The sequence below is a fragment of the Chryseobacterium paridis genome (genome assembly GCF_016595215.1).
GTDB classification, from domain to species: Bacteria; Bacteroidota; Bacteroidia; order Flavobacteriales; family Weeksellaceae; genus Chryseobacterium; species Chryseobacterium paridis.
This window is the reverse complement of the sequence record NZ_JAENHK010000001.1, coordinates 978,258-1,086,146: the sequence shown is the minus strand read 5'-3', so window position 1 is coordinate 1,086,146 and position 107,889 is coordinate 978,258. Positions and strand designations below refer to the sequence as shown.

The following is a 107,889-nucleotide window of genomic DNA, read 5'->3' as shown; positions in this document are numbered from 1 at the left end:
TTTATCAGCGAAAATGAGGAAAAGGGTAAGGAAAAATGGAAAATTGAAATGGGAAAGTGGAAAATTAAAACGGGAAAAGGAATGAGATGTGGATGAAAAATGGATATATTAAATTTGATTTAGGAAAATTGGTTGCAGATAGTTCCTTTTTCTGATACGAGAATAAAAAAAGTCCACAAATTAATTCGTGGACTTTTTATTTTAGATTATATAAGGTGAGTCTATTTATAATTTTGCTTAGTATATATTAAGCTCAGAAATTCAGCAAAAGATTTTTCCAATCCTATAATATCTCCTGATTTCAAATTCAGACCACCTACTCCAGTATTGTCAGATTTTACTTTTAATGCTGAAACCTGAAAGTACTGATTGGCTTCATTGGCTTTAGGCTGTACCTTAATAGTAGAACCCAGCAGTTTTTTAGTAGATATAGTATACACATCACCTGGTACTACATCAATCGAAAAAAAAGATCTGGGAGAAAGCAGATAATCTTTTTTGTTGACGCTGATTTTTTGTTCTTTGTCTGAAGAAGCAAATAAATATAAGTGTCCGGTTTGTAATGTGAACTTCTCTTTAGGTAAGTAATATAAATTCAATTTATAATTTGAAGCATTAAATGCCTGAGGAGAACCATCAACATTTTTAAAAGGTTGTAAAGAAATTGCATTTGCACCTATTTCTTTAGCTTTCTTAAATATTAATGAAAAAGTGGTTGCATCATCTTTTGAAAAACCTTGCACTTCAACTTCTCCTAAATATTGAGCGTCTTCTGATTCTTCATTTATCCTAAATAAAAATTTATCTGTATTATCATTCGTTTTTTCAACTTTAGTTAAATACACGTTTTGCGCACTTAAAAGTTGAACCAGTAAGACGAAGATAATAGTTGCAAGATTCTTCATACTATACTTATTTATTGTAAAAGAGTATTTACACATTCTTCCAGGCTGTTTTCCCAATGCTTTGGTTCTATTTTATAAACTTCTTCAATTTTATCCAGGCACATGGTACTTCTTTTTGGTCTTTTCGCAGGAGTTGGATATTGCTCTGTAGTTAGAGAGTTTAATTTAATGGAAGACTTTGAAAATTCAGCAATTTTTGTGGCAAACTCATACCATGTGGTTTCGGGATAATTAGAAAAATGAAAAATACCATATTTCGGTTGTCCTGATGTAATAATATCCATGATAGCCTCTGCAAGATCATTTGCATTTGTTGGCTGCCCATATTGATCACCTACAATTCCCAGTTCGTCTTTTTGAGAAAACAGATTCAACATTGTCTTAACAAAATTCTTATTAAACTCCGAATATAGCCAGGAAGTTCTTAGAATAATTGTTTTGGGATTGATCTCCATTGCCAGTTCTTCTCCTCTCAATTTGGATTCTCCATAAACTCCTATTGGATTGGTAAAATCATCTTCAGAGTAGCATAAATTTGTTTCTCCATCGAATACATAATCTGTAGAAACATGGATTAAGACGGCCTTATGATCATGACATGCCTGAGCCAGATAGGATACACCATCAGCATTTACGGCAAATGCCTTTTCCTTTTCTTTTTCAGCAAGGTCTACTGCTGTATAGGCTGATGCATTAATACAGAAATCAGGTTTGTTATCAAAAAAGAAAGTATCTACCTGTCCTTCATCTGTGATATCTAAGGTTTGAGAATCTGTAAAAATAAATTCAAAATCAGTTTCAAAATTGGGAGCAATTTTTCTAATACAATTCCCCAGTTGACCGTTACTTCCTATAACAAGTATTTTTTTCATTATAAATCTTTTGTGTTTTGCGCTCTTAAAAATTTAACTCTCGATTGAAAGTCTTTTTGTTCTAAATCAATATAAAATTTATGGAAAATTTCTTTAACATCTTCGGGATGTATATCAGATTTTCTTGTCTGAACATTGAAATAAATTACAGTCACCCATAATACGGCGTGAATGGTCTTTTCATCAAGGCTCTTCATAAGAATTTCAACTTTTGCAGTTCTATCCTGCACATCAATTGTTTTACTGCTGATAACAACCTGGGTATTATATCTTACTTCTTTCAGATATGCTATTTCATTTTGTATGGCAATCCACGTGCATCCAGTTCTTTTGGTATATTCTTCATAGGTGAAGCCATAAAACATTTCAACATGATCTTCTCTTGCATTAAACATATAATCCAAATATTTGACATTATTTAGATGTCCAATCGGATCGCAATCATTAAATCTAATTTTTACCGTAGTTGATACTTCTTTTTCCATTTGGCAAAAATAAAAAAACCACCTCTAAAAGAGGTGGTTAGTTTTATAAATGTTTGTTAATTTGTTAAATTATTGAACACCTAATTCTTTTTTTACAGCTGGAGTAGCATCTGGACCTCCTTTGAAAACAAACGCAGAAGAGTTTGCATCCATAATAAAGTCATATCCATTAGCTTTAGCTACTTTAGATACAGCTTCGTTTAGTTTTTTCTCGATAGGCTCATAAGCAAGATCTTGTTTAGCAACAAAGTCTTTTTGAGCTTTATCATTCATTTGCTGAATTTCTTCTTGCATTTTCGCTAATTCACCTTCTCTAGCTTTGTTTTCATCGGCAGTTTTCTTAGGAGCCTCCTCAGAATATTGCTTTAATTTAGCTTGTCCAGCATCTGCTTTCTTTTTAATTTCTGCTTGCTTAGTATCTAAGAAAGTCTTTAAGTCAGCATCAGCCTTTTTCTTTTCAGGCATTGCATTAAGAACACCTATAACATCTAAAGTAGCAATTTTTTGAGCTTTTGCCATACCTACAGATACAACCATCATTACTGCTGCAAATAATACACTTAATTTTTTCATAATTGGTAAATAAATAATTTAATTTGTTTTTAGATTTTTAATTTCAGTAAAAGTTAATCTTAATAATTACTTTTTACTTCTAGCACTAGTTTTTTCTTTTTTCTCTGTTCCTTTTAAAAGGATATCTAATACTTTATCGGTATAATCATATCTTTTTTGAAGGAAAATAACACTAATGTTATTGCTTTTATCAAGAACTATGCCCAATCCATTTTTCTCAGACATGGTTTTAATAGCATTCCATATTTGATCCTGGAAAGGCTGAACGAGATTAGATCTCAGTTTTGTAATCTCTCCATTAGTTCCAAAGCGTAAGCTTGTGGTAGTTTTAATATTCTTATCAAGGTCTGTTACTTCCTTTTCTCTTAATTTTAATTGCTCTCCAACTAATAAAACTCTTTCATTTTCAAATGCTGATCTTTTCTTTTCATATTCAGAATTCAAATTCTGAAGTTCTGATTGCCAGGTATCGATCTGCGAATTCAATCGTGCTTCAGCTTCTTTATATTGTGGAAGCTTATTCAAGATATATTCTGTATCAACAACTCCTATTTTCTGGGCATTACTAAACCCAAAAGACAAAAGTAATACAAAAGTGAAAATGATTTTAAAGTTTTTCATATTGTGAATTATAATGATTGGTTCATCAGGAAGTGTGTTTTCCAACCTGAAGGCTGAGTTCCAAGAACTGTTTTATCAAATCCATAAGCGAAGTCAAATCCAATTAAACCAAAGGCTCCCATATAAACTCTTACCCCAATACCAACTGATCTTTTTAACTGGAAAGGGTTATAGGTACCCCATGAATTCCAAACATTACCTCCTTCAGCAAAAGTTAAAGCATAGATTTTAGCTGTTTGGTTCAGAGAGATCGGATATCTTAATTCCAGTGTAAATCTGTTATAGATTGTTCCACCTCCGGTTGGCGTAATATCATCAGCTGTTCCTCCATAAGTGGAAGCATTTTCATAACCTCTTAAAGGAATTAATTCTCTACCATCATATCTACCTCCAAAAAGTCCTGTACCTCCCATATAGAATCTTTCAAAAGGAGGTGCTCCCAATTGCTTGTTATAACCATCCATGAATCCCATTTCTGCAGAGGATCTTAATACAAGCTTTCCTGCAATTTCGTTATAAACATCAGCTTTGAATTTAATTTTATAAAATTCCATCCACTTATATTTATCCGTAGGAGACATTGTAGAATAATCTTTATTACTAAACAATGAGTATGGAGGAGTTAACTTTGCAGAAATCTCAATATTAGAACCCATTGTAGGGAATATCGGGTCGATACCTGCAGAGTTTCTGCTAAGTCCTAAGTTCAAACTTAAGTTATTGGCTGTTCCATAATTTTCTGTACTTCCACCAAAATCAAATGGATAGTTTCTAAAATCATATTTCTGATACTGGATACCAGTATATAATGAGAAATAATCATCCGGCCATTTTAATAATCTATTCAAACCAACGGATGCAGAGAAGATATTTAATCTAGATGCATCTGTACTCGTTGTTGTAACAGAAGTACTATATCTAACAATTGAGTTGTTTATACTAACAGAAAGTGCTGTAGGTTTTGTTCCAAATAACCAAGGTTCAGTAAATGAAACCCCATAATTCTGGAAATATTGTCCAGCCTGAGCTTGAATAGACAATGTCTGTCCGTCTCCTTGAGGTACTGGTCTAAAGTCTTTAAACTTCAGGAAATTCCTTAATGAGAAGTTATTAAATGTCAATCCTAAAGTTCCAATGAAACTATTTCCTCCGTATCCCGCTTGTAGCTGAACTTGCGAAGAACCTTTTTCAACTAATTTCCAGTTAATATCTACAGTATTGTCCTGTTGATTAGGTTGGATATCCTGTCCTATTTGTTGTGGATCAAAGAAAGACATACCCGCAAGATCAAAATATGTTCTTTTGATTTCAGTCTTCTTGAATAATTCTCCCGGTTTTGTTCTTAAGGCTCTTAAAATAACGTGGTCATGGGTTGTTGTATTTCCTTGCCAAGTAACTCTGTTCCAAGTTGCCTGCTCCCCTTCGTTTACTCTAATTTCCAGATTAATAGAATCACCTGATACAGATTTTTCAACTGGTGTTACATTAGAGAAAAGGTAACCGTTATTCATATAAACAGACTTGATATCTGAATCATCTTCTTTACCTCCATCTTCTCCAACTTTTTTGTTGAAACCAACTGCATCATAAATATCACCTTTCTTATATCCTAAAAGTCTTTGTAAATATTCTGTTGCATACACTGTATTACCAGTGAAAGTAATGTCTCCGATGTAATATTTTTTACCTTCTTTTAATTTTACGTTAATCTCGTAATTATTCCTTTTATTTCTCCAGACAGAATCAGAAACGATAGCAGCATCACGGTATCCTAAAGAGTTATAATAACTTATCAAACTTTGTTTGTCTTCCTGATATTTGCCTTCAATAAATTTTGAAGACTTTAAAATACCTCCAATACCAAACCTTTTCTGTTTAGTTTCTTTAAAGGCTTTATTTCTAAGTTTAGAATCGCTCACATTTTCATTTCCTTCGAATTCAATATGATCAATTTTTATTCTTTTACCTTTTTCTACATTGATCGTCCAGTCAACTAAAGCGGGATCATTAGCATTTACTTTATCCTGAATGGAAATCTTAGCATCTGCAAAGCCTTTTTTAATGTAGTCTTTTGGAACATTTGTTTTAAGACTTGAAACTAAATTCTGTGTAATCTTAGTTCCTGGCTTAAGATTATTATCCTTTGCCATTTTCTCACTTTTAGACTTACCAATTCCTTTACCGGAAAACTTAACTTCTCCCAGTTCTTTTAAGTCCTGTAAGTAAAATTTCAAAACTACTGTTTCTCCTTCAATACTTTGAACATAAACCTCTACTTCGGAAAATGATTGGGTATCCCAAAGCTTCTTAATAGCATTGCTCACTTTTTGCCCGGGGATATCTACACTTTCGCCTTTAGATAATCCTGTAAATCTTAAGATTTGCGCAGGTGTGTATTTTTTCACCCCATCTACAACAATGTCTTTAAGAACGTAGGTTCCTGTTTGATTTTCTGCATGCACAGGGTTATTCACTTTTGTGCTATCCTGTGGAGTCACCTGTCCATAAAAATGTGCAGAAGCAACAAACATGATGATGGGTAATAGTCTAAACTTCATTTTATCGTAGTCTTTCTTTTCTTAAAATTTTACTGGATTTTTATTTGTTCACCTGTTAGGCCGTATCTTCTTTCTTTGTTTTGATAGTCTACTATACATTGAAAGAAAATATCCTTAGTGAAGTCTGGCCACAGAACATTTAAAAACTGTAGTTCTGCATAGGCGATTTGCCAGAGGAGAAAATTGCTAATTCTGGTTTCGCCACTTGTTCTTATAAGCAAGTCTACAGGTGGAAAATCCTTTGTATAAAGATAATTTTCGAATAGTTTTTCATCAATATTCTCTACATCTACCTTTCCTTCCTTTACGTCAGAACTTATATTTTTTACGGCATTCAGTATCTCATTTTGAGAGCCATAACTTATGGCTAATACTAAATTCCCTTTTGTGTTTTCTTTTGTTAATTCTACCACTCGTAATAATTGTTCTCTCACAAGAGGTGGTAGTTTTTCTAAATTTCCAATAACATGCATTCTAAGACCTTTACTAAAAATCTCTTCTGCTTCCAGCAGTAATGTTTCAGTAAGTAAATTCATCAAAGTATTGACTTCGTTACTAGGCCTATTCCAGTTTTCGGAAGAAAATGTATATAATGTTAAGTATGGGATATCAATCTCATTACAGGCATTAATAGCATTTCTTACTGCATTTATGGCATTTTTGTGACCAAAAGTTCTTTCTTCGCCACGAGATTTAGCCCATCTTCCGTTACCATCCATAATGATAGCAACATGCTTTGGTAAATTCTCTAAATTTATTTTATCTTTAATCAACGACATACTAATTACTCACAATAACATGGAGGTCTTCCAAAAGAGAATGTAAGACCTAAACTAAAGGTATTCATCCAGTCTTTAGATTTTGCATCCCCAACATTTCTTTCATTAACAAATGCAGCTTCTCTCTCTTTAGAAACAGCATAATAATCTCCTGTTTGTAGCAGAGACCCACCAGTTGCAGGACTCAATATATCTCCATTATAGGTAGATACTACATCTTTACTTAATATTTTGCTATGATCCAATTGATCTGTTAATGTATATCTAAATGTAGCTTCTGCAAATATTGCCCAGCTATGATTAAACTTATATTTCAATCCAACTCCGAAAGGGATATGCATTGTTACTTTTTTACCAAGCGAATATTCCGCTCTTGTAGTAAAGTCCATTTCATTAATCGGAGCCTGTGCTACTCCATCTGCATCTCTTCTAAAGTCATTTACTAATGTAGCTTTAGGAGCATCAAACATCAAACCTCCAATCCCTCCAAATATATATGGACTTAGCATACTTATCTGCTCATTATTTACCGGAAAGAAATTATATTCAAACATTAAACTCGCTTCATACACATTATTCTTACCAAATGAATTCCTATTTCTTCTATAATCTTCTTTCGCTGCTTTATCACTAAACTGGATTTGGTTATATCCTAAGTCTAATCTAACAGTTTGGTATGGGTTAAAATTAAATCTATAAAGTATACCACCATAAAACGGAACCCCCCAATCTGATGCTCTGCTTAAATCCAACGGCTTTTGTAAAATATAACTTGTATTTCCTATATCACCCACTAGGTTACTCATACCTAGACGAACTCCCAATTCGTTTCTTTGTGCTTTCACACTCACCAATGTTCCAAGGGCGGCAAGGAAGCTAAATAATAATTTTTTATTCATAAAAGAATATGGATTTATGGTTATTTTAAAATTTAATTTTTGCAAATATAAAACATTTTTATATTAATGATATTCTTAATGTTTAGTTAAAAACAAACAAAAAAACATAATTTGTTATAAAGTAAACGACAAAGTGTCGAAAATATTCTTTTTTTAATAGAATCAATAAACTTCATATATAATAAACCCTCATTAAATGAGGGTTTAATGTTTTATTTTTTATTGAAAATTGTCTGTATTTTATTTCTTATTCTAATAAGCAATGGTTCTTTATAATTTTTATCTTCATCAAAGTATCCATAACCATATCCGTAACCATAACCGTATCCATAACCCTGCTTTATAATATAGTCATTATAAACAAGACCTAAGTTTTCAATTTCATTATTATGATATTTTTCGGTAATCATTTTCAGCATATACTTTTCTGTATATTCATGACGAACCACGTAAATATTAGTATCAGAATATTTCATCAATTCATAAGAGTCAGCAACAAGACCAACAGGAGGTGAATCGATGATAATAAAGTCGTAGATCTCTTTAAGCTCTTCTATAAATTTTATATTCTTCTTACTCATCAATAGTTCTGATGGGTTTGGGGGAATTGGACCTGAAGTGGCTACATCTAAATTAGGAATTGTCGTTTTATTAATAATCTGATCTATGGAAACCTCTCCTGTAAGATAATTTGAAATCCCATATTTATTATCAATTTTAAAATCACCAAATATTTTTGGTTTTCTAAGGTCCATTCCAAGTAATATAGTTTTCTTGTCACTTAATCCTAAAACCGAAGCTAAGTTAATGGATACATAAGTTTTACCCTCACCTCCAATGGATGATGTAATAAGTACAACCTTGCTTTTATCATTTTCACCTGATAGGAATCTCATATTTGCCCTTATCCCTCTAAATGCTTCGGATACTGAAGATTTCGGTTGATCTAATACCGTAAGCATATTTTCGTTATTATTATTTCCTACCACTCCAAGTAATGGAATTTTCGTAGCGCTTAATAACTCTTTAATATTTCTTACTTTGTTATCCAATAATTCTCCAATAAGGATAAATAAGAATGGTAAAAGCAACAATCCACCTATGATCACAATCTTAGTTCCTTTTACGTTAGGTCCGATTGGAGATTGTCCCACGTTTTTAGCAGGGTCAATTACCGAGATATCAGATTGGTTGGTTGCCATTCTCATTTTAGTCTCATTCTGCCTTCCAAGTAAACTATTATATGTAGCTTCAATCATATTGTAGCCTCTTTCTGCATCTAAATATTTCCTTTCTTTTTCCGGATAAGCATCCAGATCAGCATTTGCCTCGGCTACCTGTTGATTAATCTTATTAATTTCTGTATTAAATCCGTTGTAATAATTACCCAATGAATTAGAAGAACTTAATTTAGCATCACTAATCAGCCTATTGATTTCTTTCATAGGCTCAGAATTTGGCGTATAGATAGTTGCCATTTCTCTTCTCTTAAGATACAATGCTTTAAGCTCAGTAACAGAAGCGGAAAACATTCCATCTTCAAATCCTGCAGCATTAGTGCTTATCATCTTATCAAAGTTCTGGGTCTCCAGGTTATTTTTAATGATATTAAGTGAATTAACTTTGCTTACTAAATCCGCTTTTTTCGCTTCCAGATCTTTAATTTTTGTTAAAGATTTTTCATCTCTATCTTTAATATCATATAGCTTTTCTGAAGTTTTTAAATAATTGAGAACAGTAGCACTGGAATCCAGTTTTTTTCTAACTCCTGCCAGGTTATCCTGAAGATAAGTTTCTGTATTTTTATCTACAGTCATTTTATCAAGCATTCTCTTCTTTTGCAATTCGCTTACAGATTTATTCAAGAAGTTCACGGTTCCATTTAGATTAGGTCCCGTTTTAGTAATAATCATAATTGAGTTGATTTCCTTATCAAACTCAATCCCGATAGTAGAAACAATCTCATTAACTGACTGATTAACAGAATTAAGACTAACTATAATATTGTCGAGTTTTATACTTGGAGTTCCAGGGTTTTGAAGTAATCTGAACTTCAAATTAGGTGTAGTAAACCATTCGCCTACCTTTATGCTTTTATTCGCTGGTCTTTTATAACTTTTAATACTCTGAAATCCCTCTACTTCATAGTTATACAAATAAGTAGACTCACCCTCTTCAGGTAATATCACTTCATATGTACCATTTGCTTTAGGAACAAAAGTAATTGGATAATTAATCTGCTGTAAATGCTTCTTATCAATTTGCACAAAAACAGGTGAATCATCTTTATCTAGATAAGTTGATTTTATGGAACCTTTTGTAGAATAATTAACAAAAAGATCTAATTCTTTCACAAGAAATTCATTATGAGATCTTGATAAAAGCATTTTCTTCAAATAAATTCCATCCTGATTTCCTCCTTGTCCCCAGATAAAGTTAATCGACTGGTTAGGGGTAAAATAACTTGAAGTATTGTTAGAAACACTTAATGATAAGTTAGAAGCATAAATATTCTGTGCATAATATTTCCCATACATCCAGGAAATACAATAGCCAATAAATAGCATAAGCACAAACCAATACCAGTTTTTTAATATTTTCCTTAAAAAATGTTCAATATCAAATAATTCGAAAGATCCTATTTTATCTTTTTGAGAATTACTCTTTTCTATGTTAGTTTCTTTTCCTGGAATCATGATATTAAAGTCTTGTTAGGATTAAATAAACTGACAATGCTGTAGTAATCAATGAAATTCCAGTAGTAATAGTTTGTACCGGATCTTTTCCTAATCCATTCAAACTTTTCCCTCTTGTATTAAGATAGATTTCATCTCCATTTTGGACGTAGTAATATGGTGAATTCATCACATCCTCACGAGTCAAATCTATTTTTGCAATTTTTATCCCTTCCGGCAACTTCCTATGGATAACAACTGTCTTCCTATCAACACTTTTGTTTAGCCCTCCATTGATTGCTAAAGCTTCCATAATTGTAAGGGTATTTTTATGAGCTACTTTTTCACCTGTAATAGCTACAGCTTCAGTATCTCCAAGAATATAATAAGTAATCCCATCTGTGTTCAGTCTGACCTGAGACTTTCCATCCTGAAAATTTTCATTTACTTTATCCTGAATTTCCTTAGTAACATCGTCTATAGTTCTACCTTCTGCTTTAATGTATCCAATACCAAAAACATTAATATCCCCATTAGAATCTACTTTAAGTCCGTTAAAATAGAAATTGGTATTACCTCCACCACCACTGCCACCAGTTCCAATACCAACACGTCCTAAAGTACCTATAGTCGTAGGGTTAACACCTGGTGCTACTGTACTTCCGGAAGTATTTAGTGTAGAATAAAACTGAGCAGCATCACCTTTGGGAGTAGTTACTATATTAAGATTTAATATATCATTTTTAGTGATTCTGTAAACAGGAATATTATAGGGAACAAGACCTTCTTCATTAATCACAAGATTTTCATTGGGCTGCATATACCTTACATCTTTTTTTGTTATACATGATGTAATGAAAAAAGGTAGGATTAATAAAAGGGATAAATATTTAAAATTTCTTATCATAATCAAATGTTGTTTACAAAAATAAAAATTTAATCGTTACTTTCTATTATTTCTGACACTATAAATAAAATCTGGCAAATAAGCTCCTGTAAAGCCTAATATTACGATAACCAATAATAAGAGATTTACATTAATATGTCTTAAACAATAGGCTACTGCTACTATAAACAGATAATAGACAATTATATAAAATCCAGATCTTCTATGTGTGAAATCAAGTTTTAAAAGTTTATGGTGGATATGGTTTTTATCTGCATCGAATGGAGATTTTTTATTCCAAAGTCTAACCATAATTACGTTTAAAGTATCCACAATGGGCAAAATCAATATAGCTACTGCTATTGCAGGTGCAGACTGTAGGTGATACCTCGGTATCCCAGGAAGTTTCTTATCTATAAATATATCAATAAAACAGATACTCGTAAATGCTAGTAAAAATCCTAATAACATTGATCCTGTGTCTCCCATAAATATTTTATTAGTCCTGTAATTTGAAAGATTATAATACAGGAATGCTAAAACAGCTCCAATTATAATAACAGATAATACGACCAACGGATAATTATACTCACCCAATCTATAATAGCTTATACCAAATAATGCACTGCATATTACAGAATAACCTCCTGCAAGACCATCGATCCCGTCAATAAGGTTAAAAGCATTAATAAGAACAATAAAGGTTATGACACTAAATATAACACTTACTACATATTCAAGCTCGTAGATTCCAAAAATCCCAAAGAGATTTCTTATTCTAATATCCGATCCTATTACGATAAGTGTAGAGACCACTATTTGTGCTACTAGCTTTTTATACGCCCTCATAACCACTATATCATCCATAACTCCTATGTAGAGAAGAATAAGTAGTGATGCAAATAAAAACTTATAAAGATCAAAGAGCTCATACGCAAAAATAGAAGTACAGATCCCAATAGAATAGAAAATAGCAATCCCTCCTAAGTTTGGAATTTTCCTAAGATGGGAACTTCTTACCCCCGGTTCATCCATCAGATTTTTTCTTCTGGATATTTTAATAATAGTGGGGATGGCAAAAAATGTGATTAAAAAGGAGAATAAGAAACCGAATCCTATTTTTACATAAAAAATAGAAATATCCATCTCGCTTAAGAACAATTCAAAATTCTTCATTTTTTTCTTATTAAGTACATCTTGTTCGGCAAGAACTATTTCATATCCGTCATAACAATATCCTACGGAGCTTTTAATACATCGAAACGGTAGTACTTACATTTGTGTTTACATCAATTTTCTTATCAATCTTTTTTGCCCTGCAAAAAACAATAGATAAAATATCTTTTTTTTCAGTGGCAAATATAAAATATAATTCTTACCAAAACGACTATAGTACAATATATCTTTAATTTTAATATTTCTTTTCTTAATGAAAATCTTTAGCTGATCAGCCATTTCATAAAAAGTTTCCTTTTTTTTCACAAACGCCAGATAGGCTAAGAATGAATAAACACCTTCCAAAATTTGAAAATTTTTCAGCTCTCTTCTTTTGGATGAATATTGAGAGTTTTCAAAGACAGTCTCCACATCCATTACGGCTTTCAAAATATCCAATCCTTTTTCTGTATGTGTTTTACTAATGGAATCAGCTCTTTCAAAATATTGATAATGAAAACTTTGAGTTTGCGCTACTATTTTACACTCTAATAAAAGCTGTGGAATCAACTGAATATCCTCGAAATGAACTCCTTTTTTAAATCTTTTATCTGTAAAAAGCTCTTTTCTAAATAGTTTATTGCATGCAAAATAGCTTAGATCCGAAAAAACAGAAAAATTCTTCTCCAAATCAATCTTTTCGGGCATATTGGGAAGCTGGGTGAGTTTTTGAGTAACATTTCCCTGTTCATCTACTTTCTGGATGTTGCAAATTACCATCTCTGCTTGATGTTTCTCAGCCAGATTTAGCATTTCCTCAAACATTGTTTCTGTAACATAATCATCGCTATCAACAAAGCCCAGATAATCTCCGGTGGCTTTATCAATACCAAAATTTCTGGCATCACTCAAACCCCCATTTTCCTTTTGGTAGGCTTTGAGTTTATTGGGAAAGCGTTGGATGTACTGTTGAATAATTTGCCCAGAATGATCAACACTACCATCATTGACAATGATAATTTCTATCTCCTGAAGGGTTTGATCGACCAAAGAGTCCAGACATTTTGCCAGATATTTTTCTACATTATAAACCGGAACTATGATGGAAACTTTTGGAGGAACAATGTTTGTCATATATTAAATTTTCGTCAGCCTTGCATTTAACCATCCTTTCTTTGCTTCATCGAAATCTTTTCTGGAACATGGAATACAATTCTCAATGTTATCGTCATCTCCAAAATACCATAAGTTGCTAAATGTATCGCGCTTAAAGGCATGCTGATGATCATCGATTAGTACATAAAAAACTTCATAATGTCTTTCTTTCGGGTGCGACTTTTGAATATTAATCCCCTCAATAAGATACCATATCATCTGCGCTAATAACTGATGATTCATTTGGCTTTCTGAGTAAATATTATAATTAAATATACCAACAGATTTCAAATTCTCGCTCAAGCCGATCTCCTTCATATAGGCACATATCTCTCTTCGGTTTAATCCATTTACCTGAGGATTCATTGAAAAGGGCTCCCCAAAGCTTTCAATTGCATCACAGTTTACGGTAACCAAATCTGCTTTTCTAAAGAAAGGTTCCGTTTTTTCTGTAGAATTCATCATTTCAGCAAGCCGAATAATATCGAGCTCAACTTCTTTGATCAGTTTTACAGAATCTACTTCATTCAAGTGTTTCTGATATCCTAAATGATGATAATTTTTAATTGAAAGGTTTTTAGCCCCGAGTATTTTACTCAAAAAGGTATGCTCGTTAATATGCTCTCCTTGTTTGAGAGAAATAACATTGCTTATCTGGGTATAATTAATATTTTTCTGATGAAAATTTAATCCGGAGAATAGAGAAAAAGCAAAATCATTAGATCCTCCAACAATTACAGGAATAGCTCTTTTATAGTGACAAGCGGATAAAACTTCCTGTAAAATATAATGAGAATCCTGAACCGACTTTCCAGAAACCAGGTCTCCCAGATCTACTATTGGAATTTCAAAATCCAATTTTGAAAGTTTATAAAATTCTTTTCTTACTGAAGTAAAGTCCTGTACTTCTGCATCTCCGTTCGCTCCTCTGTAATCTGATACGAAAAGTAAAACAATACTGTCTTCTTTTATTTCTTTCGTAATTTGATTCCCAATCTGCCAATTTTCAGTTTTGAAATTCCTTGGGGAAATGATAAAATCTTCAAAATTCATTCTCTAATTAAGTCTTAAGAACCAAAAATATTAAAATTAAATCATTTAACGGTCATAAAAAAAGCCATTAACATTTGTTTGTTAATGGCTTTATATGATAAGTTTAAAACTATTTCTTTTTTGTAGCAGCTGGTTTTTTCTTTGCTGCAGGTTTCTTTTTCTCAGCAAAGGCATTTTTATCCTGAGCCGTAATCCATTTTTTCACCTCATCTAAAGAAATCTCCTTTAGCTCTTCAGCATCGTATTTTGTATCATCTTTTTTCTTTGGAATTTTAAACATTGCTTTTCCAAATTTAACAAATGGTCCCCATCTTCCGTTTTCAATGGAAATCTTTTCTTTTTCCCATTGTTGGATATATCTATTAGCCTCCTTCTCTAATTTAGCATCAATAAGTTCATTGATATCACTTTGAGAAAGATTATCAAAATCATATTTTTTAGGAACATTTACAAAGATACTCTGGTATTTGATAAAAGGACCAAATCTTCCGGTTCCTTTTGTTACAGGCTCTCCTTTATAAGTTGCAATAGGAGCATCAGCTTTTTTCTTTTCCCCGATAATCTCTTCTGCACGATTTTGATCTACAGAAAGAGGGTCTTCGCCTTTCGGAATGCTGATGTACGCTTCGCCCCATTTTACATAAGGTCCAAATCTACCAACCCCTACAGAAACGGCCTGCCCTTCGTAATCATTCAAATCAAAAGGTAATTTGAAAAGTTCCAAAGCTTCTTCAAGACTAATGGTCGCAATATTCTGTCCAGCCATTAGTGATGCGAAAGTTGGTTTCTCTTCATCTTCTGTTTCCCCAATCTGAATCATTGCTCCGAATCTACCAATTCTGGCATGAACGTTTTTACCTGTTTTCGGGTCAATTCCTAATAATCTATCACCATTGGCACGATCTGCATTTTCTTCAACATCAGCAATTCTTGGATGAAATTTAGAATAAAAATCCGTCATCATTTCCTTCCATTTCTGATCTCCATTGGCAATCTCATCGAAACTCTCTTCTACTCTTGCGGTAAATCCATAATCCAGGATTTCTTTAAAATTATCTGTAAGGAAGTCGTTTACCACTTCACCAATATCTGTAGGAACAAATTTATTTTTATCACCTCCAAACTTTTCATCAAGTACTACTTTTTTAATCTTGTCTTTTATTAAAGACATTTTTACGACTTCACGAGTTTGTGGTTCTATCTCACGTTTATCTACGTATTCACGATTCTGAATAGTCTGGATTGTAGGCGCATATGTAGATGGACGTCCAATTCCCAATTCCTCAAGCTTTCTTACCAATCCTGCTTCTGTATATCTTGCGCTAGGTCTGGTAAATTTCTCAGTCGCAATAATCGATTTGTAATTTAAGATCTCCCCAACTTTTACTTTAGGAAGTAATTTCTCGCTATTTTCTTCATCATCGTCTTCTGTCTTTACAATCCCATAAGCCTTTAGGAAACCATCAAAAATAATAACTTCCCCCTGTGCTTCAAAATGTTGTGGCAAACCAGGGTTTCCAATTTCAATAACTGTTTTCTCTATTTTAGCATTAGCCATCTGAGAAGCCAGCGTTCTTCTGTATATTAACTGATATAGTCTGTTTAATTGAGCATCCCCTATACTTTTCACCGCAAAGTCCGTTGGACGAATCGCTTCGTGAGCTTCCTGTGCAGATGCTGATTTTGTAGTATAATTTCTTGGAGCAGAATATTCTGCTCCATATTCAGAAATAATCTGTTTTTTTGAACCTTCGATTGCCTCTTGAGAAAGGTTTACCGAGTCTGTTCTCATATAAGTAATATAACCTTCCTCATACAATCTTTGTGCAAGACGCATTGTATTGGTTACATTATATCCTAATCTTGAAGATGCTTCTTGTTGTAGTGTAGAGGTGGTAAAAGGAGCAGAAGCAGAACGGGTTCCAGGTTTTGTCTCAACATTCAGAACTTTAAATTCTGTAGTTTTTGCTTTTTCAAGAAACTTTTCAGCTTCTTCTTCTTTTTCAAAATCCTTTTTAAGTTTTGCAGAAATTTCCTGCTCTCCACTATTCAAGAAAATTCCATCCAGTTTGAAACTGGCCTTTGGACTAAACGCCCGTATTTCCTTTTCTCTTTCAACAACTAGTCTTACAGCAACTGATTGAACTCTTCCCGCAGATAATCCTGGTTTTACTTTTTTCCAAAGAACCGGAGACATTTCAAAACCTACGATCCTATCTAAAACCCTTCTTGCCTGTTGTGCATTTACCAGGTTTTGATCAATATCCCTTGGATTATCAATAGCTTTTAGAATGGCATTTTTTGTAATTTCATGGAAAACAATTCGTTTTCTGTTTTCAGGTTTCAGTTTCAATTCATCTGCCAAATGCCATGCAATAGCCTCTCCTTCACGGTCCTCATCGGAAGCAAGCCACACCATTTCAGCTTTCTTAACAGCAGATTTTAATTCTGTTACCAATTTCTTCTTGTCCGCAGAAACTTCGTAATCGGGGCTGAATGTCTCGAGGTCAATACCCATTCCTTTTTTAGGCAAATCCCGGATATGTCCGAAACTGGATTTTACCTCAAAATCCTTTCCTAAATATTTCTGAATAGTTTTTGCTTTGGCCGGGGACTCTACGATTACTAAATTTTTCGACATTCTAAAATTTTTGCAAAAGTAAAGCTTTTTTATTACATAGGTTTTGCTATAGCTGTTTAATTTAAATTTATTAAAGGTGATTTTATAGCCCTTATACTTTTCAAATAAGTGATTTAGCCTTAAATTATTTCACTTTAACATGCTTTAATAGAATTTTTCACCTATAATAATAAGATCGGTAAATAACAGAAAAAAGGCTGTCTCAATTTAGAAACAGCCTTTATAAATTTATTTAAAAAATTATTCTTTAATAATTTTAATGATACTCTTTGAATTATTAATTCTGATCAAATATCCTCCTGAAGATAGTGCGGAAAGATCTATCTGTCCATTTTCAAATTTTCCTGATTTCACCAATTTCCCAGACATATCATATATCTGGTAATAATAACCTTCGTTATTGTTAGGAGCTTTGATATGAAGCTCGTTTTTTACAGGATTAGGAAACACCGATATTTTCTCTTTGCTTATTATATCAGCTATTTCATTTTTGTTTAAAGCTGTTGCAGCTTTTGTAGCTGGTAAAGAGGTGATCTGAAGCTTTGGAATAACACCTTCCTCATTTCCGTTTTCATCGTATTTTATTTTTACACAACGACAGCTCATCCCAAAGTAAGGATCATTGTTATCATGAAAAGCAATCATACGATTCGCACTGGAAGCAGCATCAAATAACATATTAACAGGTCTTCCAATATAATTAGATGTTAAAGCACCTGTCCAAAATCCAGGATATTGGAAATTAAGAGCATTATAAGTTCCCTGAGCTGACTGATTTCCCGTAACACTCCTGAATCCTCTTGATCCTGAATTCGGATAATTTCCAATAGGATAAGCTGGATTATTGAAAATATACCCTATCGTTGTCGTGGTACTTGGGTTTCTTACTCGTACTCCCAAATAATCATTAGCTATGCTATAGACAGTGGCTACATTCTTATCTTTTTTATACCAGGGCGTCATTCCAAAATCCTTACCTGATACAATTGCGACGCCTGATACGTCTGGAATTCTCCAACCAGCCGGACATGGATCAAAGGGCGATTTCTCACCCCCTCTACCCCATCTGTCTGGTGCTAAATTAGGTTCAGTTGACAGCCAGTCAGTCCCATTTGTATAATTAGGTACACTGCTATTGTAAGAAGCAAAAGTGCTCGGAACCATATATACTAAAGGATTCCGTACAGAATAGGACAGTATTTTTGAAATTTTATCTGACAATTTATCTACATCCTGTAGATTCGCATTGGCAGCATAATTATTATAAGGTACGATATAGCTTCCTGATGTATTGTTATAGGTGGCTGCTGTAAGTGTTGTATAATTAACGGAACCATTTGCCTGAACACTTCCTAAAAATACATTATAAGATGCTCTGTTATCAGCATTTTGGAAAGTTGGAATAGGGTCTTTTCGTCCCCATTGATAATGCAATCCTGTAGATGCTCTTATTTTTGCTAATTCTGCAGATGTAGGAGTAAGGTTATTAGCAACCAGAGGAAAGGAATCCGTAGCGCCCAGGTTTCTATCCATAAACTCAGTTTGCAAAGCAATATCTGCTTTTTCCACATAATTGATGTAGTTCGTTACATTCCCATTAGGAAGCTCTGTAGTATATTTAAAAGCACTAATTGGAGTATCTGTAACCCAAATATGCCAACTCCAATATACAGGATTAGTTATACTACCATTATGCAAAGTAACCACTGCATTTCCACTTTGATTAGGATTGACAACTACTAAAATCTTAGAATTGGTAATATCTCCCAATGACCCTGGAGCTGGATTGGAAATTGAAACATTACTAATCAAACTGGTGTTGGTAGTCCAAAGTACATTCGCTTTTAGATTATTATAATTAGCAGGGTTTAAAATATCCTGATTATTTAAAAGCTGATTCTGAACAGAAAATGCTTTACTCACAGGTATTTCAATGGTAGAAGCTGTGGCAGCTTTAATTATCTGATAACTATTGGGATTATTAATCCCTTCCGTATATTCCTCAGGAGCATTTAAAAATTCCGTTGGGAAGTCGTAGCTGTCAACAAGATATAGAGGGTCTTTTACACATCGGCAACCATTAGCACCAGAAGTATTCATTACAGCTAAGGGTACATATTGGAATCTTCCTTTCACATTTGGAAAATTTGCATCAGGTACATCAGGCTGCGCTTTATCGGGAATCATAAATAATCCTCTTGCTGTTGTTGCCGGTGTAGAATCAAACTGTCTCGCCATAGTCGCGGTCCAAATACTTGTATGATGTTGGTCAGCATACTGGCCAGCCTGTGTATCAATTTCTATTTCACCAGTTCCTGGAAATAATCCCATATTATAACCTCCCACATTTGATAAGTCAAAACCTATATTAGAATATAGTTTTATACCTTTCATAAAGGATGGTAAATTAGCATCAGTAGGTTTTATAATGTGATAACCATTGGATTCAAAAACATCCTTACCTGTATTCGTTCTTACCCCAAAAGGAGAAAAATCAACTCTAATATCATCTACATAGCCTGTAGAAGCTAAATTCGCAACTAATGCTGACGGAATCCTCCAGCCATTTGGGCAAGGATCATAAGCCGACTTATCTCTATAGGGCTGTGCTGAAGCATCAGTATTGTAAGTTGAATTTATTTTTCCAAGAGAATTATCGGACCATAAATTAAGTTCTGTAAGTTGACTATCTTTAAAATTAGGTGACTTTCCGAACCAATTTACCATTAAATTAGTATTGTTATTATAGTAAGCAGGTCCCGAATTATCATCTTTATTTACATAAATAAGACTTAAAGGATTTCTTACTGAAAGCTGAACATTATTCTTGACCTCAGCATTTGATAAGAGGACAAACTTTCTAAGATCATCAATTTTAATAGCATTTGTGAAATTTTTAGCTCCTCTATGCCTTACTCTTCCTATAGATCCTGAAACTTCATAAAAATCATTCCCTCTATATACCAGGGGCGGTATTGGATCTTTTCTTCCCCATTGATACAGCAGACCTCCGTTTCTATTCCATTCAGTTCCGGTTATGGTTCCGCTAATCGAGCCTAAATCCCTATCCATCCACTTCCAGTCAGAATCAGGGATAGATTCTACAACACTATCATTTCTCTCTCTGGTAAGATTTTCAAAACTCCTGTATGTTGATCCCTTTGTAGGATCATCTGTTACCCAAATATGCCATGACCAAAAAATTTCACCGTTTACTCTAAATGCGATCACAGCATTTCCTTCTTTTGATCTATTGACAGGAACCCTAATTTTAGCATTCTGTCCTGCGTCCATTATTTCCAGAGCATAATTGTCTTCGCTTATAATGAGTCCGGGAACATCTTCCCACAATACATCAGCTGTAAGTTTTCCATTTGGAACACCTTCATTTCCGACATATTTATCGTTTACCCACATGGCATATGCCTTTTTAACCGGAACAAGAAGTCCTCCATAATTCTGACTGGGATCAAAAATATAACTATTAGGTGCTTTCGTCCAGTCCAATGCAATTGAGCTACTTAATCGTTTATGCTCGTTATCTCCTGATGAGATAAGTTGAGTATTATCAGAGTTTATTTCCTGATCCCACCGCTGAGGCATCTTAATTAAAGAGTCTCTTTCTTTTGCATACTGACCAATGGGCCTTAGGTCATTCTTTCCGGATCCGGGGCTATTACTGGAATAGACATTGATCGATACTAGGCAAGAAATTGCCATTAGGTTTTTTAATATTCTGTTTTTCATGTCCTTAGGTTTGGTGTATAAACACCCGTACAAAATTTAAGCCTTCATCAACAAACAATGATTTATATTATAAATATCTATTTAATAAGTTAATTATCATACAAATAACACGACATTAAATCATTATTTATAAAAAATCCATTTTGAAAATCAAGCAGCACAAAACTACACTTTTATCACGTGTAATTTTAAATACTCCACATTAATTTTTTGTAAGCAACATATTTGCACCATGCCCCACAACGCAATGAGGCCTGGAATTTAAAGGAATAATGGCAAAAAAAGACGAAACATTTAGTTTCGTCTTTTTATAAATATGGTTAAATTATTTAAGGTAAAATATGATTTTTATAAAGATCAATCGTGAACCTTCCTCCAATAATATTTCTGAAACTTGAGAATACGACAAAATTGAAAATCGTTAATGCAATGATAAAAGAATAAATCAACCTTTTTGTATTATAAGAAACTACGTACATCGCATTTGGAATCAATACAAAGGCAAAACCAATAAAGGCTCCCGCCAATCTTGATGAGAATATCGGATTATTTCTAAAAATAAAATAAAGACAAATCCCCACAACTGCATAGTTTCGATGATACTCGTAATAAGGAAATTTCTCTTTCATAGGCGTATCAAAAGCAAATAAAAAGAAAGTAAGAATTGCCATCAACGCTTCAGGAATTCCAAAACCTCCATTCAATCTTTGTGCTGTCTCATCTACATATCCATTAAATCCTTCCACAAGCATACTATCTGAGCTGATATTACTTAAGAAATCACCAAAAACCCGATAGACTTCAAATGGGGATAAAAATATAGAACCTATTATCAGTACCAACATCATCGTTTTATTTAACGGTACGCGAACCAGCCAATACATAGGCAGAAATAAATAACAAACATTATGAATACCTGAACCTATGAAAACAAAAAGAAGATAATGCCAGAGTTTCCTTTCTTTAATATATCTGATGGCAAAATAAATAATAAAAGTCCCTAGATTCTGTCTGATCTGCCCACTCTCTCCAATAAAAAAATTGGGAATAAACATAAAAAGCGTAAAAGTAAAGGGGTAAAAGGTATTATCCTCAGTATATTTTATTTTAAAAAATATAGCAAAAATAGCGATCACTAAGGTAAGCACGTAAAACGGAGCGTTAAAAACATTAAGCAAAATCTTATTGATCAATGCATACAACCATTCTATATCTACATTTTCTGAACCTTCAATATGCAAAGCTTTCATGAAAATACTCCAATAATCTTTAGTATCAGAGTATATATAAATACCTTTATAACTACCGTAATCGGGCCCTACACTGTCACGAAGTCCTGCAATTATGATAAGATAAATACCTAAAAACCAAAACCATTTCTTTTCGACCTTATTTCCAAAAACCTCCTGAATACTAAAAATAAGCATGTAGATAAGGGCAACGATGTAATATGGATGTAATAAACTCATGCCAGCTTCAGGGAATTTTTAAAGTGATAAAAAGCAACAACAATTCCCGTAAGAATGAGCGGTAAAAAGAGCCTAACTTCCCAATAAAGCCCTACCATTGTAATCATAATAAGATAAGGCAAAGAGAAAAACAGATATTTTTTAAAAATAATTCTATTCTCAACTGATACACAAAGCAGATATACAAAATATAAAACAATGCTACCAAATAAGAGCCCTGCCAGATTGAATGGGCTTTCAAAGTTTCTGTTAATATAAAACCCTTCAACGAAAGTTGTCTTCTGAACAACCATCAACCTCAATCCCAAATAAGCAACCAAAAACGCTATTACGAGAGGAATAGTTTTCCAGATAAATTTATAGTTTCTTCTTTTCAGTTCATCGATGTTCAAGAAAAGAGCTGCAAAAAAGGCAATATTCAGACAAGCTGTTTCTCTTACAAATGTTGAAACAAAAATAAGGGCAACTAAAATATAGAAATAAGACGATGTATTTGTTTGAAGATATTTCAATGTTAAAAATATACCGGTAAGATAACAAAAAAGCGCCATCATATCGCAATTGGTGGGAGCATACTGTGTAATCACAATAAAGAATATGGCTACCAAATGAATGAGTCTTCTTACATTCTTATTTAAAAGAATTTCAACCGGGTTAATTCGTAAGAGTTTATCAAAAACTATAGAAGAGAGCACAAAGAAAAAACTATTCATTAAAAAAAGACCATGATAAAATGCAGTCCCATTTTTATGAAGAAATTTTTGAAAAAAAGATAAGTAGTTATCTATGATATAAGCCATAACATCTGTAAGGTACACACTTAGGTAGTTTGGGATTACCCTGTAAGCGTACACAGATGAGAACAGATAATCGGGTGGTCTTTCTGCAGTCTTCAGCCTTGTATAGGAAGACTCGAATCCGTAATAGGACATCGAGAATAGCAAAAGCGGAAGTATTATTGTAAATAAAAATCCGTTTATTTTTTCATCAAATATTTTCAACATATCAAAACAGCTTTTTATTCGGAACAACTTTGTTTTAAAATATATTATCAGTAGGGAACATTTGCAAAAGTATAAGTTTTTTTTATTTTACCTAAACATTTTATTAATTTTCGCCCAAAACTTAAGCAGTAAAAGTTTTGAACTAATTCTTAAAAAATTAAATTTGCAAACTTGATTTTTAACACGATGCATCGTTTTTTCATATTTCTATATTATTTAATTTCTAAAAACAGACTTCTTTCTGTATTATTTACAATAGGAGTTGCAGTTGTGTGCCTATTTTTTGCATCAAAAATAAATTTCGAGGAAGACATTAATCAAATTATTCCTAAAAGTGAAAAATCTGATCTTACGGCAAAAGTTCTTAAACAACTCAACTTTTCGGATAAGATCATTGTTATTATAGAGAATAAATCTTCTGAAGATAGTTTCCAATTATCTGAAACTGCCAATACTTTTTTAGACAAAATATCTCCGTTAGAAAAATATATCGGAGCCATCCAGGGAAAAGTAAATGATAGTGAAATTTCTGAAACATTTGATTTTGTGAATCAGAACCTTCCTCTGTTTTTAGATGAGAATGACTATAAAGAGATCAATAGAAAACTTCAGAAAGACAGCATCGCAAAACAGGTAGAAAACAATTATGTCTCATTGGTTTCTCCGACGAGTCTTGTAACAAAAGAATTCATAAAAAAAGACCCGCTTGGCATTACTTTTTTAGGCATTAAAAAACTCAATGCGCTTAACATCAGCAAAGACTTTAAACTCGAAGATAATTATATCGTTACTAAGGATGGTAAAAATCTCTTGCTATTCATCGATCCAAAAAATAAAAGTAACGATACTAAAAACAATGAATTTTTCATTGACCAGCTCAATAAAATAAAAGGGGATGTCAATAAGCAGTTTAAAGGGAAAACCGAAATAAGCTATTTTGGATCTCCCGTAATTGCAGTTGCTAATGCTGAACAGATAAAAAAAGATATTCAGAATACAGTAGTGATATCAATGACTGTACTTCTGATCTTGCTTATTTATTATTTCAGAAATTTCTTTACACCCATTATTGTTTTCCTTCCCACCGTATTTTCAGTTTTACTCGCTTTGCTCATATTATATTTTATTAAGGATAAAATCTCAGCAATCTCCCTGAGTGTAGGAGCTATATTAATTGGGATCACCATAGATTATGCCTTACATATTCTTACTCATTACAAACACAACAATAATATTGAAGAGCTTTATAAGGAGATCACACAACCTATCATCTTAAGTAGTGCTACGACTGCTGTTTCATTTCTCTGCCTCATTTTTGTGAGATCAGAAGCGTTGAAAGATCTGGGATTATTTGCTTCTATCACTGTAATGCTGTCTTCTATTTCAGCATTGATTATCGTTCCACAACTTTATCATCCCAAAGAGAACACTGGAAAAGCAAGCGTCAACTTTATTGATAAAATTGGTTTTTATCCCTATGAAAAAAATAAGCCTTTAATCATTGCATGTTCTTTAGTCATTATTGCGTGCTTATTTGGATTTAGACATGTAGGCTTCAATGAAGACATTGGGGATCTAAACTACATTCCTAAGGATCTAAAAATAAGTGAAGCCAAGCTACAGAAGCTCTCTGATATCACCTCAAAATCAATATATACTATTTCATATGGTGATTCTGAAGAAGAAGCATTAACCAGAAATACACAATTGAACCAATTTTTGGAAAAAGAAAAAAAAGAGGGGAAAATTTTAAGCTATAATTCTATCGGGAATATTGTACTCTCCAAACAGGATCAGCAAAAGAAAATTGAAAACTGGAAGAAGTTTTGGGATCATAACAAGAAAACCCAGACTGTAGCTGAGCTTATCAGTAATGGGAATAAGTTTGGATTCAACAGTACAGCTTTTGCTCAGTTCAGCGATCTTTTAAATAAGGAATACTCAACACGCAGTTTACAGGATTTCGAGAAAGTAAAAGCACTACAGGTTTCCGAATTTCTGAGCAATGAAAAAGGATTTTACACGGTTTCCAACATCGTTAAAGTAGATGAAAACAAAAGAGATGTTTTTATAAAAGATATTGAAAAGAAACATGATGCTTTAGCCATTGATCGCCAGCAAATGAATGAGACCTTTTTAGGTTTATTAAAAAGGGACTTTAATACCCTGATCAATTATTCATTATTGGCCATCATTCTTACCATTATTGTTTTTTTCAGAAACTTTGAGCTGACTGTTCTTACGATGTTTCCCATTGTATTAACCGGAATTGTGACCGCCGGAATCTTATATTTTCTGGGATTGGAACTTAATATTTTCAGTACTGTAGTTTGTACTTTAATTTTTGGAGTCGGAGATGATTTCAGCATATTCCTTACGAAGGCTATGCAAAAGGAACACACAACGGGGAAAAATGAACTTCCTACTTACAGGATTTCAATTATTTTAGCGGTGTTCACAACCATTTTATCAATTGGTTCATTGATTTTTGCAAAGCACCCGGCTTTACATTCATTAGCATTGGTTGCGCTAATAGGAATGTTTTCGGTCATTATCATCACCTCAACATTATACCCTTTCTGGTTTAGGCTTTTAATTATCAACAGAGCCAAAAAAGGACTTTCTCCCATTACGTTTAGATTATTTATCCATTCGATTTTATTATTTCTCTATTACGGGTTAGGAGGAATTTTCTTTTCTTTTTTCGGACATTTCTTTGTAAGGAAAGCTAAGGGAAAGACTCTGAGTACTATTAAAAAGTTCATTGCTCTATTCTTAAAGTCGGTTTTATATTGTAACCCGTTCGTAAAGAAAAAAGTCATCAGAAATCCTCATGAAGATTTCAGCAAACCTGCTGTAATTATTGCGAACCATACTTCATTTCTTGATACATTGGTCCTTGCAATGGTTACCCATAAAATTGTATACTTAGTAAACGACTGGGTATACGAGTCTCCTGTGTTTGGAAAATTGGTTAGGGCTTTAGGATTCTTTCCGGTTTCACAGGGCATCGAAAACGGGATGGAGCAATTGAGAGAAAAAATAAATGAAGGATACTCCTTAATGGTGTTCCCTGAGGCAGAACGCTCTTACACGAATGATATCAAAAGATTTCACAAAGGAGCCTTTTATATTGCCGAAGAATTTGGATTGGATGTGGTTCCGGTTTATATCCATGGAAACTCTGAAGTATTACCAAAAGGAGATTTCATTATTTATGATGGGAGCATTACCGTAAAAATCGGAGATAGGATCGATAAGGATGATTTAAAATTTGGGAAAACCTATTCGGAAAGAACCAAGAAGATCAACGCATATTTTAGAGAAGAGTTTTCAAAACTGAGAAACGAAATAGAAGATGAAAATTATTTTAAAAAGAAGCTTTTCCTAAGTTTTCTATACAAGGAAACTGAAGTCGTACAACAAGTCAAAGAAGATTTTAAAATCAATAAATCAGCATATTTTGAGCTGAATAGGCACATTCCCAAAGACTCTACTATTCTTCATATCTCAAATGACTATGGTCAAACTGATATCCTGCTAACCCTTCAGGAAGCCAGCCGGAGAATATTCAGCTTGATCCCTGACATTGAAAAAAGAGAAGTTGCAGAACATAATTACCTTGTAAAAAGAAGAAAAATAAACTATATATCCGATATTTCGGAGATTAATAAAAAGGTTGGTATACTTTTAGTTTCCAATGAAAATTATGATTTAGGTGCTATCCAGCAACTTCCTGAAATCATCATTTTTTTCAATATTAAAAACATATTGTTTCAAAACAGTGAATACCATTCACATTTTAGTTCGGAATCAATTAAAATATATAAGAGATAACTGATAAATTATAAAAGTATATTTTTGTAATCAATAAAAATTTCCATGCAGAAGAACATACTTGTCTTGTACTATACACAAACGGGCCAATTAGAAGATATTGTAAAGAATATCGCCCAGCCTTTTGAGGATAAAAAGGACGAATATAACGTTACTTATTACAGCATTAAGCTTAAGGAGGACTTTCCTTTTCCTTGGCCTGGTGACGTATTCTTCAATACATTCCCTGAGTCTTATCTACAAATCCCGAGTGAAATACTTCCTCCACCAGAAGAGGTACTGAATAAAAAATTCGATCTTATCATTTTCGGATATCAGGTTTGGTATTTGACGCCTTCTATTCCCATTATCTCTTTCTTAAAAAGTGGTTATGCGGAAGACATTTTGAGAGATACTCCGGTAGTTACTGTTTCGGGAACCCGAAATATGTGGATGCTTTCTCAGGAAAAGCTTAAAGTTTATTTAAAGAATTTAAATGCAAAGCTCGTTGGAAACATTGCATTGGTAGACAGACATGATAACTACACCAGTGTATTGACTATTTTGCGTTGGTTAACTACTGGAAAGAAAGAAAAATCAGGTATATTACCTGCAGCCGGAATTTCAGATGAAGAAATTGCCGGAGCCGGAAAATATGGTATGATTATTAAAAAGCACTTTGATAATAACCATTATGACAATTTACAACCAGAACTTGTGAAAAACGGGGCAGTAGAAATCCGACCTTTTTTAGTCAGAGTGGAAAAAGTAGGAAATAAAATCTTCACCGTTTGGTCCAATCTGATTATCAAGAAAAAAGAGAAGCGACCATTGCTGATAAAATTCTTTAAGGTATATTTGATGGCAGCAATATGGATTATTTCCCCTATTGTTTTGGTTTTTCACATATTATTAGCCCCTGTTTTGAGATCTAAAAGACTGAAACAAAAAAAATATTTACAAGGAATAAATTTAAAATAAGAGATGAACGACGTATTTATAACCAAAGCTTCAACATACTTACCTAATGAGCCGGTTTCTAATGATGAGATGGAAAGTTATCTTGGCTTGGTCAATGACACTCCTTCTAAAGCAAGAGCTCTAATCTTAAGAAACAATCAGATTAAAACGAGATACTACGCCTTAGATAAAAACAGCCAACCTACCCATACCAATGCTCAGATTACAGCGAAGGCAGTAGAAGGCCTATTCGATGAGAATTTCACAAAAGAGGATATTCAGTTATTATCATGCGGAACGACTTCGGCGGATCAGATTCAGCCTTCACATGCTTCTATGGTTCATGGAGAACTGAAAGTTGGAAAATCTATAGAAATCAATACTTCGACAGGACTTTGTAATTCAGGAATGAATGCATTCAACTATGGATTCCTTTCTGTAAAAGCAGGAGTACGTGACAATGCCGTTTGTGTAGGATCTGAAAGATTTTCTGCATGGATGACAGCAGATAAGTTCAATCATGAAGCGGAAAATTTAAAATTATTGGAAGAAAGACCCATTATTGCTTTCAAAAGAGAGTTTTTAAGATGGATGCTTTCTGATGGTGCCGGTGCTTTATTATTGGAAAACAAACCAAGAGAAAACAGTATTTCTTTAAAAGTGGAATTCATTGATTTCTACTCTTACGCTCATGAGATCGAGGCGTGTATGTACTCCGGTTGTGAAAAACAGGAAGATGGAAGCTTAAAATCCTGGGCAGATTATTCTTCTGATGAATGGTTGAAACAATCTCTTTTTGCATTAAAGCAAGACACCAAACTTTTAGATCAATATATATTAGTAAAAGGGGCTGAAAGTTTAAGAGCTTCTTTCGATAAGCACCAGCTGGATCCTGAAAAAATTGATCATGTTTTGGCACATATTTCCTCAGGCTATTTTAAAGATGGACTTAAAGAAGAATTTGCTAAAAAAGGAATGGATTTCCCTTGGGAAAAATGGTATTACAACCTTTCTGAAGTTGGAAATATTGGTGCAGGTTCTATTTTTATTGCGTTGGAAGAACTGATGAATTCAGGAAAATTGAAAAAAGGAGAAAAAGTACTTCTTTGTGTACCAGAAAGCGGAAGATTTGCCTATTCTTGTGCATTATTAACAGTTTGCTAATGGAAAACAATCTGCCAACATCTGATAAAAATTTTGTGGAAAGTCTTATTCCGCAAAGATTCCCTTTTGTGATGGTAAATGAATTGTCTGAATACTCTGAAAATCATCTGATTTCAGGCTTTAATATAAAGGAAGACAATATTTTCATTCAGGATGGAATTTTTCAAGCCTCTGGATTAATCGAACATCAGGCTCAAAGTGTGGCTTTGCATACGGGGTATAAATATTACCTCTTAGGCAAAGAAGCTCCAACTGGCTATATCGGAGCTATTAAATCCTTTGACGCGGAAGCTTTACCAAAAACCGGAGATTCCCTGAAAACAGAAGTCTCCATCCTTAATGAAGTGATGGGAGTGACTTTAGTTAATTGTATTACCAGATTGAATGGCACGATCATAGCAAATTCTCAAATGAAAACTGTTGTAAAATAATTCTAATGAAAATTAAGGAAGGCCATAATATCATCAATATCCATAATTTTTTACCTCATCGTGAACCTATGTTGATGGTAGATTATATTTTGGAATTGACGGAACAAAATGTTATTACTTCCTTTCATATAAAACCAGAGAATATTTTTGTTTCTCATAATGAACTTGTAGAGGCGGGGTTGATTGAAAATTCAGCTCAAACCTGCTCATCCATTGTGGGACAAAGTTTTTTTGAAGGCCCGGATATCGAAACAAAGGTGATTGGTTTCATTACCAATATTAAAAAAATCGATGTATTCTCATTACCGAAAGTAGGTGATACAATTATTTCAAAAGCATCTCTTATTTCGAAATATGATAATATCTGTAATATTTTCTGTGAGACCTTTAATAATGACGAATTATTAATAAGAGCCGAAATCAATTTGTTTATTCAAAAACTACCATAACAAAATAGACGATGAAAAAACAGGATCTCCCACAGGATGAAAGTAATCTGAAATCAGCAAACATGACCGAAGTGGTTTATGTTACTGATGAGAATGATAATTATACCACAGCAAACAGTATTGGCTGGGAAGCTAAAAAATTAGCTCTGGAGGAATCTATGGATCTCATCAACGAAAGAATAGCAGAAGCCAGACAAAATGTTGCTGATCAAACTGCAAGTCCTATTATTTATTTCATGGAACTGAATAAAATGGATTTGGGTGTACTTTCTGCCTATGTTGGATTATGGCAATGGCGTGTAAAAAGACACACCAAACCAAAAATATTTAAAACGCTAAGTGACACTGTGCTGAAAAAATATGCTGATGCATTTGGGATCACAGTGACGGAATTAAAAAATTTCAATGGGAAGTAATAAAATGCAGCATATAAACTATGCTCATTGTATCTGATCAGGGAATAGAAAAAAATATAAGGATGAAATTGAATTTTGAACACCACCAGACCGCTCATTGCGAAAATGGTGTTGCCTCTAATTTATTACTATACAAAGGTATAAAGCTAAGTGAACCTATGATTTTTGGAATAGGTTCAGGATTATTTTTTGTATATCTGCCTTTTCTAAAAGTAAACTTTGCTCCAGGCTTTAGCTATCGCCCGATGCCAGGAGCCATTTTCAGTAAGGCAGCAAAAAGACTGGGTATTAAAATTAAGAGAGAGAAATTCTCAAATCCCAAAGATGCTCAATTGGCATTAGAAAAAAATTTAGAGAATAATATCCCTACCGGACTTCAGGTTGGAGTTTTTAACCTTACTTATTTTCCTGAAGAATATAAATTCCATTTCAATGCGCACAACCTTGTCGTATATGGAAAGGAAGATGGACGATTTTTGATCAGTGATCCTGTAATGGATTATGTCACATCACTTTCAGAGGCAGAATTGGAAAAAGTAAGATATGCAAAAGGAGCCTTGCCTCCTAAAGGTCATATGTATTACCCCACTTATATTCCTGAAAACATTAATGTAGAAGAAGCCATCAAAAAAGGAATTAAAGATACCTGCAAAAATATGCTCGCTCCCGTTCCTCTTATTGGAGTAAAAGCCATGAGATGGGTAGCGAAAAGTATCCCAAAATGGGCTGAAAAAAAAGGAACAAAGGTTACCAACCATTATCTGGGACAATTAATAAGAATGCAGGAAGAAATAGGAACCGGAGGAGGAGGCTTCAGGTTTATTTATGGTGCATTTCTTCAGGAAGCAGCAGAAATCCTGAAGAATGATCAACTAAGGGAACTGTCAAAAGAAATTACTGCAATCGGAGATTTATGGCGGGATTTCGCTGTGGATATTGCCCGCGTTTATAAAAACAGAAATTCTAAAAGTAATATCTATCAAGAGCTTTCAAAATCCATGCTTCATATCGCAGATTTAGAAGAGGCTTTCTATAAAAAACTTAGAAAAGCAATCTAAACATGGAAGCGAATATTATTGAAATCAAAAACCTGTATAAAAAATACAAACATTCAGAAGAGTTTTCTGTAAATGATATCTCGTTGAATATTGAAAAGAATGAAATCTATGGAATTTTGGGACCTAATGGTGCCGGAAAAACCACTTTGATTTCTATGCTTTCCGGATTGATAAAACCTACTTCGGGCCAATTCAAAATCAATGGACTATCCCCTCAAAAAGACCGATCTAAAATCAAACAGATTATCGGCATCGTTCCTCAGGAATATGCTCTTTATCCTACGCTTACAGCTAAAGAAAATCTGTTATTCTTTGGAAGTTTGTATGGTTTAAAGCATAAGACACTTCATAAAAGCATCGATGAGTCGCTCGAAAGAATGGGGCTCTCAAAATTTGCAGATAAAAAAGTAGACCAGTTTTCAGGAGGAATGAAACGTCGTTGCAACCTGATCGCTGGAACACTTCATAATCCTAAAGTCCTGTTTCTTGATGAGCCAACAGTAGGGGTAGACGTTCAATCTAAAAAAGTAATCATCGATTTTCTTCAGGAGCTTAATAAAAATGGGACTTGTATTATTTACACCTCCCACCACCTTTCTGAAGCAGAAGAATTTTGTACAAAAATTGCCATTATAGACAGAGGAAGAATCCATGCCGTAGGAACTCCCGAAGAACTCGTTGCACAGATATCCAATGCTGAAAATCTGGAAGACGTTTTCATTTCATTAACCGGAAAAGAATTAAGAGATGTTGTTGTATAAATTGTGGAGAAGCTTTATTAAGGAGATCCTTTTATTAAAGAGAGATATTGGTGGAATCGTTATTATTTTCGTAATGCCATTACTGCTTATTATCACGATTACTTTAATCCAGGATTCTACATTTAAGAATCTCGAAGGTTCAAAGATTCCCGTCATTTTCATTGATAAAGATAAATCTGAAGTTTCAAAAAATATTAAAAAGGAACTGGAAAACAGTAAAACTTTCCAATTACTGACCAATTTCAACGAAAAATCGGCTCAAGATGCTGTTTTCTCCGGCGATTACCAGATGGCGATTGTCATTCCTGAAAATCTGACAAAAGACCTAAACTCAAATATCGATTCCAAAGTACAGACTATTGTCAAATCATTTGGAATAGAAACAGACTCTGCTGTTGCTAAAAAACCAGTTTCAAAAACTAAGGAAATTCATTTATACTTTGACCCTGCTACCAATGTAGGATTCAAAAACTCAGTCATGAATTCCGTTAATAAAATGGTATTTGAAATTGAAAATAAAAAGATTTATAAAGCCTTTCAGGATCAACTGGGAACGACTGATAATCTTGAAGAAAATAAAAACCTGATCAGTTTTAAAGAAATCACTCCTAAAAAAGGCGCCGTAGAAATTATGCCTAATTCGGTTCAGCATAATGTTCCGGCATGGGCACTTTTTGCTATATTTTTCATTGTAGTTCCTCTTTCCATCAATCTGGTTAAAGAAAAAAGCCAGGGAACAAGTGTAAGGGTAAGGGTAAGTCCTACTCCTTATTATATTCATATTTTAGGAAAAACATGTACTTATCTTATTATCTGTATCATCCAGTTTTTATTGATGGTGGCAGTGGGAATCTATCTTTTCCCTTATATGGATTTACCACAGTTTGATGTTACCGGAAAAATGTTCCATCTCATTATCGTTACTATTTTTGCCGGATTGGCAGCCATTGGATTTGGAGTATTATTAGGAACCTTAGCAGACACTCAGGAACAGTCCGCTCCTTTTGGTGCGACTTCTGTTGTCGTATTGGCAGCTATTGGAGGAATATGGGTTCCGGTATTTTTAATGCCTGAATTTATGCAGCATATCGCAAAATTCTCACCGATGAACTGGGGTTTAAATGCTTACTATGATATTATTCTTAGAAACAGCGGGATTGCAGGAATAGCCAAAGAACTGGTTTTATTATTTTTATTTTATCTTGCAATGGTAACCATTTCTATTTTTTACGAAAGGAAACTTCATAGTGTTTAATTAAAATGTGGAACAATATTCTTAGGAATTTCCTGAAACAATAAAAATATCGGAGGAAAACAAAATGCAGTCTAAAGAAAAAATAATTCAATGTTCTGAAGAAGTCAGAGTACGATTTAATGAAACAGATCCTTTAGGAATTGTCTGGCATGGGCATTATATTGTCTATTTTGAAGATGGAAGAGAAGCTTTTGGAAGAGAACATGGGTTATCTTATCTGGATATCCAGAAGGCAGGTTATCTCACTCCTATTGTAAAAAGTACCTGTGAACATTTTCTACCTTTAAAATATGGAGAGGTTTTTAGAATTGAAACGACATTCGTCAATTCAGTAGCCGCAAAACTGATCTTCAAATATGAGCTATTCAATCAGGAAAATAAACTGGTATGCAGCGGAAAAACCACTCAGGTATTTTTAGATAACAATGGGAACCTATGTTTATACAACCCGGACTTCTTTCAGCAATGGAAGGATAAAATGGAACTTTCATGATGAAGGAGATTTATATTACCGACTATAACTGTATCACTCCTCTTGGGATGAGTGTCGCTGATAACTGGAATGCTTTAGTGCAAAACCAATCAGGAGTAGCATTACATAAAATTATAGAGAATCAGGAGGCATTTTATGCTTCAGTGATTGAAACGGAAAAGCTGGATACAGAGTTTACGAACAACTTTTCTGACCAGGATTTCACAAGATTAGAAAAAATGTTTTTGCTAAGTTTAAAGCCATTGGTTGAGCAACATAACATTACAGATCAAACGGCATTTATCTTATCTACTACAAAAGGAAACATCAGTTTGCTAAACAATCAATCGACTTTACCGAAAGGTGTTTTCCTTTCTGCATTAGCTCAAAAAATTGCTGCCTTTTTTGGTTTTACAACTAAACCGATTGTAGTTTCCAATGCTTGTGTTTCAGGAGTGATGGCTCTTGCTGTCGCTAAAAACCTAATCCAGGCTGGAAAATATAAAGATGCCTTTGTGATTGCCGGAGATGAGATCACCGAGTTTGTGATCTCCGGATTTAATTCCTTCCAGGCCATAGGAACAGAGCCTTGCCAACCCTATGATAAAAACCGTAACGGAATTAATATTGGGGAAGCAACAGCTGCAGCTTATGTGACGGGTGAACCTGCCGAAAACGAAAAATTTAGGTTTAAAATTTTAGGAGACTCCGCAATCAATGATGCTAATCATATTTCAGGGCCTTCAAGAACGGGAGATGGGTTGTATGCCAGTATCAGGAATGCAATGACGGAAGCTAAAGTGAATGCATCTGAAATCGATTTTATCTCTGCACACGGAACAGCAACTATATACAACGATGAAATGGAAGCTGTTGCTTTCAACAGAATGCAATTACAGAACGTTCCTCTTAATAGTATGAAGGGTTACTATGGACATTGCCTTGGAGCATCTGGATTATTGGAAAGCATCATTTCTATGGAAAGTGCACTACATAAAACCCTGATTCCTTCAAAAAACTTTAAAGAGTCAGGAGTTTCTCAGCCTTTACATATTATTAAAGAAAATCAATCCGCAGAAATAAAATACATTCTGAAAACTGCGTCGGGTTTTGGAGGATGTAATGCAGCTATTGTTTTAGAAAAATGTTAAACAAGGAAAAGATGAAGAAAACAAATATCTGCATAATAGAGAATTCAACAATTACTGTCCACGAAGGTATCATTTTCGAAAGTCAGAATACTACATTTCAGGAATTTGCAAAAGAAGCTTACAAAAGCCTTGACCTCAATTATCCGAAATTTCATAAGATGGATTCATTAAGCAAATTGGCTTTCTTATCCGCCGAAATGCTTTTGAAGAATCAGGACAACAATAGAACGGCATTGGTTTTTGCCAATAAATCATCCAGTTTAGATACCGATTTTAAATACCAGGAAAGTATCAATTCAGAAGATGCCTATTTTCCAAGTCCTGCAGTTTTTGTCTATACTTTACCAAACATTTGTGTGGGTGAAATAAGCATCAGGCATCAAATGCAAACCGAGAATGCTTTTTTCGTTTTGGATGAATTTGATGAAAATTTTTTAAATGACTATGCGCAGCAAATTTTACAGTCAGGAAAAGCTGAAAAGGTATTATGCGGCTGGGTAGAACTATATCAGGAAAGTTATAAAGCTTTTGTATATTTGCTAACCTTATAAAAATGTAACAATATATCAATGTAGCAGTCTAACAATGAAAACATAATTTTTATTTTGAAATTGATAAACTGATACATTATAATAATTAATATTTATGGAAAACTTAAAATCAGAATTAAAACACAAAATCATAGAAGTTCTTAACCTTGAAGACATTTCTGTAGACGAAATCAAAGATACAGATCCATTATTTGGAGGTGGCTTAGGATTAGATTCTATTGATGCTTTAGAGCTGATTGTTCTTCTCGACAAAGACTATGGAATAAAATTAGCCGATCCTAAAAAAGGAAAGGAAATTTTTCAATCTATTGACACGATGGCAAAGTTCATCGAAGAAAACAGAACAAAATAATTAATGGGTCATAAAATTGCCATAACAGGAATGGGCATTATTTCTTCAATTGGTAACAATGTGGAGGAAAATTTTATTTCATTACAGTCCGGGAAACACGGGATCTCTGATATCCAATTATTTGAAACCCGTCACGCCGGAACAATAAAAACAGGTGAAATAAAACAGTCTAATGAAGAACTTGTACAACAACTTCAATTGAGCGAAGACAATAATGTTACAAGAACCTCTTTATTAGGAATGATTGCCGCAAAAGAAGCTGTAGAAAGTGCTGGGATTTCAGATATCAATACCTATAAAACAGGCTTGATTTCTTCCACAAGTGTTGGAGGAATGGATATTACTGAAAAATATTTCTACAACTACGAAGATTTTCCTGAAAAGCAAAAATATATTGACGCTCACGATGCTGGAAACTCCTCATTAGCCATTGCCGATTTTTTAGGATTAAAGGGAATGGTTTCCACAATCAGTACAGCGTGCTCATCTGCAGCCAATGCCATCATGATGGGTGCTAAACTTATTAAAAACGGAGTTTTAGATCGTGTAATTGTAGGTGGAACAGATTCACTTTCCAAGTTTACACTGAATGGATTTAATACCCTAATGATTCTTACTGATTCTTACAATACTCCATTCGATCAAAACAGAAAAGGATTGAACCTGGGTGAGGCAGCCGCTTTTTTGGTGCTGGAATCTCAAGAGGTTGTAAAAAAAGAGAATAAAAAAGTACTAGCTTATCTTTCAGGGTATGGAAATGCCAATGATGCACATCATCAAACAGCATCTTCAGAAAACGGACAGGGAGCTTTCTTAGCGATGCAGCAAGCATTAAAAGTTTCCGGACTTCAAAAAGAGGAAATTGATTACATTAATGTTCACGGCACCGCAACCCCTAACAATGACCTATCTGAAGGAATTGCTATGGTGCGAATCTTTGGAGAAGGAAATGTTCCTGAATTCAGCTCCACAAAAGCTTTTACGGGACATACACTGGCAGCAGCAGCAGGAATTGAAGCGGTGTATTCAATTTTAGCGATTCAACATAATGTTATGTTTCCGAATTTAAATTTTAAAACTCAGATGGAAGAGTTTGATCTTGTTCCGGTTACTGAACTTAAAGAGAAAAATATCAATCATGTACTTTCTAATTCATTTGGATTTGGAGGAAATTGTTCAACTTTAATTTTCTCAAAATCATGAGTATAGTTTACATTAATGGTGCTTCCTGTATATCTGTTCAAGATACTTTACAGGAAAACTTTTTTGAAAATCTGAAACCGGAGAATTCCATTCCGATTGTAAAAGCGATCGAACCTAATTACAAAGAATTCATTCCTCCTGCAATGAGCAGAAGAATGTCTAAGACTGTAAAGATGAGCTCTGTAGCTTCCCAATATGCATTAAAAGAAGCGGGTATTGAAAACCCTGATGCCATCATTGTTGGTACAGGAATGGGTTGTTCCCAGGACTCCGAAAAATTCTTAAAAAATGTGATTGATAATCAGGAGGAGTTTTTAACACCGACTTATTTTATTCAATCTACCCATAATACAGTGGCAGGGCAAATCGCTCTAGCCTTACAATGTCATGCTTACAATTTCACTTATGTGAATACCTCATCATCTCTGGAGTTTTCTCTACTAGACGCCAAACTTCAGATTCAGGATGAAGAAGCAGAAAATATTCTCGTAGGTTCCACAGATGAACAGACTGACAGAACAATGGAACTTTATCAACTTCATAACATCATTAAGAAGTCTGAGGATTTTCCCGTTGATTTTCTAGATTCAAAAACAAAAGGCGTGATGTGGGGTGAAGGTTCAAGTTTTTTCGTTGTTGGCAAAAAACCAACAGAAAATTCTTATGCCCAACTTAAAGATATACACATCACTAACAAGTTAGAATCGGACGAAGTACAAAATTTCACCGAAGATTTTCTGGCTAAAAATAATCTTAACAATGATGATGTTGATGCTCTAATTTTAGGTTTCAGTGGTGATTCAGAATCTGATGTCTATTATACAAAAGCAATGGATCTATTTCCAAATTCTTCTTTATTACATTACAAACATTTGAGTGGCGAGTATAACACAGCAAGTGGTTTCTCAACTTTTATAGCTTGTCAGATCCTCAAAAATCAAGAGATTCCAAAGGTGATAATGATCAATTCAATAGCAAAAGACAGTATTCGATATATTCTTTTGTATAATCATTTGCTGGGAAGTGATCACAGTTTGGTTTTGTTAGAAAGAATCTAATTAGGGCGAAATCGCAAAATTGCTGATTTGTAAAATTGTTACATTAGTAAATTGTAAATTTATTGCCTGTTTGTCATTTCGACGTAGGAGAAATCTCTGTTTGCAGTGTCTGGATTCTTCATTTCGTTTATGAACTACGTTCACAGACCCCTTCAGCCTGTAGATTGAGAAAACTTTAAACCAAAAATTCAAAACCATAAAGATGAAACACTACTCATTTATTTTATTTTATCTTTTCTGTAATGTATTTATTTATGCATTCCATGGGACTTTTTGGGTATATTTGTTTTGTTTTTTGCTGTTCTCAGCAATTGTAGTCTGGGCATCTTTTGATATCGAATTAGGGTACTTTGTCAATAGCATTACCCATAAAAGAACAAAATTGAAAGAAGTGGCTCTCACTTTTGATGATGGTCCTACTGAATTCACTCCAAAGTTTTTAGACCTGCTCCAACAACATCAGATCAAGGCTACATTTTTCTGTATTGGAAAACAGATTGAAAAATACCCTGAAACATTTCAAAGAATTATTTCAGAGGGTCATACTATAGGAAACCACACCTATACCCATTCCAATTCAACAGGATTTTTATCTACAAAAAAAATGGCAGAAGAAATCAAACAATGTGATGAGAGTATTGCAGCGATTGGAAATACAACAACCCATTTATACAGACCTCCTTTTGGTGTCACCAATCCATCAATTGCAAAAGCTATTAAAAGGATAGGAAAAAAAAGTATCGGCTGGAATATCCGATCATTAGATACGGTGATTGAAGATGAAAAGAAGATCTATAAAAGGATTACAGGAAAAATTAAACCTGGTGGCATTATCCTTCTTCATGACACTTCAGAAAAGACCTATCGTGTTTTGGTAGATTTATTGCTATTTTTGGGGAATAAAAAATATTCTACTTTTACTATTGATTCAATTATAAAATCAGATAAAAAATGATTAAAAATATTGCTTTCGGAGCATTTTTATTAGTTTCAGGTTTCTTTTTTGCACAAAATACAGCAATGACAGGAACTGAGGCAAAAGCATTTGTAACCAAAGTATCTTCGGAAACTCAGCAGATCAAAACATTGCAGAGTGATTTTACCCAAACAAAAAAAATGGATTTTCTGGACAAGAACATTGTTACTTACGGTAAGATGTCTTTAAAATCTCCAAATATGCTTAGCTGGAAATATACAAAACCTTATCAGTACAGTATTGTTTTTAAAGAAAATAAAATCTTTATTAATGATCAGGGGAAAAAGTCTTCAGTGGATGCCAAAAGTAAAACTTTCGAAAAGATCAATAAATTAATTGTTGGAAGCTCGAATGGGAAAATGTTCAATGATCCTGAGTTTACAGTGACCTACTTTAAAAATGCCACTTACAATATCGCTAAGTTTACTCCAAAATCTGCTCAATTATTAAAATACATCAAGCAGATCGAGTTGTACTTTCCTAAAAGCGAATCGACTGTTGCACAGGTTAATATGTTAGAAGCATCCGGAGACACCACAAATATTGTTTTCAAAAACACTAAAATCAATGCGCCGATTTCTGCTTCAGAGTTTTCTTTATAGTGCTCTTCTCTTATCCCTTCTATCCTGCAAGACATACCATCTTACAGATGTAAAAACGGGTTCTGGCTCTGAGAAAATGGTCGCGAATCAATATTTTTCTTCTAAAGAGGATTATGTGTATAAGTGCCAGATCGATATTTACAAGAACCATATCAGTGGAATCCTGATCATAAAGAAGATCAATGAAACGACACATCGTGTCGCGCTAACATCCGATTTCGGAAATAAGCTCATAGATTTCGAAATTTCTGATAAAGATTTCAAAATCAATTACATCATTCCAGATCTTGATAAGAAGATTGTGAAAAACTTTTTGAAAAATGACTTTCAACAACTTTTAAAGCATGAGTATCCTGTAAATGAAAGATTTGAAAATAATCAATCAAAGATCTACGTTTCTCAGGACGACAATAAAAAGTATTATCTGTTTTTCAATAAGGAAAATGGATTACTGGAGCAACTTATCTACACTAAAAATAACAGGGAAAAAATCAATTTTAGTTTTGAAGCAAAAAAACATATCTTCGCCGATAGTATAGATCTACAACACAAAGATTTTAAGATTAATATAAAGCTATTTCAAATAACAGAAACCGAGTAACAGATGCAAACCATTCTTACAGACTTTTATAATTTACAATCCCATGATAAAGGAGAAAACGGAAGTTTCGTTGCCCATATTAAGTTAAATAAGGATCACGAAATTTTCAGAGGCCATTTTCCTGGAAATCCTGTTACACCAGGCGTATGCATGATGCAGATTGTAAAAGAACTAACTGAAGAATTCACGGGTTCAAAATTATTTTTAAAAACCGCTTCCAATGTAAAGTTTATGGCGATTATCAATCCATTTGAAACGCCTGACCTTACCGTACAATTGGATATCAGTGAAAGTGAAGAAGAGGTAAAAGTAAAGAATACTACTTTATTTGGCGAGACAATTGCTTTAAAAATGTCAGTACACTATAAAAGACAAACCTCATGAAATTGATCTTATCACTGATAACAGCTTTTCTCTTTTTCTTCCAGTCCTCTGATTTGGAAGCATTAAGAAATAGCTATGCAAAAGCTAATCAATCTAATGCCAACACACAAACGTTCATCAACGTTGCGGAAAAACAATCTGCTTCTGATCCTATTACTTCAGGTTACAAGGCTGCTGCACAGATTATGGAAGCGAAGGTAACTACAGAAAAAGGAAAAAGAAAATCATTTGTAAAAACAGGAGCAACAAGCCTTGAAAATGTTATAAAAAGTAACCCTAATAATATTGAATTAAGGCTGATCCGATTGAGCGTTCAGGAAAACATTCCTAAAATTGTAGGGTATCACTCCAGTTTAAAAGATGATAAAGCATTTATTTTGAGTAACTACAGCAAACAGAATTCAGCTTTAAAAAGTTACATTCAGAAGTTTGCAGCACAGTCGAAAACCTTTACCGCTACAGAAAAAGCTTCGTTAAAATAAAACAATGACCCTTCCTGAAGTACAAAATGCAATTTCTGAAAAGAAAATATGTGTTTTAATTCCTACATACAATAATGAAAAAACTCTTAACAGGGTTATTGATGGTGTCCTGGAATACACCCAAAACATTGTTGTTGTAAATGATGGTTCTACGGATTCTACTACTCAGATACTCAATAGCTATCCTCAGATATCGATTATCACTTTGCCTGAAAACAAAGGAAAAGGAAATGGGCTAAAAATCGGGTTTCGAAAAGCAAAAGAACTTGGATATCATTATGCTATAACCATTGATTCTGATGGTCAGCACTACCCCAATGATATTCCTGTTTTTGTTGACGCCCTGCTTCAGGAAAAGGAAGATGTTCTATTAATCGGTAACCGAAATATGTCTCAGGATGGAATCCCGAAGAAAAGTAGTTTCGGAAACCGTTTTTCCAATTTCTGGTTTTGGTTTGAAACGGGTATTAAATTAGAAGATACCCAATCTGGTTATCGCTTATACCCTCTTCTTAGAATTCCTAAAAAATATTTTACCCCCAAGTTCGAATTTGAAATCGAAATCATTGTAAGATCTGCATGGAAACATATTCCTGTAAAAAATGTTCCTATAAAAGTACTGTATGATCCTGCTGAAAGGGTTTCTCATTTCAGACCATTTAAAGATTTTACAAGAATCAGCATTTTAAATACGATTCTTGTTACGATCACTTTATTATATATTATTCCTCGGAATTTCATCAATAATTTCAGAAAGAAAAGTTTTAAAAGATTCATAAAAGAAGATGTTCTTGAAAGTGCCGGAACTAATCGTATCAAAGCATTTTCTGTTGCTTTGGGTGTTTTTATAGGGCTCTCTCCTTTTTGGGGTTTCCAAACTCTGCTTGTCATTTCACTTTCTGTTCTTTTCAAATTGAATAAGGTCCTGGCTTTTGTTGCCTCTAATATAAGCTTGCCCCCATTCATCCCATTCATTATTGCCGCATCATTGTTTATAGGTGCACCTTTTGTGCATGGAGAAAGCAATATTATAAATCAGGAATTGAATTTTGAACTGGTTAAAAATAACCTTCTTCAATACATTATAGGCAGTTTGATCCTGGCAACATCAACATCTGCTATTTCTGGAATTGGAGTCTATCTTTTTCTGAATAAAGTGAGTCCTGAGTAAGGAAGATTTCACCTCTCTCGTTATTTCGGCAAACAAAAGTATCTAAGAATTACTTAAATACAACTCCATAAAATAAAAGAATGGTAAGAATAATGGTGATAAAAATAGAAAGAACAGCCAACACCATTTGTACGGTAGCATAAGTACTGGCTTTATCCTCCTCCTTAACTTCAAATGACAGATTGATCTTATCAGGACTTTTGATGATCCACCAGATGAACATCAATAGAATTAAATTAAGAACAATCGGAAAAAATAAAAATATTTTACTCCCAAATCCATCTGTATTTTTTCCATATCCATGAATGGGAATAATCTGGGGAATTGAATCATAAATATTCAGTAAATAGCCTGTATATAACAGAATAATAACGAATGGAATACTGAATACTATTTTTATTTTCTTTGAAATCATGTTTTCTTCAATAATTTTTTACATTATTTGATCCGGCAATATAAACAAAAACTGCAAGACCTTTCGATCCTGCAGCAGCTTATTATGTGTGGAATTTTATTTTTTGGTTATTTTCTGAGAATATGTTTTACTATTCTTATCCATTACCACAAGGATATAGACACCTGAGTTTAATTGTTTAATTGAGACAGAGCTTCTTTCAACTTTGGCTTGTAAAGCTATCCTGCCCGTTAACTCATATATTTTCGCTTCTACAGGGATAAAATCATTGCCAGATTTAAAGAATATCATATCATCACTTGGATTTGGATACACTGTCAATAGCTCTTTGGAATCCTGAACTTCTTTAACATCTAAATGTGTTCCTTCCACAACGTTCACTGTTGTATTCGGAGTTACATTATATATTACGTCTACCAGACCTGAAGGCCATTTTACAACAACTTTTGTAATAGCAGTAGCCTGACCAATTCCAAAATGAACGTTTAATGTATTCATATTCTGGAATCCTACACCACTTTGTACATCACGAATCTGTTTTCCCCAGGCTCCGTAGATCTCAACCCTAGCTCCGATTCCATTTCTATTACTTTCGGTTCCTTTTAGGGTCACTTTTAACCACTTATTGGTGTTTCCATCATTCAACAGTATCATAGTCCCATTTTGGATATCTAAAAAGCCATCATTATTCAAATCTCCAATAGGTCTGTTGTCATGATCCAAAGTATAGGGGTTAAGATTAGGGGAGAATTTAAATGTTCCATCTCCAAACATAATGGTATTCCCAGCACCCAGTATATCGAGAAACCCGTCATTGTCAAAATCATAAGCTACATATTCTCTGCTTAAACTGTTTATAGTCTCATATCCTGATCCGATTGATACATCTGTAAACGTGCCATCCCCATTATTTTTCATGACTTTGCTCAATCCGTTTGCCGTCGAATTTATTCCTATCACCGCATCCATCCAGCCATCATTATTAAAATCTCCCCATGCAGAAGACCAGGTTTGAGTCGGATTCGCCATATTTGCGGCAACCGCTACATTGGTGAATGTTCCGTTTCCGTTATTCCTCAACAACTCATCGATGTTTCCTCCAGGGCCTGAACCTCCGCCACTGCATTTTGCAATATAAAGATCCATATCTCCATCATTATCATAATCGATCCAAATAGAACCATAATTACCTCCTGAAGGAAAGTCTCCCAATCCTCCCTGATAATGGTTCATATTGGTTCCGTCATTGATATAAAATCTGTTGGGAGCATTATCGTCGCAGACAAAAGCATCCAGCTTCCCATCTTTATTGATATCGATAAAATTGGTCCGCTGTGTTAGAAATGACTGAGGTTTTCTGTCAGAAGTGTAACCTGTTCCATCAGCATTTGCTTTTACAAAAGCGATCCCGCTTCCTGAACCGTAGATCAGATCATTAAAACCGTTATTGTCATAATCCCCTGCTGCAATACTCCAGGTAGGCTGTACAATAGTACTGGGAATGGTATAAGAAACATTATTAAATGTTCCCCCCGGTTGCTGATAAGATATAATCATTTGGGTACTATTGATAACAGATACAATGTCATCCAGGTAATCGCCATTCATATCTACCACACAATTATTGTAAATTCCAGCCGCACTCACCGGTTGAGAAGTAAATGACAGTCTGCTTATAATAGGAGGAGCTTCAGATAGCGTAAAATTAAAACCTAAGCTAGACCATTTGTTATCAAATACAATATAATACACAGTTCCAGCCGTTGCAGCAAATGTTACCTGTGAAGAATTACTTGAAAAGTCATCATTTGCTGCTACACAGGTCAGAGAGCCACAGCTTCCTTTAAATACGATCAATCGGGTATCTACGTTTTGTCCTGCAATAACACTGGAAACAGTAATGCTCTTGTTTTGCGTCGCTGTATATTTATACCATAATCCCTTTGTTCCAAGAGTTCCCAAGCCACAAACTGCAGTAGGGGCTATTCCTGTAACTGCGGGTGCTGTATATGTTCCTGCTGTAATATCTATTGCAGAAGCACATGTCAATTGAGCCATTCCCCATGTTATATTCAATAATAGAACAAAAAGGGATAAAATTTTTCTCATATTTTTCAGTTTGGTTATTATATTTTATGGGCAGTTTTGATTCAGGGAATTGATCCACTGTCTCAAAAGTTCTACCCCTTCGTCATGCACTATTGTTCGTCCTAACAAAGGCATTCTTTTACTTTCATCTACAGAACTAAGCCTAAAGTTCATGACCGATTTATTATGATTTCCCGGTGCTATGATCCTTTGTATTGACGCATCTATTGGTTCATCTGCCACTACACAAACACCCATGTTCGTTAAGTTCGTTGTCTGGCTAAAATTCAATCGGATTGCACGATAATCGCAACGTGCATTCTGCTGATGGCAATGTCCACAGTTGATATCCAAATAAGATCGTATGCGAATCTCCAGAGGTTTACTGGTATCTTTATAGTTAACCGTAGAAACAATATTGGCTGGATAGCTCACCAGATATCCTTCATCTAATAATTTTTGTAATTGGTTTTTAACACCTCCTCCATAGTTATAAGTCGTATTCAGGTTTTGAGGTTTCACTCCGATAGGGATTGGCTTATTATCCAGTTTGTGACAAGCATAGCATTCTGATTCTGATGGTATTCTGTAATCTATCGTCATCACATCATTATTCTCTTTTTTAAAGGTCAGATTTTTAGAACTGCCACTGGTAAAGTCACTGCCAGTCACCAGATTCGCCTCTGTTTGGTCATCATTCCATAGATACTCCGCAAATATCCACCCGCTTGATTTTCGTATCATTAACCGGGTTTCAAGTATTTTGGTTGTATTATTTGGCTGTACAGTAGTGTAGTAAAAGCTCTTTATTAAAACTGTTCCTACAGGAAAATTCAATGTTTTATTATCAGCATCGAAAGTGGCTTTCACCCCTTCCGGCATCCAGATAAATCTCTTTTTTAAAGCATAGTCAGTAAAAAGAGAGCTGGCAGGTTCGTAGGGGATGACTTTTTTCGTGGGAGATAAATTTTTCAATTCTCCGGTAAAAAAAGCATAAGTAGATAATTTAGCATATGGAACGGCATTAATATCAAAATTAACACGAGGGGTTTCTACAGCTACTCCTTCTATTCTATCATCATTCTTACAGGAAAATATGACAAACACACATAAAAGGGATAAAAAATAAATATTCTTCATTCATTTAACAGTTTTAACAAAACGAATATAAATAATAAATCGACATATAGCCAAATATTTTACATTCAAAAGTTAAAATCAATTAAAACAATAAAACAAAACAATCAAAACATAGATAATTAATCAATAAAATAAATAATTAAACCTTAAAAAACACAAAAGTATCAAATTAACAAAAATAAAAACAAAACAATAAACCTTCGTCAATGCTTACTACTCTTAATAATGATTTTAAATTTCCAGGGAAGAAGAACCGCGTAAGATTTAGTTTAGATGCTTGTTCGTCTTTTTCAGATATTTTTCGATGGTCTTTTGATCAGGTATAGTAGTAATTTCTTTTGTTAAGGCTTTTTCGAATTCAGTTTTTGCCTTAGAATAATCTTTTTTATTGAAATAGTATTTCCCTGCCTCATAATAAACAATCCATAAATCCGGATTTAAAGATTGATAGTGTTGGATAAATTCCTCCGTAAGGCTTTTCTTTTTATCATCTATTGCCTCTTTTATTTGGGCATTCAATTTTTTGTATTCTTCGTAATCTTTGTATTCCTGTGAATCAATGAACGGATCTTTAGCAATATTCAATTGAGAATTAGCGAACTCACCAGACTTTAACCTATCTTCAGAGAAAATATTGTTAAGGTCATAACAAACAAATTCGCCCAATTGATAAGGGTTTGAAGAAACCCAAACCTTTTTTTTCTGTGGTGAAAATATTACTGCATGGTGGGCAAGCAGCTGATTAATTGCTTTTTCGTTTCCAAATCCTATTTTCTCGCCCTTCAACCCAGATCTGTCTCTTAAAAGAGAAGCCATTTTCTCAGGATTTAATTTCCCATTTTCCTGAAGCAATTCCTGAAGTTTTTCGTATCGGTATTCTGAATGACTCTCCTGGATGTGTTTCTGATTCTTTTTATCATCTTTATAAGCGTCCGATTGAAAATGATTAGTGCAAAAAACACGGCTTGAATTCTGGACTTTATATACTCCAAAATTATGAGGTGACACTTCTATAATCACAGCATTCTTATCATTGGCACTTCCTACCAATATAGATTCAGACACAAAGACTTTTCTCTTTTTTGCGATAGCAATTGCCTCATCAATATTCTTAGCATACTGCAAAATTTCCCTGGTTACCAGTGATATGGGAGTCTTTGCCGTTAATGGGATTTTGGATTTGCCGGCATTGATCGTTACAGTAATGCCTTCTTTATTCATTCCGGAAACAACTCCGATCATTCCAGGCCAGCTTACGGACATATAAGGAATCCCATCTTCTGGTTCTATAAATTCTACCAGCTTATTTTTAGCAAAATCATCGCCTACATAAAAATCAAAATTTCTCCCAATCAATAGATCTCCATCTTCTGTATTTTCATTCCAAACCGCCAGAGAGCTGCATCCCACTATCGCCAGATCCTGCATTGCGTGACCAATATCATGCGCTCCGTGCAGATACAAACTTCGCAGATATCTGGGAGCAATAAAGTCATACTGATCGGAAGAATACTGAGATAAACCATATAGCTCAGCCTGATAATCTTCTCTTACATTAAGGTACATTTTCCTGTTATACCATTTCAAAAAGCCGCGCAATAGTTTTTGCTTAAATTTAGATGGAACAAAACCTTCTACTTTAGAAAAGAAAATAGCCTCTTGTTTCTGCATGAGATCTTTAGTAAGAGCACCATTATTGTACCCCAGCTGAAGAGGATTACCTTTAATATACAATTCCCAGAGCTGCTGCTTATTCTTGGTTAAATAATTTTGATTATAGCTAAAAGTGGAATCATTGATCTTATCTACTTTTGGGATTTCCAGTTTATATTGTTTTACTTCTGGAATATGATGGATTGATTTTCTAATACCACACGAAATAAGAAAAAGCATCAGGAAAAAAGAGAATGCTATTAAAAAAAGATCCTTTTTTATGATTGGATATACTGACTTGATGTTACTTTTCCTCATGATTTTCTTTTATCATTTGCTCCAAACGTTCATCAATGAGATCTTTCCCCAAAATCTCAGCACAGGTACTGAAAGCACCGATTGTACATCCCAGAATACCATGCATATTAACAGACTGGCCAGTCAAAAAAAGATTATCAATCTTAGTTCTTGGTGAAACCATTGTCTTTAAAGGGTTTTCGGAACTTTTAGCGTAACCGTACATATTCCCTTCGAAACTTCCAATATAGTCACGATAAGAAAGTGGAGAAGAAGTATAGATCGAAGTAATCATTTTCCTGAGCTCAGGAATTTTCTTTTCTAAAGCATCAATCATCTTATTGGCTTTTTCTAACTTAAACGCCTCATATTCTGATCCTCTTTCATGCTTTTCTGCAACCGTGTTTGTCGTTTTTTGCCAGATTTTCACCTCATCGAAATCCATATAAGAGATCGCAGTTAAGCTTTCTGCAAATTCCGGATGGTACTTTGAAGCCGTCGCAGTAAGCATATAATTCTCCGGCCAAGTTTGCTTCTCATAACGATAGGCATCCCAAACATGATCTTCGGAAGAATAGTGATAAACATTATTATTGAAATAAGGGAGACTACCAGGTTTCAAAATAAGATACACACTAAAACAGGATGAAATAGGTTCCCAACTCAGAACCCTGTTCAGAAAAGATTTTCGCCACCTCTTCTCATTGATTAACTTAAGCGTTGAGCGAATATCTATATTGGAAATAAATTTCTTGGCAGCATATTCTTTCCCTGCCGACGTATTTACAGCAACAAGAATTCCATTATCATCAAAGATCATTTCAGAAACTTCAGTATGTTTATGTACTTCTGCACCATATTCCCGTAGTTTTCTTATCAGCAGTTTCGAAATCTGACTTCCTCCTTTCACACATTTATAAGCACTTTGAATACAGGAATTAACCGTAAGTGCATGTACATAAAACGGGGTATTTTCAGAATCTCCTCCATAAAGAAAATTAGAACCTAATAATACGGATTGTAGTTTTTTATTCGAAGTGATGGACTCAATAAATCTTCTGGTATTCAGGTGGAGAATTTCTTCATTATAATGATCTTTTCCAATAACATTATATCTGGGAAAATGACTGCATACATACTGTACTCCTTCGCAATACCGTTCCAGGTTTTCCTTCTCGTCCGGAAAAAAATGAGACAGTTGTTTTACAAAATTATCGTAGCCCTGAGCATGCGGATATTCTGTTTCATCACCATTAAAAGTAATTTTGTCAAAACCATCTTCATCCATCTTATGGATCTCCAGGTCATTCATTATTTCCAGATACGAAAAATACTGATGTAGATTCTCCCCTTTTGAAAGCCCTCCCAGATAGTGAACTCCAGTATCAAAGATTAGCTTATCCCGTGAAAAGGTCTGTAAATTACCTCCATATTGATTATTTTTTTCCAATACACATACTTTAAAGCCTTCTTTGGCTAAAATCAGAGCCGAAACAAGACCTCCTAATCCACTGCCGATTACAAGTATGTCATATTCTTTTTTCAAGGGAGATATTTACTTATTAAGCATTATTTTTAAAATAAGCTTAAATGTATGAGTTTATAGTTAGTTTTTGGGAATTAAAAATATAGAAAATTAATGAATATCGTCCCAAAAATCAAAATAATTGAACCATTGACGTGGATATTTCTTAAGCATAGACTCCAGATTCTGTACATAAGAGTTTAATAATCCCTGAGCATCCCGTTTTTTCACTTGTGCAACACGGGCATAGAGATGGTAATGAAGATTCCTTTCTTTCATCACATATACATACACTACAGGAACACCAAGTCTGGAAGCAATAAGAAACGGACCTGCGGGAAATTTCGCACTTTTCCCTAATAATTCTGTTTCTAAAAACTTGGATCCCTCAAAATATCGATCTCCTGTAAAACAGATCAACTCGTTATTAGAGAGTGCTGTATTGATATCGAAAATATGGGACATATCTTCTTTAACATAAATGAATTTGATATTGCTTTTTTTAACAGCAATACTATCCATATATTCCTTAATTATAGTCACCTCCTGATCTGTCGTCACTAAATTGATCTGACAGTCAAAATCAATATCCGCAAAAAAATGTTCAGCAATTTCAAAGTTTCCGATGTGTGCACTGATAAGGACTCCACCTTTTTTTTCGTTTAAAAGGTTTTTAAGATTTTCAATTCCATCAAATTCATAAGTGAATCGATCCCGTAAACCAACAGAAATGGCCGTTTTGTCGATTAAAACTTTTCCAAAAATAAAATAACTCTTGAATACTGAAATTTTAGATTTCCAGAAATTATAGTTTAATCTTTTGTTGAAATAGTAGAAGATATAGCGGTTACTTTTGTTTAGAAATAGAAAGTAATACGCAGCTACAAAATAAAGCACAAAATAAGAACTCCGGATGCCGATATTTCTAATACAGTAGACAAATATTTTATATCCTAATATTGTCCCCTTAGATTTACCTTTCCATTTGTTCATCCTTTATTTGTAAAGTTTTTCGAAGAAATTCAAAAAAAATAAAATTCAATCAATAACTATGAATTTTTATTGGCAATTTTATTCTCAATCGTTGTGTAGAAATCATTAAAAGTGATCATTTGCTTAAAATCAGCTTCTCCTAATTTCACACCGAAATTAGCTTCAATAATAACGACCATATCGATATAGTCTAAACTGTCTAAACCTAATGTTGTTTTAAGAATAGCGTCTTTGTTTATCTCATCACTATCTACCTCAAACTCATTCACTAAAAAATCATTAACGATAGCAACAATTTTTTCTCTTTCCATGTTTCTCTAATCAAATTTTTTAACAATTAATGCGGAATTGGTTCCCCCAAAACCGAAAGAATTCGACAAAAATACGTCAATTTTTTGATTTTTTGTTTCAGAGACCAAATTTATCCTTTTTGCTTCTTCATCCGGGTTTTCAAGATTGATGTTTGGAGCCACAAAATCATTCTGCATCATCAGTATCGAATAGATTACTTCACTAGCACCTGCCATCCAACATTCATGTCCCGTCATTGATTTCGTAGAACTCACAGGAACATTTTCACCAAAGATCTCATAGATCGCTCTTGCCTCATTAGCATCTCCTATCGGTGTAGAAGTAGCATGGGCATTAATGTAATCGATATCTTTTGCATGTAATCCGGATTGTTTTAAAGCTCTGTCCATTGCTAAAGCTGGACCATCAACGTTAGGCGTAGAAATATGTCCTCCGTTTGAAGAAAAGCCATAACCAATGATTTCTCCCAAGATGGGAACTCCTCTTCTTTGTGCAGACTCCAGACTTTCAACGATTAAAGTTGCAGCACCTCCACTTGGTATTAATCCATCTCTTCCTGAATCAAATGGTCTTGATGCCTTTTCAGGCTCATCTTCTCTTATTGAGAAAACACCTAATCCATCAAAACTTGCCATTGAATATTTATTGGTTTCCTGTGCTCCTCCACAAACAATCACCTCTTGTAAACCACTCTTAATCATCAAATAAGCCAATCCCAAAGAATGTGATCCGCTTGCACAAGCTGCACTGATTGTAAGATTAATCCCCTTCAGTTTAAAGATTGTTGAAAGATTCATGGTAACAGTAGAATTCATCGATTTGAAAATCGCTCCTGATCCCATTAACGTTGTATCTTTTTTTTCTCTTGCAATGTCAATAGCTTCCACTACCGCCTGAGAAACACTGTCATTTCCATATAAAATACCGACTTCATGATCATTGAGAAAGTCTTCATCAATTTTAGCCTGCTTTAGAGCATCTACCGTAGCAATATAAGCATATTCGCTTTCTTCACCCATGCTGACACGTTGTCTTCTGTTGAGAAGGCCTTTCAGATCTGGCTTTGGAACTTGTCCCGTTAACCCTGATCTATATCCAAAGTCTTTTCTTTCCTGTTCAAGAACAATACCGGATTTTCCTTGATATAGGGATTCCTTCACCTCCTCTAAAGAAGTTCCGATGCAAGAATAAATTCCCATTCCGGTAATCACAACCCTATTTTCCATCCTATTTAAAATAATGATTATGAGTAAATACCTCCATTAATATTAATAACTTCTCCAGTAATGTAAGAAGCTTTTCTGGAAGCCAAGAATGCAACTAAATCAGCTACTTCTTCTGCCTCTCCAAATCTATTTGCAGGAATCATTGCCTTTAATTCATCTTCATTAAATTCCTGTGTCATATCTGTTCTGATAAATCCCGGAGCTACAGCATTTACGGTAATGTTTCTTTTAGCCACTTCCTGAGCCAATGCTTTTGTTGCTCCTACCACAGCTCCTTTTGCTGCAGAATAATTGGTTTGTCCCGCTGTCCCTTTTACCCCGGACACTGAAACCATATTGATAATTCTTCCATATTTATTACGCAACAACTTCTGAATAAAGAAGTTCGTTACATTGAAAAATCCATTTAAGCTTGTATTGATCACACTATTCCAGTCTTCACTTTTCATCCACATAAACAAGCCGTCTCTTGTAATACCCGCGTTATTTACAATAACCTCAACCAGCGCATCAGCATTATTCTCCTGCCATTCCCCCAACACCTTCAATGTTTCTTCAGCATTTCCTACATCAAATTTAAGAATCTCACCTGTAGCGCCAAGCTCTACAACTTTAGCCAGCGTTTCTTTTGCTGCCTCTTCATTTGAGGTGTAATTAATGAGTATATGATAGCTTTTTTCTTCAGCCAGTTTTAAACAGATTGCCCTTCCAATGCCCCTGGAACCTCCTGTTATAATTGCACATTTCATGTCTTAGTGTTAGTTTTAATTGTGAAAAAGCTCTGCGTTATAGAACCATTTATTTCCTAATAAATTTCCTTTTGTATCAATAAATCCCCATTTACCAGATTTTTTAACCCTGGAAACTCCGCCATTAAAACCTTTATTCTTTTCAGTAAACCCAAAGCTTATAGAAATATCATATTCCATTGGAATAACTAATTTCCCGGAAGTATCAATAAATCCCCAACTTTTCCCTTTTACAGGTGCCAGACCATCATTACTGAAAGATTCGGCATCATTATAAGATGGCTCAACAACATAGTTCCCTTCAATATTGATGTATCCCCACTTACCTCCTTCGAAGACAGGAGCTAAGTTTTGATTAAAAGCTCTTGCTTTAGCAAACTTGGGTTCTATAATCCATTTCCCTGCCTTATCAACAAAGCCTACCTTCCCATTTCTACGGGCATAGGTAAGGGTTTGATTTCCAAAATCCCATATTTTATCGGCTCCTTCTACTACTGTAAATACATTCCCATCAATAACGCCATATGATTTTTCTTTTTGTGCCCAGGTTACCCCATTTACATATTCTCCTACATCTTTATATTCTACAGGAACAATCACTTTTCCGTTCGTATCAATTATTCCCCATTGTCCGTTTTTTGAAGCTCTGGCAAAGCCATTTTGAAAAGGCTTGATCACATCGTATTCTGCAGGGATCGTAACTTTTCCGGCTTTATCAAATGCTCCGATCTTATTTCCAACCTTCATGACGGCTACGCCACTGGTAAAATCATAGATCTTATCAGAATAAGGCATTGTTTGTTTTTCCCCTTTCTTATTAATATAAAACCAAGCTCCATCACGTTCAACAGCACAAAGACCATCATTAAAATCTCTTGTTCTTGAAAATGATGGTTCTATTACCATTTGGCCATCTTTACCTATAAACCCCCAACTATCTTTTACTTTTACAGCAGCCAATCCATCTGAGAAATCTTTTGCACTATCATAGGTGGGTTGCACACTGTAGTTTCCGGATTTATCAATATATCCTATCTTGGCCTTTTCTTTTACTAAAGCCAATTCCTGAGCAAATATGCTTTGCCCTAAAATCATTAATGAAAGAATTACAATTTTTCTCATGCTTTTGTATTTTTAAGATACTGCTTTACTTCTTCCAGATAAGGATACATAATCATATCATCAGAGAAAGCAGGTACTATTTTTCTTATATCATCATATAGTTTCTTTGTAGAGGTGGACACTTTATCCTGAAAGCCCAGATATTCAATTGCCTGAACAATAGTAATCACCTCTATACTTAACACTTCAAAAGCATTTTCTATTACTTTTCTACAAATAACGGCAGCATTGGTCCCCATACTTACAATATCCTGATTGTCATTATTATTAGGAATACTGTGAACGTACATTGAATTGGATAACATCTGACTTTCAGCTGTGGTAGACGTTGCCGTAAACTGAACCCCCTGCATACCAAAATTAAACCCTAATTTACCTAAATTAACGAAAGGAGGTAAAATTTCATTGATCTTTGAGTTCAAAAGATAATTTAATTGCCTTTCAGCAAGCATTGTCAGTTTCGTAACAACCAATTTCAACTTATCCATTTCCAATGAGATATAGTCCCCATGGAAGTTTCCACCATGATAAACATGTTGATCTTCAACATTAATGATCGGGTTGTCATTGGCAGAATTGATCTCATTTTCAAGCACTTTTTCAGTATATTCCAGTGTATCCAATACCGGTCCCAGGATCTGCGGAACACATCTTAATGAATAATATTCCTGAACTTTTTCTTTAAATACTTTTTCCTGTTCTTCAAAATGGGTATATAAATGATCTTCTCTCTTTCTGATCAGCTTGCTATCGGATAAATGCGCACGCATCTTTTCAGCAATCTTTTGCTGGCCATAATGTTTCTTAGTTCCATTTAAAACTTCTGAGAAATGATCGTCATAAGCCTGAACGATTTCATTAATAGCACAAGAAAGTTCTATGGATATTTCTGTAAGCTGATTCGCTTTATATGCATTGACAGCTCCGATACCAGACATTACGGATGTCCCGTTCATCAATGCCAGTCCTTCACGGATTTCAACTTTGATAGGCTCTAGTCCTTCGATCTCAAAAACCTTTTTAGTGGATGTTCTTTCTCCTTTATAGAAAACTTCACCCTCACCAATTAATACAAGAGCCAGGTGAGCCAACTGAACCAAATCCCCACTTGCACCTACACCTCCGTGTTCAAAAACCAATGGCGTAATACCCCTGTTTATTAATTCTTTAAGTAAATAAACCACTGAATTATGGACTCCTGAATTTCCTAGTGACAAAGTATTTAATCTTGCCAGCATACATGCTTTAACTTCCTCAGCAGGTAAAGGGTTTCCAATTCCTGAAGAATGGCTTCTTATTAAATTATATTGAAGCTGATGAGTATCTTCGTCGCTTATTTTAAATTGAGCCATTGGCCCAAATCCGGTATTCACACCATATATTATTTTATTCTTTGAAAATTCTTTTAAAAACTGAAAACTCGCTTCCACCCTGGTTAAAAGTGATTCATCCAGTTCGATTTTTTCATTTTCAATGATAATTTTTTGAAAATCCCTCAGTGCTAAAAAGTTGTCTATTTTCATTAATCAGAAGTAATAGGAGATAATTTTATAATATATTAATTATTTGTCACTAATTTTGCGGCAAAGATAGAAGTTATTATTAAAATAAAAAATCAAAGATGACTAAAGAGTTTGTTGACGTTCTAGTAATCGGCGCCGGTCCATCTGGATGTGTATCTTCCTCATACTTAAAGAAGAACGGCATCAACGTAAAAGTTGTTGAAAAAACAAAATTCCCGAGATTGGTTGTTGGCGAAAGTCTGATTCCCCGGGTCATGGATCATTTTGATGAAGCCGGACTGTTTCCAGCTTTGGATAAAATGGGCTTTGAAAAAAAGCTGGGTGCCCGTTTCTTAAGAGGAGACGAAGTATGTCTATTTGATTTTAGTGATAAGTTCGGAGAAGGCTGGGACTGGACCTGGCAGGTTCCGAGAGCTGATTTTGATAATACATTAGCTAACGAAGTTATTCATAAAGGAATTGACCTTGAATTTGAAACAGAAGTTATCGATATCAAATTCGAAGGAACAGATTCTGTAACCACTGTGAAAGACAAAGCGGGTGAAACAAAAGAGATCAATGCAAAGTTCGTTATTGATTCCAGTGGGTATGGAAGAGTTTTACCACGTTTACTTGATCTGGAAAAACCTTCAAAATTATCTCCTCATTCTGCTATTTTCTCTCATGTGAAAGATATCAATAGAGAAGAAGGAACAGAAGGCACCTTAATTTCCTTTGATATTATTGAAACGGAAGTTTGGCTTTGGGTAATTCCTTTTTCAAATGGAAATACAAGTGTTGGAATTGTTGGGCCGACAGATTATATTGAGGATCTGATAAAAAACGGAGATACAGCAGATGCATTGAGAAAAGCGATTTCACTATCTGATTATTATGTAAAACGTTTCGGAAATGTTGATTTCCTTTTTGAACCAAGACATTTGAAAGATTACTCTTGTTCTGTTAAAAGTTTATTCGGCGATGGATTTGCATTGACAGGAAATGCTTCTGAATTCTTAGATCCTGTTTTTTCATCTGGAATGGCGTTTGCAACAGAATCCGGAATGTTAGCCGCAAAATTAGCCATCAGACAATTAAATGGCGAAACAATAAACTGGCAAAAAGAATATTCGGATTATATATTATATGGTGTAGATGTATTCACTACCTATGTAAAAGAATGGTACACCGGAAATCTTCAGGAGTTATTCTTCCATCAACCGGAAAACCCTGATGTGAAAAAGAAAATCTGCGCAGTTTTAGCTGGTTACGTCTGGGATAAAGAAAATCCTTTTGTAAAAAAGCATGATACGGTTATAAAGAATCTTGCGAGCCTCATCAAAATGGAGAAGCAACAATAATAAAAAACGGTCTGAAATTCAGACCGTTTTTATTTTATTTTAAAGCTTTTTTGATTTCTCTTCCTAAATATCTCCCGGCAGATTCATAACCTGCGCCAATTCTTACATACTTCATTACAAACTCTTTTTAAACAGTTCGCAAATATATGCAAAAAGAGAGGCCGGTATGGGAAATCTTCTTTATCTCAGATCGACAAAGGTAATCGGCTTTCTGCTGTTCGGATTGTAGACTATTTTAGATAAAACATCAAAATCAACAATTTCAATTTTCGGACTTACCCTCAATTTTGCACGAAAATGATCTCTCACCTCATTTACAAAATTTTCAGACTCACTATCTGTACTTATTTTAATGATAATTTCATCCAACCCAATTTCATTAGAATGGATAATGATCTGATAACATAAAAGATTATTAAAATCATTTAAAATATCATTCATTGCAGGTGGATACAGAGTGGTTCCTTTATATTTGATCATATGTTGCTTTCTTCCAAGCACAGGGCCAAGTCTCAATGTATTTCTTCCACATTGGCAGGGTTCGTAATGGGCCTTTACAAGATCTCCGGTTTTAAATCTGAGAAGAGGGATTGCTTCAACTCCAAGAGTAGTAATTGTCAATTCTCCGCTTTCTCCTTCTTTTACAGGATTTTCTTCATCATCGAGAATTTCTGTAATAATTAATTCCGGGTGATGATGCCCTCCTATTTGATGTTCGCATTCTGTAAAAGCTGTACTCATTTCTGTTGAAGCGTAGGTAGAAAACAGCTTAATATTCCATTTTTCTTTAATTTTCTGGGAAAGAATATTATCGGTAAAATCCTGATTCTTTATACTCTCACCAATACAAACAGCTCCGTAAACACTGGAATTCTTATAATCAAGTCCGTGTTTTTCAGCATAATCTATCATTTTTAACAGAAAAGAAGGAACTGTAATCAAGTATTTGGGTTGATATCTAAATATAGAATCCCATTGCAATTCCGGAATCCCAGGTCCCATTCTCACTACACTTGCCCCCATCTTTCTTAATCCTAAAAAATAAGCAAGCCCAGCCATAAATCTTTTATCAATGGTGGTAATCATCTGAACGACATCTCCTTTTTGTATTCCAGCACAGGCAAAAGAGATTGCTTCATTATAGGCCAGTCTTTCAAGATCACTGTCTGATAAACCAAACGTAACCGGGTCCCCTAAGGTTCCGGAAGTAGTACTATAATCTACAATTTTATTGGGTGGAATACAGAAAAAGTCATGATTATACTCCTGTAGATCATTCTTTGATGTTGTGGGGATTTTCTGTAAATCCTCTAAAGACTGAATATCACCAATGTTGATATTATTTTCTTTAAATAGCCTTTGGTAAAATGGTGAATTCTTCTCAAGATATGCTAAAAGCTCTTTGAGCTTTTTCTCCTGAAATGCTTTAATTTCCTGAACTTCTGATTTTTCAATTGACGGATAGAATTGCAATGATATTAATTTTAAGTAGCAAATTTATTAAATAAAACTTTGTAGAATGTATTTATGTAAAATGTATTCATGATTTTCAATTTTGCCTTAAGCTAAACATTATCTCTGAAAAGTAAAAGTTTGTGTATTTATGTTTCCTGCGGTATTCATCGTTGTCACTTTTAAAGTATGTAAACCCGATCCTTTTGGACAATTTTCATCAAAGACATATACAAAATTGTCTTTTACACGGGCAAACCGAAGCCATTTCTCATCCAGTTCTGCTCGAAATGATTCAATATCTCCAATTTTCGTTGTTCCCTTTAATTGCAGTGAACTATTTCCTACAAACATTCCTTCTTTCCAATTGGGAGAAACAGAAGGCAAACTAGTATCCAAAAGAAGTCTTGCAACTCCCAGTCTCTTAAACTGTCCTTCCATCCCGTTTCCATTCCATTTTCCTTTCACAAATTCTTTATCGCTTCCATAATTAAGCTCCATCACCGTTTGATTCTTTTCTTCTCCAGTTAATTTTCTATTTGGTTTTATCTTTAAAGAGTAATTGTTATGAACAGGGACATAAAGATTATGTAAGATGACAGCATTGGAAACAGCATCAGGATCGGATCTTTCAGACATAGAAAAATTGACGGCATCATAAACCGCATTTTTATCAAAATTGATTTCTGCGTTTTCTGTTTTAACCATTTTTCCCTCATTAGGTGTTATTGTTCTAGAACCGGACGACACTCTGTCTAAAGTTTTGTTCAGCTGAATCTGCGTTGTTAACCTGCTTGTGTTTCCGTTAATATCTTTTATAACGATTTCGATATTGTGAATGGCTTCATCCGGGAGTGTTATAATTCCATTTGAACCGAAACTATAATCAGGTAGTTTCATCCCAGGTAATACAGACAAATGCTGAATGCTCATTTTATCGCGAATGAATTTTGCATAATCAATGCACCCATTGATATAGCGCGTATCATCATAACTTACTTTATCAATCTTGAAGCCGTATATTAAATGATTATCTATCAGCAATTGTGCTTCATAAATCCCTAAATTAAATCCCTTATTTGCTTTATCTACAGCTTTTATAGCCAAACTTATCGAAGGTGAGCTGACGTACACAATATCAGTTTTATAAATATTACCTACTTTTTTAACCGCAATATCATTGGCACCTGGCTCATAACTGCTAAAACGCCGGTCATACCAATATAACCCACTGATAACAGGTGCAACACCATCCGGAATATTAAAACCAAATAGCAAAGGATTGAGACATTCTTCAGTTTTAGTATCTCTGATTTCAAAATGCAGGTGAGGTCCTGCGGACCCCCCTGTATTACCACTCAATGCAATCATTTGACCTTTAGAAACAGGAAATTGTCCGGCAGAAAAGGTAATGTCCTGTTCCCATTTCTCATCCTTGTATTGTCTCTGCTTTACATATTCATCGAGAGAATCAAAATAGGAATTCAGGTGTGCATAAACAGTTGTGTATCCATTAGGGTGTGTAACATAAACAGCATTTCCAAAACCATAACGCTCTACTTTTATTCTGCTCACATAACCATCTGCAGCTGCAACAACCGGAAGATTTTCCTGACTATTGGTTCGTATATCCAGCCCCATATGAAAATGATTGGAACGGACTGCTCCAAAATTGGCAGCCAACTGTATCGGAATATTTAAAGGATTCCTAAAGTAGTTTTGAGGATAGTTATTTTGAGCAAAGATCAGGTTTCCAATGGTATAACAAATAATGAGTAAAGATTTTGAAAAGGTTTTCATTCAAATGGTTTTTATGTGTTATCCTAAATTTACAAAATTTTTCCTTACCTGTCTGAAAAGGTCTTTGTTTTTCCAGTGATTTCAAAGGTTTTACGGATGATTATTTTTTATTTTAACGCAAAGATTTTATTTGGCTAACTTTTTATTTTAAGAGGTAAAGGCAGATAAATCTGCTTCGCGAAGCTTGAAAACATAGCTTCGTCTGATCAACTTGTTGATCACTTCTTTGCTTACCTGAAGCTTAATAATAATTATATTAAAACTTTGCTTTAAAAAAACTGTATAATCTTTCAAAATCTGCGTGAGGATATTTTTAAGTTTTTGGTTAAAACCAAATGATACAATGTATAATTTGAAAGTGAGCTAAAGCCCACTTCTATTGATATGGTAATCAATTTTAATTAGTAAAAGTCATAGAGATATCTGGAAAAAACCTTAAAAAAAATCTCCCTTTTACATTTTAAAATTCACAAATAATTGATCGCTTTATTTATATTTCTGAAATTGAACTTTTTAATAGATGATATCAAAATAAAACATATATTATAAACCGACAAAAAATCACTAAATTTGCCAACTTAATTAATCAACGATATTGAGATAGTACAATGAGCCAATTTAAAGAATACAAAAACCTCAACCTTATTGATATAGCCGACAACGTTTCGGAATTTTGGAAACAAAATAAAACATTCAATAAAAGTGTTGAAATTCGCGAGGGTAGCCCTGAGTTTGTATTTTATGAAGGTCCGCCTTCAGCAAACGGTATGCCTGGAATTCACCATGTAATGGCAAGAGCGTTGAAGGATATTTTCTGTCGTTATCAGACTCAGAACGGAAAACAAGTTTTCCGTAAAGCGGGTTGGGATACGCACGGACTTCCTGTAGAGCTGGGTGTTGAAAAGGAATTAGGAATTACAAAAGAAGATATTGGCAAAAAAATTTCTATTGAAGATTACAATAAAGCATGTCGTGAAGCAGTAATGCGTTACACAGACCTGTGGAATGACCTTACAGAGAAAATAGGATACTGGGTGGATCTTGATGATCCTTACATTACCTATAAGTCAAAATATATGGAAACTGTTTGGTGGTTGTTGAAACAATTGTACAGCAAAGAATTGTTGTATAAAGGTTATACCATCCAACCTTACTCTCCAAAAGCAGGAACAGGGCTTTCTTCACATGAATTGAACCAGCCGGGAACGTATCGTGATGTTTCAGACACTACAATAGTAGCTCAATTCAGAGTTAAGAAAGAAACCAGTGATCTGTTCAATGATGTAGATGGTAACGTAGATATTTTAGCATGGACGACTACTCCATGGACATTGCCTTCAAACACTGCACTAGCTGTAGGAAGAGACATTGAATATGTTGTTGTTAAAACTTTCAATCAATATACTTTTGAGCCTATAACAATTGTATTGGCAAGAGTTCTTCTGGAAAAGAACTTTGGTAAAAAATATGTTGCAGGAACAGAGGAAGATTTTGCGAACTATACATCAGAAAGTAAAACAATCCCTTATCAGATCCTTAAAGAATTTACAGGAGAAAAACTAGCTGGTACTCAATATGAACAATTGATCCCTTGGTTTACTCCATCTGAAACTCCTGAAAAGGCATTCAGAGTAATTCTTGGAGACTTTGTAACTACGGAAGATGGTACAGGTATCGTACATATCGCACCTACTTTTGGTGCGGATGATGCAAGAGTGGCTAAAGATGCTGGTATTCCACCAATGTTGGTAAAAGATGAGAATGACAATCTTGTTCCATTAGTAGATTTACAAGGTAGATTTATAAAAGGAAAAAATGTTCCTGAAGTATTTTCAGGAAAATATATCAAAAATGAATACTATGATGACGGAACTGCTCCTGAGAAATCATGGGATGTTCATTTAGCCATCGTATTAAAAGAAGAGAATAAAGCCTTTAAAGTAGAGAAATACGTCCACAGTTATCCTCATTGCTGGAGAACTGACAAACCTGTATTGTATTATCCATTAGATTCATGGTTTGTGAAAATGACGGCTGTAAAAGACCGTTTGGTTAATCTGAACAAAGAGATCAACTGGAAGCCAAAAGCTACCGGAGAAGGACGTTTTGCCAACTGGTTAGAAAATGTAAACGACTGGAACCTTTCACGTTCACGTTATTGGGGAATCCCGTTGCCTATCTGGAGAACGGATGACCTGAAAGAAGAAATGGTGATCGGCTCAGTAGAGGAATTATACAACGAGATCGAAAAATCTGTTGAAAAAGGATTTATGAAAGAAAATCCTTTCAAAGGATTTGAAATAGGGAATATGTCTGAGGAAAACTATTCTTTGGTTGACCTGCATAAAAATGTAGTTGACAAAGTTGTTTTGGTATCAGCATCAGGAAAACCGATGAATCGTGAGAGTGATCTGATCGACGTTTGGTTTGATTCAGGTTCTATGCCTTATGCACAATTGCATTATCCTTTTGAGAATAAAGAATTAATAGACAATAAAAAAGCTTTCCCGGCAGACTTTATTGCAGAAGGAGTTGACCAGACTCGTGGTTGGTTCTATACTCTTCATGCTATCGGAACAGCTGTATTTGATTCAGTTGCTTATAAAAACGTAATGAGTAACGGACTTGTTTTGGATAAAAACGGTCAGAAAATGTCTAAACGTTTAGGGAATGCAGTAGATCCGTTTGAAACACTTTCTGTTTACGGACCTGATGCCACACGTTGGTACATGATCTCCAATGCGAACCCTTGGGAGAATTTGAAATTCGATATTGAAGGAATCGACGAAGTGAGAAGAAAATTCTTCGGTACACTTTATAATACCTATTCTTTCTTTGCGTTATATGCGAATGTGGATGGATTCAACTATTCAGAAAAAGAGATGGAAAACCGTCCAGAAATTGACAGATGGATCCTTTCCGAACTGAATCTTTTGATCAAAGAAGTAAAAGCATTCTATGAGGATTATGAACCTACAAGAGTAGCAAGAGCGATAAGTAATTTTGTAAACGATAACTTAAGTAACTGGTATGTAAGATTATGCAGAAGACGTTTCTGGAAAGGAGAGTATTCTGATGATAAGATCTCTGCTTACCAGACTTTATATACTTGTCTTGAAATAGTTGCTAAATTATCAGCACCAATTGCTCCATTCTTTATGGATCAGTTGTACCAGGATCTGAATAAGGTAACAGGAAAAGAAAACTGTGAATCAATACACCTTACAGACTTCCCGGTTGCTGATGAAAGTTTAATCGATCAGGATCTGGTTGAAAAAACTCATTTGGCGCAGCAGATCACAAGTATGGTGTTCTCTTTAAGAAAGAAGGAGAATGTAAAAGTACGTCAGCCTTTACAAAAGGTATTGGTTCCTGTATTGGATTCTAAAGCTGAAGAACAGATTTTAGCTGTCGCAGAACTGATCAAGCAGGAAGTGAATGTAAAAGAATTACAATTAATCAATGCAGAAGAAGCTTCTCATTTAATTGTAAAGCAAATCAAACCTAATTTTAAGGCTTTAGGGCCTAAACTTGGAAAGGATATGAAAGTGGTTGGAAATGAAATTGCTGAATTTTCAGCAGAACAAATTTCTAATTTAGAAAAAGAAGGTAAAATAGATATCCAGGGCTATGAAATAACAATGAACGACGTTGAAATTTCAACAAAAGATATTCCGGGATGGACAGTAACTTCTGATGGGAAAACAACTGTGGCATTAGATTTGACGTTAACAGACGAATTGAAATCTGAGGGTATTGCAAGAGAATTCATTAATAGAATTCAAAACCTAAGAAAAGACAAAGACTTTGAGTTGACTGACAGAATAAATATCTTCATAGAAGAAAATTCACCATTCCTTGATAATATCAAGAAAAATGAGGAATATATTTCTGCAGAGGTCTTGTCAAATAAAATAGAAATTGTATCTTCACTTTCAAATTTTAACGAAATCGAGATAGATGAGGTTAATTTTAAGGTAAATGTTGAAAAAAATTAACATATAGTTATTGCATTTCAAATTCCATTTCATAATTTTATTAAAAAAGAGAAAAGAACATGTCAGACGAAAGAGTAAGATATAATGATTCTGATTTACAAGAGTTTAAAGCGATCATTAAAGAAAAAATAGAGAAAGCTGAAAAAGATTTACAACTGATAAGAGAAAGTTTTATCAACGACCAGAATAACGGAACAGATGATACATCTCCTACGTTCAAAGCGTTTGAAGAAGGAGCTGAAACTTTAAGTAAAGAACAAAACTCCATCTTAGCCGGAAGGCAGGAAAAGTTCGTTCGCGATCTTAAAAACGCTTTAATCAGAATAGAAAATAAAACGTATGGTGTTTGTAGAGTAACAGGTAAGCTGATTCCAAAAGAAAGATTATTAGCAGTTCCTCACGCTACATTAAGCATCGAAGCGAAAAATATGCAGAAATAACCGTAAGGTTTGTAAAATAAATTTGGGTTTATATTGTATTAGAAGTAATACTTTATAAACCTAATTTTTAATTTATATCCATGAGCGAATACTTAATTTTAGGGATTATCCTTATTGCAGTTTTATGGTTTTTCAACAGAGACAGAATTAAGAATAAATTCTTTCCTGATCAACATAAAAACTACACAATAGATGATCAGTTTAATTCAGATAAACGCGAAAGGGAAAAAGAAATTGACAGACTCTTAGGTAAGATGGGTAAAAACGGCATCAACGATCTTTCTCCAAAAGAAAGAAAAAGACTTGACGAGTTATCTAAGAAGTAAAAATAAAATATAAGAAATGGAATCTATTATAGTACATCCTAAAAATCCGATGGAGCTGAGCGCACTGAAAAGTGTTTTGAAAGAAATGAACATTAAGTTTGAAAAAGCTCATGTTAAGAGTTCATTTAATGGACAAAAAGTGATCAAGAAAGCAAGCGATAATAAAAATGTAAAAGCAGCTGCAAAACCTTCAAAACCTAAAGGACAGTAATGAAAAAGATATTAGCTATTACATTTTTGGTATTGTTAATAGACCAGGCTTCAAAAATTTATATTAAGACCCATTTCAATCTGGATGACAGTGTTTCTGTTCTTCCTGGTTTTAAACTTACTTTCGTAGAGAACCCGGGAATGGCTTATGGCCTTCATTTCGGAGGTGTTATTGGCAAGTACTTTTTAGTTATCCTTAGAATATTCCTGATTGGCGGAATGGTTTATATGTTTAAAAAATGGCTGCAACAAGGAGCTTCAAACTATTTGATCATTCCGATGGCTATTATTTTTGCAGGAGCGATTGGTAACCTTATCGACGGAATGTTTTATGGTTTAATCTTCGACAGTGGAACAGTTTATGATCCAAGTATCGACAGGTGGATTGGCTATGGAGGTATTTCAAAAATAGCATCTGCCGGACAAGGATATTCTTCTTTCATGAGAGGTTGCGTTGTAGATATGCTTCATTTTCCTATTGTAGATTGGAATGTTCCTGAAAGCTATCCATTAATTGGTGGAAAACATATTGAATTTTTCAAGTACATCTTTAATGTTGCCGACTCTGCAATTACAGTAGGTGCCATCTTTCTATTGGTTTTCAGAAAAAAAGCCTTTCCAAACGGACTGGAGTTCTAAAAAACATATTGAATGAAAAAATTGACAAAAAATATATTTAAAATATTCCTGCTTCTTATGGTTGCAGGAATTATTTTTGTTGCCTTTGCCAACTATAATATTAAAAAGCAAAGTGAACCTTATCTTACTAATAACATCTCTACCCTTCCTAATACCAAAACTGCAGTACTCCTCGGCACTAGCAAGATATTAAGTAACGGAATGCCTAATGCTTATTTCTACAATAGAATACAAGCTGCAATTGACCTGTATAAAAGTGGTAAAATACAATACATTATTGTAAGTGGTGACAACAGCACAAAGGATTATAATGAACCTGAAGATATGCAGCTTGCTTTAATGAAATATGGAATTCCAGAAGATAAAATAATTCTTGATCACGCTGGTTTCAGAACCTTGGATTCCGTGGTAAGGGCTAAAGAGATTTTCGGACAAACCAAGTTGATCATTATTTCGCAAAAATTCCATAATGAAAGAGCCGTGTTTTTGGCCCGAAAAAATGGAATTGAAGCTTACGGATATAATGCAAATGATGTGAATAAATACGTAGGGTTAAAAACCAATATGAGGGAGTATGCTGCTAAAGCTAAGGTATATTGGGATCTTTTGTTTGGGGTACAACCGAAATTCGGGGGAGAAAAGATTGTGATTCCATAGATGTATTAAAAGGGGGTTGTTTGATTTTTTGTAAAAAGTATTCATGTAAAATGTATTCATGAGATTTACCATAAGATCTTTTAATCTTTTAATCTTTTAATCTTTTAATCTTTTAATTCATTATTCCCCCAAACCTCGTAAATTTGTAATTCACTAATTTTTTATAAATAATAAAACAAAATGTCAAGAATTCTTACCGGCATTCAAGCCACCGGAACCCCGCACCTTGGAAACTTATTAGGTGCTATTATTCCTGCTGTTGAACTATCAAAACAGGAAGGAAATGAATCATTTTTATTTATTGCTAATCTGCATTCTTTAACACAGATAAAAGATGCGAAAGAGCTCAAACAAAATACCTACGAGATTGCTGCGGCTTGGCTTGCTTGTGGTTTAGATACTGAAAAAACATTCTTTTACAGACAGAGTGACATCCCTGAAACCTGTGAACTATCTTGGCATTTATCATGTTTTTTTCCTTATCAGAGATTAACGCTTGCTCACTCATTTAAAGATAAAGCAGACCGTCTTCAGGATGTTAATGCGGGTCTTTTTACTTATCCTATTCTAATGGCTGCAGATATTTTATTGTATGATGCAGAAATAGTACCTGTAGGAAAAGATCAGCTTCAGCATTTAGAGATTGCCCGTGATGTTGCCTCAAGGTTTAATAATCAGATGGGAGAAGTTTTAGTACTTCCTCAGGCTGAACTTCAGGAAAACACAAAATACGTTCCTGGAACCGATGGCCGTAAAATGTCTAAATCCATGGGAAATATTATTAATATTTTCTTATCAGATAAGGAATTGAAAAAACAGGTAATGAGCATTGAAACAGACTCTAAATCTTTAGAAGAGCCTAAAGATCCGGAAACAGATAAAGTTTTCGCTCTTTATGAGCTTATTGCTACTCCGGAACAAACAGAAGAATTAAGAGCAAAATATTTAGCTGGAAACTTCGGATACGGACACGCAAAAACTGAGCTTTTAAATCTTATTACAATCCGTTTCCAAAAAGAAAGAGAAACATTTAATTATTACATGACCCATCTGGATGAATTGGAAGCAAAGCTTCAGGAGGGAGCTGCAAAAACAAGAGTGATTGCGGTAGAAACGATTAAACGAGTAAGAGAAAGTTTAGGACTTTAACCGAAATACAGAATGTTATCTTTTATTCTTTGAAAGAATGAAACAATGCATTCCATCTTTAAATTCATAAGCAATATCCCATCCGGGGTATTGCTTTATTATTGTCTTAATGATAGAAAGTCCTAATCCTGTGGAACTATTATCTGTACTCTTTTTGTAAAATCTATTAAAAATTTTATCCTGATCCAATGGATTCTCTGAACCTGTATTCTGAAAGATCATGCAGTCTTTTTCTGTAACAATATTCAAAGTCCCATTCTGACGATTATATTTAATTGCATTATTAAGTAGGTTGGAAAGAAGAATATGAGCTAAATCCAGATTAAAAACGGCTTCAAACAGTTCTTTTTCCAAAACATTGACATTAATATTTTTGTACTCTATAAAATCGTCATAGCTATCGGTCAATTCGTTGATTAACATTGAAAAATTCACATTTACCAATGTGTTGAACTGGTTGTTTTCAATTTTAGAAAGCATGAGTAAAGATTTATTTAAACTCACCATTCTTCTCAAATCATTCTTTACTTCGGTAAAGAAATTCATATTCTTCTCATCGAGATCATCATTTTGAATAGCAAGATCCAGCTTATTAATAGCAATAGCTAAAGGGGTTTGCAACTCGTGGGATGCATTTTCTATAAATTGTTTTTGCTGATGAAATACCAATTCATTCCGATCAATCATTTCGTTGATCTCCACATTAAGCTCCTCAAATTCTTTTATTGAATAGTTCTTAGGCTCTTGAACAGAAGAAATTCCAAACTGATACTTTTTAAGCCTCTCAAGAATCTCATAGAAAGGTTTCATAGCCCTGTGAAGTAAGAATCCATTGATTCCTATAATGCTTACAACTAATAAAAGATACAACACAATAAGTGCTGTTGTCAGGTCATAAACCAACTCATCTTCCTCTACCGTAGAAGTTCTTATGGTCAGTTTCTGATATTTTCCAAACTGATCTATAAAATCCGTTTCAAGAACCCTGTACGGTTGCTCCTCATCATCATATTCCATATAATACATTTTATTATACAGCCTGTTTTTCTCTTTATGCTCTGCAACAGAAATAGGATTGATTTTAAATTCATTGAAGCCAAACTCATTATTCTTCAATAGGTTCTCATCAAGATATACAGCCTTAATAATTTGTATTTTCCTATTTTTCAATCCATCATCTACATTATCATATACTTCATCGAGGATATACGCATAGAACAATGCAGCCCACACCGCAATAATCAATAACAGGATTGTTATCAGGTACTTTATGGTATAATATTTCAGTGATACTTTCATTAAACAAATTTATATCCGATTCCGTATACCGCCTGAAAATCAGCTTCCGCTCCAAGTGTTTTAAGCTTTTTACGAAGGTTCTTTATCTGTGAATAAATAAAATCAAGACTGTCTGCCTGATCTATATAATCTCCCCAGATTGCTTCTGCAAGCATTGTTTTTTGTAATGTCTTTTCCGGATGTATCACAAAATAATACAACAGATCATATTCTTTGCGATTAAGTATCAATTCTTCATCACCGATTTTCACTTTCCTGTTGTCGGGATCAATGTTAATATTTTTATAACTGATTATATTCTCACCATCCTGATTTTTCCTTCTGATCACCGATTTAATTCTTGCCATCAGTTCAGCCAGATGAAAGGGTTTTGCCAGATAATCATCTGCTCCTATTTCTAGCCCATTTACTTTATCATCAACTGAATCTTTTGCAGATAAGATGATAACGGGATCTTTTTTGTGCATGTTTTTAATCTCTTTCAGAAGATCCATACCATTTCCATCCGGGAGCATAATGTCCAAAAGAATACAATCATACTCATAAGAAATGATCTTATCAAGACCCGAACTATAATCAGAAGCGTACTCTACAATAAAGTGCTCTGCCTCAAGAAAGTTTTGTACAATATTCCTTAACTCCGGTTCATCTTCAATAATTAAAATTTTCATAGCATGTAATTCTTCTGATCTTCTTATCAAATATATAAAATTATAACCTCCTGTTTCCGGGAGGCCATAATTTAACAAGATTAAAAATTATTTTTAATGAAACTTCCATCTGTACGAAAACTAAGTATTTTCCTATTCAACAGATGAATTTCGTATATATCCTTTATTCTTTCGATAGATTCAACGACCACACAAGGATGGTATGTAGTAATAAAGGCAAGTATATTTCTCCTGCTCTCTTTGCTGATTATATTCCAATTGACCATAACATAAAAAATTAAAGATTAAAAAGTAGTCTTAGTCATCAATCCGGTTAAAATTTCCATCTTTATCGAATTTCAGATCAACTCCATTAGAAAGCTCAGCCTTGTAAGACCATCTTTCTTTCTCAATTTTTATGACATAAGTGTTTGGAAAACTCTTAGCTACATAATTTCTTATACCTGCAGGAATAAAACCATAAGGAAGCTTCTGATGCTTGCCGTCTACCTCTTTCCAGTTTCCTTTACTGTCAAATTCTATTTTTGTTCCATTGGACAAATACACCTTATATTCATCTACCCCATATATTTCACGATCTTCTATAACCGATCCTACAGCGATTCCCTTAAAGTTTCCTGCAATAAAATTCTTGGCTGTTCTTGGTAATTGATTAGCATTGATTGCACGATCCTGAGCAAACAGGAAGCCTGTTGACAGCAACAAAATAAAAGTTAATGCCCTCGTGATTTTCTTTACATTTTTCATAATACAAAATTTTATTCATTGATTATGAAGCAAAATTCTATATTAATTTAGGAAAGAATTAGGAAAGAAAATTCCAAAAGCAATTTTATAAATATTCTTTGATCTGCAAAAGATGCTTAATGGTCTTTACATTCTCTTCTGTTCTGTTTTCATTAAGTACATCAAAGAAAATAATATCGATCCCAAAATTCATTGCTCCTACGGCATCAGCAATCCAATCATCTCCGATCAAAATACTTTCATCTTTATTTGCCTGAGCACGGCCCAAAGAATATTCAAAGATTTCCGGATTAGGTTTCCGAACTCCAACAGCGTCTGCACTCGTAATGGTATTAAAATAGCCATCAATTCCTGATAAGATACATTTTCTTTCAGTTACTTCTTTGAAGCCATTGGAAATAATGTGAAGGGTATAATTCTTAGCTTTTAGATAATCCAATATATATATCGCCCCTTCTACCAATTCATTATGATTAAGGATTTTATCTAAAAAGTGTTCTTCAAAATAATCGGAAAGCTCCTCATTTTCTACTCCAAAATGTTTGAAAGTATCAAAAAAACGATGCTTTCTCAAATACTCTTTACCAATGATACCATCTCTTATTTTCTCCCACAAGCTTTCATTAATCTCATGATAAATCGCATGAAACTCCTCAAAATCTATATTATAATTAAGAGTTATTTCCTGTTTTTCGAAAAGATCTTTAATGGTACGGTAAGCGTTCTTACGATGATCCCAGAGCGTATTGTCCAGGTCAAAAAAAATGTGCTGAATTTTCATACAGCACAAAATTAATACTTTTAATTTTTGGAAATCGAATAATTCTTGTCTTTGATTTTTACTATCCCAATATTTTTTGAAAAGCTCAGTAAAAAATCAATAGTTTTCTTTTTTGGTTTCAAAGTTTTCACTTTTAAGGAGTCATTTTTTTTCATAAGCGAAATATGTTTATCCTTAAAACGGGAATTTTTAATAATTATTATCTTGTTAGGATAATATTATTCTCTTCCATGATTTTTCTAAGATTGATCAAAGCATACCGAACGCGTCCCAGCGTAGTGTTGATGCTCATATCCGTGTGATCTGCAATCTCTTTAAAACTTAAACCATCAAAAAATCTTAGTTTAATAACCTCCTGCTGATTCTGGGGTAAATATTGCAGCATTCGCAATAGATCCTCCTGAATCTGATTAGTGACTAACTGATCTTCGATATTTTCAGAAGGTTCTCTGATGAGATCAAAAATAGAATATTCATCAGTTTCAAAAGTAGTTTCTGAAACCTTGATATTTTTTGATTTTAATCTGAAATGATCGATGATTAGATTATAGGCTATCCTTTTTGCCCAAAGAATAAATTTTCCTTCTTCGTTATAACGACCTTCCTTCAACATCACAATAATTTTCATGAATGTATCCTGGAAAACATCGTTGGCAAGGTCTTCATCATTAATTTTGTAAAAAATGAATGTAAACAGTTCTCTCTGATGACGATGAATAAGAGTTGATAAAGCTCCTTCGTCTCCTTTTTGGTAAAGGGAAATTAATACGCAATCCGATTTTGATTTCATTTCTTTCTTCTCAATATATATTTTTGTCGACAGTTCACCTTCCAGATATTTTACCTGGTTTTCGCTGTAAATACAAAACAGTTTTCAAGAGTAAAGTCCAATCAATAAGCACCACGTTTATTTATGGATGTAAATATAATAAAATTTTAATAACTGTTAACCTATTATTAATATTTCAGAATATTTTTTAAAAAAAATTACTTAAACATGTCATGAATGAAGACAGTTGGTATATTTAATGAAAAATTTACATTAACTCCTTTCAGTCGTTTTCCGTTCAATTCTGCGTCTCCAATAGGGAAAGCATAGCCTGCAGTTAAATCCAGCAAACCGAATAAAGTTACGCCTACCTTTGGCGCCACATATTTATTTGTTCCTTCTACTCCAGCTAAAAAATAATACGAATGATAGAAATCTACATTCTTTTCAAAATTAAGCAGAACATCAGCCTGAAGCTTGGGCATTATCGCAAACTTAGAATTTGTTGCTCCCATCAATGCAGACCCTCCAACCCGGTAAATAACATCATCATTTTTAAGAAAAAGTAATTTTCCTCCTAGCTCTCCAAAACTTTGGTTTTGATATACGTATCCCACATTAATCATTTTATGCATTGTATATTGGGCACTTGCAAAAGTGGATAGGAAAAATATACATACCATCGTTATTACCAATCGAAAATTAGCCATCTCTTATTTATTTAAGCTGTAAAATTAAAAAAAACTGCTTTACCTAATGAAAGATAAAGCAGTGTAAATATCTTAAAGAAAAAATTAAATCCCAAATGCAGTTTTAATCTCTTCTACTTTGTCTAATTTCTCCCAAGTGAAGAATTCCAGACCTTTTAATGTAAGTTCATTTTTATGCCCTTTATTGAAGGTTTTATCAGCGACATAATGTTCCTTACCCATATGTCCGTAAGAAGCTGTTTCCTGATAAATAGGATTTCTCAATTTTAAGTTCTCCTCAATCGCATAAGGTCTCAAATCAAAAATCGTAGAAACTTTTTTAGCGATTTCACCATCATGAATATCAACCTTTGAAGTTCCGTAAGTGTTGATGTATAAACCACAAGGCTCAGCAACACCAATCGCATAAGAAACCTGTACCAATACTTCATCTGCAATACCCGCAGCTACAAGGTTTTTAGCAATATGTCTCGTTGCATAAGCAGCACTTCTGTCTACCTTTGAAGGATCTTTTCCAGAAAATGCACCACCACCGTGAGCACCTTTTCCTCCATACGTATCTACGATAATCTTTCTTCCTGTAAGACCTGTATCTCCATGAGGACCTCCGATTACGAATTTACCTGTTGGATTGATATGATATTTGATCTGATCATTAAACAGCGCTTTAATCTCCTCTGTTTGCTGTGCAACAACTCTTGGGATCAAAATATTTTTGATATCCTCACGGATTTTGTTCAGCATTTCTTCTTCAGATCCAAAATCATCGTGTTGTGTAGAAACCACAATCGAATCAATTCTTACGGGTTTGTGATCATCAGAATATTCAATAGTAACCTGACTCTTTGCATCAGGACGCAAATAAGAAATTTCCTTACCTTCTCTTCTTACTGCAGAAAGCTCTTTAAGAATAGTATGCGCCAAGTCTAAAGCCAAAGGCATATAGTTAGCCGTTTCGTTCGTTGCATAACCAAACATCATTCCCTGGTCACCAGCTCCCTGTGCATTTGCTTTACTTTCAAAAGTTTCATCTGCCACTTTTCTGTCAACACCCTGGTTAATATCCGGAGACTGTTCGTGAATCGCAGAGATCACCCCACAAGAATCACCATTGAACATGTATTCTCCTTTTGTATAACCAATACCATTGATTACTTCTCTGGCGATGGTTTGTACATCAAGATAAGCATCTGATTTTACTTCTCCGGCCAGTACTACCTGTCCAGTAGTAACAAGTGTTTCACAAGCTACTTTTGAAGCTTTGTCGTATGCTAAAAAGTGATCGATTAAAGCGTCAGAAATCTGATCTGCAATTTTATCAGGATGCCCTTCTGAAACAGATTCAGATGTAAATAAATAAGACATATTATTCTTTGTTTTTATTAAATTAAAATTGGAGGAATAATGTGAATAATTGCATGGAAAGCTCAAAAAGAAATACTGTTTTAGCTTTTTTTTATAGAGGTTGCAATCAGGTCAAATTTTTCCTCGTTCGTAAACATGGGCAAAGTTAAGGACTATTTTTCAATACCCAAAACTTTTAAGAAATAATTATAAATTTCTTGAAACTAACATTTTATCCGGGTTATGGATAAAAAACTATTGTGGTTTTATGCTTACGAAATCCTTTGGACTTTCATTATAATTAAGCCTTTCTTTCAAAGAGGACTGGATTGACGAAGATAATTCATCAATTATTTTTTGTTTGAAAGTCGGTTTATAATAAATAATACTTATTTCTCTAAAAGGGAAAGGTTTTTTAAATCTGAAAACTTTACCTTTCTGTTCTTCAGAAAGCTGACTTAAAGCCAATTCAGGTAAAATACTGATTCCTCCCACCTTATCAACCATATGAACAAGAGTCTGGATATTAGAAGCCAGAAAATCTAAGTTTTTAGGCTTTAGTGTATTTTCCTTTAAATGACAAATATTTTCAAATTGGTTTCTTAAGCAGTTCCCTTCTTCTAAAAGCCATACTTTTTCAACGTTCAGCTCTTCTGGGATGATGTAAGAATTCTTTTTGTTCGCTTGTGTATCCGAACTGTAGATCATCAATTCTTCATTAAAAAGGAAATCCTGATAGAATTCATCTGCCGTATCGTAAGGAGTTGAAATAATTCCGGCATCCAGTTCACCAGCCTTTAAGGCTTTGATGATACTGTCTGTGGTCATCTCTTTTACATTCATCTGAATTTTTGGATTTTCATCAAGGAATTTGAAAATCTCAGTGGGTAAAATAAAGGAAGAAACAGTAGGGATAATTCCTAGATTAATGGTCCCGCCCAGAATGTTATTAAGCAGGTTCGCCTTGTTTCTCAACTCATTGACAGATTCTATAATTACCTTCGCCTGATCAATGATCTGAAGCCCAACATCAGTAGTACGGATAGGGTGTGTAGTCCTGTCAAATACCTTTACATCCAGTTCATCCTCAAATTTCTGTATCATCGCACTTAGTGTAGGTTGCGTAATGAAGCATGCTTGAGCTGCTTTTCCGAAATGTTTGTACTTATCTACAGCGATAAGATACTCCAATTGCTGAATGTTCATCTGATTAATATTATCTATTACAAAGATATGATGTTTTTGCTATAAGCAATTAAAAATTCAAGTAAATTTGATATTTCTTATACCCCAAACAACACAATAAATAAATCAAATCTAACTATATGGATTCTAAAAAATTAACATTAAGCAGTGGTGCTCCGTATTTCGAGCATCAGGATTCTCAGACCGTTGGTCCGAGAGGTCCGGTTTTATTGCAGGATTTTATACTTCAGGAGAATTTAGCTCATTTTGTGAGAGAGAGAATTCCGGAAAGAATTGTTCATGCGAAAGGAAGTGGTGCTTATGGAACATTCACAGTTACACATGACATCAGCAAATACACGAAAGCTAAATTATTTTCCAAAGTTGGAAACTCTTGCAGAATGTTTGCAAGATTCTCTACAGTAGGAGGTGAAAAAGGAAGTGCAGACACAGCAAGAGATCCAAGAGGTTTCGCTTTAAAATTCTATACAGAAGATGGCAATTGGGATCTTGTTGGGAACAACACCCCGGTATTCTTTATAAAAGATGCCAAGAAATTTCCGGATTTTATCCATACGCAAAAAAGGGTTCCGAAAACCAACTTAAAAAGTGCCACTATGATGTGGGATTTTTGGAGTCTGAACCCGGAATCATTACATCAGGTTCTTATTCTGATGTCTGACAGAGGTACTCCTCATGGCTACAGACATATGCATGGTTTTGGATCTCATACTTTTTCTATGATCAACGAAAACAACGAGAGAGTTTGGGTCAAGTTCCATTTTAAAACAAAACAAGGTATTAAGAATTTCAATAACGAAGAGGCTGTTAAGCTTTCAGGAGAAAATCCTGATTTCGCACAGGAAGATCTTTGCAATGCTATCGAAAAGGGTGATTTCCCAAAATGGACTTTATATATTCAGGTAATGACCGCAGAGCAGGCGAAAGATTTCAGATGGAATCCTTTTGACGTTACTAAGGTTTGGTTCCAGGGAGACTTCCCATTGATTGAAGTCGGAGAAATGGAACTGAATGAAGTTCCGGTTAATTATTTTGCTCATGTTGAACAATCTACTTTTTCTCCAAGCAATTTAATCAACGGAATCAGCTTCTCACCAGATAAAATGCTTCAGGGAAGATTATTCTCTTATCCTGATGCTCACCGATACAGAGTAGGTGTAAATTCTCACCAACTTGAAGTGAACCGTTGTCCTTTTGCTACTAACAATTACCAAAGAGATGGCTATATGGCAGATTCTAAAGATTATGGTGATAAGCCTAATTATCATCCGAACAGCTTTGATGACATCAAACCAGATCCTGCTTACAAAAGCTATGAATATGAATTAGATAGTGCTCATGTTGCGTACTACAATCGAAATGAAAATGACGATGACCACTATACGCAACCAGGTTTACTGTACACTAAAGCAATGAATTCTGAAGATCGGGAACACCTGGTTCATAATATTGTTGGAAGTATGAAAGGAATTGATGGACCGAAGAGAGATGAAATTATCAATCGCCAGTTATGCCACTTTTTTAGAGCCAACATTGAACTTGGCATGAAAGTAGCATCACAGCTAAATATCAATATTGATAGCAATATGATGAATCATATCAAATAGTCAAACAAAATAATATTTCAACAAAAAAGGAAAAAATATCAACTTTTTTTCCTTTTTTTTGTAAAAAAATGATAATTTGCAACGGTTAGTATTTTAAAGTGGAAAAATGAGTTACGAAAATATATTATTAAAAAAAGAAGATAAATTAGGTATTATTACAATAAACAGACCTGAAAGTCTCAATGCATTAAATGCTAAAACCATTCAGGAAATAAGTTCAGCTTTAGACGAATTAGATGTAGACAACAGCTGTAGAGTTGTTATCCTCACTGGAAGCGGGGAGAAATCTTTTGTTGCCGGAGCTGATATTAAAGAATTCAGTGACTTTGGACAGGAAAGAGCTGAAGAATTAGCAAAGAATGGTCAAAATTCTCTTTTTAATAAGATAGAAAATCTTTCTAAGCCCGTAATTGCAGCCGTAAACGGCTTTGCATTAGGAGGTGGTTTAGAGCTTGCTATGGCGTGCCATATCAGATATGCATCGGAAAATGCTAGATTAGGACTTCCAGAAGTAACATTGGGATTGATTCCAGGTTACGGAGGCACCCAAAGACTTCCAAAGCTTGTCGGAAAAGGCCTTGCCAACGAAATCATCTTCTCTGCTAAAATGATTCCTGCCCAAAGAGCAAAAGAAATCGGATTGGTAAATGAAGTATACCCTATTGAAGAATTATTAACAAAAACAAAGGAATTAGCAAACGTTATCGCTTTCAACTCACCGATGGCAATATCTAAGGCTATTCATGCTGTAAATCTATCAGATACGGATAAAGGTTTTGAAACTGAAATTAAATATTTTGGCGAGCTTTTTGAACTAGCGGATAAGAAAGAAGGGGTTTCTGCGTTTCTTGAGAAAAGAAAGCCTAACTTCTAAAAAAAATTATTATTACAAATTATTTCGAAAAAAACAATGCTGCTGTATGAATAAGTTTGATAAAGCTTATCTAAAAATGGCTCAGGAATGGGCAAAACTTTCCTACTGTGAGAGAAAACAAGTAGGAGCTCTTATCGTAAAAGATAGGATGATTATTTCAGATGGTTACAATGGAACTCCTTCGGGATTCGAGAATTGTTGTGAAGATGCTGACGGAAAAACACACTGGTACGTATTGCATGCAGAAGCTAATGCTATATTAAAATTAGCTGCTTCTACTCAATCTGCAAAAGGAGCTACGTTATACTTAACGCTTTCTCCATGTAAGGAATGTAGTAAATTAATTTTACAGGCAGGGATTACAAGACTGGTGTACATTAATGAATATTCGGACGACGACGGGATATCATTCCTGAGAAACCATAATATTGAAATAGAACAAATTTCTGATTGTGAACTAAAAAAATAACACAAATGACTTGGGATGAAAAAATTAAGGATTTTGAAATCTTTCTTCGCTTCGAACGAAATTTTTCAGAAAACACTCTTGACGCTTACGTTAGAGACATTAAAAAATTAAAAGAGTACGCAGAAGAAGATCTGGAAAACATCGCTCCCGATGTTATCGGATATGAAAACTTACAAGAGTACATCTTCAATCTTTCTAAACAAAAATTCAGCGAACGATCACAGGCAAGATGGATTTCATCCATTAAAGCCTTCTTCAAATTTTTGCTTGAGGATGAAGCACGTGAAGACAATCCGGCGGCATTACTTGAAGGCCCCAAATTAGGATTGTACCTTCCTGACACGCTCAGTCTCGTAGATATCAATAAGATTATAGGAGCCATAGAGGTCTCGTCAGATCTGGGAAGAAGAAATCAATGCATTGTAGAGGTACTTTACGGTTGTGGACTTCGGGTTTCTGAACTTATCGATCTGAAAATCTCCAATATTAATTTCAAAGAAAATTATATTAAAGTACATGGAAAGGGAAATAAGACCCGTTTCGTGCCCTTAGCGGATTATACAGCAGATCTATTGGAAAGTTATATCAAAGAAGTACGCAGTAAGAATAAAATAAATAAGAAATATGAAGATTCTTTATTTCTTAATAGCCGAGGTACATCTATGTCCCGAGTTATTGTATTTCTTATCATAAAAGAGCTTACAGATAAAGCTGGAGTAAGCAAGAAAATATCTCCGCATACTTTCAGACACTCTTTTGCTACACACCTATTGCAAAATGGAGCTGATTTAAGATACATCCAGGAAATGCTTGGACATTCCAGCATTACGACAACTGAAATATACACACACTTAAAGACTGAAGAACTAAGGGATGTAATTTTAAATTATCATCCTAGAAATATTAATATCGCTTAATGAAAGTATTGAAATATTGTCCAAACTGTGGCAAAGAATCTCTGAATTGGGATGGCGAAAAAAAATGGAGCTGCCCTCATTGCAATTTCACGCTCTATAATAACGTTGCCGGTGCGGTAGCTGTTGTTATAAGACATGGTGATGAGATCTACCTGACAAGGAGAAATCAGGACCCTAAAAAAGGAAAACTGGATTTGGCCGGAGGTTTTGTGGATCCAAGAGAAAGTGCCGAGGAAACCTGCAAACGAGAACTTTTTGAAGAACTACAGTTAGATATTGATATTTCAAACTTACAATATATCACAAGCTTACCAAACATTTATCAATACAAGGAGATTGATTACAATACAATCGATTTATTCTATGAATACCGTGTTCAACAAAAATTTGAAGTTAATCTTGCATTATCTGAAATTTCAGAAACACAGTGGATTCCTTTAAGTCACATCGATCTGGATGATATTGCTTTTGATTCTCAGAAAATATTTTTTGAGCAATATCTAAAGAATTTGTAATCACACCTTTGAAATAAAATATAAATAGCAGAACCCAGGTTCTGCTATTTGTTTTGTAATTGATAGTAAGAATTTAATAAGACTTTGATTTCAGCATTTCCTCAAAGTAATTGATCAATAATTTTCTTTCAGCTTCAGATAGGTTAGCCTCCTTGTGATAAACAATATAACCAGGCATTGGCATTGTTTTGCTTTGAAGCGTCGGAATAATACTGTTAAGCATACTTTCCTTCAAATCTGAATTGTAGGTTTGCCATATAGAAAAGTTAAGGTGTTCACGCCCTTCGTTGACATGGCTCTTTATAGACCAGGATACAGGTGCAATGTATGAATATTTTGGATAAACTGTTTCATTGGAATGACAATCATAACAGGCACCTTTAATCAGCTTACTGATCTTTTCAGGTGTCTTTTTAGCATCCACAAAATTCACTTTATGATCAACAGGCTTGTTTGCTCTATCGATAGGCACAAACTGGATAAGTGCAAAAACAACCAGGCTCCAAAATACGATCTTCTTTACCATCTTCATAATTTCTATCTCACAGGTTGTAACACTGAATTACCTGACTTCAATGCCTTATTATCTTTTTCAACAGGCTTATTTTCAACAGGCTTTGGAATATTCAACGTTTTAGTATCTAATACTCTGGTATCCTTTAAATCCCAATCTTCGTTACTATCCCACAGAGGCCTTACTACAGCAACCTTATGGAAAATATAGGAATCTTCCGCAAAAGTTTCATTCTGGAAATCTGCTTCATCCCAGAATTTATTATCATTATTATCAACTAAAATCCTAACAATATATTCACCCGGTTTTAATATATCAAATTTGACAGCATCTCCTTTCGTGTACTTTTGGTAAATAACCTTTTCTGAGGTATCTAATAATTGCAGCCAATAATTCGAAGTTGGGGCATTTTGAAGTTTAAATGTCAGACTTCCATAATTTTCTATCTTATCTGTTTCAAAATCAAAACGCTTAGAGGCCGGGTTTTTATCATAGAAGGATAAGACTGTTGTTTTTGGGACTACCAACTGATACTTTTTACCTTCAATAAAATCCGACTGTATCAGGATCTGATATGGATTTGTTTCAGAAATCTTTGCTGTAAAATTCTGAGTTGTCAAGCTATCGCTTTTCAGTACCCATTTATCCGTATTGATCTTGTCGATAATATAGTTGGAAGTTATTTTAAAATCTGTTTTTGGAGGTAAGAGCGCACCATCATTATTATCAAGACTCATGGCGTTCTTAGCATTGTATTTGTAAAATACAGAAACCGTATCTTTTTTGTTATCTGCATCATAACTGAATTTTAAATTATCAGTTCCCGTCTGCCCTACATTGCTTTTCACCGCATCAAACCAAATCTTTACAGAATCTGATTTAGGACGATGTGTTATTTTTATATCTTGTAATTTATCATTGATCGAAAGTACTTTCACATCATTTGGACGCCCCTCAAATGTCATGGTTATTCCGCCTGGTGTTTCCTTCATTTCCACATATTTCAATGGTTTTTTAGACGGATATACCTTTAGATTTAATCCTGAAATCGATTTTTCAACTTCTACAGGTTCTTTTTGAAAACCTACTTTTTCTTTTCCGGGGTCGTACATTGAATTCCCATTCTCATCTTCAAAAGCAATGATCTTATATTTTCCAGGGGATAAATAATTAAGCTCATAATAACCGTCATCATCAACCTTTGTGATGTAATAAGGTTTTTGCTTATAATTCATAGTATCCTGAACCTTATACAGGCCTACAACCATTTTATTATCTGTTGTTGATGCTTTTTTAATAGATACCGCATCCCTAACATCACCACTGATATACAAATCATCCAACTTATCCCCCGTCGAAAAGGCGAAATTGAAATAGCGTAGTACATTGGCTTCGTTATTATCTACAATAGAATTCCCGAAATTGAAATTATATGTTGTATTTGCTTGTAAAGTATCTTCCCATTGAATCAAAAGATATTTATTGGCAATATTAGAAGGCAGAATTCGCTTGATCTTCTTTATAGGAGGAGAAATAATTAAATTCTTATTGACATCTTTTAATGTTACATATTCATCAAAATCTATGCGTAATTGCTTAATATCTCTTTTGACATTTACTCGGGTTGTATCTATATTTGAGCTTAAAAACTTTGGCGCCAACGTATCTTTAGGACCTCCGACAGGAGAACCTACTCTCGCACAAGACTGTACAAGGAAACCGATAATGAATAGTAAAAGAAGTCTTTTCATGAATATGTTTAAGCAAAAATAAACATTATTCTCCAAAAACTTCATGTCCGTTTTTTAAAGAATCCTGATTATCATTCATTACACTGTGAAGCTTGTCTTTCTGTACTGGAAAATCTTCAAATAATCCTGAAAGAGCCAATGCTGTATACACCCTGTTTGAGTATTTGTTTCCAATAGCCACAATAGTCACTTTTGAATTGAGCAAATGAGCAAAAACAGAATTCGTTCCATGCCACCATCCGTTATGATAGGTCAGTTTCTCACCATTATCAAAAATCTTCATTCTGAAACCTAAACCATAATTATTCATTCCTGCTTTTTCATTGCTATAAGGAGTGAAAACCATCTGCATTAATTCTGGTTTCAGGAAATCTTTTGAATACATCGCTTTAGAGAAATTAAAAAGATCTCTTGGTGTTGTGTATACGTTTTTGTCCCCATAAATAAGATCGAGTCTATCTAAAGGATATAGTTTTCCACGTCCATAGTAGAAGGATTGTGCTGCTGTTGGAATATCTTTTTCCTGAAAAATATATGTATTCTTCATTTTTAATGGTGCAAAGACCATCTCTTTCATTGCCTGAGGAAAAGGTGTTTTCGTCACTTTTTCTATTAACAATGCCAACAGAGCAAAGTTTGTATTGCAATACATAAATCCTGTATTCGTATCTCTTGCCAAATCAGGTTTATATTTAATAATCATATTCAGCACATCCTGATTGGTAATAAATGCTTTTGAAAGCTCAGCAGGAGCCGGCTGAATCTTAGTAATAAAGTATTCATACTTCGGAAGACCACTTCTTTGTGATAATAAATTTTGAACAGTAACATTAGGATATGGAAATCCAGGGAAATATTGTGTTAAATGATCTGTCAGTTTTATTTTACCCGCTTCGATCAATTTCATCATGGCCATTGCCGTCATCGTTTTTGAAACTGAAGCGACATGCAAAGGTGTATTTTTATCGATCGGCATTTGATTTCCTTCCCTTCCGAAACCTCTGTAGTTTTCGTATAGAATATCATCGCCTTTCGCAACCAATATTCCACCACTTAAATCACCCGCATCCCATACCTTTTTGTAATACTGATCAATATATTGAACCAAAGAAGCTTTATCAGGAACCTGATCATCTGCTTTTGTAAAAACCTTACTTAGATCTACATTTCCATAATTGGGAAGATTGGTAGTATTTTCAGCTACAGATTCTTTAGTTTCGGATTTATTTTTACAGGAAAATAGAAATGCAAAAACAGTTAAAAAAAGGACAAAGTTATGCTTCTTCATGAGTTTCAAAATGAGCGGCAATTTAATAAAACTCAAAATAAATAATGAATAGCGGGAACAAATTATGAATTATTTAACACAAAATGAGGAAAGGGGCGAAAAGACTAAAAGGCTGAAAGGCGAAAGCGCGAATTCGCTGAATCGTAAAATCGTTCAATTGTGGATTTGTAAAATCGTGAATCTGGTTGTTTTTAAGAAAAGTAAATGATTTTATAAAAGGAGATATTCCATTATCAGGGTCTTTTGAAAATTACAATACCTCAGTGAATTCTTAACCTCAAAAAGCGATTTCGCAATTCAGCAATTTTGCAATTTCACAAACCCACAATCAATAAAGAAAAACAACTTTGAAAATTGCACCATAAAGCGAATCCTCAACCTCAAAAAAGCAATTTCGCTATTTCGCAATTTTGCGACTTTACTTTTAACTACCTAAAATCTTATCCACAATTACCTGTGCCAGTTTCTCTTTACTCTGATGAGTCCATCCTGCGATATGCGGTGTTACAATCACCTTTTCGGATTCTAAAAGATACTGAAGGTCTTCATTTTCTCCGATTTCTAAATTTTCGAAAGAAGACTTTTCATATTCAAGTACATCCAGACATGCTCCTTTTATTTTTCCCGCCTTCAAAGCTTCAACTAAACTCTTAGTTTCAATATTTTTTCCTCTTGCTGTATTTATGAAATAGAAATCATTTTTCATATCAGAAATAAACGGGCCATCGATCAGATAGTACGATTGATCCGTTAAAGGAATGTGCAGGCTTAAAACCTCTGCTTGCTCCTGAAGTCCTTTTAAAGAAACCTGTGTAGCGTATTCATCAGAAAGACCTGGTAAAATATCATAGAAAATCACTTTACAGCCAAAACCTGAAAGTCTTTTTGCTGTCGCCTTTCCCATGTTTCCGTACCCTATCAGACCAACTGTTTTTCCAAGCAATTCATCTCCTCTGTTTTCTTCACGAAGCCAGATTCCATTTTTAACTTCCTGGGAAGCAATGAAAAGGCGGTGCATTAAAATCAGCAGCATCCCCACAACATGCTCAGCTACAGAATCTCTATTTCCTTCAGGAGAATTGATCAGTTGGATTCCTAACTTTTCCGCAACTGGAATATCAATATTTTCCATTCCAGCTCCTACCCTTGCAATAAATTTGAGGTTCTTCCCTTTTTCAAGAAAATTTTTATCTAAAGGAATTCTACTCCTTATAATTACACCATCATAATTGTGAATTTTATGGCAAACCTCTTCGTAAGAAGATGAAAAGTCTTCTTCCAAAATAAAGTTTTTGGCAAGAAGCTGTTCTGTGATAAGAGGATGGTTTTTATCTAAAAGGAGGATCTTCATAATATTTAAACACTAATGACACAAATTTTATTCACAAATATCACAAATTAAAATTATAATATTCCGTTAATGACTCTTTTAACCCCATTTTTAAAATGAAGGTTATTGAAATTCATTAACATCCCAAGCTTACAATTACTTAGCCTAAGATAAGTAAGAATTTGTGCCATGTGAATATCGTTTAAAGTTTCAACAGATTTTATTTCTAAAACAAATTTATTTTCGATTAGAAAATCCAATCTGTAACCTACATCTAATTTCACTTCATTGTAAACTAAAGGCATAGGCTTTTGTTTTTCAATAAAGAGTTTATGCTTTTTAAGTTCGTAATACATACATTCTTCATAAGCACTTTCCAAAAGTCCAGGACCTAGGCTTTTATGAACCAAATATCCAGCTTCATATACAATTCTGGATATTTCATTCTCAGAAACATCTAATTTCATATTTTTTCATCTTACGTTCGCATAAATCATTTGTGAAAATTTGTGCAAACCATTTGTGTTATTTGTGTTTATTTTGGCTCCTGGAATAATTTCTTAAGTTCTACAGATTCCAATGGTTTCATTCTTCCGGAAAGAATTAATGAAAGTTCTTTTCTACGGAAAGCCGCAGCGAATCTTTCTTTTTCTTCATCAGTTTCTGGTATCATTTCAGGAATAGGAATAGGACGATTAAATTCATCTACTGCAACAAAAGTGTAAATACCTTCATTCGTATGAATTTTTTTCTGATTGATCGGATCATCCAACCAAACATCTACATAAACTTCCATAGAAGTAGAAAATGCTCTTGAAACTTTAGATTCCAGAATTACAATTCCTCCCTCTGGGATCGGGTGATTAAAAGAAACATGGTTTACTGAAGCTGTTACTACTCTTCTTTCACAATGTCTTGCTGCAGAAATAGATGCACAACGATCCATTTTCGCAAGAAGCTCACCTCCAAAAAGGTTTCTTAAAGAGTTAGTTTCGTTTGGAAGAACGATATTAGTCATAATCGTCAGGGAATCTGACGCTTTTTTTATTTTTTTTGCCATGTTGCCTTAGTGTTGTTTTGAGTGGCTTTAGGGTTAATTGCTTTTCCAGGAGGCTTTATTAAAGAATCTTTTTTCAATGAATCCGAAACTTTCATTTGTGTAGAGTCTTTTTTAACTTTTACAGTATCCTTTTCTATCCTTCTTGTTTTAGTTTGCACTGAAACGGTATCGAAAGATTTTTTACCGAACAAAAGCTCCTGTTGAGTAAAAGCTATATAAATTATACCCAGAACCGGAATGATGAAAAGAAAAATCCAAAGGATTGACTTATTGAATTTATAATCCTTATTTGTTTTTTCTGAACTTATTGTCCTCTCTGCATTACTTATATCTGATAACTTAATCTCTTCCAAACCATAATAATCCGGATGATTAAATTCTAATCTGTTTCCTTTGAAGTGAGTCTCTCCATCTTCGATAAAAATCGTTCCAAGATTTTGAATTTCTAAAGCGTGATCTGCCTGAAGTTTCTTTTTCCAAAAATCTGTCTGAATCTGTAATTCATTCTTAGCAGATTCCACTGAAATTTGTTTTTGATGACTTATAAAAGATATCAATTCCTCAGATTCCACCTCATAATCCGATGTGAATGCAATCTTACTGGATGGAGGAAGTATACTGCCATTTTCAGAATTGATGACGGCTTTAGAGTTCTCCAGAGAAAACACACCAAAAGCTGGAACTGTAACAGTACCAAATTGTTTCAGATATTCTAGAATGTAAGCTGAAATATTCATTTGGCAGCAAATTTATAACTTTTTCAGGACTTTTAATGACATTTGTTTGCATAAAAAAAGACTGCATAAGCAGTCTTATAATCTATAATTCCAGGTTTAAATATGATTTTTATGTATTTGAAAATAAATACACCTTATTTTTACATTATCCTTATTGAATTTTCCAACTTATTCCAAACATAAAATTCGTTCCTGCTTGTGAAAAATAATATGGATCACTTCCATAAACGGCACCATTGTTTACATATTTTTTATTAAAAATATTATTCACCAACAGCTTTAAGGCGATGTCATTGTTTGCAATTTTAAATTGATATTGTGCGTTAAAGTCCGTTAGAAGATAATCTTTAAGTTGCAAATTCTGATCTTCCGTGTTATCAAGATACTGTTTTCCCACATATTGATTCATCAAAGAAAACTGGAAATTTTTATTAGGATTAAATTTTAAACCTAAATTAGCAACAACATCCGGAGAGAATGATATCTGTGTATTTCCCAACTCTTTAATGAATGTACTATTCTCTATTTTGAAATCCTGATTTCTGTTTTGACTCAAACTAACATTACCTGAAATCTCCCATTGTTTTGAAACCTTTGCAACAGCTCCGATTTCAATCCCTCTTCTATAACTCTCACCTGAGTTTGTTCTGATAAATGCTCCTACATTGTTCAGTTCACCATTTAAAACCAACTGATTCACATAATACATATAGTACAAGTTAGCTGTCAACGAAACCATTCCGATCTGTTTCTCAAATCCAGCTTCAAAATCATGCAGCTTTTCTGCCTTCACATCATTATTTGCAATAAGATCATCTCTATTAGGCTCTCTTTGAGCGTGTGCATAAGACAGGAATATTTTTCCATTTCCAATTCTGTAATTCACACCAGCTTTAGGATTAAAGAATAACCAATTTTTCTTGATATTAGCTCCTTCATCATCACCTGCCAATATGATTTTCGTATCATAATCTATATTTCTCAATTGCAAATCACCGAAGAACTCAAAATCATTTACTCTATACAAAGCCTTGGCAAATCCTGCCACTTCATTTTTTACAGATCGCCCTCTGTAATATTCATGTTCATCAATAGGATAGAAAACGCCTGTCACATTTCCATAATGTCTTCCATAATATTGATTGGCTACTGCTCCAAAATTAAGATCCAGATTTTCATATTTCCCATATAATGTGGAAACAATTCCATAGAAGTCATTATTCAACCATTTTTTTCTGATAAAATCAGAGTCTTTTATCAATTGTCCTCCATCTAAAATATCGGGCAGATTGTATCTTGAAAAAGGATCACCTTGCTTATAATTTTCATAATATCCTTTCCCTTTGGTATAATGCAAAGTGGTCTCTAAATTCCAATGATCATTAAACCCTTGCTCCCATAATAACTGATAATGATTCTGTCTGTAATTATCTGTTTCATTATTATAAAAACTTGAGATATTTCCGTCAGATCCATAAATCGCGCCTGAATAGTTGAATTTCGGATCGGTTTCCCAAGTTTTTCTATCTATCCCATTCCAGGCCTGATACGTTTTCTCCTTTCCTCCAAAAGCCATTAAACGAATCCTCGTTTTTCCTTCTTCAAATAAAGCAGTAAAATTATAAGAATCCAGTTTTGAAAAAGCTCTGTCTATGTACCCATCAGAACTTATGTGCGTATACCTACCCATTAAAGAAAGACGATTGTTCCAGAATTTTCCGGAACCAACTTCCGCAGAATATTTGTAGGTGCTAAATGATCCATAGCTATCATCTGTTTTTACATAGAACTTATCTTCCGGATCTTTAGAAATAACATTGATACTTGCTCCAAAAGCAGAAACCCCATTGTTAGATGTACCAACACCCCGTTGAATAACGATTTGTGAAGCTGAACTTGTTAAATCAGGAACGTTCACAAAAAAAGTACCCTGACTTTCTGAATCATTAAAAGGAACTCCATTCATCATTACATTGATTCCTCTACCAGCAACACCTCGAATTCTGAAACCCGTATAACCTACCCCATTTCCAGCATCGGAAGTTGAGATAACAGATGTCTGATTCTTTAAAAGTATGGGTAAATCCTGACCAAGATTTCTACTATCGAGATCTTTCTGAACATTAATTATTTCCTTAGCAACAGGAAGTCTTTTGGTAAAGTTGACGGCCTCAATTTCCTTTATTTTTAAGGAATCTGGATTTTGGGTTTGTGCGAAACCCAACGAGCTTGCAGTAAGCCCTAAAAAAAATAATCCTTTCATTCTATAAATATTAAAATTTAATGAATAAAAGGGGATCAATAAGATATTATACAATTCCGGTATAAAACCAGAGCGTCCCTAAACAGCATTACCTGTTCCAGGTTCAGTGGGTATAATCTCAGCCTGTAAAAGCACCCCTTTATTTCAGCCGCGAAATTACAAAAAATATATGAGATGGGGTATGAGGTGTGAGGTGCGGGATTCGGGGGTAACAGTTTCGGGATACGAGGTGCGAGGTTCGAGATGCTAGATACGGGATACTAGACAGGAAATCGCGTTATTTAATCCAGAGAAAAAAAATATGAGTTACCACAGAGTGCAGACAATTCATATCCTAAACCCCGAACCTCGCATCCCGAACCTCGTAACCCGAACCCCGAACCTCGCACTAATACGCTTTATTCTTCGAATCTATATAATAATACGTAGTACCATCCTTTGTTACCTCAAACATCTTACCCAGCTTCCAACTGAAATTTCTTTTGATATTGGAATACTCGAAAGGGATAACGATTTTATTATGTACGTCGATCACTCCAAATCTGTCATTATGAGATGCCACAATCATAGGGTTTGACACATCATCTCCTTCCATAATATGCAGGTATTCATACTGAGGATAGATCTGATAATCTCTGTAATCTGCTGCATTTACGAATTTTGACGGCTCAATGATTCCATAAAAGCCATTTAGGATATAAGCCTGGTATTGCTGCTGCTTAAATTCAATCTTACATTGTCCTAAATCTGAGTTTTTGTACTGATAAACTCTTTTCCCTGATTGATCTACTCTATAAGAAATAAGATCTTTTTCCACGGTACCATATTCTTTTGTTCCAAACTTTCTGATTTTTTCATTGGGAGAATTGAGTAGATTACAATCCTCGGCAAAAAATACAGCAATATGATATTCCGGCTGAATAATAAATTTTCCTTTCTGGTTAACATAACCAAACTTCCCATCTTTCTTTTGTGGTATCAATACAGGAACATCTTCGTTGATAACTACCAGATCGGGATTGATCTTAGGTTCTGCCTTCTTTTTCAGAACTGTTTTCACTACTTTTTTGGCAGGATATTTTTTCACAGATTTAGTCTGGGAAAAAACAAAAATCGAAATAAAGAGAGACAAAAGTCCCATTGTGTTTTTCATTTTCATCATTCTTTTTGCAAAAGTACAGCCAAAATAGAAAATATAAAAATCATATTTATAAAGAATCTAAATAATTTCATCTTCATAAAATAGTAAAAATTCGTATTTTTGGGATCATTTTTAAAAGTTTGATAATTTTAAAAACATTTTTGCGATATTGATATGATCAAAAAGTGTACAAATGTTATCCAAAGGGAGTTTTTGCGGCAAGACAAATCACAGGTAAGCCAGCTACACTTTCATAGAAAGTCCTTTATACTCATCTTTGAAACAAAATATTATCTTACAATTTTAAACGAGGTGTAGATTATACCGGCTTTACACCAGTCCGTATTGCGTATCAAAATGCGATAACTCAAATAGCATTACATTTTTACAGACTGGAAGAGAAGAACAGCATTTATAGTTGTTTTTAATCTACCTATAACATTTAAAAGACTTCTATATGAATATTTATAAGGATTACATCAAAGAGATTGAAGAAAGAAAAAACCAGGGGCTTCATCCAAAGCCAATAGATGGTGCTGAATTATTAAGTGAGATCATTTCACAAATTAAAGATTCAGGTAATGCAGATCGATCAGATTCTCTTAAATTTTTCATTTATAATACCCTGCCGGGAACAACAAGTGCAGCAGGTGTAAAAGCTAAATTTTTAAAAGAAATCATTCTGGGTGAATCTACAGTAGAAGAAATATCTCCTGCTTACGCCTTTGAATTATTATCTCATATGAAAGGAGGTCCTTCCATTGAAGTGCTTCTTGATCTTGCTTTGGGTAATGATATTTCTATTGCTAAAGAAGCTGCTAATGTTCTTAAGACACAAGTTTTTCTTTATGACGCAGATACTAACCGTCTAAAAGAAGCATTCAATAATGGTAATGAAATTGCACAGGAAATTATTGAAAGCTATGCAAAAGCAGAATTCTTCACCAAACTACCAGATGTTGCTGAAGAAATAAAAGTAGTTACATATATTGCTGGCGAAGGTGATATCTCTACAGACTTACTTTCTCCAGGTAATCAGGCTCACTCGAGATCAGACCGTGAACTTCATGGTAAATGTATGATTACCCCTCAAGCACAGGAGGAAATTAAAGCTCTTCAGGCACAACACCCTGACAAAAGCGTTATGCTTATTGCAGAAAAAGGAACTATGGGAGTTGGATCATCAAGAATGTCAGGAGTAAACAATGTGGCTTTATGGACTGGTAAACAAGCAAGCCCATACATCCCATTCGTAAATATTGCACCAATTGTTGGAGGTACCAATGGTATTTCTCCGATTTTCCTTACTACAGTGGACGTTACCGGAGGTATTGGTCTTGACCTTAAAAACTGGGTGAAAAAACTGGATGAAAATGGAAATCCTATCCGTAATGAAAATGGTGACATTGTTCTTGAAGAAGCTTATTCTATTGCAACAGGAACTGTTCTTACGATCAATACAAAGACAAAGAAATTATATAATGGAGATCAGGAGCTGATTGACATTTCTAAAGCATTTACTCCTCAAAAAGTAGAATTTATAAAAGCTGGTGGATCTTATGCCATTGTATTTGGTAAAAAGCTTCAAACATTTGCAGCAAAACTTTTAGGAATAGATACACCAACTGTTTTTGCTCCATCAAAAGAAATTTCTCATGAAGGCCAAGGTCTTACAGCAGTAGAAAAAATATTCAACAGAAATGCTGTTGGAACCACACCAGGAAAAGTTTTACATGCAGGATCAGATGTTCGTGTAGAAGTAAATATCGTTGGATCGCAGGATACAACAGGTCTTATGACTTCTCAGGAACTGGAATCAATGGCTGCAACTGTGATTTCACCAATCGTTGATGGTGCTTATCAATCAGGTTGTCATACTGCTTCTGTATGGGATAAGAAGGCTCAGGCTAATATTCCAAAACTAATGAAATTTATGAACGATTTCGGTTTGATCACAGCACGTGACCCGAAAGGTGAATATCATGCAATGACGGATGTTATTCACAAAGTTCTTAACGATATTACAGTTGACGAGTGGGCGATCATCATTGGTGGTGACTCTCATACGAGAATGTCCAAAGGAGTCGCTTTCGGAGCTGACTCTGGAACTGTTGCACTAGCACTAGCTACGGGTGAGGCTTCAATGCCGATTCCTGAATCTGTGAAAGTAACATTCAAAGGAGATATGAAAGAACACATGGATTTCCGTGATGTCGTTCATGCTACACAGGCTCAGATGCTTAAACAGTTTGGTGGAGAAAACGTATTCCAGGGTAGAATCATTGAGGTTCATATCGGAACTCTTCCTGCTGATCAGGCATTTACATTCACTGACTGGACAGCAGAAATGAAGGCAAAAGCTTCTATCAATATTTCTGAGGATAATACTTTGATCGAATCATTGGAAATTGCAAAAGGCAGAATCCAGATTATGATCGACAAAGGAATGGATAATCACAATCAGGTTCTTCAGGGATTAATAAATAAAGCTGACAAAAGAATTGCTGAAATCAGATCAGGTGAAAAACCGGCTTTAACTCCGGATGCCAATGCTAAATACTATGCTGAAGTAGTTGTTGATCTTGATGTGATCGTGGAACCTATGATTGCAGATCCGGATGTAAACAATGATGATGTTTCAAAAAGATATACACACGATACTATCAGAGCGCTTTCTTACTATGGAGGTGAGAAAAAAGTAGATCTTGGTTTCGTTGGATCTTGTATGGTTCATAAAGGAGACTTGAAGATCGTTTCTCAAATGCTTAAAAATATTGAAAAACAACAAGGTAAAGTTGAATTTAATGCACCACTTGTAGTTGCGGCTCCTACTTACAATATCATTGATGAATTAAAAGCAGAAGGAGACTGGGAGTTTTTAGAAAAATACTCTGGCTTCGAGTTTGATGACAATGCTCCTAAAGGTGAAGCTCGTGTTGAATACAAAAACATGATGTACCTTGAGCGTCCTGGCTGTAACCTTTGTATGGGTAACCAGGAAAAAGCAGAAAAAGGAGATACTGTTTTGGCAACCTCTACCAGACTTTTCCAGGGAAGAGTGGTTGAAGATTCTGAACGTAAAAAAGGAGAATCACTACTAGCATCAACACCTGTTGTAGTTCTTTCAGCTATTATAGGAAGAATTCCTAACATCGATGAATATAAAGCTGCAGTTGAAGGTATTGACCTTACTAAATTTGCTCCACCTATTAAAGAGCTTGTTCAGGTTGGTCATTAATAGCATCAGATGATAAGTCGAAAGACTGTTTTACACTATACTAAGAAAGATTTTAAATCCAATGGATTTAAAATCTTTCTTTTTTATTTAGAACCTTTCCATTTAAGAGTAAGGAGAATTATTTTAACCTAGGTCAACGAGTCAAAAATTATTTTTTCCTTAACTTGATAGGTATTAAAAATTGTAACGATTCATCTTATTAATACTATTTTTAGAGGGTAGGAATAGAATTTGATGATTGCACTTGAGGAATTTCGGCTCCTGATTTTGCATTAAAGTCCGACAAAAAATTATTGAAAAAAGAAAAATTAAAATAGATATGACTTTCGACATTGATATGATTAAAAAAGTGTACGAGCGTTACCCGGAAAGAATTGCTGCGGCAAGACAAATCGTGGGAAAACCTCTTACTCTATCAGAAAAAATATTATACACTCACCTTTGGGAAGGAAATGCTACAGTAGCACATGAAAGAGGAAATTCTTATGTAGATTTCGCGCCGGACAGAGTAGCAATGCAGGATGCGACTGCGCAGATGGCTCTTTTGCAATTCATGCAGGCTGGAAAAGCTAAAGTTGCTGTTCCGTCAACTGCTCATGCAGATCACCTGATCCAGGCAAGAGTAGGTGCAGAATCTGACTTACAGGAAGGGATCAATAAAAACTCTGAAGTTTTCAACTTTCTAAGTTCCGTTTGTGATAAATATGGAATTGGTTTCTGGAAACCAGGAGCTGGTATTATCCACCAGGTGGTATTAGAAAATTATGCATTCCCGGGAGGTATGATGATTGGCACCGATTCTCACACGGTAAATGCAGGAGGACTTGGTATGGTGGCTATCGGAGTTGGTGGTGCCGATGCTGTAGACGTAATGGCAGGAATGGCGTGGGAGCTTAAAATGCCTAAATTGATCGGTGTAAAATTAACCGGTAAAATGAGTGGCTGGACTTCTGCTAAAGATGTGATCTTAAAAGTGGCGGGAATCCTTACCGTAAAAGGAGGAACAGGGTGTATCGTAGAATATTTCGGAGAAGGAGCAGAATCACTTTCAGCGACTGGTAAAGGAACTATTTGTAATATGGGTGCTGAAATCGGAGCTACTACTTCGACTTTCGGATACGATGATTCCATGAGAAGATATTTAGCAGCTACAGGAAGACAGGATGTAGTAGATGCAGCTGATAAAATAGCAGAGCACTTAACCGGTGATGCTGAAGTATATGCAAACCCTGAGCAATATTTTGATCAGGTCATTGAAATCAATCTTTCTGAGTTGGCCCCACACTTAAATGGACCTTTTACTCCGGATTTAGCAACTCCGGTTTCTGAATTCAGAGCAAAAGCAGAAGCTAACGGATGGCCATTAGAAGTTGAATGGGCTCTTATCGGTTCTTGTACCAACTCTTCTTATGAAGATTTGTCGAGAGCTGCCTCTATTGTAGAAGATGCGGTAGCAAAAGGAGTAAAACCTAAAGCAATCTTAGGAATTAACCCTGGATCTGAGCAGGTAAAATTCACAGCAGAAAGAGACGGCTTCTTAAATTCTTTCAGAAAATTTGAAAACGCAAGAATCTTTACCAATGCTTGTGGGCCTTGTATCGGACAATGGGACAGAGAAGGAGCTGATAAGGGAGAGAAAAACTCTATCATCCACTCTTTCAACAGAAACTTTGCGAAAAGAGCAGATGGTAACCCAAATACCCACGCATTTGTAGCTTCTCCAGAAATGGTAGCAGCGGTAGCAATTTCCGGAAGATTAGACTTTAATCCTATTACAGATACTTTAACCGCAGAAAACGGCGACCAGGTAAAACTTGACGAACCTAAAGGTTCTGAATTACCGGCAAAAGGATTTGCTGTAGATGACAATGGATATCAGGCTCCGTCTGAGGATGGTTCTTCAGTAGTAGTGAATGTAAGCCCTACATCAGACAGACTTCAGTTATTAGAGGAGTTCCCGGCTTGGGATGGTAAAAACATTACCGGAGCTAAAGTTTTGATCAAAGCTTTCGGAAAATGTACGACTGACCACATCTCTATGGCTGGACCATGGTTGAAATACAGAGGACATCTTGATAATATTTCAAACAACATGTTAATTGGAGCAGTGAATGCTTATAACATGGAAACCAACCATGTTAAAAACGAATTAACAGGTGAATATGGCGAAGTTCCAGCTGTACAAAGAGCTTATAAAGCTGCAGGAATTCCAACTATTGTTGTGGGAGACCAAAACTATGGTGAAGGTTCATCAAGAGAACACGCAGCAATGGAACCAAGACACCTTGGCGTAAAAGCAGTATTGGTAAAATCATTTGCAAGAATCCACGAAACGAACCTTAAAAAACAAGGTATGTTAGGATTAACTTTTGCTAATGAAGCTGATTATGACAAAATTCTGGAAGATGACACTGTAAACTTCTTAGATTTAGATCAGTTTGCTCCCGGCAAACAGTTGACATTAGAATTTGTACATGCTGATGGAACAAAAGACATCATTATTGCAAACCATACTTACAATGCTCAGCAAATTGACTGGTTCAAAGCAGGTTCAGCATTGAATCTTATTAAGCAACAAGAAAATTAATAATTTAGATCAATAAATCATAAAAGCAACTTCTGAGAAGTTGCTTTTTATTTTATTCTATTAAGAAGATTACTACGGTAGCTATCCCCTATTGGGATCTCGTGCTCCGATAGCAAGACTATTTTCTTTATTCCAATATTTCTGATTTTATCAAGATTAATGATAAATGACTTATGAACGCGGATAAATTTTTCTGAAAGTTGATTTTCCATAGACTTAAGAGTATCCAGCACGATGTATTCTTCATTCAAAGTTCTTATATTCACATAATCTTTAATACTCTCAATATAAAGAACATCATTGAAGTTGATACGGTGTTGCTGCCCGGAAGATTTTACAAAGAAGTATGACTCCTCGTGATTTTCCGAAAACGAAAAGCGATCCTGAGCTTTTAAAGCACTTTTGTGAAAGCGGTCAAAAGAAACAGGTTTAAGAAGATAATCTACAATATTATGCTCATATCCCTCCAGTGCATATTCAGAATAAGCGGTCGTTAAAATATACTTTTTTTTATCCCCTACAATTTTCATGAAATTGATTCCCGTAAGCTCAGGCATCTGAATATCCAGAAAAATTAAATCAGCATCATTATTTTTCAGATATTCTAATACCAAAATAGGGTTTTCAGAAGAAAAAACTAGTTCCAGAAAAGGAATTTTCCGCACATAATTCTCCAGAAGCGAAATTGCCAACGGCTCATCATCAACAATAATACATTTAATGGCTCTCATGGGGAAAAGTTATTTTCAAATCTACTATAAATTCGGATTCCATATCTTTTATATTCAAATTGTGGCTTTTAGGATACAGGATTTCGAGTCTTTTCTTTACATTTTCAATCCCAATTCCAGAGGCGGTATCTTTCGCCCTTTGGTTTTTAAAATTATGAAGATAAAAATGCAGGACATTATTTTCTTCAGAAACTTTAAGATTGAACCCTTTTTCTCTAAAATCTCCGTGCTTGAAAGCATTTTCTACAAATGGAACTAACAACATGGGTGAAATATTGAACTTTGGATTCTGAACTCTCTTTTCGACAACTAATAGTTCGGGATTTTTGATTCTGAGTTTTTCAAGCCCGATTAAACTTTCAATATATCCTATTTCTTTATCGAGGCTGATTACATCTTTCTCAAGGTCTTTGGTACTATACCTCAGTAATTCGCTTAGCTTTTCAATGGCTGGTAATGCCTTGTCGGAGTCTTGATATACCAAAGAATAGATATTATTTAAAGAATTAAAAATAAAATGGGGGTTTATCTGTGTTTTCAAAGCCTGAAGCTGTGCATGCTTTCTTTCTTCAATAAGTTTTGTGCGTTCATTTTCAATTTTAAAATAGTACTTAAAGAACCATAGGTTGGTGCTTACAAAAACTGTTAGGCTGGAGTAATAGATATTATCATAGAAATAGTATAGAAGAGTAGTTCCTTTTCCATAATTCCTCTTACCCGTAATTGCAGGAAGTATAATCTCCTCAATGGAATACCTGAACAATACAAAAACAAATACCCCAACAAAAAAACCAATAATCATCATATAGAATTTCTTAGGATTAAAAAATTTTGGTACTACGAAGAAATAATTGGCATAAAACCCAAGGAGACTTGCCAAAAAGATGGTGATCGTAAAAATGCTGAAACGGGCATTATTATGCACAAGTATGGACATCAAACCATTTCCAATGACCAACAGCCAATAGGAAAAATGCATGAAAAGAATTTGTTTTTGCTTCATGCCCAAATGTAAGACTCTGATCATTTATATTCTGTATGTTTCCGATGAAACCCTGTTTTTTTTCGATGAAAATCTTTTGAACGGATTTATTCATGCTAAAATCTAAACGTCATTTCATGAAAAAATGTTTAAAAATACCTTTGGATCAAGAATTTAAACTATGAAACTCAAGTACATACTTATCATCAGCCTTTTTTCTTCAACTCTATCTGCACAAATCCAAAAAGACAGCATCTATCAGGTAGAACAGATCAATCTTTTAGTTAAGAAAAAACTACTTGAGAGAAAAGCAGATCGCCTTATCTTTAATGTAGAAGCATCAGTAGCTTCACAGGGAATGGACGCTGTAGAAACACTCGCTAATGTTCCTATGTTAAAAATAGATGAAAATATGGGATCAATCTCTATTGCAGGAAAAAGTTCGGTAAGCATAATGATTAACGGAAGAATTCTCAACCTTTCCGGAACTGGCTTACTAAATTACCTGAAATCCATTCGTTCAGAAAATATTCTGAAAATAGAAGTCATTACCACTCCACCTTCAAAATATGAGGCACAGGGAAACAGTGGAATCATCAATATCATACTGAAAAAGAATCCAAACATTGGCTTTAGTGGAAATATCAATTCCGGATTGATTCAAAGAACCTATTCGGGTTTCACTTCTAATGGAGCACTTAATTATCAGACGGAAAAATTCAGCAGTAGCCTGAAATTAATGTATTATGATTCAGCTAAGCGAACAGACGAAAATTATACGATTCTGGGAGCTTCTCAAAATTATAGCAATTCGATACGAAGAGATATGTGGAATGAGCTGACTCCCACCCTCAATCTTTCATATAAGCTTAGTAAAAATTCGGAAATCGGAATGGAATATACGTATGCCCGCCAAAAGTCAGGAATGGACATCGTCAATACAACAAAAAATATTGGCTCAGATCTTAAAGAAGAAAATCTTTTAACTAATACCTTTCACCGTGGGAAACTTCCTACCCACACTTTAAGTGCCTATTATGATGTAAAGCTTGATTCCTTGGGTAAGAAATTGAGTATTGCCGGAAATTTTTATAAGAACAATTCTGATACTGAAGTAAACTTTTCCACATTACAATCTTCAGATAATTCTGTTAAGGATGTGAAAACCATCTCTCTGGTATCTCCTCAAATTTTTTCTGCTCAGGCAGATCTTGAACTTCCATTTTCGTTTGGAATTATTGAGACAGGAATTAAATTTAACCAGTTTAAAAACAGTTCTGACCTCCGGTATTTCAACCTGGTGAACGGACAATATATTCCGGATAATCTGAGAGCCAATCTATTTCAATATCAAGAAGAAAACTATGCAGGATACATCAGCTATGCCAAAAACTTTGGAGAGCACTGGGAAACAAAAGCAGGTCTTCGATATGAAAATACCAATGCAAAAAGCTTTACTCCTTCCTCTAATTCAGGCAATCAGTACAATTATGGACAATGGTTCCCTTCTGTTTATGTTTCTTATAAGGAGGATAAGAATGTATTCAGCTTATCATACTCCAGAAGAATCAACCGTCCAAGCATGGGAAACCTCAATCCATTCCGCTGGTACCAAAATCCTTATTCTTACTCTTCAGGAAATCCTTTGCTTACACCAGCGTATATTAACAATTTAGAGTTGGGATATACCTTTAACAATAAGTTTTCAGCAAGTATTTATTACCTGAGAATGAAAAATGCCTTTGGGCAGATTTCGACTATAGAAGGTTTATCTCAAATTGGAACCTATCTGAATTATTACAATAATAACTCTTTGGGACTTAACGCATCGTACACAGATACTTTTTTCAAATTCTGGGAAACAACAATTTCTATGACGGCTGCTCTACAGAATTCAACCGTTTTTAATATTCAGGCAGAAACTCAGAAAGGAAATTCATTCGATTATTCTATTAATAATACTTTTACTTTGAATAAAAATAAAACGTTTGCCTTATTCCTGAATTACAGCCACAGTTTGCCTTATAAAAATGTGAACTATTACTTTTACGCTTTCCCTGAACTCACTTCGGGACTAAAATTCTCTCTTATGGAAAAGAAACTTCAGATCAATGCCACGGTGACTAATATTTTTGCGCAACGATATCGTGGTACTATATCTTTTACCGACAGTACTCAACGTATGGATAATTATTGGGATGGCAGAAGCTTTCGTTTGAGTGTTAATTATACTTTTGGAAGTGGAAAAAACAAAATCTCCAAAAAAAACATCAAGTTTGATGAGAAAGAAAGAGTACAATAATGAAAATTCATTTCACGAAAATAAAAAGCAGAGATTGATCCTCTGCTTCTTATTTCGCTCTCTATTTTAGAATTTAAATTCTACCCTTGCAAATAAAAATCGCCCCCCAATTCCATACTGCGAAACCTGTCTGGAATAGACAAACTGATTATCCGCTGTTAAAGAATTGATCAATGGATTTCTGGAAGGCATTACATTGAAAATATTGTTGCTTCCAATGGTGGCTGATACATTTTTATTAAAATCATATCCCACGGAAAGATCTGTTACAAAGCGGCTATTCAGTTCAAAGTGTTCTTGTTTTCCAATTACACCGTCGAAGTTAGCATCTAATACATCCGCATCAGTTACTTTACCGAAGAATGAGTTTCTCACAAGAACATTGAAAGCAGAAAATTTTAAAACATTCGAAAGAGTCGCCTTTATGCGGGGTACGGCCTCTTCAAAATAAACTCTGTTGGGTTCAGAAAAATAATTATTAATCTGACTTACAAGCTTAGGAGATGCATGTATATCCCCAATCCTTTTTGTCTGGTTAAGGTTAAGACCAAAGTAATTTTCCAGACTAACTCCTGAACCTAGTTTGGAATTCTGAGAAATGGTAACATCCAGTCCTTTAGTTTGTGAATCTACTGCATTCGCAAAGAAATTAGCCGCACTCGCTCTGGCCAAATCAAAAGCATCCTGTAGAACCGCCTGATCTGAGCCCACTGGGAAATCTACTCCTTTAATACCCTCAGGTCTGAAAAACAAATCAGTTAGAACTACTCTATCTTTGATTTTAATATAATAGACATCTGCTGTAACAACCAAATTAAGTTTTGGAACTTTCCAGGTAACTCCCGTGCTATAAGATTGTGATGTTTCCTGTTTCAATTTCGGAATTCCTAAAGCTTGTGCTGCTTCAGAATTGTTTCTGAAGGTTCCAACCTGTGTAGTATTCCCTTGCTGGATCAGCGTAGAGGTCGAACTATAATAGATCTGAGCCAACGATGGTGCTCTAAACCCAGTAGAAATGGCACCCCTCCAATTGAAGTTGTCAACTAATTTTACATTCGTTGCAAACTTGTAATTAAATGTAGATCCAAAATCTGAATAGTTTTCATAGCGTAAAGCTCCCTCTACCAACCACCAGTCTGTTGGTTCCAATTCCACGTCGACATATCCTGCAACACTATTTCTATTACCCGAAACAGCATTATCAGGGCTGAATCCAGGAAATACTTGTGATCCGGCAGGTCTTGTAACGTTAAAGAAATCTGTTACCAAATTATCCTTAGGAGTATTGGCCGTCACTACATTTCCATAAATATCATAAGAAGCATATGAATTTTCATTCCCTGCATTGACTTTATAGTTTTCATAACGGTATTCTCCTCCAAATGCCACATTTAGTCCGTGTAATACATCATATTTTTTTGATAGATCAAGGTTGACCGTATTTTGTAAAAATTCTGATCCACCAGCTTTAAAGGTACGAGGTGAATTATTTGCCAAAGATGAGTTGAAAGTATTTACAACACCAAAATCAAATGTGTTCTTACCAAAAGTATTACTCAAATCTACATTCCAATCGTTCCATTTTCCCTTAATACCAGCAGCGTAAGAATAGTCATTGATAGTGGATTCAATCTGTGGTAAATATCCGTTAGGAGTGATAAAATTGACATTCCTCTCCGTATTTGGCAAACGGAAAAAACCGCCTGCATTTCCTAGTCTGTAACTGTATCCCCCAAAAGAATAGACTTTCCAATCATCATTAATAGGAAGTTCTGAATTGTAATAAAGTTGTGCCGATTGAAGTTTTGATTGTCCTGCTCTAATGCTGAAATCTTTTCGCTCCAATCCTCTATAAGCAAGCTCGTCATTGGTAACATCTCCTCCTAATAATCCCTGAAGTGCTGTTATGCTATTTGCGTTAGATATTTGAGATTGGAAATTTGAAGAAAAGTAATTTACTTTTGTTGCGTATTGCTTGATTGTGTTAATAATCTGTTGGTTATTGGGTGTATTTCCAATATTTCCATACAATCCATCTATGTCTACTCCGTCTTGTGCAGCTCTGTAGTTAATAGCATTATACGCATTGTAGATTGACCCATTTCTTACCCCAGCTCTGGAATAAGGATCACGAAATTGGGTTGATGTAGTAATATTAAAAAAACCTTGTTTACCCAGTTTAAAACCATAATTAAGATCTAAAGAAATAGTCTCGCCATCCAATCCTCCAGAAAAATTATTGGTAACAGGTGAAGCATATCCCCCTAAGAATAGCTGACCTGAGAATCCTAGTCTCTTTTTAAGCCCTAAGTTGACAACTCCTGCGATCGCATCAGATCCATATTGTGCAGAAGCACCATCTCTTAATACTTCTATTTTATCCAGAGCAAAAGCTGGAATAGCATTAAGGTCAGTCCCTACAGAGCCCCGTCCCGGAGTAAGAGTTACATTGATCAGTGATGACTGATGTCTTCTTTTACCATTCAATAAAACCAAAACCTGATCGGGTCCTAATCCTCTCAATTGTGCAGGATCTACAAAGTCGGTTCCATCATTTACAGTATGTGATGTAGAAGAAAAAGAAGGAACGATATAATTAAGAGCCTGGCTGATATTATTGACCGGACTTTGTTTCAATATTTTTGAGATATTGATGACATCTACCGGAACTGGAGTATCTGTTAATGATCTACCCGATCCTCTTGATCCCAGCAAAACAACCTCATCTATTTTTTTAGATTTTATAGTATCTGACTGTGCGTAGTAAAATGTCGAAATAAGTATTGCCGAAGTTATAATACTTCTATGTGTGAAATTGCGCATGTGTTTTATTTTAAATTTTTGTATTAATGATTAGCTGCTTAAAACTTTTAAGCAATAGAAATTCCCTAACCCTGAAATACAAGGCTAAATATGGAAACGATAAACGGTTTTGTTAGTTAATAGAAACTAAAGAAAGCTAAGAACAGCAACACATACACATCGAGTAGTGATATGCATATTGATAGGAACAATGAAGTCTCGTTTCATTATCCGGAAGACAAAAAGTCAAATTTGTTGTGGTGTCATTTCCCATGTTCTTAAACATTGATTTTTACTTTAAAACAAAAATGATAAGATGAGGAAGAATAGAATAAACATTTTTTCCGAAGCTGAGTCGGCTTATCTATTTCAGCACCTTGCTTGTTTTGCAGGTTGCTATCCCATCTTATGAGATTCTTGATAATTATTGGGCAAAGATATACATATTTTATAAATAAACAAATAATACGGAAAAAAATTAGATTAATCGCAAACATCAACTTTAGATTTATGGATCCATATTCCCTGATTTTATTGGGTATTTAGGGAATTACAATAAGACTATAAAAATTTTCTTGTAACAAAATTTCTTTTTAAACGTCTAACTGAATAGTAGTAAAAAAACATTATGAAAAAAATTGTATCCGTTTTGTTTCTTCTGGGTATTATAGTCACACATGCTCAGGAAAAAACTAATAATCAGGTCAAAGAAAAGCAGATTGAAGAGGTTGTAATGACCAAAACTAAAAAAGCCGTTGAACAAAAAGCTGACCGTACTATTTTCGATTTCTCTGAGCAACCTCAGCTTAACAATGGAAATGTATTAGAAGGAATTAAAAAACTTCCGGGACTTGTTTCTACTGATATTGCAGGAATGATGTATCAGGGTAAAATACTTGACGTGTATCTTAATGGACGTCCTCTAAATATCACTTCCAATGAACTTAATTCTTTTTTAGAAGGAATGCCAGCCAATTCTGTGGACAGAATTGAAGTGATTACTCAGCCAGGAGCTGAATTTCCTGCAACTTCGGGTGGTGCAATCATGAATATCATTACGAATAAAAATGCTAATAAATATTTAACCGCTACTTATTCCGGTAATTACTCATTCACTAATTATGATAAATTCCGAAGCAGAACAACCCATTCTCTTAATTTAAACGCCAGAAACAAATATTTTGGATGGCAATTAAATATTGGTCAAAACTATCGTGAGAGCATGATGAATTCTAATCAGAATGATTTATTATTAAGCAATACAGATAGAATCGGTCGTGGTTATTTTGCCAAATCAGGATTAACATTTGATCTTGGGCAAGACAGACTATTGGTGAACTATGATATTTACCATAATAAAAATACCAATTATACCAATAGTGATGGTTTCGCTGATTTACCATATCTTAAGATTAAAGATAGTATCAGAGAAGGGCATTTTGGAGCATTTGATGCTGCTTACACAAACAATTTAAGACAGGAAGCTGTTGTAACTTATCAAAAACGTTTTAGCGATAAGTCTCAAAAACTGGATTTTCAGTTTGGATATACGAAATCGACCAGTAAATTTGATCAGAACAATGTTTACAGAGATATTACCTATATTAATCCCACAGAAACAGTTTCAAGGTTTTCAGATGGTGTCTTACTGAACAATGAATCCGATATGAGAATCGCTAACTTCAAAGTAGATTATTCTCAACCGATCAAAATTCTTGATGGTGGCAAAGTAAGTTTGGGTGGATTATATGAAAAGCAAAATTTTGATACTCAAAGTAAAGGGTTAACCAATCTTGATTACCAGAGACAGACAGCATCTACTTATTTAGAATTTCAGGCAAAGGTTAAAAAATTTGACTTTACCTTAGGAGCACGTGCTGAGAATTATGACATTTCCGGAATAACGAGAGTAATTGATAGTACTGGCGCAGTGGTTCAGAAAAACCTACTTCCTTTTAATAAGTTTAAATTGTTTCCTAATGCCAGTGTACAATATAGTTTAATGAGTCAGGTTTCTCTTTCTGCTAATTATAATAAGAAGATCAACCTACCAAGTATTTCTGCACTTAACCCGAATAACGTAACATTCCAGGGACCAAACACTCAGGTTACTGGTAACCCGAATCTACAACCAACGATCTTTGACAATTATGAAGTAAAGCTTTCTGCTTTCGATTATGCCTTTATTGGATATAGTGTGAGTTCAGCAAAAAATCAGGTTGCACAGATCATCAGAAAAAATGGAAAGAATCTTTTCAATGAGCAGATTAATATTTCTAATATGAAGATTCACAACTTTAATGTTGGTCTTCCTATACCTTTTATGATTTTCACTAAACCATTGAGTGAAATCAAGAAGTTTAATTTTAATCCTGATAAAATCAATTTCATGTATGTATATGCAGGATATCAAAAACATGACATTGATAACTTAAACAATAAAGGATTCTGGATTTTCAATGTCTCTACACAGTTAATATTACCTAAGGATATAAAGCTGACAGCAAACTATAGCTATTTGACTCCAAAAGCTGGGTACTTTTATTTTACCGCAGAAAAACCATTCAACAACAACGTGGATATTACTTTGACCAAGAAGTTTATGGACAACCGTTTAACAGTTTCTATTTTTGCCAATGATATCTTTAACGGGCAAGTAATGCAGGTGCGTTCTAATCCACCTACAGGAGAAGCAGTTACTTTAAGAACCAAATACGATTCAAGAAACTTCGGAATTTCTATTAACTATAAAATCCCAACTAAAAATAAATTAGCTAAAGAAGATCCAAATATTTTGAATAGTACTAAGAAAGAGGACAATGGAGGAGTGATGCAGCAGGATGGGAAGTAACTTGCTGAAAGGCGAAATCGCTGATTTGCTAAATTGCAAAATCGTCAATTGTAGCCTTGGATTCAAAGGAGGTTTGTCATTTCGACGAAGGAGAAATCTCTGAGTGATTTGGCAGTTCACATAGGATTAAGGAAAAACTAAAATGAGGCAGTAAGAATAATCTTACTGCCTCACTTATTTAAAACAATATAATTTAAAAATGGATGGTTTGGAATCTCCATTCTAACGTATCGATAAGGGTTAACTGATCGATATTTAAAGGTAAATCTGTAATTATTTTTAAGGCAAGATGTGCCATCATACTTCCAATCATCCCTGGTAATGATCCCAAAACACCTAAACTATCACAATCCGGAAGATTTTCTTCAGATGGAGGCTCAGGAAAGAGATCTCTTAAATTCTTACTTCCATTGTAATTGAATATAGCTATCTGACCGGAAAAACCCAATATACTTCCATATACCAATGGCTTTTCTAATTTCACACAGGTATCATTAATTAAATATCTGGTAGTAAAATTATCCGATCCATCTACGATAATATCATATTCCGAGATTATTTGTTCAATATTCGTTCTATCTATTTTTTCTTCAATGGGAATAACATTCACATGACGATTAAGACCATTAACAAATTTTACGGCACTTTTTACTTTTGAAGTTCCAACACTATTTTCATTATGAATGACCTGTCGGTTTAGATTATGTAATTCAACAGTATCAAAATCTGCAATCCCCAGTATTCCAACTCCTGCTGCAGCTAAATATTGGATAACAGGACTTCCTAAACCTCCGACTCCTATCACCAATACTTTTGCTGACATAAGCTTTCGTTGTCCTTCAACTCCTATTTCATCAATAAATATCTGACGGCTGTATCGGGAAAAAATATCTTCTTTTTGCATATTTATTCGTTGAACCCTTAAGAGAATTGAAGTTGTTTAGAAAATTTAAGATGAGCTTCACTTTAAGCATTAGTTCTTAAAAAATCTTTTATTTTTTCTTAATTAAACTTAACTTCTTAATAGATCTTAATAGTTAAAATTTTTAAAATTAAACTCCACAGTAAACAGAATCCCAGTCTTTCATCACGGGATCATACCCTGCTCCTTTGATCATATTTTTTATAACCTCCATACTTCTTTCATCACTAGTTTCAAATTGTTCAAGAGATTGTGGATCCACTGCATAGCCACCGGGATTTGTTTTTGAACCGGCACTCATGGACGTAGCACCAAGCGAAACAATATGATTCCTAAAATTCTCATTTTCTCTGGTAGAAATAGATATTTCAAGATCTTCATTCCAAATCCGATACGCACAAATAAGCTGTAGCAGATCTTTATCTTCCATGATAAAATTGGGTTCAATAATACCTTCCGCTGGTCTTAGTCTTGGAAAGGACACCGAAAATTTACTCTTCCAGTATTCTTTTTGGAGGTAATCGATATGGGCTGCATTGAAAAAGCTGTCAACCCTCCAGTCTTCAAGTCCAAGTAAAACCCCTAACCCCATTTTATGAATTCCAGCCCTCCCCACTCTATCCGGTGTATCCAGGCGAAATTGGAAATTCGATTTTTTACCCTTCGGATGATATTGCTTGTATACTTCCTGATGATAAGTCTCCTGGTATACAAGAATAGAATGAACTCCTTCCTGGTGTAATAATCTGTATTCATCTTCTGACAGGGGCTGTACTTCAATAGAAATATTGGCAAAATGAGGTTTTAACAAACGAACTGCATTTAGAAAATAAGTAATTCCGACAGTCTTATTCGCTTCCCCACTTACCAGTAATACATGATTCACTCCCATTGTTTTCAACACTGAAGCTTCTATCATGATTTCCGTATCAGAAAGTGTTTTTCTTTTCAACTTATTATCTAAACTAAAACCACAATACGTACAAATATTCTGACACTCATTGCTAAGATACAGCGGAGCGTACAATTGTATCACCTTACCAAAACGTTTTTGAGTAATGGCACGTGTCATCCTCGCCATTACTTCCAGTTTTGATGCAGCAGCTTTTGAAATCAGATTAAGGAAGTCATCCAATGTTCTCTGTCTCTTTTGCAGGCTGTACTCTACATCAGATAAAGTCACGTTATCCAATTTTTGTTTGATATCATCCCATTCATAGGATGTAAAAACCGCCTCGAAATTATTCATTCTACAATCTTTATTTATTCAAATAAAAATGAAGTCAGTGGACTTGATGCTTCTGCATGGGAACTTATTGATCCTAACCCCGCTTCGTAGGCTCTTCTTCCTGCAACCACTCCTTCTTTAAATGCCAATGCCATACTGATAGGATCCTTTGCAACAGCAATTGCAGTATTGACTAGTACAGCGTCGGCACCTATCTCCATAGCTTTCGCGGCATCGGATGGTGCTCCTATTCCAGCATCAACAACTACTGGAACTTTACTCTGACTGATAATAATTTCAAGAAAATCCAATGTCCGAAGACCTTTATTAGTACCAATCGGAGCACCTAATGGCATCACGACCGCCGTTCCTGCATCTTCAAGACGCTTACATAATACCGGATCAGCAT

91 protein-coding genes and 1 riboswitch (1 of these 92 cut by a window edge) are annotated in these 107,889 nt (G+C 34.4%); of the genes, 38 read left to right on the top strand and 53 right to left on the bottom strand.

Going from position 1 to position 107,889, the window contains the following annotated elements:
• Nucleotides 1-221 precede the first annotated feature (221 nt).
• The 17 genes from JHL15_RS04990 to JHL15_RS04910 all read right to left on the bottom strand — a co-directional run bounded on the left by JHL15_RS04990 (nucleotide 222) and on the right by JHL15_RS04910 (nucleotide 23,477).
• On the bottom strand, nucleotides 222-905 hold the full coding sequence (locus JHL15_RS04990; RefSeq protein ID WP_200243689.1) for a hypothetical protein: 684 nt from the start codon (nucleotides 903-905) through the stop codon (nucleotides 222-224).
• A gap of 11 nt (nucleotides 906-916) precedes the next feature.
• Nucleotides 917-1,777, bottom strand: a complete 861-nt coding sequence (gene rfbD, locus JHL15_RS04985; protein WP_200243686.1) for a dTDP-4-dehydrorhamnose reductase — start codon at nucleotides 1,775-1,777, stop codon at nucleotides 917-919.
• Entirely contained in the window at nucleotides 1,777-2,262 is a 486-nt protein-coding gene (locus tag JHL15_RS04980) for an acyl-CoA thioesterase (protein WP_200243683.1), read from the bottom strand. Before JHL15_RS04980 ends, rfbD begins: the two co-directional genes overlap by 1 nt.
• 69 nt (nucleotides 2,263-2,331) lie before the next feature.
• Complete coding sequence (locus JHL15_RS04975) at nucleotides 2,332-2,835, bottom strand: OmpH family outer membrane protein (protein WP_089028031.1); 504 nt, start codon at nucleotides 2,833-2,835, stop codon at nucleotides 2,332-2,334.
• Nucleotides 2,836-2,901: 66 nt separating this feature from the next.
• Nucleotides 2,902-3,456 carry an OmpH family outer membrane protein gene (locus JHL15_RS04970; protein WP_200243680.1) on the bottom strand — a complete coding sequence of 185 codons (555 nt, stop codon included), beginning with the start codon at nucleotides 3,454-3,456 and terminating at the stop codon, nucleotides 2,902-2,904.
• Nucleotides 3,457-3,464: 8 nt separating this feature from the next.
• Nucleotides 3,465-6,014 carry an outer membrane protein assembly factor BamA gene (gene bamA, locus JHL15_RS04965; RefSeq protein ID WP_200243678.1) on the bottom strand — a complete coding sequence of 850 codons (2,550 nt, stop codon included), beginning with the start codon at nucleotides 6,012-6,014 and terminating at the stop codon, nucleotides 3,465-3,467.
• Nucleotides 6,015-6,043: 29 nt separating this feature from the next.
• Nucleotides 6,044-6,793, bottom strand: coding sequence for a polyprenyl diphosphate synthase (uppS, locus tag JHL15_RS04960; RefSeq protein ID WP_200243676.1), 750 nt, complete (start codon nucleotides 6,791-6,793; stop codon nucleotides 6,044-6,046).
• A gap of 5 nt (nucleotides 6,794-6,798) precedes the next feature.
• On the bottom strand, nucleotides 6,799-7,692 hold the full coding sequence (gene porG / locus JHL15_RS04955) for a type IX secretion system protein PorG (protein WP_200243667.1): 894 nt from the start codon (nucleotides 7,690-7,692) through the stop codon (nucleotides 6,799-6,801).
• A gap of 212 nt (nucleotides 7,693-7,904) precedes the next feature.
• Nucleotides 7,905-10,388: an exopolysaccharide transport family protein gene (locus tag JHL15_RS04950; RefSeq protein ID WP_200243666.1), complete on the bottom strand. Its 2,484-nt coding sequence runs from the start codon at nucleotides 10,386-10,388 to the stop codon at nucleotides 7,905-7,907.
• A 4-nt stretch (nucleotides 10,389-10,392) separates the two neighbouring features.
• Entirely contained in the window at nucleotides 10,393-11,274 is an 882-nt protein-coding gene (locus tag JHL15_RS04945; protein WP_200243658.1) for a polysaccharide biosynthesis/export family protein, read from the bottom strand.
• 36 nt (nucleotides 11,275-11,310) lie between these two features.
• Nucleotides 11,311-12,429, bottom strand: coding sequence for a glycosyltransferase family 4 protein (locus tag JHL15_RS04940; protein WP_200243656.1), 1,119 nt, complete (start codon nucleotides 12,427-12,429; stop codon nucleotides 11,311-11,313).
• A gap of 108 nt (nucleotides 12,430-12,537) precedes the next feature.
• Nucleotides 12,538-13,542, bottom strand: a complete 1,005-nt coding sequence (locus tag JHL15_RS04935; RefSeq protein WP_200243654.1) for a glycosyltransferase — start codon at nucleotides 13,540-13,542, stop codon at nucleotides 12,538-12,540.
• Nucleotides 13,543-13,545: 3 nt separating this feature from the next.
• Complete coding sequence (locus JHL15_RS04930; protein WP_200243652.1) at nucleotides 13,546-14,616, bottom strand: formimidoylglutamase; 1,071 nt, start codon at nucleotides 14,614-14,616, stop codon at nucleotides 13,546-13,548.
• Nucleotides 14,617-14,725: 109 nt separating this feature from the next.
• Nucleotides 14,726-17,257, bottom strand: coding sequence for a type I DNA topoisomerase (gene topA, locus JHL15_RS04925; protein ID WP_200243650.1), 2,532 nt, complete (start codon nucleotides 17,255-17,257; stop codon nucleotides 14,726-14,728).
• A gap of 240 nt (nucleotides 17,258-17,497) precedes the next feature.
• Complete coding sequence (locus JHL15_RS04920) at nucleotides 17,498-21,004, bottom strand: T9SS type A sorting domain-containing protein (protein ID WP_200243647.1); 3,507 nt, start codon at nucleotides 21,002-21,004, stop codon at nucleotides 17,498-17,500.
• Nucleotides 21,005-21,333: 329 nt separating this feature from the next.
• The gene (locus JHL15_RS04915) at nucleotides 21,334-22,473 is read right to left on the bottom strand and encodes an EpsG family protein (RefSeq protein WP_234047681.1); all 1,140 of its coding nucleotides are present in this window, start codon (nucleotides 22,471-22,473) and stop codon (nucleotides 21,334-21,336) included.
• Nucleotides 22,470-23,477 carry a hypothetical protein gene (locus tag JHL15_RS04910; protein WP_200243640.1) on the bottom strand — a complete coding sequence of 336 codons (1,008 nt, stop codon included), beginning with the start codon at nucleotides 23,475-23,477 and terminating at the stop codon, nucleotides 22,470-22,472. The genes JHL15_RS04915 and JHL15_RS04910 overlap by 4 nt, the downstream gene beginning before the upstream one ends.
• 171 nt (nucleotides 23,478-23,648) lie before the next feature.
• Between JHL15_RS04910 and JHL15_RS04905 the strand changes: the two genes are divergently transcribed.
• The 21 genes from JHL15_RS04905 (at nucleotide 23,649) to JHL15_RS04805 (ending at nucleotide 42,790) form a co-directional block, all read left to right on the top strand.
• Nucleotides 23,649-27,314 carry an MMPL family transporter gene (locus JHL15_RS04905; RefSeq protein ID WP_234047680.1) on the top strand — a complete coding sequence of 1,222 codons (3,666 nt, stop codon included), beginning with the start codon at nucleotides 23,649-23,651 and terminating at the stop codon, nucleotides 27,312-27,314.
• Between the two features lie 45 nt (nucleotides 27,315-27,359).
• Complete coding sequence (locus JHL15_RS04900) at nucleotides 27,360-28,274, top strand: dialkylrecorsinol condensing enzyme DarA (protein ID WP_200243639.1); 915 nt, start codon at nucleotides 27,360-27,362, stop codon at nucleotides 28,272-28,274.
• A gap of 3 nt (nucleotides 28,275-28,277) precedes the next feature.
• Nucleotides 28,278-29,417 carry a beta-ketoacyl-ACP synthase III gene (locus tag JHL15_RS04895; protein ID WP_200243637.1) on the top strand — a complete coding sequence of 380 codons (1,140 nt, stop codon included), beginning with the start codon at nucleotides 28,278-28,280 and terminating at the stop codon, nucleotides 29,415-29,417.
• Nucleotides 29,417-29,848 carry a hypothetical protein gene (locus tag JHL15_RS04890; protein ID WP_200243635.1) on the top strand — a complete coding sequence of 144 codons (432 nt, stop codon included), beginning with the start codon at nucleotides 29,417-29,419 and terminating at the stop codon, nucleotides 29,846-29,848. Before JHL15_RS04895 ends, JHL15_RS04890 begins: the two co-directional genes overlap by 1 nt.
• A gap of 5 nt (nucleotides 29,849-29,853) precedes the next feature.
• Nucleotides 29,854-30,297, top strand: coding sequence for an ABC transporter permease (locus JHL15_RS04885; RefSeq protein ID WP_200243633.1), 444 nt, complete (start codon nucleotides 29,854-29,856; stop codon nucleotides 30,295-30,297).
• A gap of 11 nt (nucleotides 30,298-30,308) precedes the next feature.
• On the top strand, nucleotides 30,309-30,713 hold the full coding sequence (locus JHL15_RS04880) for a hypothetical protein (protein ID WP_200243630.1): 405 nt from the start codon (nucleotides 30,309-30,311) through the stop codon (nucleotides 30,711-30,713).
• Between the two features lie 62 nt (nucleotides 30,714-30,775).
• Complete coding sequence (locus JHL15_RS04875; protein WP_200243628.1) at nucleotides 30,776-31,771, top strand: BtrH N-terminal domain-containing protein; 996 nt, start codon at nucleotides 30,776-30,778, stop codon at nucleotides 31,769-31,771.
• Nucleotides 31,772-31,773: 2 nt separating this feature from the next.
• Complete coding sequence (locus JHL15_RS04870; RefSeq protein ID WP_200243627.1) at nucleotides 31,774-32,532, top strand: ABC transporter ATP-binding protein; 759 nt, start codon at nucleotides 31,774-31,776, stop codon at nucleotides 32,530-32,532.
• The gene (locus tag JHL15_RS04865) at nucleotides 32,519-33,787 is read left to right on the top strand and encodes an ABC transporter permease (protein ID WP_200243625.1); all 1,269 of its coding nucleotides are present in this window, start codon (nucleotides 32,519-32,521) and stop codon (nucleotides 33,785-33,787) included. The genes JHL15_RS04870 and JHL15_RS04865 overlap by 14 nt, the downstream gene beginning before the upstream one ends.
• Before the next feature lie 64 nt (nucleotides 33,788-33,851).
• A complete protein-coding gene (locus tag JHL15_RS04860) occupies nucleotides 33,852-34,280 on the top strand; it encodes an acyl-CoA thioesterase (RefSeq protein ID WP_200243624.1) in 429 nt (142 codons plus the stop codon).
• A complete protein-coding gene (locus JHL15_RS04855; RefSeq protein ID WP_200243623.1) occupies nucleotides 34,277-35,410 on the top strand; it encodes a beta-ketoacyl synthase N-terminal-like domain-containing protein in 1,134 nt (377 codons plus the stop codon). The genes JHL15_RS04860 and JHL15_RS04855 overlap by 4 nt, the downstream gene beginning before the upstream one ends.
• A gap of 11 nt (nucleotides 35,411-35,421) precedes the next feature.
• Entirely contained in the window at nucleotides 35,422-35,961 is a 540-nt protein-coding gene (locus tag JHL15_RS04850) for a 3-oxoacyl-ACP synthase (protein ID WP_200243622.1), read from the top strand.
• A gap of 94 nt (nucleotides 35,962-36,055) precedes the next feature.
• Entirely contained in the window at nucleotides 36,056-36,313 is a 258-nt protein-coding gene (locus JHL15_RS04845; RefSeq protein ID WP_200243621.1) for a phosphopantetheine-binding protein, read from the top strand.
• A 3-nt stretch (nucleotides 36,314-36,316) separates the two neighbouring features.
• Complete coding sequence (locus tag JHL15_RS04840) at nucleotides 36,317-37,516, top strand: beta-ketoacyl-[acyl-carrier-protein] synthase family protein (RefSeq protein ID WP_200243620.1); 1,200 nt, start codon at nucleotides 36,317-36,319, stop codon at nucleotides 37,514-37,516.
• Nucleotides 37,513-38,574 carry a beta-ketoacyl synthase N-terminal-like domain-containing protein gene (locus JHL15_RS04835; protein ID WP_200243618.1) on the top strand — a complete coding sequence of 354 codons (1,062 nt, stop codon included), beginning with the start codon at nucleotides 37,513-37,515 and terminating at the stop codon, nucleotides 38,572-38,574. Before JHL15_RS04840 ends, JHL15_RS04835 begins: the two co-directional genes overlap by 4 nt.
• A 202-nt stretch (nucleotides 38,575-38,776) precedes the next feature.
• Complete coding sequence (locus JHL15_RS04830) at nucleotides 38,777-39,529, top strand: polysaccharide deacetylase family protein (RefSeq protein WP_200243617.1); 753 nt, start codon at nucleotides 38,777-38,779, stop codon at nucleotides 39,527-39,529.
• On the top strand, nucleotides 39,526-40,152 hold the full coding sequence (locus JHL15_RS04825; protein ID WP_200243616.1) for a LolA family protein: 627 nt from the start codon (nucleotides 39,526-39,528) through the stop codon (nucleotides 40,150-40,152). The genes JHL15_RS04830 and JHL15_RS04825 overlap by 4 nt, the downstream gene beginning before the upstream one ends.
• Complete coding sequence (locus JHL15_RS04820; RefSeq protein ID WP_200243614.1) at nucleotides 40,118-40,753, top strand: hypothetical protein; 636 nt, start codon at nucleotides 40,118-40,120, stop codon at nucleotides 40,751-40,753. Before JHL15_RS04825 ends, JHL15_RS04820 begins: the two co-directional genes overlap by 35 nt.
• A gap of 3 nt (nucleotides 40,754-40,756) precedes the next feature.
• Nucleotides 40,757-41,137: a 3-hydroxyacyl-ACP dehydratase gene (locus JHL15_RS04815; protein WP_200243612.1), complete on the top strand. Its 381-nt coding sequence runs from the start codon at nucleotides 40,757-40,759 to the stop codon at nucleotides 41,135-41,137.
• On the top strand, nucleotides 41,134-41,619 hold the full coding sequence (locus tag JHL15_RS04810) for a hypothetical protein (protein WP_200243611.1): 486 nt from the start codon (nucleotides 41,134-41,136) through the stop codon (nucleotides 41,617-41,619). The genes JHL15_RS04815 and JHL15_RS04810 overlap by 4 nt, the downstream gene beginning before the upstream one ends.
• Before the next feature lie 4 nt (nucleotides 41,620-41,623).
• Nucleotides 41,624-42,790 carry a DUF2062 domain-containing protein gene (locus JHL15_RS04805; protein WP_200243610.1) on the top strand — a complete coding sequence of 389 codons (1,167 nt, stop codon included), beginning with the start codon at nucleotides 41,624-41,626 and terminating at the stop codon, nucleotides 42,788-42,790.
• Nucleotides 42,791-42,839: 49 nt separating this feature from the next.
• Here JHL15_RS04805 and JHL15_RS04800 read toward each other — a convergent pair whose 3' ends face one another.
• From JHL15_RS04800 to JHL15_RS04750, 11 genes are all read right to left on the bottom strand, one after another.
• Nucleotides 42,840-43,205, bottom strand: a complete 366-nt coding sequence (locus JHL15_RS04800) for an SdpI family protein (protein WP_200243608.1) — start codon at nucleotides 43,203-43,205, stop codon at nucleotides 42,840-42,842.
• A 96-nt stretch (nucleotides 43,206-43,301) separates the two neighbouring features.
• Complete coding sequence (locus JHL15_RS04795) at nucleotides 43,302-45,314, bottom strand: FG-GAP-like repeat-containing protein (RefSeq protein WP_200243606.1); 2,013 nt, start codon at nucleotides 45,312-45,314, stop codon at nucleotides 43,302-43,304.
• Between the two features lie 24 nt (nucleotides 45,315-45,338).
• A complete protein-coding gene (locus JHL15_RS04790; protein WP_200243605.1) occupies nucleotides 45,339-46,433 on the bottom strand; it encodes a hypothetical protein in 1,095 nt (364 codons plus the stop codon).
• Nucleotides 46,434-46,697: 264 nt separating this feature from the next.
• Nucleotides 46,698-48,404, bottom strand: a complete 1,707-nt coding sequence (locus JHL15_RS04785) for a C45 family autoproteolytic acyltransferase/hydolase (RefSeq protein ID WP_200243604.1) — start codon at nucleotides 48,402-48,404, stop codon at nucleotides 46,698-46,700.
• The gene (locus tag JHL15_RS04780; RefSeq protein ID WP_200243603.1) at nucleotides 48,391-49,929 is read right to left on the bottom strand and encodes a phytoene desaturase family protein; all 1,539 of its coding nucleotides are present in this window, start codon (nucleotides 49,927-49,929) and stop codon (nucleotides 48,391-48,393) included. The genes JHL15_RS04785 and JHL15_RS04780 overlap by 14 nt, the downstream gene beginning before the upstream one ends.
• Nucleotides 49,930-50,019: 90 nt before the next feature.
• Nucleotides 50,020-50,901: an LpxL/LpxP family acyltransferase gene (locus tag JHL15_RS04775; protein ID WP_200243601.1), complete on the bottom strand. Its 882-nt coding sequence runs from the start codon at nucleotides 50,899-50,901 to the stop codon at nucleotides 50,020-50,022.
• A 56-nt stretch (nucleotides 50,902-50,957) separates the two neighbouring features.
• The gene (locus JHL15_RS04770; RefSeq protein WP_200243599.1) at nucleotides 50,958-51,212 is read right to left on the bottom strand and encodes a phosphopantetheine-binding protein; all 255 of its coding nucleotides are present in this window, start codon (nucleotides 51,210-51,212) and stop codon (nucleotides 50,958-50,960) included.
• A gap of 6 nt (nucleotides 51,213-51,218) precedes the next feature.
• Entirely contained in the window at nucleotides 51,219-52,439 is a 1,221-nt protein-coding gene (locus tag JHL15_RS04765) for a beta-ketoacyl-[acyl-carrier-protein] synthase family protein (protein ID WP_200243596.1), read from the bottom strand.
• A 17-nt stretch (nucleotides 52,440-52,456) separates the two neighbouring features.
• The gene (gene fabG / locus JHL15_RS04760) at nucleotides 52,457-53,188 is read right to left on the bottom strand and encodes a 3-oxoacyl-ACP reductase FabG (RefSeq protein WP_200243593.1); all 732 of its coding nucleotides are present in this window, start codon (nucleotides 53,186-53,188) and stop codon (nucleotides 52,457-52,459) included.
• A gap of 15 nt (nucleotides 53,189-53,203) precedes the next feature.
• Nucleotides 53,204-54,310, bottom strand: a complete 1,107-nt coding sequence (locus JHL15_RS04755; RefSeq protein WP_200243592.1) for a WG repeat-containing protein — start codon at nucleotides 54,308-54,310, stop codon at nucleotides 53,204-53,206.
• Nucleotides 54,307-55,833, bottom strand: a complete 1,527-nt coding sequence (locus tag JHL15_RS04750; protein WP_200243590.1) for an HAL/PAL/TAL family ammonia-lyase — start codon at nucleotides 55,831-55,833, stop codon at nucleotides 54,307-54,309. Before JHL15_RS04750 ends, JHL15_RS04755 begins: the two co-directional genes overlap by 4 nt.
• A 98-nt stretch (nucleotides 55,834-55,931) precedes the next feature.
• Between JHL15_RS04750 and JHL15_RS04745 the strand changes: the two genes are divergently transcribed.
• On the top strand, nucleotides 55,932-57,173 hold the full coding sequence (locus JHL15_RS04745) for an NAD(P)/FAD-dependent oxidoreductase (RefSeq protein ID WP_200243588.1): 1,242 nt from the start codon (nucleotides 55,932-55,934) through the stop codon (nucleotides 57,171-57,173).
• Nucleotides 57,174-57,353: 180 nt separating this feature from the next.
• Here JHL15_RS04745 and JHL15_RS04740 read toward each other — a convergent pair whose 3' ends face one another.
• Together JHL15_RS04740 and JHL15_RS04735 are read right to left on the bottom strand one after the other, a co-directional pair.
• Nucleotides 57,354-58,646, bottom strand: coding sequence for a phenylacetate--CoA ligase family protein (locus JHL15_RS04740; RefSeq protein WP_200243577.1), 1,293 nt, complete (start codon nucleotides 58,644-58,646; stop codon nucleotides 57,354-57,356).
• Between the two features lie 99 nt (nucleotides 58,647-58,745).
• Nucleotides 58,746-60,425: a M23 family metallopeptidase gene (locus JHL15_RS04735; RefSeq protein WP_200243564.1), complete on the bottom strand. Its 1,680-nt coding sequence runs from the start codon at nucleotides 60,423-60,425 to the stop codon at nucleotides 58,746-58,748.
• Nucleotides 60,426-61,033: 608 nt separating this feature from the next.
• Between JHL15_RS04735 and ileS the strand changes: the two genes are divergently transcribed.
• From ileS to trpS, 7 genes are all read left to right on the top strand, one after another.
• A complete protein-coding gene (gene ileS, locus JHL15_RS04730) occupies nucleotides 61,034-64,423 on the top strand; it encodes an isoleucine--tRNA ligase (RefSeq protein WP_200243561.1) in 3,390 nt (1,129 codons plus the stop codon).
• Between the two features lie 59 nt (nucleotides 64,424-64,482).
• A complete protein-coding gene (locus tag JHL15_RS04725) occupies nucleotides 64,483-64,863 on the top strand; it encodes a TraR/DksA family transcriptional regulator (protein ID WP_034740299.1) in 381 nt (126 codons plus the stop codon).
• Nucleotides 64,864-64,943: 80 nt separating this feature from the next.
• Entirely contained in the window at nucleotides 64,944-65,189 is a 246-nt protein-coding gene (locus JHL15_RS04720) for a DUF6576 domain-containing protein (RefSeq protein WP_200243553.1), read from the top strand.
• Nucleotides 65,190-65,205: 16 nt separating this feature from the next.
• Nucleotides 65,206-65,400 carry a DUF2683 family protein gene (locus JHL15_RS04715; RefSeq protein WP_200243544.1) on the top strand — a complete coding sequence of 65 codons (195 nt, stop codon included), beginning with the start codon at nucleotides 65,206-65,208 and terminating at the stop codon, nucleotides 65,398-65,400.
• Nucleotides 65,400-66,038 (top strand): lipoprotein signal peptidase, encoded by a 639-nt coding sequence (locus JHL15_RS04710; protein WP_200243541.1) that lies wholly within the window; start codon nucleotides 65,400-65,402, stop codon nucleotides 66,036-66,038. The genes JHL15_RS04715 and JHL15_RS04710 overlap by 1 nt, the downstream gene beginning before the upstream one ends.
• Nucleotides 66,039-66,050: 12 nt before the next feature.
• On the top strand, nucleotides 66,051-66,695 hold the full coding sequence (locus tag JHL15_RS04705) for a SanA/YdcF family protein (RefSeq protein ID WP_200243539.1): 645 nt from the start codon (nucleotides 66,051-66,053) through the stop codon (nucleotides 66,693-66,695).
• Between the two features lie 180 nt (nucleotides 66,696-66,875).
• A complete protein-coding gene (gene trpS / locus JHL15_RS04700) occupies nucleotides 66,876-67,844 on the top strand; it encodes a tryptophan--tRNA ligase (RefSeq protein ID WP_200243533.1) in 969 nt (322 codons plus the stop codon).
• A gap of 15 nt (nucleotides 67,845-67,859) precedes the next feature.
• Here trpS and JHL15_RS04695 read toward each other — a convergent pair whose 3' ends face one another.
• The 8 genes from JHL15_RS04695 to JHL15_RS04660 all read right to left on the bottom strand — a co-directional run bounded on the left by JHL15_RS04695 (nucleotide 67,860) and on the right by JHL15_RS04660 (nucleotide 75,371).
• The gene (locus tag JHL15_RS04695; protein ID WP_200243530.1) at nucleotides 67,860-69,143 is read right to left on the bottom strand and encodes a sensor histidine kinase; all 1,284 of its coding nucleotides are present in this window, start codon (nucleotides 69,141-69,143) and stop codon (nucleotides 67,860-67,862) included.
• Complete coding sequence (locus JHL15_RS04690; protein ID WP_200243528.1) at nucleotides 69,143-69,814, bottom strand: response regulator transcription factor; 672 nt, start codon at nucleotides 69,812-69,814, stop codon at nucleotides 69,143-69,145. Before JHL15_RS04690 ends, JHL15_RS04695 begins: the two co-directional genes overlap by 1 nt.
• 297 nt (nucleotides 69,815-70,111) lie before the next feature.
• Nucleotides 70,112-70,561 carry a PepSY-like domain-containing protein gene (locus tag JHL15_RS04685; RefSeq protein WP_200243525.1) on the bottom strand — a complete coding sequence of 150 codons (450 nt, stop codon included), beginning with the start codon at nucleotides 70,559-70,561 and terminating at the stop codon, nucleotides 70,112-70,114.
• An 85-nt stretch (nucleotides 70,562-70,646) separates the two neighbouring features.
• Nucleotides 70,647-71,342, bottom strand: a complete 696-nt coding sequence (locus tag JHL15_RS04680) for a YjjG family noncanonical pyrimidine nucleotidase (protein WP_200243522.1) — start codon at nucleotides 71,340-71,342, stop codon at nucleotides 70,647-70,649.
• 199 nt (nucleotides 71,343-71,541) lie between these two features.
• The gene (locus JHL15_RS04675; protein WP_089028087.1) at nucleotides 71,542-72,132 is read right to left on the bottom strand and encodes an RNA polymerase sigma factor; all 591 of its coding nucleotides are present in this window, start codon (nucleotides 72,130-72,132) and stop codon (nucleotides 71,542-71,544) included.
• A gap of 197 nt (nucleotides 72,133-72,329) precedes the next feature.
• The gene (locus tag JHL15_RS04670) at nucleotides 72,330-72,821 is read right to left on the bottom strand and encodes a hypothetical protein (RefSeq protein WP_200243508.1); all 492 of its coding nucleotides are present in this window, start codon (nucleotides 72,819-72,821) and stop codon (nucleotides 72,330-72,332) included.
• An 84-nt stretch (nucleotides 72,822-72,905) separates the two neighbouring features.
• A complete protein-coding gene (gene metK, locus JHL15_RS04665; RefSeq protein WP_200243503.1) occupies nucleotides 72,906-74,186 on the bottom strand; it encodes a methionine adenosyltransferase in 1,281 nt (426 codons plus the stop codon).
• Nucleotides 74,187-74,420: 234 nt separating this feature from the next.
• Nucleotides 74,421-75,371 (bottom strand): LysR substrate-binding domain-containing protein, encoded by a 951-nt coding sequence (locus JHL15_RS04660; RefSeq protein ID WP_200243501.1) that lies wholly within the window; start codon nucleotides 75,369-75,371, stop codon nucleotides 74,421-74,423.
• Between the two features lie 119 nt (nucleotides 75,372-75,490).
• On the opposite strand from JHL15_RS04660, the gene JHL15_RS04655 reads away from it, so the two are divergent.
• The 5 genes from JHL15_RS04655 (at nucleotide 75,491) to JHL15_RS04635 (ending at nucleotide 79,753) form a co-directional block, all read left to right on the top strand.
• Nucleotides 75,491-76,978, top strand: a complete 1,488-nt coding sequence (locus JHL15_RS04655; RefSeq protein WP_200243500.1) for a catalase — start codon at nucleotides 75,491-75,493, stop codon at nucleotides 76,976-76,978.
• Between the two features lie 106 nt (nucleotides 76,979-77,084).
• On the top strand, nucleotides 77,085-77,852 hold the full coding sequence (locus JHL15_RS04650; protein WP_200243499.1) for an enoyl-CoA hydratase-related protein: 768 nt from the start codon (nucleotides 77,085-77,087) through the stop codon (nucleotides 77,850-77,852).
• A gap of 46 nt (nucleotides 77,853-77,898) precedes the next feature.
• Entirely contained in the window at nucleotides 77,899-78,321 is a 423-nt protein-coding gene (locus JHL15_RS04645; RefSeq protein ID WP_200243497.1) for a deoxycytidylate deaminase, read from the top strand.
• A gap of 5 nt (nucleotides 78,322-78,326) precedes the next feature.
• Nucleotides 78,327-79,238 (top strand): site-specific tyrosine recombinase XerD, encoded by a 912-nt coding sequence (xerD, locus tag JHL15_RS04640; RefSeq protein WP_200243496.1) that lies wholly within the window; start codon nucleotides 78,327-78,329, stop codon nucleotides 79,236-79,238.
• A complete protein-coding gene (locus JHL15_RS04635; protein WP_200243494.1) occupies nucleotides 79,238-79,753 on the top strand; it encodes an NUDIX hydrolase in 516 nt (171 codons plus the stop codon). The genes xerD and JHL15_RS04635 overlap by 1 nt, the downstream gene beginning before the upstream one ends.
• Before the next feature lie 73 nt (nucleotides 79,754-79,826).
• Here JHL15_RS04635 and JHL15_RS04630 read toward each other — a convergent pair whose 3' ends face one another.
• From JHL15_RS04630 to JHL15_RS04590, 9 genes are all read right to left on the bottom strand, one after another.
• Nucleotides 79,827-80,285, bottom strand: coding sequence for a heme-binding domain-containing protein (locus JHL15_RS04630; RefSeq protein WP_200243493.1), 459 nt, complete (start codon nucleotides 80,283-80,285; stop codon nucleotides 79,827-79,829).
• Nucleotides 80,286-80,290: 5 nt separating this feature from the next.
• Nucleotides 80,291-82,018: an Ig-like domain-containing protein gene (locus JHL15_RS04625; RefSeq protein ID WP_200243491.1), complete on the bottom strand. Its 1,728-nt coding sequence runs from the start codon at nucleotides 82,016-82,018 to the stop codon at nucleotides 80,291-80,293.
• Between the two features lie 25 nt (nucleotides 82,019-82,043).
• Complete coding sequence (locus tag JHL15_RS04620) at nucleotides 82,044-83,306, bottom strand: serine hydrolase domain-containing protein (protein WP_200243489.1); 1,263 nt, start codon at nucleotides 83,304-83,306, stop codon at nucleotides 82,044-82,046.
• A 424-nt stretch (nucleotides 83,307-83,730) separates the two neighbouring features.
• Nucleotides 83,731-84,657 (bottom strand): 2-hydroxyacid dehydrogenase, encoded by a 927-nt coding sequence (locus JHL15_RS04615; protein WP_200243485.1) that lies wholly within the window; start codon nucleotides 84,655-84,657, stop codon nucleotides 83,731-83,733.
• Between the two features lie 53 nt (nucleotides 84,658-84,710).
• Nucleotides 84,711-85,103 (bottom strand): GxxExxY protein, encoded by a 393-nt coding sequence (locus JHL15_RS04610; protein ID WP_200243483.1) that lies wholly within the window; start codon nucleotides 85,101-85,103, stop codon nucleotides 84,711-84,713.
• A gap of 68 nt (nucleotides 85,104-85,171) precedes the next feature.
• Entirely contained in the window at nucleotides 85,172-85,696 is a 525-nt protein-coding gene (locus JHL15_RS04605; RefSeq protein WP_200243481.1) for an acyl-CoA thioesterase, read from the bottom strand.
• Nucleotides 85,681-86,433, bottom strand: coding sequence for an HU domain-containing protein (locus JHL15_RS04600; protein ID WP_200243479.1), 753 nt, complete (start codon nucleotides 86,431-86,433; stop codon nucleotides 85,681-85,683). Before JHL15_RS04600 ends, JHL15_RS04605 begins: the two co-directional genes overlap by 16 nt.
• A gap of 151 nt (nucleotides 86,434-86,584) precedes the next feature.
• The gene (locus JHL15_RS04595; RefSeq protein ID WP_200243476.1) at nucleotides 86,585-88,696 is read right to left on the bottom strand and encodes a TonB-dependent receptor; all 2,112 of its coding nucleotides are present in this window, start codon (nucleotides 88,694-88,696) and stop codon (nucleotides 86,585-86,587) included.
• Nucleotides 88,697-89,084: 388 nt separating this feature from the next.
• Entirely contained in the window at nucleotides 89,085-89,849 is a 765-nt protein-coding gene (locus JHL15_RS04590) for a WG repeat-containing protein (protein WP_234047679.1), read from the bottom strand.
• A 445-nt stretch (nucleotides 89,850-90,294) separates the two neighbouring features.
• Here JHL15_RS04590 and JHL15_RS04585 point away from each other — a divergent pair, with 445 nt between their 5' ends.
• Both JHL15_RS04585 and JHL15_RS04580 read left to right on the top strand, forming a co-directional pair.
• The gene (locus tag JHL15_RS04585; protein ID WP_200243466.1) at nucleotides 90,295-93,075 is read left to right on the top strand and encodes a bifunctional aconitate hydratase 2/2-methylisocitrate dehydratase; all 2,781 of its coding nucleotides are present in this window, start codon (nucleotides 90,295-90,297) and stop codon (nucleotides 93,073-93,075) included.
• Nucleotides 93,076-93,394: 319 nt separating this feature from the next.
• Nucleotides 93,395-95,662 (top strand): aconitate hydratase, encoded by a 2,268-nt coding sequence (locus JHL15_RS04580; protein WP_200243464.1) that lies wholly within the window; start codon nucleotides 93,395-93,397, stop codon nucleotides 95,660-95,662.
• Between the two features lie 47 nt (nucleotides 95,663-95,709).
• Here JHL15_RS04580 and JHL15_RS04575 read toward each other — a convergent pair whose 3' ends face one another.
• Both JHL15_RS04575 and JHL15_RS04570 read right to left on the bottom strand, forming a co-directional pair.
• Nucleotides 95,710-96,393 carry a LytR/AlgR family response regulator transcription factor gene (locus JHL15_RS04575; protein ID WP_200243462.1) on the bottom strand — a complete coding sequence of 228 codons (684 nt, stop codon included), beginning with the start codon at nucleotides 96,391-96,393 and terminating at the stop codon, nucleotides 95,710-95,712.
• The gene (locus JHL15_RS04570; RefSeq protein WP_200243460.1) at nucleotides 96,380-97,396 is read right to left on the bottom strand and encodes a sensor histidine kinase; all 1,017 of its coding nucleotides are present in this window, start codon (nucleotides 97,394-97,396) and stop codon (nucleotides 96,380-96,382) included. The genes JHL15_RS04575 and JHL15_RS04570 overlap by 14 nt, the downstream gene beginning before the upstream one ends.
• Before the next feature lie 160 nt (nucleotides 97,397-97,556).
• On the opposite strand from JHL15_RS04570, the gene JHL15_RS04565 reads away from it, so the two are divergent.
• Entirely contained in the window at nucleotides 97,557-99,677 is a 2,121-nt protein-coding gene (locus tag JHL15_RS04565; RefSeq protein ID WP_200243457.1) for an outer membrane beta-barrel family protein, read from the top strand.
• A 66-nt stretch (nucleotides 99,678-99,743) separates the two neighbouring features.
• On the opposite strand, the gene JHL15_RS04560 is transcribed toward JHL15_RS04565, so the two are convergent.
• Complete coding sequence (locus JHL15_RS04560; protein ID WP_200243454.1) at nucleotides 99,744-102,500, bottom strand: TonB-dependent receptor plug domain-containing protein; 2,757 nt, start codon at nucleotides 102,498-102,500, stop codon at nucleotides 99,744-99,746.
• A 307-nt stretch (nucleotides 102,501-102,807) separates the two neighbouring features.
• A riboswitch (SAM-I-IV-variant riboswitch) is annotated at nucleotides 102,808-102,908 on the bottom strand.
• 199 nt (nucleotides 102,909-103,107) lie between these two features.
• On the opposite strand from JHL15_RS04560, the gene JHL15_RS04555 reads away from it, so the two are divergent.
• Complete coding sequence (locus tag JHL15_RS04555; protein ID WP_200243440.1) at nucleotides 103,108-105,330, top strand: outer membrane beta-barrel family protein; 2,223 nt, start codon at nucleotides 103,108-103,110, stop codon at nucleotides 105,328-105,330.
• A 193-nt stretch (nucleotides 105,331-105,523) separates the two neighbouring features.
• Here JHL15_RS04555 and JHL15_RS04550 read toward each other — a convergent pair whose 3' ends face one another.
• The 3 genes from JHL15_RS04550 to JHL15_RS04540 all read right to left on the bottom strand — a co-directional run.
• Nucleotides 105,524-106,234 carry a HesA/MoeB/ThiF family protein gene (locus JHL15_RS04550; protein WP_200243437.1) on the bottom strand — a complete coding sequence of 237 codons (711 nt, stop codon included), beginning with the start codon at nucleotides 106,232-106,234 and terminating at the stop codon, nucleotides 105,524-105,526.
• A 148-nt stretch (nucleotides 106,235-106,382) separates the two neighbouring features.
• Nucleotides 106,383-107,501, bottom strand: coding sequence for a 2-iminoacetate synthase ThiH (gene thiH / locus JHL15_RS04545; RefSeq protein WP_200243435.1), 1,119 nt, complete (start codon nucleotides 107,499-107,501; stop codon nucleotides 106,383-106,385).
• Between the two features lie 14 nt (nucleotides 107,502-107,515).
• Nucleotides 107,516-107,889 carry the 3' portion of a thiazole synthase gene (locus JHL15_RS04540; RefSeq protein ID WP_200243429.1) on the bottom strand. The gene runs 400 nt beyond the window's last position, so 374 of the gene's 774 nt are visible here — the last part of the coding sequence; its start codon lies beyond the right edge, outside the window; its stop codon occupies nucleotides 107,516-107,518.

Excerpts from the sequence above, each read along its gene's own strand:
- JHL15_RS04685 (WP_200243525.1), bottom strand. The coding sequence starts at position 70,561 with ATGAAAAATGTAAAGAAAATCACGAGGGCATTAACTTTTATTTTGTTG.
- JHL15_RS04945 (WP_200243658.1), bottom strand. The coding sequence starts at position 11,274 with ATGATAAGAAATTTTAAATATTTATCCCTTTTATTAATCCTACCTTTT.
- JHL15_RS04735 (WP_200243564.1), bottom strand. The coding sequence starts at position 60,425 with ATGAAAACCTTTTCAAAATCTTTACTCATTATTTGTTATACCATTGGA.
- JHL15_RS04690 (WP_200243528.1), bottom strand. The coding sequence starts at position 69,814 with ATGAAAATTTTAATTATTGAAGATGAACCGGAGTTAAGGAATATTGTA.
- JHL15_RS04610 (WP_200243483.1), bottom strand. The coding sequence starts at position 85,103 with ATGAAATTAGATGTTTCTGAGAATGAAATATCCAGAATTGTATATGAA.
- metK (WP_200243503.1), bottom strand. The coding sequence starts at position 74,186 with ATGTCTTATTTATTTACATCTGAATCTGTTTCAGAAGGGCATCCTGAT.
- JHL15_RS04595 (WP_200243476.1), bottom strand. The coding sequence starts at position 88,696 with ATGAAAGGATTATTTTTTTTAGGGCTTACTGCAAGCTCGTTGGGTTTC.
- JHL15_RS04745 (WP_200243588.1), top strand. The coding sequence starts at position 55,932 with ATGACTAAAGAGTTTGTTGACGTTCTAGTAATCGGCGCCGGTCCATCT.
- JHL15_RS04835 (WP_200243618.1), top strand. The coding sequence starts at position 37,513 with ATGAGTATAGTTTACATTAATGGTGCTTCCTGTATATCTGTTCAAGAT.
- ileS (WP_200243561.1), top strand. The coding sequence starts at position 61,034 with ATGAGCCAATTTAAAGAATACAAAAACCTCAACCTTATTGATATAGCC.
- trpS (WP_200243533.1), top strand. The coding sequence starts at position 66,876 with ATGTCAAGAATTCTTACCGGCATTCAAGCCACCGGAACCCCGCACCTT.
- JHL15_RS04675 (WP_089028087.1), bottom strand. The coding sequence starts at position 72,132 with ATGAAATCAAAATCGGATTGCGTATTAATTTCCCTTTACCAAAAAGGA.
- rfbD (WP_200243686.1), bottom strand. The coding sequence starts at position 1,777 with ATGAAAAAAATACTTGTTATAGGAAGTAACGGTCAACTGGGGAATTGT.
- xerD (WP_200243496.1), top strand. The coding sequence starts at position 78,327 with ATGACTTGGGATGAAAAAATTAAGGATTTTGAAATCTTTCTTCGCTTC.
- porG (WP_200243667.1), bottom strand. The coding sequence starts at position 7,692 with ATGAATAAAAAATTATTATTTAGCTTCCTTGCCGCCCTTGGAACATTG.
- JHL15_RS04990 (WP_200243689.1), bottom strand. The coding sequence starts at position 905 with ATGAAGAATCTTGCAACTATTATCTTCGTCTTACTGGTTCAACTTTTA.
- JHL15_RS04820 (WP_200243614.1), top strand. The coding sequence starts at position 40,118 with ATGCGCCGATTTCTGCTTCAGAGTTTTCTTTATAGTGCTCTTCTCTTA.
- thiH (WP_200243435.1), bottom strand. The coding sequence starts at position 107,501 with ATGAATAATTTCGAGGCGGTTTTTACATCCTATGAATGGGATGATATC.
- JHL15_RS04810 (WP_200243611.1), top strand. The coding sequence starts at position 41,134 with ATGAAATTGATCTTATCACTGATAACAGCTTTTCTCTTTTTCTTCCAG.
- JHL15_RS04800 (WP_200243608.1), bottom strand. The coding sequence starts at position 43,205 with ATGATTTCAAAGAAAATAAAAATAGTATTCAGTATTCCATTCGTTATT.
- JHL15_RS04790 (WP_200243605.1), bottom strand. The coding sequence starts at position 46,433 with ATGAAGAATATTTATTTTTTATCCCTTTTATGTGTGTTTGTCATATTT.
- JHL15_RS04630 (WP_200243493.1), bottom strand. The coding sequence starts at position 80,285 with ATGAAGATGGTAAAGAAGATCGTATTTTGGAGCCTGGTTGTTTTTGCA.
- JHL15_RS04570 (WP_200243460.1), bottom strand. The coding sequence starts at position 97,396 with ATGAAGCAAAAACAAATTCTTTTCATGCATTTTTCCTATTGGCTGTTG.
- JHL15_RS04695 (WP_200243530.1), bottom strand. The coding sequence starts at position 69,143 with ATGAAAGTATCACTGAAATATTATACCATAAAGTACCTGATAACAATC.
- JHL15_RS04830 (WP_200243617.1), top strand. The coding sequence starts at position 38,777 with ATGAAACACTACTCATTTATTTTATTTTATCTTTTCTGTAATGTATTT.
- JHL15_RS04615 (WP_200243485.1), bottom strand. The coding sequence starts at position 84,657 with ATGAAGATCCTCCTTTTAGATAAAAACCATCCTCTTATCACAGAACAG.
- bamA (WP_200243678.1), bottom strand. The coding sequence starts at position 6,014 with ATGAAGTTTAGACTATTACCCATCATCATGTTTGTTGCTTCTGCACAT.
- JHL15_RS04865 (WP_200243625.1), top strand. The coding sequence starts at position 32,519 with ATGTTGTTGTATAAATTGTGGAGAAGCTTTATTAAGGAGATCCTTTTA.
- JHL15_RS04600 (WP_200243479.1), bottom strand. The coding sequence starts at position 86,433 with ATGAATATTTCAGCTTACATTCTAGAATATCTGAAACAATTTGGTACT.
- JHL15_RS04785 (WP_200243604.1), bottom strand. The coding sequence starts at position 48,404 with ATGAGGAAAAGTAACATCAAGTCAGTATATCCAATCATAAAAAAGGAT.
- JHL15_RS04715 (WP_200243544.1), top strand. The coding sequence starts at position 65,206 with ATGGAATCTATTATAGTACATCCTAAAAATCCGATGGAGCTGAGCGCA.
- JHL15_RS04840 (WP_200243620.1), top strand. The coding sequence starts at position 36,317 with ATGGGTCATAAAATTGCCATAACAGGAATGGGCATTATTTCTTCAATT.
- JHL15_RS04895 (WP_200243637.1), top strand. The coding sequence starts at position 28,278 with ATGAACGACGTATTTATAACCAAAGCTTCAACATACTTACCTAATGAG.
- JHL15_RS04855 (WP_200243623.1), top strand. The coding sequence starts at position 34,277 with ATGATGAAGGAGATTTATATTACCGACTATAACTGTATCACTCCTCTT.
- JHL15_RS04875 (WP_200243628.1), top strand. The coding sequence starts at position 30,776 with ATGAAATTGAATTTTGAACACCACCAGACCGCTCATTGCGAAAATGGT.
- JHL15_RS04625 (WP_200243491.1), bottom strand. The coding sequence starts at position 82,018 with ATGAAAAGACTTCTTTTACTATTCATTATCGGTTTCCTTGTACAGTCT.
- JHL15_RS04930 (WP_200243652.1), bottom strand. The coding sequence starts at position 14,616 with ATGAATTTTGAAGATTTTATCATTTCCCCAAGGAATTTCAAAACTGAA.
- JHL15_RS04935 (WP_200243654.1), bottom strand. The coding sequence starts at position 13,542 with ATGACAAACATTGTTCCTCCAAAAGTTTCCATCATAGTTCCGGTTTAT.
- topA (WP_200243650.1), bottom strand. The coding sequence starts at position 17,257 with ATGTCGAAAAATTTAGTAATCGTAGAGTCCCCGGCCAAAGCAAAAACT.
- JHL15_RS04770 (WP_200243599.1), bottom strand. The coding sequence starts at position 51,212 with ATGGAAAGAGAAAAAATTGTTGCTATCGTTAATGATTTTTTAGTGAAT.
- JHL15_RS04620 (WP_200243489.1), bottom strand. The coding sequence starts at position 83,306 with ATGAAGAAGCATAACTTTGTCCTTTTTTTAACTGTTTTTGCATTTCTA.
- JHL15_RS04755 (WP_200243592.1), bottom strand. The coding sequence starts at position 54,310 with ATGAGAAAAATTGTAATTCTTTCATTAATGATTTTAGGGCAAAGCATA.
- JHL15_RS04725 (WP_034740299.1), top strand. The coding sequence starts at position 64,483 with ATGTCAGACGAAAGAGTAAGATATAATGATTCTGATTTACAAGAGTTT.
- JHL15_RS04795 (WP_200243606.1), bottom strand. The coding sequence starts at position 45,314 with ATGAGAAAAATTTTATCCCTTTTTGTTCTATTATTGAATATAACATGG.
- JHL15_RS04950 (WP_200243666.1), bottom strand. The coding sequence starts at position 10,388 with ATGATTCCAGGAAAAGAAACTAACATAGAAAAGAGTAATTCTCAAAAA.
- JHL15_RS04720 (WP_200243553.1), top strand. The coding sequence starts at position 64,944 with ATGAGCGAATACTTAATTTTAGGGATTATCCTTATTGCAGTTTTATGG.
- JHL15_RS04815 (WP_200243612.1), top strand. The coding sequence starts at position 40,757 with ATGCAAACCATTCTTACAGACTTTTATAATTTACAATCCCATGATAAA.
- JHL15_RS04585 (WP_200243466.1), top strand. The coding sequence starts at position 90,295 with ATGAATATTTATAAGGATTACATCAAAGAGATTGAAGAAAGAAAAAAC.
- JHL15_RS04920 (WP_200243647.1), bottom strand. The coding sequence starts at position 21,004 with ATGAAAAACAGAATATTAAAAAACCTAATGGCAATTTCTTGCCTAGTA.
- JHL15_RS04845 (WP_200243621.1), top strand. The coding sequence starts at position 36,056 with ATGGAAAACTTAAAATCAGAATTAAAACACAAAATCATAGAAGTTCTT.
- JHL15_RS04970 (WP_200243680.1), bottom strand. The coding sequence starts at position 3,456 with ATGAAAAACTTTAAAATCATTTTCACTTTTGTATTACTTTTGTCTTTT.
- JHL15_RS04980 (WP_200243683.1), bottom strand. The coding sequence starts at position 2,262 with ATGGAAAAAGAAGTATCAACTACGGTAAAAATTAGATTTAATGATTGC.
- JHL15_RS04560 (WP_200243454.1), bottom strand. The coding sequence starts at position 102,500 with ATGCGCAATTTCACACATAGAAGTATTATAACTTCGGCAATACTTATT.
- JHL15_RS04870 (WP_200243627.1), top strand. The coding sequence starts at position 31,774 with ATGGAAGCGAATATTATTGAAATCAAAAACCTGTATAAAAAATACAAA.
- JHL15_RS04660 (WP_200243501.1), bottom strand. The coding sequence starts at position 75,371 with ATGAACATTCAGCAATTGGAGTATCTTATCGCTGTAGATAAGTACAAA.
- JHL15_RS04910 (WP_200243640.1), bottom strand. The coding sequence starts at position 23,477 with ATGTTGAAAATATTTGATGAAAAAATAAACGGATTTTTATTTACAATA.
- JHL15_RS04940 (WP_200243656.1), bottom strand. The coding sequence starts at position 12,429 with ATGAAGAATTTTGAATTGTTCTTAAGCGAGATGGATATTTCTATTTTT.
- JHL15_RS04805 (WP_200243610.1), top strand. The coding sequence starts at position 41,624 with ATGACCCTTCCTGAAGTACAAAATGCAATTTCTGAAAAGAAAATATGT.
- JHL15_RS04890 (WP_200243635.1), top strand. The coding sequence starts at position 29,417 with ATGGAAAACAATCTGCCAACATCTGATAAAAATTTTGTGGAAAGTCTT.
- JHL15_RS04975 (WP_089028031.1), bottom strand. The coding sequence starts at position 2,835 with ATGAAAAAATTAAGTGTATTATTTGCAGCAGTAATGATGGTTGTATCT.
- JHL15_RS04655 (WP_200243500.1), top strand. The coding sequence starts at position 75,491 with ATGGATTCTAAAAAATTAACATTAAGCAGTGGTGCTCCGTATTTCGAG.
- JHL15_RS04605 (WP_200243481.1), bottom strand. The coding sequence starts at position 85,696 with ATGGCAAAAAAAATAAAAAAAGCGTCAGATTCCCTGACGATTATGACT.
- JHL15_RS04645 (WP_200243497.1), top strand. The coding sequence starts at position 77,899 with ATGAATAAGTTTGATAAAGCTTATCTAAAAATGGCTCAGGAATGGGCA.
- JHL15_RS04590 (WP_234047679.1), bottom strand. The coding sequence starts at position 89,849 with ATGAAAAACACAATGGGACTTTTGTCTCTCTTTATTTCGATTTTTGTT.
- JHL15_RS04670 (WP_200243508.1), bottom strand. The coding sequence starts at position 72,821 with ATGGCTAATTTTCGATTGGTAATAACGATGGTATGTATATTTTTCCTA.
- JHL15_RS04880 (WP_200243630.1), top strand. The coding sequence starts at position 30,309 with ATGAAAAAACAGGATCTCCCACAGGATGAAAGTAATCTGAAATCAGCA.
- JHL15_RS04635 (WP_200243494.1), top strand. The coding sequence starts at position 79,238 with ATGAAAGTATTGAAATATTGTCCAAACTGTGGCAAAGAATCTCTGAAT.
- fabG (WP_200243593.1), bottom strand. The coding sequence starts at position 53,188 with ATGAAATGTGCAATTATAACAGGAGGTTCCAGGGGCATTGGAAGGGCA.
- JHL15_RS04555 (WP_200243440.1), top strand. The coding sequence starts at position 103,108 with ATGAAAAAAATTGTATCCGTTTTGTTTCTTCTGGGTATTATAGTCACA.
- JHL15_RS04825 (WP_200243616.1), top strand. The coding sequence starts at position 39,526 with ATGATTAAAAATATTGCTTTCGGAGCATTTTTATTAGTTTCAGGTTTC.
- JHL15_RS04750 (WP_200243590.1), bottom strand. The coding sequence starts at position 55,833 with ATGAAAATAGACAACTTTTTAGCACTGAGGGATTTTCAAAAAATTATC.
- JHL15_RS04580 (WP_200243464.1), top strand. The coding sequence starts at position 93,395 with ATGACTTTCGACATTGATATGATTAAAAAAGTGTACGAGCGTTACCCG.
- uppS (WP_200243676.1), bottom strand. The coding sequence starts at position 6,793 with ATGTCGTTGATTAAAGATAAAATAAATTTAGAGAATTTACCAAAGCAT.
- JHL15_RS04565 (WP_200243457.1), top strand. The coding sequence starts at position 97,557 with ATGAAACTCAAGTACATACTTATCATCAGCCTTTTTTCTTCAACTCTA.
- JHL15_RS04775 (WP_200243601.1), bottom strand. The coding sequence starts at position 50,901 with ATGAACAAATGGAAAGGTAAATCTAAGGGGACAATATTAGGATATAAA.
- JHL15_RS04885 (WP_200243633.1), top strand. The coding sequence starts at position 29,854 with ATGAAAATTAAGGAAGGCCATAATATCATCAATATCCATAATTTTTTA.
- JHL15_RS04765 (WP_200243596.1), bottom strand. The coding sequence starts at position 52,439 with ATGGAAAATAGGGTTGTGATTACCGGAATGGGAATTTATTCTTGCATC.
- JHL15_RS04650 (WP_200243499.1), top strand. The coding sequence starts at position 77,085 with ATGAGTTACGAAAATATATTATTAAAAAAAGAAGATAAATTAGGTATT.
- JHL15_RS04550 (WP_200243437.1), bottom strand. The coding sequence starts at position 106,234 with ATGCAAAAAGAAGATATTTTTTCCCGATACAGCCGTCAGATATTTATT.
- JHL15_RS04900 (WP_200243639.1), top strand. The coding sequence starts at position 27,360 with ATGCAGAAGAACATACTTGTCTTGTACTATACACAAACGGGCCAATTA.
- JHL15_RS04915 (WP_234047681.1), bottom strand. The coding sequence starts at position 22,473 with ATGAGTTTATTACATCCATATTACATCGTTGCCCTTATCTACATGCTT.
- JHL15_RS04705 (WP_200243539.1), top strand. The coding sequence starts at position 66,051 with ATGAAAAAATTGACAAAAAATATATTTAAAATATTCCTGCTTCTTATG.
- JHL15_RS04860 (WP_200243624.1), top strand. The coding sequence starts at position 33,852 with ATGCAGTCTAAAGAAAAAATAATTCAATGTTCTGAAGAAGTCAGAGTA.
- JHL15_RS04680 (WP_200243522.1), bottom strand. The coding sequence starts at position 71,342 with ATGAAAATTCAGCACATTTTTTTTGACCTGGACAATACGCTCTGGGAT.
- JHL15_RS04575 (WP_200243462.1), bottom strand. The coding sequence starts at position 96,393 with ATGAGAGCCATTAAATGTATTATTGTTGATGATGAGCCGTTGGCAATT.
- JHL15_RS04850 (WP_200243622.1), top strand. The coding sequence starts at position 35,422 with ATGAAGAAAACAAATATCTGCATAATAGAGAATTCAACAATTACTGTC.
- JHL15_RS04710 (WP_200243541.1), top strand. The coding sequence starts at position 65,400 with ATGAAAAAGATATTAGCTATTACATTTTTGGTATTGTTAATAGACCAG.